Here is a 115343-nt window from a genome sequence, read left to right as displayed (position 1 = left end):
TAATTGGCGGGATACAGGCTTGGCGTGCTGCCGGGCAGTGCGTGGAATCAATCGAATTTCGCGACCGGCACGCCGGTAGTGCGTGACTATTCCGCGTCGATGTCGATCAATTCCGAATCAAGAACGCAGAACCGCTTCGGCGCAACGGCGAGCAAGCAGGGGCGCAAGGATTACGCCGGGATGTCCGACCAATGCAAATAGGCCCTCGATTCTTCCCACCTGGCCGCAAAGCGGTTTGCTGTCGGTCGTCATAGGACGCATCGCAGCGGTTATGGAAAGCAGGAAAGGCGCCGCCGCGGTCCCAAACAGTCGGGAAATCGCGTTTCCGGTTTGCGCGGCTAGTGCGGGAAGGCCGGTTTCGCCGCAATCTGGATAGTCAGCGGCAGAAACTAGGCCGCCTCCCAAGGATGGGCGCAGCTCCATTTCTTCCGCGCAAACCAGGTGACGAAGGCCGGCAACTTCAGTACCGAATCGAAGCAACACTGCCGGCGACTCATAGATCGGAAGGTCCACGCCGACCGTCAGAGCAAGGGCGCGCGAGCGATAGCCATTGGCGAGCACGACAATGTCGGCCGGAAATTCCTCTCCGTCCACAACGATTCCCGTGATCCGATTTCCCGCGGCATTGACGGCTTGAACCGTTCCCCGGCGGACACAAGCCCCGGCGGCCTGCGCTCCTGCCCGCAGCTGGCGTGCCAATACGCCCGCTTCCAGTGCGAAGTCGCTTGGTGCCCAGGCGGCGAGCGATGGTGGATTCGAAATCGTCGGTTCCTTCTCGGCAATTTGGGACCGAGTGAGCCGCTCGATTCGGGTGCCGGCGGCCCGATGCTCTGCAATCATGGCTGCCGTTTCGTCCTCGGTGGACCGCCAGAGAAGCGCGCCGCGCGCTGCGATGGGCAGCGGGCTGAGCTCGTGCTCGATATACGCGAACTCCTCCAGCGCCTTCAATCTTTCAGCGAACGCTGCTTGGTTGTCAGAAGGCGTGCTGGCGCTGGCACCGACCCAGCCGAAAGAACAGGCGGTTGCACTGATGAGGCAATCGGGCGCACGTTCGATCAACGTGACGGATGCGCCCGCTTTGGACAGATGCCAAGCTGCCGACGCGCCCATGATGCCGCCGCCCACCACGATGACCTTGCCTTTACGTACCGCGACTGGGTTGTGCTTGAGAAAAACGGGCATGTGTTTGGTTGGACATTGTTGTGTTGGCGGTGGGCAACTGGACTTTCCATTCGATCGGTCGGACGCATCATAACGTCGACAAGTGTCGAGTCGCCAAGATGATCCGAACCGAGACGAAGGCAGCTACACAAGCTACACAAGCTGCCTTGGGCAACGAGGGATGCTCTTTATGGCGGCAGGGTCACAGATGAATGGCGGGTGTTGCGGCTGCTCTGATCGAAGGCGCGGGTACTTTTACCCGCATCCAGATGAACAAGCCGGCAAGCAGCATGACACTGCCTCCCGCAACAAAAACGCCCTCAATGCCTGTCAGGCTGAACATGGCACCGCCGGCCGCGGCGCCCATGGCGATTGAGGACTGCACCGACGCTACGACCATTCCGCCGGCACTTTCAGCCTGATCCGGCACGGCGCGCGCGACCCAGTTTGACCATGCAACCGGCACGCCACCGAACGCGAGGCCCCATGCCGCAACCAACGTTGCCTGACCCGGTAGGGACGCGGGGAAAAGCGCCATCGCCAAGGCACTGCCACCGACCAGGGCCGGCATGAGGGCCAAGGTCACAGATAAGCTGCGCTGCATCAGCCAGCCTGCGAGCATGGTGCCCGCGAAATTCGCCACGCCGAAGCCAAGCAGCATCAGCGCCAGCCCGTTCGTTCCCACGCCGGCGGTGCTTTCCAGAAACGGCCGAATATAGGTGAAGAGAGCGAAATGGCCCGTATGCGCCAGAATGCAGCCCAACATGCCAAGCGCGATGCCGGGCCGCAAGAGAACGTCCAAGATCGTTCGGAGGCGCGCGGGCCGGCGCGGCGCCATCTTCGGTAACGTGAACCATTGGAATGCCAGGGTCAATACACCCACCGCCGCAGCGGCGACAAAGGCGCTGCGCCATCCAAACTGGCCACCAAGATAGCTACCCAACGGCACGGCGACCACTGTGCCCACGGCAATGCCGCTGAAGATGATCGATAACGCGCGTGGCAAGAGCGCCGTCGGCACCAGTCGCATGGCGACAGCCGCCGCCATGCTCCAGAACCCGCCCAGGGCGATTCCAAGTAGAACGCGCATCAAAAGCAGCACCCACATCTGCGACGACGCCGCAACCAGCAGGTTGGACACAATCATTAAAGTGGAAAAGCCCAGCAGCACCGTACGGCGATCGAGGCTGCGGGTAAGACCGGGCACCAGCAAGCCTGCAAATAACGCCACCACCGCAGTCACCGTCACAGCCTGTCCCGCCATGGCCTCTGATACGTGCAGAGCTTCTGCCATGGGCGTCAGTAGGCTTGCCGGCAGATACTCCGCGGTCAACAGGCCGAATACACCCATCGCCAGCGAGAACACTGCGGTCCATGCCGCTGACACCGGCTCAATGTCCCCCGGGCTGGCTGAACCTTCGGGGTTTGAAACATCAACAACACTACGCATTGCACTCATCCTAAAAAATCAGTGAGTGCAGTCTAGGACGTGTGCTTGGGATGATCTATGATGCGGCGTACTAAGTTTTTGATAGAAAATCCGATGCTGGCCTCACAGAATTACGCGCTTCCTCCGCACTTGATTAGTGAGCTGCTTGCCGGAATGCGTCTGCGCGGGGTGCAGTACCGGCGGGTGCAGACCGGGCCTAGTTTTGGACTAAGCATTGACGCGAAGGCCGGCCACGGTTTCTTCTACTACTTGGCGGTGGGCTCGGCCGTACTACGCACCGCTGAGGGCGGCTTGCACGAATTGAGTGCCGGCAATGCGGTGTTTCTGCCCCATGGGCAAGCTCATCAATGGCTTTCCGCCGAGGACGCGGACTTGCAGGATATCGATACGCTTGAAGCCGCCTTGATCGGCAATTCCGTCACCGACGTGGATGCGTGTCCAAGTACCAGCAGCGTCCCCAGCGCAATCTTCTTTTACGGTTGCATGGAATTCGACCTTGGCGGCATGCGGGCCTTGGGGCAATTGATGCCGGATGTCATGTGCGTGAACGCCGACAGCGACCGCTTTCCTGGCATGGTCTCGATTCTGTCCGCGATGAAAGGCGAGATCTGTTCCAGACGCGTGGGGTTCGCGGACATTCTGGCGCGACTGGCCGAAGTGGTCGCCGCGATGATTGTCCGGGGATGGATCGAGTGCGGTTGCGACAATGCCTCCGGCCTGGCCGCAGCGCTGCGGGATCCACGGCTTGCGCGCGCCATCCTCGCCTTGCACCGCCAACCCGCCCGAGATTGGAAACTGGCCGAATTGGCGGGCGAGTGCAATATTTCTCGCTCTGTTTTTGCCGAGCGGTTTCATGCAACGGTGGGAACACCACCGCTGCGCTACGCCAACGAGTTGAAGATGCGTCTTGCCAGGCAATGGCTGACGCACGACAGGCTGCCGATCGACACGGTAGCCGAGCGCTTGGGCTATACGTCGCAAGCAGCATTCAGCCGTGCGTTCAAGCGCGTTACCGGTCTGCCCCCAGGCGCCAGCCGAGACGCGCGCTGAACTTCCATGAACGTTCATATCGAGGCGGTCGCGCGGCGTTGTGCTTGGCGCGGCCCGGCAGCCTGTCCACCTTGCCGGCACGACGCCAGCGTCTTTTCACAGAATCTTGCAGTACCGATCCAGGTGCGCTTGCAGCACGGCGGCGCTATCCCGGGCAAAGACGCCCGCCAGATACCCGTCGGGCCTGATCAGCGCGGCGGCCCCCTTGGCCAACCCGTAGAAGCTGGCGAACTGGTCCAGAGGGTCTTCGATCTCCAGGCCGTCTCCAATGCAGTGGATGTGCAAGCCTGCGCGCGGCGCAAAGGTTGATGCGCCGTTGACCAGCAAGGTCCAGTGCGTGCCGTTGAGCAGGTTAAACAACCGCGTTGGGCTGCCGCCCGCGCCGCGCACAACGGCATCGGGCGCGCGACTGCCCGGCTCAAGTCGGCTGTCAGCTTGCAACGGAAGCGATAGCGGCGACGTCGGGTACCCGATGTCCAGTTGCTGGACTTCACGGGTCCGCCTGTTGTCCCCGGTCTTGAAACCCGCAAGCAGTCGGGTGGACAGGCCGAGCACGTTCGCGGCCACGGGCCGGCGTTCGGCTTCGTAGGTCTCCAGCAGCGCCTCGGGCGCGCCAGCGAGTACGGCGGCCAGTTTCCAGCCCAGGTTGTAGGCGTCCTGCACGCTGGTGTTCAAGCCTTGCCCGCCGGTGGGCGGATGGACATGCGCCGCATCGCCGACCAGGAACACGGGGCCATCCCGGTAATGATCGGCCAGCCTGGCATTCATGTTGTAGGTCGAAGACCAGGCAACGCAGTGGACCGTGATGTCCGTGCGCGCGGTGTGCAGGGCAACGCGTTTCGTCAGCGCGGCAGCGGACAGGTCGACGTCGCCCTCAAGAGAGACCGGCGCCTGGATCTGGAACAGGTCGGTGCCTGCAAGCGGGCAGATGGCCAGGGGGCCCGCGCCATGACCGTTGAACTGGTGCCACCTATCACGCGACAAGCCTTCCAGCACGACATCGGCCACGATGGCGCGCACCCCTAACGTCTTGCCCGGAAAGCCGATGCCCAGCGTGCGGCGCACCAGACTGCGCCCGCCGTCGGCGCCCACCAGATAGCGGGCGTGGACCCTCTGCTTCCCGTCCGGGGTGGCCAGCACGGCTTCAATCCCGTCGGCGTTGATCTCCATCCCGATCAGCTCGACACCAAACTCCGGCGCACGGCCCAGTTCCAACAGCCGCTCTCGCATGATCGCTTCGGTCTTGAACTGCGGAACCATCAACGGAAGCGGATAGGGCTCGGCTGGCGTAGGTTCGGCAACCGTCGTGACTTCCTGATCCTCATGACTGCCGTCGGCCGAGTATTTGCGAATCGTGGGGTAGATGCCACCGGCGGCCATGGCCCGGTCAAGGATCCCCAGGTCTTCAAATACTTCTTGGGTGCGCGGTTGAATCCCTTTGCCGCGCGAGCCCGCAAAGGGGGAAGGGAGTTTTTCGATCAGGGCAAAGCGCACGCCGCGCCGCGCCAGTTCTATTGCCAGGGTCAGGCCGGCAGCGCCGGCACCGCAGATCAGGACGTCAACGGGGTCACGCATGTCGCTCTCCAAGTATGTGTAATATGCACACATTAAAAGGGGAGTCTATGGTCACCAAAAAGAAAGTGCAAGATACACATATCTCTGCGCAGCTGAAGGACCTTCATCGGTCCTTGATCACGATCGTGAGCGTGATGAACCGCCCCAGGAACGACGAACGCCTGATCGCGGAAGCGGGCGTGCAACTGGACCAGGCGCTGTTTCGCCTCTTGGTGGTGATTGAACGGGTGGGGCCGATCGGCGTGGTCGATCTGGCGGATCGCCTTGGCAGGGACTACACCACCATTAGCCGCCAGGTCGCCAAGCTGGAACGCATGGGGATGGTGATGCGGCACGAAAATCCGGACGACCGCCGAATGCGCGAAACGGTAGTGTCATCCGAGGGCAAGGCCGTGACCGACAAGCTTGATCAGGCGCGCGAGCGCCTGGCAAAAGGCATCTTTCAGGACTGGGCCGCCGAAGACATCACGGACTTGGTACGTCTGATGCGCAAGTTCGCAGAGGCGCTGGAACGGGGTACAGAGGGTTGATCGTCAAGACGGCGTTGCCCAGATCACGTCAGATTCAACCCACCATCCGACAGCAGAATTTCCCCAGTCAGATAGTTCGACTCAACCAGCATCGACACCGCCTGCGCAATATCCTCCGGCTTCGCGGCGCGCCGCATCGGTGCGCGTTCGCGCCATAACTGCTGGGCTGCGGTCCAGTCGGCGGTCAAGGGCGTATCGACCAAGCCTGGCGCGATGGCGTTCACGCGTATATCCGGGGCGAGCGAGACCGCCAGCAAGCGCGTGACGTGGTTTAGCGCCGCTTTCGTTGCGGCGTAGGGAATCGACGCGCCTTTGGGACGAACGCCTGCATGCGAGCTGACGTTGACCACGCAGGCCGGTGTGCCGGTTGCGGCGGACGCGCGCAGTGCGGCCTCGGCCAGCGCGATGATACGGAACGGCGCGATGACATTGACCTCGTGCAACTCGCGCCAGATGTCGGGGGTGGCTGCTGCCATATCCGCATGCGGCACCACGCGGCTGATGCCCGCGTTGTTCACGACGACATCCAAGCGGCCCCATTGCGCCACGGCTTCGTGCACCAGGCGGACCCGGTCTGCGTCTTGGGCAAGGTCGGCTTGCACATAAGCCGCCAGACCCAGTTCGCGCGCCATGGAGATGCCCACGTCCACCGAGCTGCGCGAGTGCAGAACGACTGCGTAGCCGTCTTTGGACAGCCGGCGCGCAATGGCGGCGCCGATGCCTGACGTTGAGCCGGTGACAAGAGCAACACGCTGTGTTGGGGGCATAGAAAGGTCCCATGAAATGGAAGGCGGGAGTTTACCTGCCGTGGGCATGCCGCCGGCGCACCCGGTGGGGGCGGCGGGCCTTCCAACGCTGGGAAGCGCCGACCGCAACGGGATGGGTCGGGAACGCATCGCGGCTTAGCGCTGCAAACTCGCTCCATGGTCCGCGATGCTTTGCTGAATGCTGGCGACAAACCTTGCGATGACGGGATTGGTGTCGCGCTCGCGATAAACCAGCGCGATGCCGATGTTGGACGATTCGGGCAAGTCGTTCAGGGGCCGGAATTCGACGTCGGCCGGCATGAACTCCGCGTTGATCGAGGGCACCAGCGCGATGCCCAAGCCGCTGCGCACCAGTCCCACCACGGTTTGCACCTGGACGGCTTCCTGCGTCACTCGCGGCGACACGCCGGCTTCGCGCAGCAAATGCATAACGGCGGCGTTCAGGCCGCCTACGCGAGACGGCGTATAGCCGATGAAATCCTGATCGCGCAACTCTTGTAGCGACAGCGACTGCTTGCGCGCCAGCGGATGATCCGCGGGCATGGCCACGCAGAACACGTCGCGCGAAATGGGTTCGAAGACCATGTTGCTGGGATGCGTGGTCGGTTCGCGCACAAAGGCGACGTCCACGGTTTCCGCGTCGATCATCGACAACAGGCCCAGGTTGGTCGATTCGCTGAGGTCCAGCTTGATGTGGGGATAGCGCCGGCTGAAATGCTGGATCAGGCGCGGCAGCAGGCTGAAGGTCAGGGACCCGATAAAGCCGATGCGCAAGCCGCCGCTTTCACCGTTGGCCGCCTGGCGCGCAGCGGTGATGACATCGGCCGCGCTATCCAGGCATTTGGTCGCCGCGGCCAGCGCCGCATGCCCGGCCGGTGTCAGCTTGACGCCGCGCGATCCGCGCTCGAGCAGAGCCACGCCGATTTCGTCTTCCAGCTTGCGGATGGCGACCGACAGCGGCGGCTGCGCCATGAACAGGCGTTCAGCGGCGCGGCTGAAGCTTTGCGTCTGGGCAACCGCCACGAATTGTTTGAGTTGACGCAGTTCCATCGTGATCGACCTTGTGAGGCGGGGCAGGGCGGGGGCGACGCGGACCCAGCCGGCGGCCAGGTATACACAGAATGAATAGAAGTGTACATGCAAAGTATTTGATCAAGTATGGGTGGCATCTCTAGGATGGGCACCTAAAACAGCACTTGCGCAGTCCATGACGGCGCGGTCATAACACCTGGAGACAACCCTATGAAACTCGCCCGCCGCGTGTCGGCCGCCATTGCATTTGGCTTTGCCGCGCTATCCGCCACCGCCTTGCCGCTTGCCCCCGCACATGCCGCCGCACAGGCCGCGGACTACCCCGACAAGCCCATCAAGATCATCGTTCCCTATCCGCCCGGCGGCACCAACGACATCGTCGTGCGCTTGGTCGGCAAGAAGCTGGGCGAACAACTGGGGCAACCGGTCATCGTCGAAAACAAGGCAGGCGCGTCGGGCAACATCGGCGCCGAAAGCGTGGCCAGGGCGCCGGCCGACGGCTACACGCTGCTGCTGGTTACGACCGGGCACGCCATTCATCCGTCGCTATACAAGAACCTGCGCTACGACATCACGAAGGACCTGATGGGCGTAAGCCGCTTGTCCAGCGGCCCCATGCTGGTGATGGTCAACCCCAAGCTGGGCATCAACAATATCCAGGACCTGATCGCCCGCGCGAAAGCCGAGCCAGGCGCAATGTTCTTTTCCAGCGCGGGCAATGGTTCGTCCACCCACCTGACGACCGAACTACTGGCCAGCAAGGCCGGCATCAAGCTGACCCATGTGCCGTTCAACGGGAGCGCGCCAGCCATGTCGGACGTGATGGCCGGCAATACGCAAGTCGTACTGGACTTGATGTTCTCGGCATTGCCGCAGGTGCAGTCCGGCCGCCTGAAGGCCATTGCGATCACGGGAACGGCGCGGTCACCTCTGTTGCCCGACGTGCCCACTGTGGCGGAATCCGGCGTGGCCGGGTTCGACGCGGAGGTCTGGAATGGCCTGATGCTGCCCGCGAACACCCCGCAACCGATCGTCGACCGCTTGAACGCGGAACTGAAGAAGGTACTGGCCGACCCCGACATCAAGACCCGCCTGGACGCGCAGGGCTTCCCCGCCAGCTGGTCGACGCCGGCTGAGTTCGACAAGCAGATCGCATCCGAGATCAAGCGCTGGGCGCCGGTTGTCCAAGCGTCGGGCGCCACCGTCCAGTAAGCCATGCCGGGCGGTCGCCATCATTGCGGCCGCCTGACCCGCCATTCAATCCGGAGTCGTTCCTTCATGTCTGACCGTCACGCCCTGGCGTCTTTGATCCATCCACGATCCATCGCCATCATTGGTGCTTCCGACGACGCGTTGCGTATCGGCGGCCGCCCCATTGCCTACATGCGCCAGCAGGGCTACCAGGGCCGGCTGATGCCCGTGAACCCCAAGCGTTCCACTATTCAAGGCGTCCCCGCCTATGCCAGCGTGGCCGACCTGCCGGAAACGCCCGACCTGGCCATCGTGGCCGTGGCCGCCAGGCTGGCGCCCGATGTGGTCGAGGAACTGGGCAAGCGCGGCACGCGTGTCGCCATCGTGTTTTCGGCCGGTTTTGCCGAGGCCGACGCGCAGGGCGCGGCGCTGCAAGACCGCATGATCGCCGCCGCGCGCCGCTACGGGCTGCGCTTGCTTGGGCCCAACTCTTTGGGGGTGTTGAATCCTCGCATCGGGTTCTACGGCAGCTTTACGTCGGTGGTGGAAAGCGGTTTTCCCAAAGCAGGCCGCGTCGGAATCGCCAGCCAGTCCGGGGCCTATGGCAGCCACATCCTGGGCCTTGCGCACGACTACGGCATCGGCGTGTCCGCCTGCGTCATGAGCGGCAATGAAAGCGACATCAGCCTGGGCGACATGGTGCAGGCATTTGTCGATGATCCCGACACCGACGTCATCGCCGTGTACTCCGAGGGCATCCGCGACGGGCAGCGCTTGTTGGCCGCATTGGAAGCCGCGCGGCTGGCCCGCAAGCCCGTGGTCATGATGAAGGTGGGCACCAGTGAAGTGGGCAGCGCGGCCGCCCAATCGCATACCGCGTCCATCGCCGGCAACGACGCCGTGACGGACGCCGTGTTGGCTGAACACGGCGTGGTGCGCGCCCGGTCCACCGAACACATGCTGGACGTGGCGCGGCTGGCTACCCGCCGCATTTACCCCGTGCATAATTCCCTGGGCGTCATCACGGTAAGTGGCGGGGCCGGCGTGATCGTGTCGGACGCGGCCGAGCTGTGTGGTTTGCCCATGCCACAAATGCCTGCCGCCGCGCAACGGCATTTGAAGGAGCTGATTCCGTTCTGCGCGCCGCGCAATCCTGTGGATTGCACTGCACAGTTCATGAACGATCTGTCCATTGCGGGCCGCTTCGCGGATGCCGTGGTCGAAGAGGGCGGCTATCAATCCATTCTTGGATTCTTCACCTACACCGTTGGGGCGGCATCGATTGCCGACGGCCTGCGCGCGCAGCTGAACGCTGTGCGTGAGCGGCATCCGGACCGCTTGTTCGTGCTGTGCATTCTGGCCTCGCGCGAACGGGTGCAACAGTATGAAGACGACGGGTTCTCGGTCTACGAAGACCCCGCCCGCGCCGTGGCTGCCATTGAAGCCATGGGACGATTCGGCGCTGCGTTTGCGCGGCCGGCTGGGCAGAAGACGCCATCCACGCCCGTGTCGATCCCGCTGCCCGACGCCACGCCCAGCGAAGCCACGGCCAAGCAAATCCTGGCGCAGGCCGGCATCGCCGTGGCCGAAGAGCGCGTGTGCGCCGATGCCCGAGCGGCGGTCGCGGCGGCGGAACAAATCGGCTACCCCGTCGTCATGAAGATCCTGTCGCCAGACATTCTGCACAAGTCGGAAATCGGCGGCGTGCTGTTGGACGTTGCAAACGCGCAAGCGGTGCAAGCGGGCCATGCCCGGTTGCTGGAGCGTGCAGCAACGGCGGCACCTGATGCACGCATTGAAGGCGTGCTGGTCGCGCGCCAATTGTCGGGGGGCGTCGAGTGCATCCTGGGCACCCAGCGCGATCCGGTTTTTGGCCCGGTGGCCATGTTCGGACTGGGCGGCATCTTCGTCGAGATCATGAAGGACGTCGTCCTGCGTCGCTGCCCGTTCGACATCGACACCGCTGAACAGATGATCCTGTCCATCAAAGGGGCGCCGCTGCTGCAAGGCGCGCGCGGCAAGCCGCCTGCTGATGTGAAGGCACTGGCCATCATGCTGTCGCGCTTGTCGCACTTCGCACACGAGGCCGGGCCGCGCCTGCAATCGATAGACCTCAACCCGGTGATCGCCTTGCCCGCAGGGCAGGGGGCCTATGCCGTGGACGCGGTAATCGAACTGGCCGCCGACGGGGATGCGCGCGCGGATGTTGCCCGTGGCCCCGGCCCGGGCACGCTCTGATCAGGTGGCCATCATGCCGATCAATCCCGACCTCTTGTTGAACCGGCCGTTCGAACCGCGTTCGCATCGCTACCGTGAATGCGACACCGTGCTGTATGCGCTGGGTTGCGGCCTGGGCGCCGATCCGCTGGATGCCGGCCAGCTTCGCTATGTGTACGAACACGCGCCAGGCGGGCTTTGCGCCTTGCCGACGCTGGCGAACATCCTGGGCTACTTCGGATTCTGGGCAGACCAGCCCGACACCGGAATTACCTGGCGCAAGCTGGTGCACGCCGAACAGCACATCGAACTCCAACGCCCCTTGCGCGCCAGCGGCCACATCGTCGGCGAAAACCGCATCGTGGGCCTGCACGACAAGGGCGCCGAAAAAGGAGCGCTGATGCTGCAAGACCGGCGCATCGTCGACGGCGCCAGCGGCGAGCTGCTGGCCACGGTGACGCAAACCACGATGCTGCGCGGCGACGGCGGGTTCGGCGCAACCCAGGGGGCAACCCATGGCCGCGCGCCGCTGCCCGCGCATGTATTGCCCGACCGGGCCGCGGATGCGGTTTGCGACCTGGCCACCTTGCCGCAGGCCGCGCTGCTGTATCGCCTGAACGGTGACGCCAACCCTTTGCACGCGGACCCGGCCACGGCACGCGCGGCGGGGTTTGAGCGGCCCATCCTGCATGGGCTGGCCACGATGGGCGTGGCCATGCACGCCGTGCTGCGCGCGCTGCTGGGCTATGACGCCGGTGCCGTGCGCGGCATGCGGGTGCGCTTTACCGCGCCGGTGTTGCCGGGCGACACCTTACGCACCGAGATGTGGCGCGACGGTGGCGTCGTCTCGCTGCGCACCACCGCCATGGAACGCCGCGTCGTCGTGCTGGGTTCCGGCCGCATCGACTTGTCCGACTGAATCCGCGCGCACGCGATGCCGCGCGCGCCTTACCTTGCATAAAGAGAGACCGTTATGGATCTGCAGATCAACGACAAAGTGGCCATCGTCACGGGTTCCGCCCGGGGCCTGGGCGCGGCCACCGCCCGCAAGCTGGCCGCTGAAGGCGCGCGTGTGGTGATCACCGACGTCCTGGCCGAGCAGGCCGAAGCCACCGCCGCCGCGCTGCGCGCCGACGGCTTGCAGGCGCATTGCATCGTGGCCGACATCACCAAGGCGGCTGACGTGCAGCGCCTGGTCGACGAGACCATCGCCACCTTTGGCGGCGTCCACATCCTGGTGAACAACGCGGGCTTTCCGCGCGACAAATACCTGGTCAAGATGAGCGAGCAGGATTGGGACCTGGTCATGGAAGTCATGCTGAAAGGTGCCTTTTTGGCGTGCAAGACGGTCATGCCGCACTTCATTGACCAAGGCTGGGGCCGCGTCGTCAATATCAGTTCGCGCGCGCATTTCGGTAACCCGACGCAGGCGAATTACTCGGCCGCCAAGGCAGGCCTGATCGGCATGGCCAAGGCGCTGGCCATCGAAGAAGGGCGCTATGGAATCACGGTGAATTGCGTGGCGCCGGGCTTCATGGAAACCGAGATGGTGCAGGCGCTGCCCACCTACGACACCATCAAGGAGCGCGCGGTGCAGATGCAGCCGATCAAACGCGTGGGCAAGCCCGAGGACATTGCCAACGCCGTGGCATTCCTGGTGTCGGAGCCGGCCAGCTTCATCACGGGCGAGGTGCTGCACGTCACGGGTGGTCGCTATGGCTGATTACATGCCCATCCGCTGCGACATCCGCGACGACGGCGTCGCGGTGCTGACGCTGGACAACCCGCCGCTGAACGTGGTGTTCCGAGGCTTGACGGTGGCGCTGGGCCAGGCGCTGGACGCGTTGGCCGTGGAGCCCCGCGTGCGCGCCGTGGTGCTCACCGGCGCGGGCAGGGCGTTTTGCGCGGGATCGGACATTGCCGAATTCCAACCCCTGATGCAGCCCGGACGCATCGGCCCCGAGAAGCTGGAGCTTCAGCACCGGGTGTTCGCGCGGCTGGCTGACTTTCCCAAGCCCACGGTGGCCGCGGTGCATGGCGTGGCGTTCGGCGGCGGCCTGGAAATTGCCGTGTGCTGCGATTTCATCGTGGCGGACCCGGCGGCGCGTTTTGCGCTGCCTGAAATCAAGCTGGGCGTGTTTCCGGGCAGTGGTGGGCCGGTACGGGTCACCCGCCGTATCGGTGTGACGCGCGCCAAGGAAATGATGCTGCTGGGCGAGCCCATTGATGCCGCGACGGCGCTGGCGTGGGGCCTGGTCAACCGGGTTTCGCAGGCGGGCCAGGCGCAGGCCCAGGCCCTGGCCTTGGCGGGCGCCTTGGGCGCACGGCCGCCGCTGGCAATGTCTTTGTGCAAGACCGCCATCGGCTACAGCTGGGACGACACGGAAGCCGGCGCGATTGCGCGCGCCCTGCCGTTATCCGAGCGCGCATTTACCTCGGCGGAAGCCCGCGAGGGTGTGCGCGCCTTTCTGGCCAAGGAAACGCCCCGGTTCCCGGACGCGCTGCATGATGCGCGGCAGGGACATGAACATGGCTGACGCCCACGCTTCGCCGGACTTGCGCGCGGCAATCGCACCGCGCAGACATTGCTTCGATCCGATTCGATCTCATCTCCAGGAGGCCGCATGAAACGCGCCGCTATCGTATCCCCCCTACGCACGCCCATCGGCGCATTCGGAGGCGCGTTGCGCCCCGTACCCGTGGAAGAGCTGGGCGCCACCGTTGCCCGCGCCATCATCGAACGCACCGGGCTGGACCCGGCCCGCATTGAAGATGTGGTGTTCGCGCATTCATACGCCAACGGCGAAGTGCCCTGCACGGGCCGCTGGGTCGCCTTGCAAGCGGGCTTTCCCGTCGAGGTTGCGGGCATGCAGCTGGACCGGCGTTGCGGCAGCGGCCTGCAAGCCATCGCCACCGCCGCGATGATGGTGCAAACCGGTGTGGCCGACGTGGTCATGGCCGGCGGCGTGGAAAGCATGAGCAACGTCGAGTACTACACCACCGATATGCGTTGGGGCAAGCGCGCGGGCACAGTCCGCTTTCACGATCGGCTGGAACGCGGCCGCGAACGCTCGCAGCCTGTGTCGCGCTTCGGCACGATCAGCGGCATGATAGAAACCGCCGAGAACCTGGCGCGCGACTACGCCATCACGCGCGAAGAGGCCGACGCCTTTGCGCTGCGCAGCCACCAGCGCGCCTTGGCCGCCTGGGAGTCCGGCAAATTCGAAAACGAATTGGTGCCGGTGTGCGTGCCACAACGCAAGGGCGAGCCCATCGTGGTATCGCGCGATGAAGGCATCCGCGGCGACTTGACGCTGGAACAGCTGGCACGCCTTAAGCCCATCATGAAAGACGGCATCGTGACGGCCGGCAACGCCTGCCAGCAGAACGACGCGGCGGCGGCCTGCCTGATCGTGGCCGAAGACAAGCTTGAAGCGCTGGGACTTGAACCCATCGGCTATTTGCACAGCTGGGCGGCCGCCGGTTGCGAGCCCTCGCACATGGGTATCGGGCCCGTGCCTGCCGTGCAGAAACTGTTTTCCCGCAACGGCCTGGGCTTTGACGACATGGCCCTGGTGGAACTGAACGAAGCCTTTGCCTGCCAGGCGCTGGCCTGCGCCAAGGGCTGGGGCTGGAATGACCCCGACCGCTTCAATGTGAACGGCTCCGGCATTTCGCTGGGCCACCCCGTGGGCGCGACCGGCGTGCGCATCATGACGTCGTTGTTGCACGAGTTGTCGCGCCGTGGCGAACGCTATGGGCTCGAAACCATGTGCATAGGCGGCGGCCAGGGCATGGCGGCCGTGTTCGAGAGGGCCTGACCCGATGACCTATTCCTTTCTTGGCGGGGTCCGCGTCATCGAAAGCTCGGCCTTCATCGCCGCGCCGCTGGCCGGCCTGACCCTGGCGCAATTCGGCGCCGACGTCATACGCGTGGACATGATCGGCGGCGGCATCGACTACGGCCGAATGCCGCGCATGCCGCAGGCCGACGGCAATGGCCGCAGCCTGTACTGGACCGCGCTGAACAAAGGCAAGCGATCCATCGCCATCAATCTGCGCAAGCCCGAAGGCCGTGAACTGATCCAGGCATTGGCCACCGCGCCCGGCCCGCAAGCCGGCGTATTGCTGACGAACGTGGCCGCGCCCTGGCTGGCTCATGACGTGCTTGCGGCCCGGCGCGCGGACCTGATCAGCTGCACCATCCAGGGCAATGCAGATGGCAGCACCGCCGTGGACTACACCGTCAATTGCGCCACCGGCTATCCCGCCGTCACGGGCGGCGGGTCCATCGACCGGCCGGTCAACCACGTGCTGCCCGCCTGGGACATTGCCTGCGCCTACCAGGCCGCATTCGCCATTACGGCTGCGCTGAACCGTCGCACGGCCACGGGCAGCGGCGCCGAGATCAAGCTGGCGCTGTCAGACGTCGCGTTCTCGATGTTGTCGCACCTGGGCGTGCTGGCCGAGGCAGAACTGCTGAAACAGGAACGCCCGTCCATCGGCAATCACCTGTACGGCGCCTTCGGACGTGATTTTTCGACGGCGGATGGCGTGCGCATCATGGTGGCCGCCATTTCGGCCGGTCAGTGGAATGCGCTGGTTCAATGCTGCGATATCGCCGACGCGATCAGCGCAGCCGAAAGCCGCCTGGGTCTGGATTTTCGCGATGAGGCGCAGCGCTTCGAAGGCCGCGACGCAATCGCCGGCCTGGTGGAGCCTTGGTTTGCGGTACGCACCGCAGCGCAGGCCGAGGCCGCGTTGACACAGCACAAGGTGTGCTGGGGCCGCTACAGCACCGTGGGCGAGTTGCTGGAGCGCGACCCGCGCATCGGCGCGGCCAATCCCGTCTTTGAGCGCATGTCCACGGAGGGCATCGGAGAATACTGGAGCGCCGGCGCCGCCGCCCGCGTGGCAGGCCTTGACCGCACCCCGACCCCGCCCGCTCCGTGCCTGGGAGCGCATACCGATGTGGTGCTGCACGAACTGCTGGGCCTGGACAGTGGCGCCATCGGCCGCCTGCACGATGCGGGCATCGTCGCCACGGCGTAGCGCGATACGCGCGGCTCCGGCCGCTGGGAACCGCGCGCGTCGGCCGGCAAGAGCTTGATGCTCAAGCCAATGAGGGCGGGCAGTAATAAAAGATCATCGACATACCCAGGCACGGGGCTGAAGGCGGGTATCAGGTCGACAGGGCTAAGTCATAAGGCGGCTTTGAATTGCTTTGAAATGGGCGTCGGGGTTGTCCCCGTTTTCGATCGGGCGGTCAGCGCGTACGATCACGAAACTACAGCGCCAAGACGGCAGCCCCGCGCGGGAATGCCGTCAAATTTACGACCATTTTGAATCAGCATGAAACAGTCACCCGCAGACTTTCCGGAACAAGACCGGTATCGGCTTCTGGTAGATGCCGTGATGGACTACGCGATATATCTCCTTGACGCAGAGGGGCGGGTCAGCAGTTGGAACCCTGGCGCCGAGCGATTCAAGGGATACAAAGAAGGCGAAATACTCGGTCAGCACTTCTCGGTGTTTTATACCGAGCAAGACCGCGCTGCGGGGGTGCCAGAACGTGCGTTGGAGACGGCCAGAAAGGAAGGGCGCTTCGAGGCGGAAGGCTGGCGGATGCGAAAAGACGGGACGCGCTTCTGGTGTAGCGTCGTCATCGATCCGGTCCATGATGACAAGGGGCGCCACGTGGGCTTCGCGAAGATCACGCGCGACGTGACCGAGCAGAAGAGGCACCGCGAAGAACTCCAGGCCGCGCGCGATGCCATGCATCACGCGCATCGCATGGAAGCAATTGGACGCCTGACCGGCGGCGTTGCCCATGACTTCAATAATTTTTTGACGGCGATACGGTTCTCGGCCGAATTCCTGAAAAGATCACGCGATATGCCGGCGTCTTTGATGCGTTATGTCGGCATCATTTCCGACACGACGGAGAAGGCGGCGCAACTTACGCGCCAGCTCTTGGCATATGGAAAAAAGCAGCCCCTTAAACCGCACGTGTTCGACGTGCGCGACAGCCTGTCGTCGCTTCGACAGCTGGTTGAAGCCTCGGTAGGGTCGTCCATCGCCTTGTCCTACGAGGTGGGCCCGGGGAACACGACCGTCTATGCAGACCCGGCACAGTTTGAATCGGCGCTGTTGAATCTGGTCATCAACGCGCGGGACGCGATGCCCGCGGGCGGTCGCCTGACCATTTCCGCGCGCCAGGCGGATCGTGCGCCGACGCCGGGCCGCAGTCCCAGTGCGCACGCGCCGCAGGTCGCGGTGGCGGTCAAGGACACCGGCATCGGGATCGATGACGAGGTTGCCAAACATATATTCGAACCGTTTTTCTCGACCAAAGGCCAGCACGAAAATTCGGGTCTTGGCCTGAGCCAGGTGCAAGGGTTTGTCCAGCAGTCCGGCGGCGATGTCGACGTCCACAGCCAGGTGGGTCAGGGGACCACGTTTACGCTCTATCTGCCCGCCTTCGAGGCAACGACAAAAACCCACGATGAGAGCGATCAGCAGTGTCGCGATCCCCAGGTTCGGAATCGCGTCTTGCTGGTTGAAGACAATCGCATGGTGGGCGATGTGGTGCACACGATGTTGAAGGACATGGGCCAGGACGCGACCTGGGTCCTTGATGCGGAAGCCGCGCTGTCGCACCTGACCGCGCAAAGCGGTTCCTGTGACATCGCGATTCTGGACGTGGTCCTTCCCGGCATGAACGGCGTTGAGCTGGGGCGCCGTATCCGGGCGCAATGGCCCGATATACGGATCGTGCTTGCCAGCGGATACAGCGAGGCCATCAGTGGGCAAGCAGTCGCCCCGTTTCCGGTCATGCAAAAGCCGTACTCAATGGAAATGCTGACACGCGTTCTGCATGGGAAAGACGTGGAAACTGTCGGGCGCGCGATCAGTTCACCCGCATCTTGATGCTTGGGGCATCGCCTGCCCGCGCGCCCACCACCACGTCATCACGCCCGCCGCCAGAACCACCGGCAGCATGGCCGCGTTAAGCGCTTCCCAGCCGAAGGCGTCCAGCGCCGGACCGGCCGCCAACGTCGCCAACGCGGTCGCGGCATAGCGCAGCATCTCGGCGGCCCCTTGCGCGCGGGCGCGTTCCGACGGGCGGTAGGATTGCGCCAGCAGCGTGGTGCCGCCGACGAACATGAAGTTCCATCCCACCCCCAGGCAGAACAGCGCTGCATAGAACGCGGGCAGCGCCGGAGACGCCATTGCGATCAAGGAACACGCGACGTTCAGCAGCATGCCCGCGCCCAGCACCCGGGGCAGGCCGAAGCGTTGGATAAGCGTGCCGGCAAAGAAGGCGGGCGCGTACATGCCGACCAGGTGCCATTGCATGATGTTGGCGCCGTCGCCGATGCTGTGGCTGCATGCCACGGCGGCCAGCGGTGCGGCGGTCATGATGAACATCATCGAAACGGACCCGACCACGTTGTTGGCCAGCGCGGCGATGAACACGGGCTGGCGCGCCACCTCGCGCAGCGGGCGTGCCGGCAGGCCGGCCTGCGTCTGGCCGGCAGCGGCGGGCGCTTCGGCGTCCCGATAGCCGCCCCACAGCAGCGCGGCGGACAGCAGCGCCAACAGGGTCACCATCAGGTAGGCGCCGGCGAAGGTGACCGGCGCGAACAGGTCGCGGCTCCAGGCGGCCAGTGCGGGGCCGGCAATGGCGGCGATGACGCCGCCGGCCATCACCACCGAGATTGCGCGGCTCTTGGCGGCGGGCTCGACCGCGTCCGCCGCCGCCAGGCGGTAATACTGGGCAAAAGCCTGGAACACGCCGACCAGCGCGGTACCGGCGCAAAAGACCCAGAAGTCGGCATGAAATACCGCCCACACCGATAGCGCGCCGCCCGCCGCACCGGCCAGGGCGCCCAACGCGAAGCCGTTGCGCCGGCCGATGCGCTGCATCAGCAGTGATGCAAACCAGGTGACCAAGGCCCCGGCTACCGTGATCAGCGCAAACGGCAGGGTCGACAACGCTTTGTTGGGAGCCAGCATGTGGCCGGTCAGCGCGGTCAGCGTCAGGTCAATGGAAATGGCCGCGACGAACAGGCCCTGGCACACGGCCAGAATGCGAGCGTTGCGACGGCCAATCGTGAGCGAGGGGGAGGCGGGCATGGGGGGATCGACGGGATTGAAGGGCAATGATGAGGAGGCTGGGTGCCGAGCAAAGAACGGCGGATCGGACGGAGCGGTTGAGGTTTGACAGGCGTCACTTTATCGGCGCACACTTTGGCGCAAATGACATAATTCCCGCAAAAAACGCCATGCCTCACGACGTCGTCTTTCTGTTGGTGCCCGACTTTCAATTGCTGGATATGTCCGGCCCCGCCGCCGTGTTCCAGACTGCTGGCAAGCAGGCCGGGACCGCCGCGGGTCCCGCCTATGCAGTCCACGTCGTGTCCGAGCGCGGCGGACCCGTGCGCAGTTCTTGTGGCGTGCAAGTCATGACGCAATCGTGGCGCGACGCGCCTGCCGGCACGCTGCTGGTGCCGGGCGGTGAGGGCGCGCGCGCGGCGGCCGTGACCCCGGGCTTGCACAGGTATCTGCACGAACAGCGGCAGGCCGGCAGGCGCCTGGCCAGCGTCTGCACGGGGGCGCTTGTGCTGGCGGCCGCGGGCCTGCTCGACGGGCTGCGCGCCACGACCCACTGGCGCTACGCCGCCGCGCTGGCGCGTGACTATCCCGGCGTGCGAGTCGACGCCGACCGCATCTACGTGCGCGACGGCGACACCTGGACCTCGGCGGGCATCACTGCCGGCATAGACCTTGCATTGGCGATGGTCGAAGCTGATCTGGGTGCCGACGTGGCGGGCGCCACGGCTCGCGAGATGGTGGTCTATCACCGCCGTTCGGGCGGACAGTCGCAGTTCTCGGCGCTGCAGGACCTGGCGCCCGACAGCGAACGCATGCGCGCGGTGCTGGAGCACATCCGCAACAACCTGGGCGCGGCGCTAAGCGTGGAGCGTCTGGCCGAGGTGGCTTGCGTCAGCCCGCGCCAGTTCCTGCGCAGCTTTAAGGCAGAGACGGGCGAGACGCCCGCCAAGGCGGTCGAGCGCATCCGGGCCGAGGCGGCGCGCGCGCATCTTGAGGCGGGGGCCGACAGCATCGACAGCGTGGCGCGGCGGGCGGGTTTTACCGACACGGAACGCATGCGGCGCACGTTCCTGCGCGTCTACGGCCAACCGCCGCAGGCGCTTCGGCGCATGGCCAGGCAGGGCGTCGAAACGGCTAAAACGTCATTCTGAAACCCGCGGTCGCGGTGACGATGTACCGCCCCGCGACATTGCAATTCTTGTCGACCAAGATAACTTCTCCCCAAGGTGGATGGCAAAGACACACTGGCAATACGGCACGCGGGCCGTCTTTCTTAATAGGTGATTACCCACGGCGGGCGCTGCGAGACTCATGTTCTCGCGCGGGACTTTTCCTGCGAACCCTGTTGCCGAACGGGGATCGGGCATATACGGTCGCGCCCGGTGCATCACTTGAAATCGTGCAGTTTCGTCCTCGTCGTTTGGCCGCGTAGAGCAAGTCGTCCGCGCGCTTCAACGCGCTGGAAAACGGTTCTTCCGCTTGCAACAGGGTCACTCCCATGCTGGCCGTAAAGCGCGAGTCAGGGGCGTGCGGCGCCCAACGCTGCGCGACGAAATCCGCGCGGATTCGCTCGGCGATTGCCGTCGCGCTTTCCAGATTTTCGGCCGGCAGCATCAACAGGAATTCTTCGCCTCCCAAGCGAGCCGCGCACGTGCGGGCGTTTTCCGCGCGGCGCAGCAGGGCGCCAAAGCGCGCCAGTACCATGTCGCCAAATGGATGGCCGAACACATCGTTGATGCGTTTGAAATTATCGATGTCGGCCATGATCAGCGCGGTCGGCGTTGCGCCGTCCGGGCAGCGGCGGCCGGAATCGGGGGCAAGAAAGCTGCCGAGTCCCTGTCGGTTCAGCAGCCCGGTCAACGCGTCGGTGTGTGCCTGGCGGCGATATTTGTCTATGGCGTCGCGACTGGTTGCGATAAACACCGCGAAGGTCAGGACGATGCTTCCAAGTAGCCCGGTGTATTGAATCAACGTCCCCCAGACGGACGTTCTCCATTCTCCCGCTGCCAGAAGCGGCGTTGTGGCGGCCAGGTACAAGATGCACTGTCCCGTTAACACCAGCGCGATAAACAGAAACGCTGCGACCAGGACCTTGTCCGACGTGCTTGCAACCTGCCGGGCAAAAGACAGCGCGGTCCGCCAGATCACAAGGGCGCAACAGGCCTGGACAAAAAACGTCTCCAGCTTCGCACTGGCAAACAACACCACCGACACCAGCACCATTGCCGTCGAAGCGGCCAGGACTGCAATATCAAAGTAGCAAGGGGTTTGCGTGCGATGGCGGGCTTGCAGTGCGCGGCAGGCCAATATGACGCCTCCCAGAATGAAAGCGTCCTCGACGACTTGTTTATAAGGAGAAAGCGCATTGGCCTGCACGAGCATGACGGCGTAACCGGTACCCAGGCAGGCAAGCGCATAACCCCATCGCAGGGTGTTCAAGCCTACGAAGCGCGCGGCGCACAGTCCGATGGCGCACAACAGGATCGCCGCGGGCACGGACCATTCGAGCAGAGTTGCAGGCATAGAAAGATAAGACCGTGGAATAGGGGCGTGCGCAGGCGCCGGGCCGGTCCGGCTATCGCGTTCCGGTCTCTCGTACCGCGTACGTGTTTGAAAAGATTACAGTGTGTCGCATTGTGTCGCCAGCGTTCAACAGTCAAGCATTGTCAATGCGTGGCGGGGCGCGATGCGGGTGCGAAAGGGGCGGCAAAAACAAAAGAGGCCGACGCATTCGCGTCGGCCTCTTTAGCGCGGTGGCGGCAGAACTTACGGCGTCACAATGTTGAACCAGAATTCGAAGTCGTCCAACGACCCGAAGACATCGTCCAGCTTCGTCTGATCGCCCGTGATCTTGACGTCACCCTTGGCAAGTGCGTCCTTCAGCGTGGTCTGCTTGAGCATGATGTCGTTCAGCGTGTTCCGGGTCAGCGACACGCTGGCGCTGGGTTCCTTGGCCAGTTTGCCTTCCGTGTGGTTGAGCACGCTGTTCACCATCTCAAGCGTGTACTGCTGCTTGGTGTCGGTGAAGTCCACGTTCAGCACAACGTGTTTGCCGGCGGCCTTGTCACGGTTCAAGCGGACCGCGAAATAGTCGAACAGCATGTCCAGCGTCATGGCGCGCACGGTATCGGGGCTGGCGGTGTCAGGCACAGGCAGCTTCTTTACGCCTTCGCGCAACTCCTTGGCGCCGGTCAGATAGAAGTTGCGCCACGGGCCGCTTTCTGCCTGATATCCCATTTGCTCCAGGGCGTCGGCTTGCAGGTCGCGCGCCGCCTGGTTTTTCGGGTCGGCAAACACTGCGTAGTTCACCACCTCGGCCACCCAGCGGTAGTCGCCCTTGGCGTAATACTCGCGGGCCTTCTTCAGCAGCGCGTCCGTGCCGCCCATCATGTCGACATAGCGCTTTGCGCCTTCTTCGATGGGCAGGGTATGCAACGTGGCAGGGTTGCCGTTGAACCAGCCCAGGTACAGCACGTAAGTCGCGCGCACGTTGTGGTTCAACGAGCCGTAATAACCCCGGTTGGAGAACTTCTCGGCGATAGCCTTGGGCAGCTTGACCTGCTCGGCGATTTCTTCCTTGTTGTAGCCCATGTTGGCCAGCCGCAAGGTTTCATCGTTGATGTACCGGTACATGTCGCGCTGCGTGGCCAACTGTTCCTGCACGTCTTTCTTGCCCCACACCGGCCAGTGGTGCATGGCGTACATGACTTCGACGTCGTCCCCCCACATGGCCAAGGCTTCGTTCAGGTACTTGGACCACGCCAGCGGGTCACGAATCTTGGCGCCGCGCAGCGAATAGGTGTTGTGCAAAGTGTGGGTGGAATCCTCGGCCGTATTCAGCGCCTTTTTTTCCTTGATGTAATACAGCATTTCGGCGGGCGCCTCGCTGCCCGGGGCGTACAGAAACTGATACGTCAGGCCGTCGATGGTGCGCGTTTCGCCCGTTTTTTCGATGATGTCCGTGGGCGGAATCAAGGTCACCGTACCCGCCGACGTGGTGGTGCCCAGGCCCGCGCCCACTTGCCCCGTTGCGCTGGGCGGCAGCAGGTTGCCATACATATAGCTGGCGCGCCGGCTCATGGCGGTGCCGGCCATCACGTTCTCGGCCACGGCATGTTCCAGAAAGCCCAGCGGGGCATAGATCTTGACCTTGCCCGACTTCACGTCGGCTTCGTCCACAACGCCGCGCACGCCGCCATAGTGGTCGACGTGGCTGTGGGTGTAGATCACCGCGACCACGGGCTTTTTCGGGCGATGCTGGTAGTACAGGTCCAACGCCGCCTTGGCCGTCTCGGTGGAAATCAACGGGTCCATGATCGTCAGCCCGTCCTTGCCTTCCACGATCGTCATGTTGGACAGGTCCAGGTTGCGCACCTGGTAGATGCCGTCCGTCACCTGGAACAGGCCCGAAATATTCAGCAGCTGCGACTGCCTCCACAGGCTGGGGTTGACGGTATCGGGCGCGTCCGAGCCTTCCTTGATGAAGTTGTACTTGGTGGGGTCCCACACCACATTGCCCTGGGCGCCTTTGATGATGGCCTCGGGCAGCGGGGCGATGAAGCCTTTGTGCGCCAATTCAAAAGACGTCTTGTCCGAAAATGGCAGCGCTTTCAGAAGCGCGGCATTGGCTTGTTTGGTTGCGTCTTCGGCTGGCTTTGGCGCCTGTTGCGTCCAGGCAGAGGTAGAGGTGGCAAGAAATAATGTCGCCAACGCGGCTGAAGCCAGGCGACTGCCCTTTATTTGCTTCTTGGGGGGGTAATGGATCAACGAGGGGGCATTCGCGGTGCTAGTGAGCTTCATGATGACGACTTCTCCATGCGTTCAAATGGGCGAACCGGCGTACAACACGGGGTTCTGTCGGGCAGCAAAGTCACGCAACTTCGGAATTCAGCGGCCTAGCCTACACAAAAAAATCCCCAAAAAAAACAAAATTTTTATATGCGACGAGACGCGGGCGTGTGTATCCGCGCCTTGCAAAGCCGACGGCGCGCGTGCGATATTCGTGCGACGCCAGGGTCAGAATTTGGGCGATTCATTTTTCCTCGCAGGGCCGAACGTTGCGGTAATCAACGACGCGTTTTACGGGTCGACGCCGCAGTCAGTGTTTTACGGGAGTCGGAATGGATCGGCAGCAAGTGGATCAGCGGGAGGCGGCCGGCGCAGTGGATCGGTTTTCGCTCGTGCGTGACGACGTTTTCTATCGCCTTCAGCGCAGATTGGGCTTGATCCCCGCCAGCGGCGATGGCTTCATGCGGCGCGCCGTGGCCTATGCGCTGATCGCGTGGCTTCCGCTGGTGATCGCGGCCTGGCTTGCGGGCACCGCCATCGAGCCGCTGGGCAATAACGAGCCCTTGCTTGGCCACATCGGCATCCACGTGCGCTGCCTGGTCGCCATCCCTTTGCTGGTGCTGTCCGAAGGGATCGCCCAAAAACTTATTCCTGTGGGTTTGCGCGAATTTAAACAGTCCGGACTTGTGGATGGTGAACTGGCCGCTCGATTTGATCGCGTCCTTCTCAGCGTGCTGAATTTGCGCAACCGAATTTCGCCCTGGATCGTCATCGCGGTGTTTGTCGCAACCTGGGTGGCCGTGCTGTTTGTCGCGCCCAACGGCGACGAAATCCGCTGGGCGGACTCGGGCAGTCCAAGCCTGAATTTTGGCGTCTGGTGGCTGTTGCTGGTGACGCGGCCTATTTTCTCGATCTTGTTGCTTGCCTGGGTCTGGCGGCTGATGCTGCTGGGCTTGCTTCTGTACAGGATCGCGGCCCTGCCATTGAAATTGGTTCCCAGCCACCCCGATCGCTTGGGCGGCCTGGGGTTCCTGACTCGGCTACCGGTGGTCTATGGCCCCTTTCTGCTGTCCGTCTCAGCGGTCGTTGGGGGAGTCTGGGCGCACGAAGTCCTTTATCACGGCGTGACGGTTCCCTCGCTTTACGGCCAGATTGCAGCGTTGCTGGTGGTGCTGACCCTTATCGGCCTTGCGCCGCTGCTGGTGTTCACGCCCTTGTTGCTGCGCGTCAAAAGACGGGCGCTTCTGGACTACGGCGCGTTTGTGACCCAGCACGGGCGGGCGGTTCACGAAAAATGGATCGAGAAGAAAGACGTGCCCGACTATCCCATGCTGAATGCGCCTGAGCTTGGGCCGGTGGCTGACGTGCAGGCCATTTACCAGGCGGTTGCGGCAATGCGGGGGGCAATCGTTAATAAGTCCGTCTTGATAAAGATTCTGGCGCCCGCGGCATTGCCGATGTTGCTGCTGATCTCGATGCAATGGCCGCTGAAAAGCACACTGTCAAAACTGCTATTCACTCTGTTGTAGTCATTCTGGTTTATAGAGGGCAGCGCTCACTTTTTGTATCACTCGTCTGGTGTTTTCCCTTTGGTGAAATTCTCGACATCCGGCAAAAGATAATGGAATATTGAACAATTCCGCGCCAGTGTTTCGTATCCATAGCAGTACGGAGGACACGTGAAGCCGCAACTGAAAGTCGGATTGACGATAGCCGGCGTCCTCCTGGGCGCCAGTGCGCTGGGCGCCTATATCGCGGGCGTAGACTTCACACCGAAGCCGGCGGCCGTGGTTGCCACGCTGGGCGACGGCAAGCAGGGGCCGGCCGGCATGGCCTGGATTCCGCCTGCCCAATTTCTCATGGGCAACAACCACAAGCTGTCGCAACCGAACGAACTGCCCCCGCATAGCGTTCGGGTAAGCGGCTTCTGGATGGACACGCATGACGTCACCAATGCGGAATTTCGCCGATTCGTCCGGGCCACCGGCTACGTGACGACGGCCGAGCAAAAGCCCAAATGGGAAGACCTGAAAGTCCAGTTGCCCCCGGGCACGCCGCGTCCCGACGACAGCCAGCTTGTGGCGGGCGCCATGGTGTTTGTGGGAACCGAAGCCGAAGTGTCGTTGCGCGACTACAGCCGCTGGTGGCGCTTCGTGCCCGGCGCCAGCTGGCGCCAACCGCAAGGCCCGGGCAGCAACATCGACGGCAAGGACGACCACCCGGTGGTCCAGGTGTCGTACGAGGATGCGCTGGCGTATGCCAAGTGGGCCGGCAAGCGCCTGCCCACCGAGGCGGAATGGGAGTTCGCCGCGCGCGGTGGCCTGGAGCAGGCCACCTATGCCTGGGGCGACGAACTAAGTCCCAACGGCAAACCCATGGCCAACATCTGGGACACGCAGCAACAGCAGCCATTCCCGGTCGTCAAGGATGAAAAGATCCAGGTTGGCACGACGCCGGTGGGCTCGTTCCCGCCCAACGCATACGGCCTTTATGACATGGCGGGGAACGTCTGGCAGTGGACGGCCGACTGGTATCGGGCCGACGCATTCCGCATCCAGGCGCAATACCGGCAGCCACCGCAAGATCCCGCCGGACCCGCCGACAGCTTCGACCCCGACGACGGCAACGTCCCGGCCTCCGCGCCCAAGCGTGTCACGCGCGGCGGCTCTTTTCTGTGCAGCGATACCTACTGCATCAGCTACCGCGCCAGCGCGCGCCGCGGCAACGACCCCATGAACGGGATGTCGCACCTGGGCTTTCGGACGGTGATGTCCGCCGATCAGTGGAAGCAGGCGCAACAGCAACCCGGTCGCGTCGCCAGCCGTTGAACCTTTGCCGGGGCACTTCTGAAGGGCGCGGCCGGTTTCGGCCGAAGCCCTGGCATGGCGTGCCCGAAGCATTGAACCCGCCCAGGCAGGGCGAATAGCCACTGCGCCAGATGCGCGAGGACGCGAACGATGAAGCAATCAACTGAAAAACGGCGGGGCTGGGCGACATGGCTGGCGGTGGCGACCATCGCCCTGTTGACGGCATGTGCATCGCCTCAGAAAGCGTCGCCACCGCAAGCCGATCTGCCTTCATGGAACGACGGGGCGTCGCGCACCGCTATCGTGGACTTCGTGCAGGCCGTGACGCAACCGGGCAGCCCGGACTTTGTCGCGGCCGAGGAACGCATCGCGGTGTTCGACAACGATGGCACGCTGTGGTCCGAGCAGCCGCTGTATTTCGAGGTGCTGTTCGCGCTGGATCGCGTCAAGGAAATGGCGCCCGCGCACCCCGAGTGGGCGAAGCGCCAGCCGTTCAAGGCGGCGATTGACGGCGACAAAGCCGCCTTGGCCAAAGCGGGGCAGGCGGGGCTGTTGAAGATCGTGGGGGCGACGCACACCAGCATGTCGGTGGATGACTTCACGAAAAGCGTAACGCAGTGGACGGCAACGGCGCGGCATCCACGCTTTGACCAGCCCTATACCTCGATGACGTTCCTGCCGATGCGCGAACTGCTGGCATATCTGCGCGCAAACGGCTTCAAGACTTACATCGTGTCGGGCGGCGAAACCGAGTTCATGCGTCCTTGGGCGCAGGCCGCCTACGGCGTGCCGCCAGAGCAAGTCATCGGCAGCGGCTTTGCCACCACCTTCGAGATGCGCGGCGATAAGCCCGTGCTGTGGCGTCAGGGCAAGCTTGAGTTCAACGACGACGGCCCGGGCAAGCCGGTAGCCATCCAACGCTACATCGGCCGCCGCCCGCTACTGGCCTTCGGTAACTCCGATGGCGACCTGCAGATGTTGCAGTGGACCACCGCCGGCGCGGGCAAACGCTTTGCCGGCATCGTCCACCATACCGACGCGCAACGCGAATGGGCCTACGACAGGGACTCCAGCATCGGGCGCCTGGACCGCGCGCTGGACGAAGCCCAGCGCAGCGGATGGACGGTGGTTGACATGAAGACGGAGTGGAAGCGGATATACGAATTCGAAAAGCCTTGAGCCTGTGCGTGGCGTGTGCGGCTGCGAGGAATTTGCCGCCAGGACCTCCCCGATCCTGTCAGCCGAGCGACAACGCATCGGCCAAATTCCGTTTACGTCGCCGCCCGATCCCTTTAGAGTTGAAGACGCTTTGCACGAATTAATTCCATAGAACCTATGCCTGAATCGGGCCGGACCTCGGGGAGTTTTCATGTTTTGTTGGACAGTTATTCATGCCCGACGGCAGCGCGCGCACGTTTCGTTTAAGCGTCGGGCAATACTTGCGGCGGCGTTGACGTTGGGCACGGGCACGGGCACGGCACTTGCCGCTGATAGCCAGGAGCTTGCCAAGCAGCTTAGCAATCCCGTCGCCGCGTTGATCAGCGTTCCGTTCCAATACAACTACGATCGCGGCATGGGGCCTGGCGGTAACGGCCACCGCAATACCGTGAATATTCAGCCGGTGGTTCCGATCACGCTGAACGAAGATTGGAACCTGATTTCGCGAACGATTCTGCCGGTGGTTTGGCAGAGCGACGTGGCCGGCGATGGGTCCAGCCAGAGCGGCCTGGGCGATACCGTTCAGAGCTTCTTCCTGTCTCCCTCCAAGCCGACGGCCTCGGGCACCATCTGGGGTGTGGGACCCGCGTTATTGTTGCCCACGGCCAGCGACAAACTACTGGGCAGCAAGAAATGGGGCGCCGGGCCAACCGGCGTGGTGTTGCAGCAGGACGGCCCGTGGACCTATGGCGGGCTGGGCAATCACATCTGGTCGTATGCGGGGCAGTCTTCCCGCCCCGGCGTGTCGTCCACGTTCCTACAGCCGTTCCTGGCATACACCACGCCGGACGCCATCACGTACGCGCTCAACACCGAGTCGACCTATGACTGGAAGAAGTCCGAATGGGCGGTGCCGATCAACCTCCAGGTATCCAAAGTGACCAAAGTGGGCGATCAGCCCATCAGCTTTCAGGTCGGTTTGCGTTATTGGGCAGAGTCCGCCGACAACGGGCCCAGAGGGTGGGGCGGACGCTTCACGGTCACGCTGCTTTTCCCCAAATAAATTCGACCCCGTGCTTGCGACCGGCGCGTTCGGACCGCGGGCAAGGGCGCAACGCGGGGCTGCCCCACGGCTCTCGCGCTACCGATCGCCAATCCAGGCTTCCCAAGGAGAAACCGCATGAATGGAAGAATCGCAAACCTCCTATGCATCGCAGCCATAACAAGTTCCGCGGCACTGGCGCCGATGCTTTCCACGGCCGCCACGCGCGACTTTCCCGATGAACTGTTGACGACGGCGGGCACACCCGAAGTTATCGCGCGGGGTCAGGAAGCGGACGGCTATGCCTTGGCCGTGTCGGCGTATACCTGGGGCTACCCGCTGGTCCGCATGGAACGCGTCATGCGCGAGTACATCGACGTGCCCTCACCGAAGCCGCCCACCAGCTACCGCGCGCCGCTTAACAAGATGGGCTGGGCGACGATGTTGGCCAATCCCGACGCCAAGGATATGCCTACGGCCAACAACGACACTTACTACATGAGCACGGTTTTAAAGCTGACCGAGCCTTATGTGTTGACCGTGCCGGATACCCATGATCGCTACTACGTTGTTGACCTGTTCAGCACGTGGCAGGAACTGGAGCACTACGTGGGCCGCCGCGTGACCGGCACCAAAGCCGGCAGGTTCCTGATTGCTCCGCCCGGCTGGAAAGGCAAGGTCCCTGCGGGGATGAAGCGGCTTGATGTCAGCACCGACAAAGTCTGGCTATGGGGACGACTGCAAGTCAAACAGGGAGAAGACCCCGCGCCGGTGCTGGCTTTGCAGAAGCAGTTCTCGGTGAAACCCTTGAGCGGCAAGGCCAGCGATATCACGTCGTTGCCGCCGATGCCCGATATCGCCGACGATGAATTTGGTTTCTTCAAGCACCTTGCCTTTGCCCTGCAATCAACCAGCGTGAAGCCGGCAGACGAAGCGCTGTTCGCGCAATACGAGCGCATCGGTCTGACCAGGAAAGGGTTTGATCCCAGCAAGCTCAGCGACGCCACCCGCAAGGGGATGGCACGCGGGTTGAAGGATGGCCCAGCCGTTGCGGCGGCGTCCATGGTGGGCTCGTCCAGCGTGCGCAATGGGTGGAACTGGGTGACCGGCCTTGACAGTTTTGGCTACGACTATCCCTTGCGAGCGCTCGTCGCGGGCCCGTACCTGGGCGGCCAGGGCGAGCGCGAAGCCATGTACCCGCTTCGATACACCGACAGCGAGGGCAAGCCGCTAAGCGGCGCCAACCGCTATGTGGTCAAACTGGATTCGGCGCCGCCGGTAGACGCCTTCTGGTCGCTGACGATGTACAACGCCGACGACAAGATGCTGGTTCCCAACGAACTGAACCGCTACAAGGTCGGTTCCGACACGCAAGGGCTGAAAGTGGCGCCGGACGGTTCCATCACGATCCCGATCCAGGCTGACAAGCCCCAGGGCGAGAACGCCGCCAACTGGCTGCCGGCGCCCAAAGGCGGCTTTTACGTCATTCTTCGCTTGTATCAGCCCAAACAGGAAGTGCTGGATAACAAGTGGCAGATGCCCCAGTTGAACAAGGTGCCGTAAGGGCATGGAACGGTGCCATCGGCCAAGGCGAACGCGGGCCGTGGAACTCTTGTGACGATGTCGGGCGTGGCGACTTTCGCGCGCCCGACGATCAACGGAAAACAATATGAAGAACTTCATTTTTCAAACGGCGTCCCGGGCGTTTGTCGCGGTGCTTTTTTCTGCCGGCGCTATCACGACGGCGTTCGCGCAGCAGCCCCCAACCACCGAGCAAACCGACGAGAACATTGCCTATGCAACGGGCATGGAGGCCGTGTTCTACGGCTTTGCTCCGGTGATGATGCAGCTGGGCCTGAACAGCCAGACCGATGCCGACAAGCCTTATGACAATGGGCAGGCGCCCACCAATCAGATGGGGCATGCGCGGCGCCTTTACGGTCCCAACGATAAGTTTGTGGTGACGGCCAACAACGACACGCTTTATTCCTTTGCCGGCCTGGACCTGTCGAAAGAACCGGTGGTGTTGACGGTCCCGGATACCAACGGCCGTTACTACATCATGCAGCTGCTTGACGCCTATTCGCGGTCGATCGAAGACATCGGTATCGGCACGCTAGGCGCCAAGGGCGGCACGTTCGCCATCGTCGGCCCCGACTGGAAGGGAACCTTGCCGGCGGAGATGGTGCTGATCAAATCGCCCACCCCGCAGGTCTACGTCATCGGCAGAACCGGTGTCGACGGCGAGCAAGATCTGCCGGCCGCGCGAGCCCTGCAAGACCAATACCGGCTGACGCTGCTGAGCAATTATGAAAAACCGTTCAAAAAGCTTGAGCTGGGCCACAAAGCCGCCAGCGCCAAAATGGGCTTTCCCGAAGGCCTGAATTTCTTCGGGGTTCTTGACAGCGCGATCCGCCTGAACCCGTTGGCGGAAGATGCACCGATTACCGACCAATTCAAACGAGTCGGCGTGGGCCTGGATAAGCCCTTTGACGCGGCGACATTGTCCGAGCCCACCAAGCGCGGGTTGAATCGGGCGCTACAGGATGGAATGGCCGCGGTGAAGCGCGTAGCCATGGATTCCGGATCGCGCGTCAACGGTTGGAATATGGAGTTCAAAGGCGGCGAGTACGGGACCGATTACCTGCTTCGCTCGGCAATCGCTTATAAGCAACTTGGCTTGAATAAAGCGCTGCGGGCCCTGTATCCGAACCGGTATACGGACAGTGACGGCAAGCCGTTGAATGGGCAGTCGTCGTACACGATTCGATTTGACGGCAACGTGCCCGTCAAGGCCTTCTGGTCGTTGACGATGTATGACGCCAATGACCTTTTCATGGTCGAGAATCCCATCAAGCGCTACTCGATTGGCGACCGGACCAGCGGCCTTAAAACCGGCGCCGATGGAAGCCTGACGCTGTACATCCAGGCCACGTCGCCCGGACCGGACAAGGAATCGAACTGGCTGCCCGCGCCCGACGGCGACTTTTTCTTGCAGATGCGTCTTTACGAGCCGGCCGAGCAAATCTTGAACGGTAGCTACAAACTTCCGCAGGTCATGCGGGTAGACCGGCCGTAACGGAGACGGGCGAGGGGGCGGGCGAGGGGACGGGCAGAGAAAATGCGCCGGACGGGCCGCGCCAAAATGCAAATTTGGTGGAGATCGTGACAAAATGTCAGGCATGTGGAGCCGGGCGTACCGGTGTATCCCATCCTGACCAGGCCCTGAAATGCCAGTTATCGGCGATCCGTATGCAACCCGACCCCCTGGCGATGGCGCGAGCCGAACCCACTGCGAACCCGGCCGTTCACTGGACCGGCTGGCGCGCCTGACCCGACGCTTGTTCAGGGTCGATATGGTCGTGCTGGCCTGTACCGATGCCAATGCCGATGCCAATGCCGATGTCTCCAGGCAAGCGGTGGATGGCACGCCTCCCGCTGGTTCCCAACCCTGGTCGGTCGAATGCCCAGTGCACGCCGCCGACGGGCGCCTGCTGGGCGTGTTGCGGCTGGTGCACGGACAGGCGCGTGACTTTACCGACGAAGACCGGCGGGCCTTGATGGACTTGGCCGGTCTGGCGGCCACGGCGATTGAACAGCGCGACGCGTTGTTTGGCCAGCGCGCCGACGAAGACACTTGGCGCGAAGAAGCCCGCAAGCTGTCGCTGGCCATCGCGGGCAGCGGCACGGGCGTCTGGGACCGCAACGTCGTCACCGGCGACATCACCTATTCGCCGGGTTGGAAGGCGTTGCTGGGCTATAGCGAATCGGAGCTTTCCACGCGCATCGAAGACGCCTACACCCGCCTGCATCCCGACGACCTGGACTACGTGCGCGCCGCCATGCAGGACCATTTCGACGGCAAGACCGACAGCTACGAAGTCGAGCACCGCATCCGCTGCAAGGATGGCAGCTACAAGTGGATCTGTAGCCGCGGCAAAGTCATCAGCCGCGACGAGACCGGCAGGGCGCTGCGTATGATGGGCACGACTACGGACATCAGCGCGGTGCGCGCCATGTCGGACCGGCTCAAGCGCACGGCGGACCTGGTCGTCAACCTTACCGATGCGGTGCCCGGCCTGGTTTTCCAGTGCCGTCCGGCGCCCGAGGGCGGCGCATGGTTTTCCTATGTCAGCGCGGGCATCTGGGACATGTTCGAGTTGACCGCCGATGATGTCCATGCCAGCTCCACCGCCATCGAACAGCGCATCCATCCCGATGACCTGGCCGCCTATCGCGCGTCGTTGCAGAACGCCGCCGCCGCGCTGACGCCGTGGCATCTGGAGTTTCGCGTTTGCCTGCCTCTGCAAGGCGAGCGGTGGCGGCAGGGCGACGCCAGCCCGCGCCCGGACGTCGACAACGGCGTGGTGTGGCACGGCTTTGTCACGGACATTACCGACCGCAAGCGCGCCGAACTCGAGCTGCGCGAACTTGCCGCCACGGACGCGCTGACAACCTTGCCCAACCGCCGCCATTTCATGTCGCGTATCGCCGCCGAACTGACGCGTATCAAAGGTCACGGCGGCCAAGGGTCGGCGGTCCTGATGTGCGACCTTGATCACTTCAAACACATCAACGACACCTGGGGCCACGCCATCGGCGATGGTGTGCTTCAGCATTTTGCGAATATGCTGCGCGGCCAGTTGCGCGAAACCGATCTGGTGGGGCGCATCGGCGGCGAGGAATTCGCCGTGGTGCTGCCCGATACCGACATCGACAGCGCACATCGCTTTGCGCAAGGCGTGCAACGCCAGATTGCCGACACGCCATACTCGACAGGCGGACGCGATATACCGCTGACAGTCAGCATCGGCATATCCGCGCTGCATACGAAGGACGACGATGCCGAGCTGGCGCTCAGCCGCAGCGACCGCGCGCTGTATTACGCCAAGCAACGCGGGCGCAATCGAATTGAATCGGTGTTGTTCCGGTAGGACAAGGGACAGCAGCGGGATGACGCGCTGCCATTACGATGCCAGGCCCTGCGCTTCCTGAAGCAGCCATGTCGCGAATGCTTGGACCGGCCCTGCGCTTAATTCGACCGGCTCGGGCAGTACCAGGCAGAAGGTCTTGGCGACCGCTTTGCTCTTGGGCCAAGGCGCAACCAGTTGGCCTTGTTCCAGTTCTGCCTCGATGTATAGGCGCGGCACCAGCGCAACGCCCAGACCGGCGATGGCCGCGGCGATCAGCATGGCATGCAGGTCGTAGCGCGCGCCCACTGCGGAATTGGTCAGCTCGATGCCGGCCTCTTGGGCATATCGCTGCCAGGCGTCCGGATTTTGTCGTCGATGCAGGCGTGGCAGATCATTCAATGGCAAGTGGGCGCCGGTGTTCATACTGGCGTCCATACCCGCATCCGCGAGCAGTGCCGGGCTGCACACGGGCACCAGCACTTCCTCCAGCAGGGGATGCAAATGCATACCGGCCCAGGCGGGATGCTCGAAATGGATAGCGGCGTCAAAACCGCTGCCGGCAAGAATAAAGGGTTCCAACCGTTCGGCAATATGCACGGTTATGTCGGGATGGCGGTTTTGGAAACGCTTTAGCCGAGGAATAAGCCAGCGCGTGGCGAATGTGGGGCTGGCCGCAATATCAATCGTCCCACCCTGCACGGGCTGCCCCATCACATAAAGGCTGTCCCGTTCCAGCCGATCCAGCGTCTGACGAACTTGCACGGCGTATCGCACGCCATTGGGCGCAAGCCGAACCCGGTTTCCCACGCGCTCAAACAGGGGGACGTTTAAAAACGCTTCCAGCCGGGCGATCTGCCGGCTGATTGCGCCTTCGGTCAGCGCTAATTCCTGGGCCGCCCGGGCAAAGCTGCCATGGCGGGCGGCTGCTTCGAAAGCGAGTAGCGCGGAGTTGCTTGGAATCTTGCGTCGCATGAATGTGTCTTGCTGGGGGCTGTCGTTCCAGGCGCTGCAATCAGCTTGATGAAAAGTCAATGAAGACTGACTTTATATCGCTATATGCGCGGTAAATGGCAGCTTAGCATTACGTCCATGCAATGAATCGGCCGGCTTGCCGCAGCGGCCCCGTCTGTCATGAAGGACATTCTGATGATCTATACCGTGGAGTGCAGCTTCGCCGATCCCCACAGCGAAGCCGAATGGAACCGCTTCTACAGCGTCGATAAATTGCCCGCGCTTATTTCGGTAGCCGGCTTTCACACGTCGCAGCGCTTCAAGGCAATAAGCGCGGGGTGCCCCGTCTATCTGGCCTTGCACACGATCGACGGGCTGGAGGTGCTGACGGGGGACGAGTATCGCCAGAAGGGCGGTGGCAATTTCGCGAAGTGGCAGCAGCACATCACCGATTGGCACCGCAATCTGTACGACGGTATCGGCATTGCACCGGCCGTCAATAAAGACGAACTGCTTGTGCTGTGTGCAACCGGCGCCGAGCCCTTGATACAGATGGGCCTGACCCCGTCGGCCATGCACGCAGTGGCGCTGGAGAAGTTTCCACAGCACCGTTGGATGGCCACGATGCCTGCGCGAAAGGCGCCGCCCGTCGAGCGTCTGGCTGAAGGGGTTTACCTGTACTCGCCGATCACAGAACAACTGACCGGTTCGCGGCCCGTTTGCCCCTTTCCAAGCCAGCAAGCCGGGGCGTACACGGTCACCGCAATCAGCGACGGCTACCTGAGCGCCAGCCTGAGCCTGCTGTCCAATATCGACGCCGACGAAGCCGACAAAATGCAGCACGATGCTGGCGCCACGGACCCTGCCGCCGTGCATATCAACTGCTATCTGGTACGCGGCGCCGGCCGCACCATTCTTATCGACGGCGGCGCGGGGGGCATTAAACAATGGGGCGGCCGGCTGCACGCTAATTTGCGGCTGGCGGGCGTTGAACCGGGCAGCGTCGACACCATTCTGCTTACCCACGCCCATCCCGATCATGTGGGCGGCTTGGTAGACGCCGAAGGGCAAATTGCATTTCCCAATGCGCAAGTGCTGCTCCATCAGCAAGAGCTTGCATTCTGGCAGGACGACGCAAATCTAAGTCGGGCCACCGAGCGCGCGCGCGGCAACTTTCTGATTGCACGTCAGGTGTTCGACGGCTATCGCGAGACGCTAAGCACGTTCACAGACGGGCAGGTGCTGCCTGGTATTCGCGCGATGCCGTTACCGGGACACACGGATGGGCATACCGGATATCTGTTTGAATCCGCGAACCAAAGCCTGCTGGTTTGGGGAGACATCGTCCATTTCCCTCATATCCAGATTGAACGGCCGGATGTGTCGATTGCGTTCGATCAGGATCCTTCGCTGGCCGCCGCCACGCGCTCGCGGCTGCTGGACATGGTCAGCTCAGAAGAACTGTTGATCGCCGGGATGCACTTGGGGGAATTGGGCTTTGCGCGCATACGGCAAAGCCGCGGACGCTACGGCCTGGATTATGAAACCTGAAACCCGAAACCTGAAGCATGACGCGGACGACAAAGCGGTTGCTGTTGTCCATCCACGCCTTGCCTGTCAGCCATCGCCTTACAAGGTGGGCTGCGGAACGGGGGTGTCGTTCGGGACCGAGCCGGAAATCCGCGCCGGGCAGTCCGAAATCCCCCATTTGGTCACCATGCCGTTTTCAATCATGAATTTTTCCACGCATACGTGATAGGCGGACATGGGGCCCCAAATCTCTTCGTACGACACGATCTTTGCGCCGGTTTGAAGCGTGTAGCTCTTTTTGGGAGGACCCCACTTCGATATCAACGCTTCTTCCGTGCTGCCAACCCAGCTTGCATTGACGTCGTTGTAGGTCTTGGCGCGTTTGCCCGTCAGCATGCTCATTTGTGAAGTCGTACATCCGGCAAGCAGCGCGGGCAGAACAACAAGCAATGCAAGTTTTTTCATTTTGACCGTTACCCCACAGTTCGGTTATTGACGTTGATGGCTCTACAGCTTCGACGTGATATTGAATTCGCGCGTCAATTTATCAGAAAGCTTGCCGCCTTGCCGTAAAACAGACAAACGCAAGGGCATATGCTGCCCAGGCGGCCGGACGATCAGTGAATCTGATCCGAGCCTTGCGGCTGCAATTGCGACAGCCCCTTCCAATCAGGATCCTTGAACACGCGCAGATTGATGGGATAGGCCGGATGCCCGGCCAGGCATTCATTGAACGCCTGCATAAACGCGTCGACGTCATTCGTGTAGTAACGCCACTCTTTCGCGTGATTGCCGGTCAGGCACGCCACCGGCACACCGACGCTGGAATTCTCGAATCCGTTTTCGACGGCTTCTTCAAAATTACTGGTCGACTTCTTGTCTTCGTCATTGGGCATGCCGGATTCAATGCCCGTATACGGCCAGGAGATAATGATCAGGTTGTCGTTGACTTGGCGATCGGGCGCCGGCGGCAGGCCCGTACGGAATCGCACGACGATTGACAAACCATTGATGCGGGATTCACCCACTGCCCACTGATCGCCTGGAAAAATGCTGCTCATTAAATGAATTCCTGTGCTGGGATCGAACTGATGTGTTCGACACTTCAAGCCCGGAAGTCTATCGCAAGCTGTTTATTGCGGCTGCCGTCACCAGGCCCCGCTACCGGCCAAACGGCTTTGGGCCTGTTGCGCCAAACCGTCTCGCAGCACCTGCGCCGGCCCGCTCATGTCGCGGTCGCGCGACCACACCACGGCAAGCACCGGATCTTCCAGTGACAGCAACCGGCGTGTGACCAGGCCCTGGCGTTCAGCGTAGTGCGCGCCCAGGCTTTCAACGATGGCCACGCCCAGGCCTTCTGCCGCCAAAGCGCAGGCGGCCGACGATTGCGCCACCTCGATAATCGGCCGATAGGGAAGTCCGCGCGACTCCAGCGCATGGCGCGTGGCGCGGCCGGCGGGCAGGGCGGGCGCCAGCACAATGGGGCCGGCGGCGGCCACGTCTTCCAGCGCCAACACGGGCTGGCGCGCCCAAGCATGATTCTTGGGCATGACCGCATGCAAGGCCAAGGGCGCCAGCCGCAGGCTGCTGACGCGGGCGATGTCTGACGGCGCGCCGATGATGATGCCCAGATCGATGCGGTGGTCCACGGCCATTTCGATGATCTCCAGGGCGGTGCCCGCGCGAACGGTCACCGCCACGGCGGGATGTGCGCGGCGCATGCCTGCCATGGCCGCAGGCAGCAGGCTGGACGCGGCAATGGCCACCGCGCCCACGTCCAGCCGCGCCAGCGCGCCTTGCCGAATGTCCACGGCCAAGCGGTCGACGGCCTCGATGCCGGCCAGGGCGTTGAGCACTTCGGGAATCAGTGCGCGCCCCTGGCTGGTGAGGTGCAAGCGGCGGTTCTCGCGGCTGAACAGTGCAAAGCCCAGCCGTGTTTCCATGTCGCGCAACAGCGCGCTGGCGGCCGGCTGCGTCATGTTGACCGAGGCGGCCGCGGCGGTGACGGTGTCGTGCCGATACATGGCGCGCAGCAGCAGCAATTCTCGTCGGTGGAACATATGAATTTCATATGGAAATAGTCAATTCATCTATTTGACCATATGAAGAAGCCGCCGCCAGAATAGCCGCATCGTCTCCCGCCGTGTACCCATTGCGGTTCATTCATCACTACGCCGACCATGCCCGCCAACACCATTGTCTCTGTCGACTGCATCCCGCTACGCCTGCCGTTTCATCACTGGAGCCCGTCGCCGTTGTTCGCCGGCCGTCCGCGCGACAAACTGGACAGCGCGCTGGTGCGCGTGCAGACCGAGGACGGCACGGTGGCCTGGGGCGAATCGTATTGCGTGGAACCGCGCGCCTTGACGGCGATTTTCCAGACGCTGATCGCCCCGCTGGCCTGCGGGCGCGATGCGGATGACGACGCCTTGCTGCCCGGCATGCAACGCACGCTGCACAACCTGGGTCGGTCCGGCCCCGTGGTGCACGCGCTGGCCGGCCTGGACATTGCGCTGTGGGACCTGCGTGCCAAGCGCGCCGGCGTGCCGCTGCACCAATTACTGGGCGGCAAGCGCCGCGAACGCGTGCGCGTCTATGCGTCATTGCTTCAGTACTACGGCAATGCTGAACGGCTGGATGCCGTCACGACGCGCGCCTTGAACGAGGGCTATACCGAGATCAAGTTGCATGAGCGCACCGCCGATGCGCTGGCTGCCGTGCGCCGCAGCGCGGGGCCGGCCGTGCCGATCATGGTGGACACCAACTGCGCCTGGCTGCCGGACGAGGCCGAGTCCGCCATTGCCGCCATGCTGCCGCATGATCCGTTCTGGATCGAAGAGCCGCTTTGGCCGCCGGAAGATGACCGTGCGCTGGCTCGCTTGAAGCGCGCCTGCAATGTGCCGCTGGCCGTGGGCGAGAACGCCGCCAGCGCCATGGACCTGGAACGCGTCGTGGACAACGAAGCCGCGCAGTATGTGCAGCCCAGCGTCATCAAGCTGGGCCTGACCGCCGCGTGGCGCATCGCGCAGAAGTGCGCGCAAACAAGCGTCGTCTGCGCACCGCAGGTGGCGTTCTTTGGTCCGGGCTTTCTGGCCAGCCTGCACTTGATCGCCGCGCAGCAGACCGAGGTATCGCTGGAACGGCTGTACGTGGAACTTGCCCACGTGCCCTATGCGCACAGCGTGCCCATTGCCGATGGTTGGGTCCACGTGCCGGACGGGCCGGGGCTGGGCGGGGACCCGGAAGCGGCGCTCGTTGAAGGACGATACAGCGCCTGACAGGACGTGCGCGATACAAAGCCCCTGACACGAATCCCCTGATACGCATCCCCTGATACGCATCCCCTGATACGACGATAAGGCGGGCCCAAAGAGGCCGCCTCGAACATATTCCTGGAGACAATCCCCATGCACCCCTCGCGCAGAGCGTTCCTGATCAACGGCCTGACCATGGCAACGGGCGCGGCCATCCTGCCGTGGACTTTTGCGGCGCGCGCCGCGCAGTATCCCGATAAGCCGGCCCGCCTGATCATCCCGTACCCGCCGGGCGCCGCCACCGACACGCTGGGCCGCATGGCGGGGCAGGTATTCGCGGACGCACTGGGCCAACCCTTCGTCGTGGAAAACCGGGGCGGCGGCGGCACTACGATCGGCACGCGCGCGGTGGCGGTGTCCGCGCCGGACGGCTACACCATCGGCATGGTCGACTCCACGTTCACCATCAACCCCGGGCTACTGGGCGACCGCCAGCCCTACGACGCCATCAAGGATTTTGCACCGGTCTCGCTGATGGCGACCGCGCCGTTCGTCATGGTGGTGCATCCGTCGGTCAAGGCAAGCGACGTCGCGTCCTTTGTCGCGCTGGCCAAGGCGCAGCCGGGCACGCTGTCGTTCGGGTCGGCGGGGGTGGGCAGCGGTCCGCATCTGGCGGGCGAGCAACTGCGCCAACAGGCCGGCGTGGACGTGTTGCACGTGCCGTACCGTGGCGGCGGCACCGTCATCACGGACCTGCTGGGCGGGCAGGTGCAGTTCGCCTTCGCCACCGTTCCCACGCTGCTGGAACACATCAAAGGCGGGCGCCTGAAAGCCTTGGCCGTCACCAGCCCGCAACGCGCCAGCCAGCTGCCCGACGTGCCCACGTTCACCGAGGCAGGCCTGCGGGGCGTGGACATTTCGCCACTGTTTGGCCTGGTGGCGCCGGCCGGCGTGCCGGAACCCATCATTCAGAAGCTGTCGGCAACGCTGGCTGAATCCGTGCGCAAAGGCGCACTGGGCGACAAACTGGCCGGGCTGGGCTTTCAGCCGGTGGGCAGCACGCCGGCCGAATTCGCGCAGCGAATCCGCGACGATGTGGCCAAGTGGACGGCGGTGATCCAGCGGGGCGGGATCAAGGCAGAGTAGGGGGCGCGGACAGGCATCGCGCTTGTTGACGGCGTGGCGGACTTTGCGTCCACCACCGAAGCGCAGTTCGACGCGCTTTTTGCGGTGCACGTCAAGGGCGTGTTCTTTCTTACCCAGGCCTTGCTGCCGCTGCCGGCGGACGGCGGGCGCATCGTCAACTTCCCCGCGCACGTTGGTCGCCGCATTGCGCATGACGACCGCCATGTTGTCGCCGCAGGATTTTTCTCCGCCGATGGCCAGTACCGGCATGGCCTGCTTGGTTTTCGACAACGCGACGTTGTCGGCGACGTCGTGCATGGCGATGGCATTGAACTGGCGGTCTCAGCCTTGCACAGGCGTACACAACTCGACCAGCGTGCCGTCGGGGCAGCGCAGGTACGACACCACCTGACCCCAAGGTTTGGCGGTCGGGGCGCTTAGCTCGGTTGCGCCCCGCGACAAGGCCCGGGCATGGGCGGCGGCCACGTCATCCGTCACAAACGCCACCTCCATGCCCAGCGGCTTGGCCGACGCCGACGCTTCGACGTGCCCGGTGGCGAAGTTCATTGCCCCCAATTCATGCGCCGCGAACGCCAGCGTGGTGGCACCCGTATCAAGCTCACCGTAGGTTTTTGACTCGTGCAGGAACCGCACCGGAAAACCGAACGCGCCTTCAAAGAACGACAGGGATGCCGCCACGTCAGGCACATAGATGATGGTGTATCCAAACTTCATGAGGTGTGTCCTTGAAAGCGCTGGGTTAGGTGGGGTCGAGCATACTGGAACAGAATGGACAGTGCTGCTTTAGACGGGTATTCGGCGGAAGACCGCACGTACTCGATGTCGAGTAATGACGACGCCGTCAACGCACTCGCAGACGGCATGGATTAAAGCGTGTGCCGCGTCCACATAGAACATCCGATACCCCCATCGGACATTCCTGCTGGCCCGCCGCGCGGCATGACGAGAACATCGTTCATTTCCAAACATCCATTCAAAGGAAATGAGCATGACCAACCCTCTTGCAGGACAACGCATCGTGGTCGTCGGCGGCGGCTCGGGCATGGGCCTGGCGCTAAGCGCCCGGTTGCTGAGCATGCATTGCGACGTCGTGGTCGTGGGCCGATCGCGCGACAAACTGGACGCTGCGGCCACGCAGCTGCAAGCGTTTGGCGAGCCGCGCGTGTGTCAGGCGGACGTGACCAGCGAAGCGCAGGTGCAGCGGCTTTTCGAAGACATCGGCCACGTGGACCATCTGGTTTGCACCGCCGCCGACATCCGGGGCGCCTACGAGCTGCTGCCCGACCTGGCTCTGGACGCGCTGGACCGGGCGATCCGCTCGAAAGTTGTCGCGCCCATCTTGCTGGCCAAGCATGGCGCCGCACGGATGCCGGCGCACGGTTCAATCACGCTGACCTCGGGCATTGCCGCCTATCGACCCCGGCCCAAGGGCGTGGCGGTGGCCGCGATCAATGCCGCGTTGGAAGGGGCGGTGCGCGCGATGGCGGTCGAGCTGGCGCCGTTGCGCATCAACGCGGTATCGCCGGGATGGGTGCGCACGCCGATCTGGAACGATGTGGCGGGCGCCGACAGTGACGCGTTGCTGGCGTCGATGGCCGAGCGGCTGCCGGTGGGGCGGGTGGGCACCGGCGACGATATCGCCGATGCCATCCTCTTTCTACTTGGCAACGGCTACACGACCGGCACCGTGCTGCACGTCGATGGCGGGCATCGCCTGGTCTGAGCCCGGGGTCGCAAGCCGGATCATCTGAATGAACGCGGCAACCTGGCGCGTGGGTTCGCGATGCAGCGTAAGAAGGCAGATGGGCAGGCCTACTCCCTGTGTGGCCAACGGCCGCCATACGGGCTGCGCCGCCGTGACGGCCGGGCCCATGGCCATCCTGGGAAGGATCGATATTCCCAAGCCGGCGGACACCATCTGCATCAAGGCCGGCACGCTGTCGGCCACGCCGCGAACGTGGGGCCGGACGGGGGCGTCCTGCAACAGGGCCTCAAGGTGTTCCCGATACCGGCAGCCCTGCATCGTAACGATCAGCGGGTAGTCGGCAAGCGCGTGCGGGTGGATTTCGGTTGCGTGCGCCAACGGATGGCCGGGCGGCAGCACGACGCCCGGCCTGTCCCGGGCTATGGTCTCCACGCGGAGCCTGGCGTTGTCGGCCGGCCAGCCGTGCACCAGCCCCAGGTCGGCCGTTGCGTCCAGCACCGCCTGCGCGGTGGCCGAGGAATTTCTTTCCTGGACCGCAACCTGGGTGGCGGGATACCGCTCGGCAAGCGCCAGCAGTTGCGGAACCAGCACGCTGGTGCACAAGGTTTGCGGCGCGGCCACGCGGATAGTGCCTCCCGGATCATCGACGTTGTCGCGAACCTGCCGGAACGCTTCATCGGCCAACGCAAGCAGCTCGCGGGCGCGCGTGGCCAGCCGTTCCCCCGCCGCCGTCAGTTGCAAGCGGTTGTTCTGGCGAATGAACAGCGCATGACCCACGCTGTCTTCCAGCGCTCGCACCTGTTCCGTCACGCTGGGCTGCGACAGGTGCACGCGTTTGGCGGCTTGCGTGAAGTTCAACGTCTCTGCTGCGGCAATGAAAATCTTCAGCTGTCGTAGTTGGAACATGGGGTGGTCGCGGTGCGATAGGGGAAGGGGGGACGGCGGCGGGTCGGCGGCATTACGCGCGCCGCATGAATTCCAGGAAAGCCTCGGCGGTCAGCGGTCGGCTGATCAGATAGCCTTGAATGCAGTCACAGCCCGCGTCTTTCAGCGCATCGGCCTGGTGTTGGTGTTCCACGCCTTCGGCGATGGTCTTCATGCCCAGCGCGCGGGCAAGGCCGACAATGCTTCGGATGACCGCCGACGCCTTCTCTGACGCCAGCAATTCCCGGACGAACGACCGGTCGATCTTGAGCGTGTCCACGGGAAGGCGGACCAGGTAGCTAAGGCTGGAGTAACCGGCGCCAAAGTCATCCAGCGATGTGGATATGCCGGCGCCTTTCAACGCGGCCAGCACCGATGTGGCCATGTCGATATCGCCCAGCAAGCCGTCTTCCGTGATTTCGATATCCAGCAGGGTGGGGCAGACGCGGTGCCGCCGCGCGGCATCAAGAATGCGGTCTGCCAGGCCCTTGTCCAGCAGTTGCCGAGGCGACAGGTTCAGGCTGGTCCGGGGTACGGTGACGCCCAGCTGTTGCCATACGGCGATTTGGCGGCAGACGGCATCGAACAGCCAATCGGCCAGATGGCCCTCGTAGGAAGAATCAAGCAGCAATGCCAGAAACGCGTCCGGCGTCAGCAAGCCGCGTTGGGGATGACGCCAACGAAGCAGCGCCTCGACGCCGGCCAGGGAACTGTCGGCCAAGGCAATCTGCGGCTGAAAATGCAGTTCGAACTGGTGGGTCGAAAACGCGGCACCAAGCTCAGAGCGCAGTGCCAAGCGGTCGCGCATGCCCCGGTCCAGCGCCGCGTCATACACGCGGATATGAAGATCTCCCGAGGACTTTGCGGCGTACATGGCGGTGTCGGCCTGACTCAGCAACGCCTCGGCGGATTCGGGTTTTTCTCCAAGCAGCGCGATACCAATGCTGGCAGAAAGCAATAGCGATCGATCGCCTGTTTCAAACGGCGCTGCAAGCGTATCCAGCACGGCGCGCGCGCACGCTTGCGCGGCGCTTTCCGAGGTGTTGCGCAACACCAGAACAAACTCGTCACCGCCCACCCGCGCGGCAAAACACGTGGGTTCGACCAGGGTGTTCAGCCTGTTGGCAAACCCGCGCAGCAACGCATCGCCGACGGCATGGCCGAATGCGTCGTTGACGTCTTTCAGCTGGTCCAGATCGATAAACAGCACCGCTACACAGGCGCCCTTGCCGGCGCTACTCAAGCCCGCATCCGCGACCGCGCCCGCTAGCGTTTCCATGCACTTGCGGCGATTCGGCAAGCCGGTCAGATAGTCGTGGGTGGCTTCGAATTCCAGTTGTGCCGCGTGCTCGTGTTCGCCCGTGACGTCGCGAAACAGCACCGTGATGCCTTCATCGTGGCGAAACGATCGCGCTTCAAACCAGGTGCGCAGCGGGGAGTAATAAGCGGTGTGGCGACCGGGGACGCCCGTGGCCGCCGTCTGCTGGTAAATCCGGTAATAGCCCGAGCCCACCAGGTCCGGGTAACACTGCCAGATGTCGCGCCCAAGCAGGTTTTGCCGGTCCTGCTGCAAGTAGCGTTCGGCGGTGTCGTTCAGGTACGTAAACCGCCACGACTTGTCGATCGACATGAACCCGTCGCTTAGGCTGTCCAGCATTTCCGCCAGATGTTCCGGTGCAGGCTGACGCGAGTCGGCAGGGGGCGACTGGGTTGGGCGAGGGGCGGGGCGTCGTGCCATTGTTGGATCTTCGTTCGCGTCGGACCAAGAAAGGCATGACAGGTCCGCAAACCGTGGATCGCTGTATTTTAGCGGCCCTCGCCGCCACCGGAAATCAGGGGTGCGCAGGCATGCGCCGCGTGGAGCAAAGCGCTGCTGTCTACCCCCTTCAGCGTTCGGTTTCAGCTTGCATACAGATTCGTCAGTGATGCTTTCAGGAAGCCGCCATCCACCACGATGTCCTGCCCATTCACATAGTGCGACGCGTCGCTGGCCAGAAAGGCCACGGCGCCCGCGATGTCCGAGGGAAGGCCGATGCGTCGCGCCGGGATGTGGGCGACGCGTTTTTGCAGCACGGCGTCGTCGCGGTAATGGGGTTCCGACAGCGGCGTGCGGATCATCCCCGGGCTGATGGCGTTGGTGTGTATGCCCAGGGGGCCCCATTCCACCGCCATCTGGCGGGTCAGCGCCAGTAGGGCAGACTTGGTCGAACCGTAGGCGCCCACACGCGTGGGCGTGTGGGCAGAGATCGACGCCACATTGATGATGCTGCCCGCCTGTTGTTCGCGCATCAGCGGAAACAGCTTCTGAGCGCACAGCAACGCGCCGCGCAGATTGACGCGAAAGATGCGGTCCCATAAGTCGATCGGGAACGCCTCCAGGCCCACCGGCGCGGCGCTGATGGCCGCGTTGTTGACCAGTATGTCGCAGCGGCCGAAGCGCTGCGCCACTTGCGCGGCCATATCCGCCACCGCGTCCGGCTCTGCGATATCGCAGCACAGGTTCAGCGGGCTATCCGCCTGGACGCCGGCGTCGCCCGCGTTGACGTCCACCTGCACGACGGCCGCGCCCATCGATTGAAGTTGCCGGCAGATGGCCAGGCCGATGCCGCCGCTGGCGCCGGTGACCACGGCCACGCGGCCTTGCAAGGCGTTTACCGCAAAAGGCGTGTTGAAAGAGGTATCCATGCGTGCCGCCTATTTGTTTTTCAAGTCGGCCACTTGCGCCAGGCCTTGCCAGATGACCGCGTCGCGCTTGATCGATGCCGCGAATTCCTTGGCGGAGATATCCGCGGGGATGATCATGTTCTGGCCTTCGATTTTTTCGCGGACATCGGGGGCGTGCTGCGCGCGATAGATCTCGGTGTTGAGCCGGTCGATGATCTGGGGCGGCGTGCCCGCCGGCGCAAAAACGCCATACCAGCCATCGGCTTCGAAGTTGTAGCCTTGTTCGGCCAGCGTCGGCACATCCATCGTGGCGGGCCAGCGCCGCGAACCCGTCTGGCCCAGCGCGACCAATTTGCCGCTACGCATGAATGGAATCGGCGAGGCGATGTCCATGAAGCCGACGCTGATGGTGTTGGCGATCAGGTCGGTGCTTTCCGTGACCAGCTGCTTGTACGGAATGTGCGGCATGTCCAGACCGTAGTGCGCCTTGATGCCTTCCATGGCCAGGTTGCCGGATGAGCCCGTTCCCCACGAACCGTACGCCAACTTGCCGGGGTTGGCCTTGGCATAGGCGACCATGTCCGCCAGGTTCTTGAACCCCATGCTGGGGTTGGCGACCAGCAGGATGCCCGCGGCGCCGACCTGCGCAATGGGCAGCAGGTCTTTGTCCGGGTCGTAAGGCAGCGAGGGCAGCACCACCGGGTTCAGCAAGATGGCGGACGAGGGCGCCAGCAGCAAGGTGTAGCCGTCGGGCGCCGCCTTGGCCACCGCGTCGCACGCAATCATGCCGTTGGCGCCGGGCTTGGATTCCACGACGATGGGCTGCCCAAGCGTCTTGGACAAGGGGGCGGCGATCAGGCGGGCAAAAATGTCGCCACCCGCGCCGGGCGAACCGGCGACGACCAGGCGAATGGGGCGGTCGGGCCAAGCGCTGGGGGCGGCCAGGGCGTTGACGCCCAGGCCCAACAGCACGCCGCCCAGCAGGATGGCCCGTCGGGCGGGAAGGGGATGGGTCATGGCTTGTCTCCGGAATGTTTGAATTGATTTTTCAATTCACTTTTGAGTTATCTGGAGCTCTAAATTCTAGGTAGCTGAACCGGCTTGGCTATAGCTCGGGGCGCAGATCAGAACTGCATGAATCGAAGGAGTCATGGGCATGGCCGATGGCGGCGCGCGGTGCCGGCGTGCTGCATTTTTTGCAGAAGACATCTTCAGAATTCGGCGGAATGGATCGCGCGGCGGCTCGATACACTTTCGCGGGGACAACTGAAAAAGAGCAAGCCATGCCTTTCACCATTCGCCGCCGTCTGCTGCTGACAGGCGCGGTGTTCAGCGCACTGTTTTCCTTTTCGGCCGCCGCGCAAACGGCGTATCCGGACAAGCCCGTGCGGCTTGTGGTCCCGTATCCGCCGGGGGCCGCTACGGACGCCATCTCGCGCGCGTTCGCCCAGCAACTCGGGGCAATCATGGGGCAGACTGTGGTGGTGGAAAACCGGCCGGGCGCCGGCTCGGCCATCGGCATCATGGCCGTCAAGAACCGGCCCGCCGACGGCTACACCTTGCTGGTGCATGCCGAAGGTTTCTACAGCGCGAAGCTGACGACGCCCGGCGCGGGATACGAATTTTCGGACTTCGACATCCTGGCCCCGCTGGCCCAAAGCAGCTACGCCTTCATCGTGCCGGCCGACCGCGGCTGGAACTCGCTTCAGGACCTGAAAGGCGTGAAGCGCGAAATGGACATCGGCATTGCGGACCTGGGCATCGGCACCTATTCCACCTTGGCGGCCAGGCTGGCAGCAAGCCTGGGCACGCAATACCGCCCGATTCCCTTCAAGGGCGGGGCCGAAGGGCTGACGGCCATCCTCGGGGGCCAGATCGACGGCTACTTCACCACGATCGGCACCACGCAAAGCGTCAAGGACAATCCGCACGTCAAGGTGCTGGCCTACACCGGGCGGCCGGGCAGCGTAAGCCATCTGCCGGGCGTGAAGACGTTTGCCGAGCTTGGCGTGCCCGACATGGTGTTTCACAGCAGCTACAGCGTGGCGGTGCGCAGCGGTATTCCCGAACCCGTGCGTACGCAGCTTGCAAACTTCGTCAGGCAGGCCGCGACGTCAACGGCGATGGACAAGGCCCGGCAGGATCTGTATCTGGACGGCTACCGCGGCAGCCTGGACGACTACAAGCAAGAGCAGCTGCGCTTGTCGGCCGAGTTCGAGGCCAGCGCAAAGCAGCGCAAGCGCGAGTGATCGCAGCGGCACTCTGTGCCGGATAACAGCGGGCACATAGAACCAGCAGGCGCGCGGGCAGGCGTATGATTTCAGGCGAAGGACCAGCACCGGCCTGGCGGCGGGCCGCAAGCCCGCGCGCCAGCTTTGCATGCCACATGCTTCGCATCGCCCCGTCTGCCCGCCACGCGGATGGGAAGGAAGGCGTCGCGCCATGGACCATCTGCTTGCTGTCCGCCCGGGTAGCACCTGCGCCACGGGGCTCCGGGCAGCGTCCCCGTCACTGACGGGTGATCACGATTTCCAGGTATTCACTGGGCACCACCACCCCGGCATCGCCAGAGCGATTGAACCGGTCTATTTGCGCTATCAGGTCGCTTTCCAGGGCGGCTTGCGCGGCGGGCTCCAGTATGGAAAACGCCTTGAGGACCGGGCCGTAATAGCTTTTGAAGACTTGCAGCCAGTGCGCCGGCGAGCGATACCGGAAAACGAAATGTCGCGGTTCCGCTTGGATCGCCTTGGCATGTGCGCCGAACATCTCGTCGATACGCGCGCGGGTGCCCCACAGCGCGGGCGATTTGACGCCGGCCGGCGGGGGGACGTGCTTGCCGATCGTCTTGAAAATCTGGCCCACGAAGCCCTCCGGCGTCCAGTTGGCCATGCCGATTTTGCCGCCTGCACGGCAGACACGCACCAATTCGGCGGCGGCCTTGTCCTGGTCGGCCGTGAACATCACGCCGAAGGTGGACATGACGGCGTCGAAGCTGCCGGGCGCGAAAGGCAGGGCTTCGGCGTCGGCTTCCTGAAACTCGATCTTCAGCCGTTCGGCGGCGGCGCGTTCGCGGGCTCGGCTCAACAGCGCGGGCACATAGTCGGTGGCGACGACCTCGCACCAACGCCGCGCCGCTGCCAGCGACGCATTGCCGTTACCGGCCGCCACATCAAGCACCTTTTGCCCGGCGCGCACATCCATCGCCTCGCACAGTTGTTCGCCGACGATCTGAAGCGTGGTGCCGACCACGGCGTAGTCACCGCAAGACCAGGTGGCTTGCTGGCGGGTTTTTACGGCGGCCAGATCGGGCGGCGCGGCAACCGGCGCAAGAGGAACGGCGGCAATATCGGTTGGGGACATAGCTGGACTCCATTGACACAAGGTGAAGGCGTGGGCGGATATCGCCGACGCGGTGCCGATGCGCGGACGAAAGGCTATTCGGGTAGCGCGCGATCGGGACTCAACCGTAGAGCGGGCGCGTGGAGGCCAACGTGGTAGCCGGCGTGGAATTCGCGTCGACCGGGGGGAAGGGTATTCCCCAGAGCGGCGCCATTCATATCCAGCTGCTGGGGCCGATGGCGATCCGCCGCGCGGGCGTGGCCCTGCCGCTGCCGCCATCGCGCAAGCTGCGCGCGCTGGTGGCATACCTGGCGCTGGCCACGCACCCGGTGTCCCGGGCATATCTGTGCGAACTGCTCTGGGACCTGCCGAACGATCCGCGCGGCGAGCTTCGTTGGTGCCTCAGCAAGGCGCGCCCGTTGCTGGACGACGCGGACCAACGCCGCGTGCAGGCCGCGCAAGACAGCGTGACGCTGGACCTGCACGACTGCCACGTGGATGGGGTCGACATTGAAGAGGCGATGCGGCAGGGTATCGGCAACGTGGGTGTGGAACCGTTGCGCGCGATGGCGGCGCTGTTCGTCGGAGAATTCCTGGAGGGGCTGCACATCCGGTCCTGCCCGATGTTCGATAGCTGGCTGGTGGCGCAGCGGCGGCGGTTCAGGGCATGCCAGGCCGCGGTGTTGGAACATTTGGCGGCGCTGCTGCCGGACGGCTCTGAAGAGCGCTACGACTGCCTGGACAAATGGTTGCGCCTGGCGCCGTTCGATCGCCACGCGCACATGCTGATGCTGCAATCGCTCAGTGCGCGAAAGCAGCTTCGCGAAGGCGAAGAACACGTGGCCGCCGCGATTCGCGCGTTTGAAGACGAAGGGCTGGACTGGCGACCGTTGCGCGATGCGTGGAGCCAATTGAGGCGGCAATTGGGGCGGGCGCCATCCGACCCGCCTGAACCGCCGGCTGGCTTGGGCAGGGCGGTGCTTGCCGCGCAGGCAGAAGGCAGCAAGGATCACACCGGTCGCGCCTCGATTGCCGTGATGCCGTTCGCGGACGCGTCAGCACCTGGCGGGGTGCGGGGCGGCCTGGGCGATGGCCTGGCTTACGACATCATCACGCGATTGGCAAAGCTGCGTAGCCTGTTCGTCATTGCGCAGGGCACCGTGTTTGCCCTGGATCAGCGCAGCGTGGGGCCTGAAGAGGCCGGGCGGACGCTGAGTGTGGACTTCGTGGTCAGCGGCTTGCTGCGACGGCACGCCAAGCGGATCGTCGTTGACGTGGCGCTGGTCGAGGCGCGCACCGCGCGCATCGTGTGGGCGGAAACGTTCGATCACCCGATGGACGACGCCTTTGTGGCGCTGGACGACATCGGCAACCGGATCGTCGCCTCGGTCGACATCGAAATTGAATCCGCCGAGCGCGAGCGCGCTATCCTTACGCCGCCGAATTCGCTGGACGCCTGGTCGGCCCATCATCGCGGCCTGTGGCACATGTACCGGTTCAACCGGGCGGATAACGCGCGGGCAAGGCATTTCTTCGAGTTGGCGCTGCGGCTGGATCCCACGTATTCGCGGGCGTACGCCGGGCTGTCGTTCACGCATTGGCAGGACGCATTCCAACGTTGGGGCGAGCAAAATTCGTCGGTCGATCTCGCGTACAAAGCGGCCGGCCAGAGCCTGATCGCCGACGACCGGGACCCCGCTGCGCATTGGGCCATGGGTCGGGCGCTGTGGCTGCGCGGCAGCCAGGAGCCGTCATTGTCGGAATTGCAGCGCGCCGTGGACCTGAGCCCGAACTTTGCGTTGGGCCACTACACCTTGGGTTTTGTCCATTGCCAATCCGGCGACGCGCAGGCGGCGATTGGCTCTGCCGATCATTCGCGCCATCTGAGCCCCTTCGATCCCTTGATGTTCGGCATGCTGGCGGTTCGCGCGCTGGCTTTGGTGCGGTTGGGCCGGGTCGCCGAGGCCGCCGACTGGGCAGTCAAGGCGGCCATGCGTCCCAACGCTCACGTGCACATCCTGGCAATCGCCGCGCACTGCCTGGCGCTGGCCGACAGGCAGGACGAGGCGCTGGCGTTTGTGGCGCTCATTCATCAGTCGAATCCCGCCTATGGCATCTCAAATTTCCTGGACGCGTTCCGCCTGACGCCCGACACGCAAGCCCTGTTCAAGAATGCCGCCAGGCGAATCGGCTTCGAGTGACGCACGCAGAATGCACGCGGGCCCGCACGCCACCACCGACCCATGGCAGCGCGCCCGCGCTCAGATCTTCGGCCAGGCTTACTTGCCGTTCGCGCCCACCAGCACCGGCTTGTCGCGATATTTATCCGGGAACGTCTTCGCCAGATTTTCCACCTTGGGCACGTCGTTGATCACGATGTACATGCTGTTCGGATTACGCACCAGGTAATCCTGGTGATAGCCCTCGGCAGGGTAGAACGCTTGCAGCGGTTCCACAGTGGTGGCCAATGGCTTGGAATACACGCCGGTCTTGTTCAGCTGCGCGATATAGGCTTCGGCCACTTTGCGCTGCCCGTCATTCGCCGGGAACACCGTGGATCGATATTGCGTGCCACGGTCGGGGCCCTGGCGGTTCAGTTGCGTGGGGTCGTGGGCGACGGAAAAGTAGATTTGCAGCAGCTGCCCGTAGCTGACCTGCTTGGGGTCGTAGGTGATCTCGACGGCTTCGGCGTGGCCCGAGCGGCCGCCGCTGACGGTGTCGTAGTTGGCCGTGTCAGCCTTGCCGCCGGCGTAGCCCGAGACGGCGTTGCTGACGCCTTTGACATGCTGGAACACGGCCTGCACGCCCCAGAAGCAGCCGCCGGCGATGACGGCCTTTTCTTGCGCGGCGGCGGCCTGGGCGTCGTCGACAGACGGGGCGGGGATAATGAACGCGGTTTCAGCGGCGCGGGAAGCACCCGCGCCCGCTGCCAGCAGGCCGCACGCGGCGGCAAGCGCGGCGCAGAATTTTTTGGCTTGGAAGTTCATGGTCAGAGGATTCCTGAAAGAAAGGGGTAGCGGCTTGGCGCCTCAGCCCTGTGCGGCAAAGGTCATGGCGACCCCGTTCATGCAGTACCGCAGGCCGGTGGGGCGGGGGCCGTCATCAAAGACGTGGCCCAGGTGCCCACCGCAGTTGGCGCAGTGCACGGCGGTGCGGACCATGCCGAAGCCGGTGTCGCGCGTTTCGCCCACGGCGTTGGGCAGTGGCTGCCAGAAGCTGGGCCAGCCGGTGCGGCTGTCGAATTTGGTGCTGGACGAGAACAGGTGCTGCTCGCAGCCGGCGCACGAAAACGTGCCGGTGCGGTGTTCGTCGTTCAACGGGCTGGTGTAGGGGCGTTCGGTGCCCTCGCGGCGCAACACCTGGTATTGCGCGGGCGTCAACCGGGCGCGCCATTGCTCGTCGGTCAACGCGTAGGGAAAGGAGGCAGCGGCGGCGGTGCCGGCCGAGGCGTTACGCGGGGTCAGCCAGGGGGCCAGACCCGCGGCAAGCGCGGCGGCGCCGCCCAGCGTCAGGAAGTGTCTGCGGTTCAAAGTCATGGCGTGGCTCCGTCAACAATGCGGCATGCCGGGCGCGGGCCAATCGGGCGGCCCGCGCGCGTGCGGCTTGCTGCGCTTACTTGCTCATTCCGTCCTTGGACATCGAATCCTTCTTCATGCCGTCGTGCGACATGCCGTCTTTCGCCATGCCGTCTTTCGACATCCCATCCTTGGACATCCCGTCTTTCGCCATGCCGTCCTTGGCCATGCCGTCTTTCGCCATGCCATCCTTGGCCATGCCGTCCTTCGCCATGCCATCCTTCGACATCCCATCCTTGGCCATGCCGTCCTTGGACATCGAGCTTTTGCTCATGCCGTCTTTGCTCATGCTGTCCTTGCCCATGGTGTCGGCGGCGTGCGCGGCGACGGCGCCAAATGCCAGGCACAGGGAGAAAGCGGCGGTGGTGATTTTCTTCATGATGCGTTCCTTTGATGGAGGGGGTAAGACAGGAATTTCACCTAGCTTCCGCCGAACCAGTTGTAGCCCTGGTCCTCCCAGTAACCGCCTGGGTAGGTGTTGGTGACGAAAATGGCCTGTATATGCTTGGGGTTCTTGTAGCCAAGCTTGGTAGGCATGCGCAGCTTCATGGGGAAGCCGTACTCGGGGGGCAACGTCTTGCCGTCATAGGTCAGCGCCAGGATGGTCTGCGGGTGCAGCGCCGTGGGCATGTCGATGCTGGTGTAGTAGTCGTCCGCGCATTTGAAGCCGACGTACTTGGCCGTCAGGTCCGCGCCGACACGTTTCAGAAAGGTTGAGAAGGGCACGCCGCCCCATTTGCCGATGGCGCTCCAGCCTTCCACGCAAATGTGGCGCGTTACCTGGTCCACCTGCGCCATGGCGCGCAGTTCTTCCAGGCGCCATTGGCGCTTGTCGGCCACCATGCCGGTCACTTCCAGGCGGTACGATTCCTCTTGCACGTGGCGCACTTCGTCGATGCCGTAGTACGCGTTGAAGGGAAACGGCCGGGTAATCATGGATTCCGGATAGGTGGGCGCCAGCTTGTTCGGGTCGAACAGCCAGCCCTGTACGCGGTCGTTGAAGCGCGACACCGATGTCAGCGCCTTTTCCACGTTTTCGTCGTCCGACAGCGAACACCCGGACAGCATCGCCACGCCACCCAGCGTCAGGCTGTTGCGCAGGAAGGCGCGGCGCGACGGCTGCTCGACGCGCCGGGCAAGCAGGTTCCTGGCTTCTTTCAGAATGGCCGCGCCGTCCAGGCCCAGCAGCGACAAGCGTTTCTTTTGGCTCATGTCGGGCTCCTTATTTGCCGCGGATCATGGCGATCAGGCTACGGGGCACCAGCGCCACCATCACCAGATGCACCGCCACGAACGCCACCAGCAGGGCCATGGCGACAAAGTGGATGCGGCGCGCGAATTCATAGCCGCCCATCAAGTCGCGCAGCATGCTGAACTGCACGGACTTCCACAGCACCAGGCCGGACAAGACCAGCACGGCGATATCGACCATGACGAACAGGTAGGCCAGCTTTTGCACCTGGTTGTAGTGGCGCAGGTCGCCGTGGGACAGCTTGCCGTGCAAGGCCGCGTTCAGGTCCGTGGCGACGCCGCGCGGGCTGACGGGGAAGAATTTGCGCCGCAACCGGCCGGTGGCCAGGTTCAGCGTCAGGTACAGCAGGCCGTTGAAAAACAGCAGCCACATGCCGGCAAAGTGCCATTGCAGCGCGCCGCCCAGCCAGCCGCCCAGGGTGATGTTGTTGGGAAAGGCAAAGTCAAAGAACGGGGCGGCGTTATAAATGCGCCATCCGCTCATGACCATCAACACCACCGCCAGGGCATTGAGCCAGTGCATGATGCGCAGCCAGCCGGGGTGGATGACGCCGCGAGGCCGGGCGGCGGGGGAAATGTGGGGGGCGGGGCTTGCCATCATGGCGGGTCTCCGGGGGCGGGGTGCTGTCGTTGGAGCCATTCTTGTCCCAGGCCGATATCGAAGTCCTCACGCAAACTTAAAAAAATTGTGATAACTGGCCGCCCGTGGATTGGCGACAATGGCGGTATTCCTACCCCCGAGCCGCCCATGGACACCCCCCGCCGCGTGTTGATTGTTGAAGACGACGCCCACATTGCCGAATTGCTGCGCCTGCACCTGCGCGACGAAGGCTACGAGGTGGAACACGCCGCCGACGGCAACGACGGCATGCGTCGCCTGGAAGAGGGCAACTGGGACGCGCTGGTGCTGGACCTGATGCTGCCCGGCATCGACGGTCTGGAAATCTGCAAGCGCGCGCGGGCCATGGCGCGCTACACCCCCATCATCATCACCAGCGCCCGGTCGTCCGAGGTGCATCGCATCCTGGGCCTGGAACTGGGCGCCGACGACTATCTGGCCAAGCCGTTTTCAATGCTGGAACTGGTGGCGCGCGTGCGGGCCTTGCTGCGCCGAAGCAGCGCCATCGAACGCAATGCGCGCATCGACGCCGGCAGCCTGGCGGTGCACGGGGTGTCCATTGACCCGATTGCGCGCACGGTGGACGTGGACGACCGCCGGCTGGACCTGACGCCGCGCGAATTCGACCTGCTGCATTTCTTTGCGCGCCATCCCGACAAGGTGTTTTCCAGGATGGACTTGCTGAATCACGTGTGGGGCTATCAGCACGAAGGCTACGAACACACGGTCAACACGCATATCAACCGGCTGCGCACGAAAATCGAAGCCGACCCGTCCGACCCCCGCCGCATCCTGACGGTGTGGGGCCGGGGCTATAAATTCGCCGCCGAACCGGGCGCTGCCGGAGGCCCGACATGAAACGATTTACCTTGACCCAACGCCTGTCCGCCGTGTTCGCGATGCTGCTGCTGGCGTGCTGCGGCGCATCGGCGTGGTTGCAGATCGCCGCCAACTCCCGCTATGAACAAGAGGTGGTGCAGCGCCTGTCCAGCGGGCTGGCACAACACATCGCGGGCACCACGGAATTGATGGATGCCAACGGCTGGAAGCCCGACGCCGTGCGTTCGCTGTTCGACATGCTGATGGCGGTGAACCCGGCCGTGGAGGTCTATCTGCTGTCCAACGACGGGCGCATCGTGGGCGATGCCGCGCCGGCCGGCCAGATCAAGCGCGCGCAGGTGGACCTGGCCCCGGTCAAGCATCTGCTGGCGGGCGGCATGCTGCCGATCGTGGGCGACGACCCGCGCAGCCAGGACGGCCAAAAGGTGTTCAGCGCTGCGCCGGTGCGCGTGGGCGGGCAGGAAAAAGGTTATGTCTACGTGGTGCTGCAAGGGCAGGCGCACGACGCGCTGGCGATGGCGGTGTCGCGTAGTTCCGTGTTGCGCACCACGTTGTGGTCGATTGCGCTGGTGGCCTTGTTGGGGCTGGTGGCGGGCTTGACGGCGTTTGCGCTGATCACGCGGCCACTGCGCGAGTTGACGCGAGCGGTACGCGCATTCGAGGGCGATGACGGCAAGGCGCTGGCCGCCCTGGGCCGCCCGGGCGATGACACCGACACCAGCCAGGACGAGATCTCGGTGTTGCGCCGCAGCTTTGTGCAGATGGGTCGACGCATTTCCGACCAATGGCGCGAACTGACGCGGCAGGACCAGCAGCGGCGCGATCTGGTGGCCAATATCTCGCATGACCTGCGCACGCCGCTGACGTCGTTGCATGGCTATCTGGAAACGCTGCGCCTGAAAGAAGACACCCTGAACCCCGGCGAACGGCGCCGCTATCTGGACATCGCGCTGGGGCAAAGCCGCAAGGTGGGGCGTCTGGCGCAAGAGCTCTTCGAACTGGCGCGGCTGGAGTCCGGGCTGGTGCGGCTGGAGCCAGAAACGTTTTCCTTGCCGGAACTGGTGCAGGACGTCATGCAAAAGTTCGAGCTTGCCGCCGAGGCGCGCCAGCAACAGCTAAGCACCGACATTCCGCAGGCACTGCCGCTGGTGCGGGCAGACCTGGGGCTGATCGAACGCGTGCTGACCAACCTGCTGGACAACGCCATCCGGCACAGCCCGCCGGGCAGCCGCATCGATTTGCAGCTGGGCGTGGCGCAGAACCGGGTGCAGGTGCAGGTCAGCGATACGGGCCAGGGCATACCGGAAGAACTGCGCACGGGCTTGTTTACGCGCGCCTCGGCGCTGAACCGCGGGCCGCGCGATGGCGGCGGCTTGGGGCTGGTAATCGTGCAGCGCATCCTGCAACTGCACCAAAGCGAGATCCGGCTGGTGGAACGCCCGGAGCCGGGCGCGGTGTTTCAGTTTGATCTGTCGGCGGCGCGATAGGGGCGGGCCCCGATGCCCCTAGACGCGCGCCATTGAATCAGCGGCCTACGCCGCTGCCGGCATCTGCCCGTGCAGCAGATAGTCCATCAGCTCGCGCACCGAACGCATCGCGCTGCCGAAGGGCAGCTTGGACGCACCCCTGAAGAACAACCCACGGCTGACTTCGCCGCGTAGCGCGGCGGCCAGCTTCAGGTCGATGCAGAATTGCCCAAAGCGGGACAGGCCATCGCGCAGGCCGCATTGCGTCAGGCAGTCCATGCGCTGGCTGCAACGGCGTGGATCGCAGCGCGTGCCGGCTTGCAGCGTTTTTTCTTGCCGCAGATAGCGTGTCAACCACGGCGTGGCCACGGCGCGCGCGGGCAGGCCGGCCACGCTGGTGAATTCGGCCAGCTGGGTGGGGTCGGCATCAATCAGTACGCGTTTGAAATTCTCGTGCGCATCGCCCTCGTGCGTGACGGCAAACGCGGTGCCCACCTGCACGCCGTCGGCCCCGTGCGCCAGCCAATGCCGCACCTGGTCGTGGCTGCCCACGCCGCCGGCCACGATCAGCTTGGGCGCGTCTTGGCCCAGTTGCAGTTCGTCGAAAAGCGTGTGGCATTCGGCCAGCACGCGCTGGAAATCAAAGCGTTCGTCGTGGATATCGTCCAGCCGCGCCGCGCCCAGATGGCCGCCCGCGTAGCCGGGATGCTCGATCACCACGGCGTCGGCCATGCGGCCTTTCTTCATCCATTTTTTCAGCACGACGGCCACGCCACGTGACTCCGACAGAATCGGAACCAAGGCCACGTTTGGGAAGTCGGCCGTCATTTCCGGCAGGTCCATGGGCAAGCCCGCGCCCATCACGATGGCCTGCGCGCCGCTTTCGCAAGCCTGCCGCACTAGCGCCGGGTGGCCGCGCACGGCCTTCATGACGTTCACCGCCACCACGCCCCGGCCCTGGGCCGTGTCCAGCGCGGCGCGCACTTCCCGGTCCAGCGCCAGCAGGTTGACGCGGTCGATCAAGTCGCGGTCATTGCACTTGTCTGTCTGCTCAAGCAGATCGGGATGGTGGTGGCGCAAATCGATGCTGGCGATCGTGCCCACCGCATTCTGGGCGGCGACGGCTCCCGCCAGCCGATGCGCGGACACGCCGACGCCCATGCCGCCCTGCACGATGGGCAGCAGTTCGCGGCCGGCGAGTTTGAGTGATTTGAACCACGTCATGTGTAAAGCCTTTCCTCTGGTCAAGTGGACAGAGGCTAGAGCAAGGCATGACGGGTCGCCTTGCGCAGGATCAAGCGGCGGGCAATGGCGCGTGGCGGGCGCTTTGGCCTTCAGCCCACGCGGCCCGTCAGGCGGCGCGCGGCGTTCAGCACATGGCTAAGGTGATCGGGGTTGTAGCGGTGCGCGGGCGCGGTCAGCGTGACGGCCGCCGCGATGCCGCCCGACAGCAGGAACACGGGCGCCGAGATGCCCGCCACTTCGTTCAGGCGGTCGCCCGTTGCGGCGAAATAACCGTCCTTGCGGATGCGCACGTACAGCGTTTGTTCGGGGCCTGGCGCGTTGCCCAGGATGTCGTCGAACGCCGTCAACACGCGCCCGCCGCTGCCCCGTTCCAGCGGCAGCAAATCGCCCGCGCGGATGTGGTCGCGCACCGGGTGAGGCGAGTCCACGCGATACAGGCACAGGCGCGCATCGCCTTGGCGTACGTGATACGCCGCGCTTTCGCCGGTTGCGGCCACCAGGTCGCGCAACACCGGCACCACCACATGTTCAAGGGAAAACGACGCCGAATAGATCCCATGCAAACGCGCCACTTCGGGTCCCAGCGCATAGCGGCCATCGTCCAGGCGCTGTATCCATTGCGCGTGTTCCAGCGAGGCCAGCAGGCGCAAGACCGTGCTTTTGTACAGGCGGGTGCGTTCGGCCAGCTCGCCCAAGGACAGCGTGCGATCGCTGGGCGTGAACACGGCCATCAGGCTCAGCGCGCGATCTACCGCCGCCACGCCACCGGCAGCGGCGTCGGCATCGGCAACGGATTCGGTTGCGGCTTTACGCGGCATGGCGAACCTGCGAGGTGTTGGCCGGGCTATGCGGCACGGCAGAGGGAAGGGCGATCGGCATATTCCATCCTTTAGAACGACAGGCGCCGCCATTGTAGGCACAGCGCGGTGCGGCAACGTGCCGCGTCCCCGGCCCGTCGTGATTTCTACCCGGCAACCCGCTTGACAGGGTTTTTCGCATCGTCTTTAATTCCACAGGAAAGAACAGCATTCTATAAGATAGAACATATAAAACCACAAGGAGACATCGTCATGTCGGATTCCAGCCCCCACGACGGGCACGTGCTGATCAGCGAGGTAGGCCCGCGAGACGGCTTGCAGTCCGTGTCGACCACCATGGCGACGGAGGACAAATTCCGCTGGATCGACGCGCTGGTTGCCGCCGGCGTGCGTGAAATCGAAGTGGCTTCGTTCGTGCCCGCGCGCTTGCTGCCGCAAATGGCGGACGCCGCCGAAGTCGTGGCGTACGCCGCGCGTATCCCCGGCCTGACGGTGATGGCCTTGGTGCCTAACCTGCGCGGCGCCGAGGCCGCGTTGCGGGCCGGCGTGCACAAGCTGACCATGCCGGTATCGGCCAGCCGCGCGCATTCTCTGGCCAACGTGCGCAAGACCCCCGAAGAAATGGTCGAGCAAGTGCGCGCCATTGCCGCGCTGCGCGACGAACTCGCGCCCGCGGTCAAGCTTGAGGCCGGCATCTCTACCGCGTTCGGTTGCACCCTGCAAGGCCTGGTGCCGGAAGACGAGGTCATCCGCCTGGCCGCGATGTGCGTGGCGGCGGGCGCCGATGAATCGGGCTTGTCGGACACCGTCGGCCACGCCAACCCGGCGCAGGTGCGCCGCTTGTTCCGCCGCTTGCGCGCGGAACTTGGCGCCAAGGCCGGCGCCGCGCACATGCACAACACGCGGGGCCTGGGCCTGGCCAATTGCCTGGCGGCGTGGGACGAAGGCGTGCGCACGTTCGACAGTTCGCTGGGTGGCTTGGGCGGCTGCCCCTACGCGCCCGGCGCGTCGGGCAATGTCGTCACGGAAGACCTCGTCTTCATGTTCGAGGCCATGGGCGTGCGCACCGGCATCGACCTGGAAAAAATCATCGCGGCGCGCCAGCCGCTGGCCGCCGGCCTGCCCGGCGAACCGCTCTACGGCATGACGCCCGACGCGGGCTTGCCCCTGGGCTTTATTCAGGCTCGCTGAGGCCATCCGTTCATCCCTTTTCGCAATCAAGGTGCATCACCCATGACTAGCCGTGCAACGTCCCGCCTTCCGTACGAAGGCATCCGCGTCGTCGAATTCACCCACATGGTGATGGGGCCGACCTGCGGCATGCTGCTGGCGGACCTGGGCGCGGAAGTCATCAAGGTCGAACCGATAGGCGGCGACACTACGCGCCGCCTGCTGGGATCGGGCGCGGGCTTCTTTCCCATGTTCAACCGCAACAAGAAAAGCATCGCGCTGGATCTGAAACAGCCCGAAGGCGTAGAAGCCGCGTTACGCCTGATCGACACCGCCGACATCGTCGGCGAGAACTTCAAGGCGGGCGTGATGCAAAAGCTGGGCCTGGACTACGCCACGCTGAAAGCGCGCAACCCCCGGCTGATCTACGTCAGCCACAAGGGCTTTTTGCCCGGCCCTTACGACAACCGCACGGCGTTGGACGAAGTGGTGCAGATGATGGGCGGGCTGGCCTACATGACCGGCCGCGCCGGCGACCCGCTGCGCGCGGGTTCCAGCGTGAACGACATCATGGGCGGCATGTTCGGCGCGATGGGCGCCATGGCGGCGCTGGCCCAGCGCGAGCACACGGGCGTGGGCACCGAAGTGCAGGCCTCGCTGTTCGAGAACAACGTGTTCCTGGTTGGCCAGCACATGATGCAGTACGCCATGACGGGCCGCGCGCCCGCGCCGATGCCCACCCGCATTTCCGCGTGGGCGGTCTACGACGTGTTCACCGTAAAGGACGGCGAGCAGATTTTCCTGGCCGTGGTCAGCGACAAGCAGTGGGACATTTTCTGCCGCGCCTTTGGCCTGGAGGAATGGCTGTCGGACCCGCGCCTGGTCAGCAATAACGACCGGGTACGCGCCCGCGAATGGCTCATGCCCCTGCTGCGTTCGCATCTGGCCGGCCATAGCGCGGCGGCGCTGGCCGCGCGCTTTGAAGCAGAAGGCTTGCCCTTTGCGCCCATTACGCGGCCCGAGCAGCTGTTTGACGACCCGCACCTGAACGCCACCGGCGGGCTGGCGCCCATCACGCTGCCCGACGGGCGCGAGAGCTTCGTGCCGCTGGCCCCTTTGACGCTGGACGGGCGGCAACCCCCCATCCGCTTGCAGCCGCCGGCTGTGGGCGAACACACCGACGCGCTGTTGCGGGCGGTGGGCTATCGCGACGACGAGATCGCGGCCTTGAAGGCAAGGCGCATAACAGAAGGAGACCAACCATCATGATCACGCTGACCCGACGCTCGTTTTTGGGCGCAACGCTTTGCGCGGCCGCGTTGCCGCTGCGGCTGCATGCCGCGTCCGCCTATCCCGACGGCCGGCCCATCCGGCTGATTGTTCCGTACACGCCGGGTGGCGGCACCGATTCCGTGGCGCGCGCCATCGCGGCCAAGATCACGGGGGCCGCCGGCTGGTCCGTGGTGGTGGAAAACCGGCCGGGCGCGGGCGGCAATATCGGCATGGACTACGTGGCCAAGACGCGCCCGGACGGCTTCATGCTGGGCCTGGGCCAAACCGCCAACCTGGCGATCAACCCGGCGCTGATGGCCAAGATGCCCTTCGATGCCGCCAAGGATTTCGCGGCGGTCGCCATGGTGGCGTCCTTGCCGGTGGTGCTGGTCGTGAAGGCCAACGCGCGCTGGAACACGCTGGCCGATCTGGTCAAGGAAGCGCGCGCGCAGCCCGGCAACATCAAGCAGGCGCTGGCCGGTTCGGGCACCGTGGGCCACCTGGCGGGCGAGCTGTTGGCGTATCAGGCCAAATTCCAGGTGCTGAACGTGCCGTACCGAGGCGCGGCGCCGGCCCTGAACGACTTGCTGGGCGAGAACACCGACTACATGTTCGCCACGCCGCAAGCCGCGCAGGAAATGCTGAAAGGCAAGGTGCTGCGCCCCTTGGCGGTTACGTCGCGCGAACGCCTGTCCATCCTGCCCGACGTGCCGACCGTGGCGGAATCCGGCTTCGACGGTTTCGAGGCCGTGGACTGGAAGGCGCTGGTGGCCCCGGCCGGCACGCCGCCCGAGATCATTGCCCAGGTCAATGGCGTCGTGGAAAAGGTGCTGGCCGACCCTGCCACCATCGCCATGTTCACGGCGGAAGGCAGCAAGCCGATGGGCGGGTCACCCCAGTCCGCGCAGCAATACATTCTGGACGAACAACAGAAGTGGGCGCGCTTGATCCGCGAAGCCAACATCCAGACCGCGGCGTGATGCGGACGCGGGGCCACAGAAGCCAACAGGAGACAACATTATGACTACGCTTTTCACGCGCAGCGCCGCCGTGCGCCGCGCGCTGCTCGCCGTTGCGGCGGCGCTGGCCTGGGTGCCGGCCCACGCGGCCGACGACGCCGCCAACTGGCCCGACAAGCCCGTGCGCCTGGTCGTTCCTTATTCCCCGGGCGGCACGACGGACTACGCCGCGCGGCAGGTGGCGCAGAAGCTGTCCGAGGCCACCGGCAAGACCTTCATCGTGGACAACAAGACTGGGGCGTCGGGAACTATCGCTACGCAGGAAGTGGCGCGGTCCGCGCCCGACGGCAGCACGTTCCTGGTCACCGACACCACGTACACGATGCTGCCGCTGCTGTTTTCCAAGCTGCCTTGGGATTATCAGAACGACCTGGTCCACGTTAGTGAAATCATCGAAACGCCCTTGGTGCTGCTGGTTCCCGAGAAGTCCCCGTACAAAACGATGGACGCGTTGATCGCGCAGGCCCGCAAGGCGCCCGGCACGCTGAACTACGGGTCGGGCGGGCAGGCCAGCTCTACCCACCTGGCCGCCGAGATGTTCAAGAGCGAAGCGCAGGTGTCGCTGACCCACATTCCGTATCGCGGCGCGGGCGCGGCGTTGTCCGACCTGATGGCCGGGCAGATCGACCTGTTGATCACGGCCGCGCCCACGGCCATCCCGCCGGTGCAGGGCGGCCGGGTGCGCGCGTTGGCCGTCACGGGCGCCACGCGGCTGGCGGCGTTGCCGGACGTGCCGACCTTCGCGCAGGCGGGGCTGCCGTCGTATCAAGTGCTGAACTGGTTTGGCCTGGCCGCGCCTAAAGGCACGCCGCCGGCCATCGTCAACAAGATGAACCTGCTGGTGACTCAGGTGATGAGCGAGCCGGCCATGCAGGAAAACATGGCGCGGCAGGGCGCCCGGCATCGGTCCCTGCCCGTGGCGCAATTTGGCGCCTATGTGCAGGACCAGGTGCGCTTGTGGGCCGACGTGGGCAAACGCGTGGGCATCAAGCCCGAATAATGCGGACAAGGGGGAAGACAGCATGTGGAATCTGAACTTCGCGCCGCCGGTGGTGATCGAAGCGCGCGTTATCGCCGCCATGCCCGCCGCGTTACGGCTGCCTCGGCGCAGCGCGTGGGCCGACGCCAACAAGGCGGGGCATATCGTGGATTGCTTTCTTGAGGGGCCGGTGTTCGGCGCCGACGGCGCGTTGTACGTAACGGATATTCCACATGGCCGCATCCTGCGCGTGGATGGCGACAACGACTGGTGCGTGGTGGCCGAAACGGGCGGCTGGCCCAACGGCCTGGCGCGCCATCGCGACGGCAGCCTGTGGGTGGCCGATTACCGGCTTGGCATTTTGCGATGCGATCCGGCCACGGGTCAGGTCGACACGGTGCTGGGCGAGCGCAACAGCGAATCCTTCAAGGGCGTGAACGATCTGGTGTTTGACCGCGCCGGCCGGTTGTACTTTACCGACCAGGGGCAGACGGGGTTGCACGATCCGCATGGCCGCGTGTATCGCTATGACCCGGCCAGCGGCCGCCTGGACCTGCTGCTGGCCAATGCGCCCAGCCCGAACGGGATTGCGCTGGACGCGAATGAACAGGTGCTGTTCGTGGCCGTAACCCGTGCCAACCAGGCGTGGCGCGGCCCGTTGATGCGCGACGGCTCGTTATCGAAGATGGGGGCGTTTCGCACCTTCTTCGGCACCAGCGGGCCTGACGGGTTGGCCAGCACGCCAGCGGGTGGCTTGCTGGTGGCGCATGCCAGCCTGGGCGGCGTCTTCGTGCTGAACGCGGGGGGCGAAGTCACCCACTTCTTGAAAAGCCCGATTGCCGGCAGCACGGTGACCAATGTCGCAATACGCCCCGATGGCGGCGCCGTCGTCATGACGGAATCCGCGACCGGGGCGATTCTTGAAGCGCCGTTGCCGGCGTAAGGGTACGGGCAGCGACGCGGGGCAGGCTGGGACGCGGGACGGACTGGGAAGCGATTTCGGGATTCGGGGGATCAGCCGCTTAGCCGATCCCTCGATCTCCCGACCCCGCAGATCACGCCATCAACTTCACGATGGCCGGCACCGACAGCACCGCCGTGTAGTAACCCATGAATTGCACGCCGGTGTTAAAGCCGAACAGGCGCGACAGCAAGCCGCCGAACAGGCCCATCGTCAGGATCACCAGCAGGCCCAGGAACTGGCCTTCCCAGATGCTGATCACGATGATCAAGCCCACGAATGTGGCGATGATGGCTTCGTGGCTGACGCGGCGCGACACGAACAGCGCGGCGCGGCGCGCGAAGTTCATGGCAAACGGGTATGACACCACGGCCGCCAGCAGCACGGCCAGCATGCCGTAGCCCAGGAATTCCCAGTGATTCAGCAGGTTGTGCAGGTTGTGCGTCTGGCCGGTGGCCGCGTCCACCGTGAAGCGGGGCGGGGCGTTGAACAGCGGCGCGGCCGGCCCAGCCGCCACGGGGCTCAGCGGCAGGCCGAAGGCGATCAGCGGAATCAGCGCTTCGGCGATGTAGGTGGCTTCGGTGACGCCATTGCGCGCGGACAGCACGGTGGTCAGCCGGTGGTACGCGTGCTTGATACGCGAGCCCACCAGCTCGCCCAGCACCACCGTCATGGCCACGGGGCTGAACACGAACGTGGCGCTGGAGATGGCGGCAGTGGCCAGCGTCCAGCGGGTCTGCGTGCGGTCCATGACCTTGAGCGGGTTGGGGAAATAGCCCGACCAGCCCTTGACGTCGGGCGCCAGCGAAAACGTGCGCACCTTCTCGCGCATCATCTTCGCGCGGCCCATCGGCGAAATCACGGTGAACAGGTCGGCAATCAGCGGGCCGATGGCGATGCCCAGGAAGTAGCTGATGCTGAGCTTGACGCCGTACTTTGCCGTCAGGCTTTGCAAGGCAATGATCACCACCACGAACGGCACCAGCAGCGCGACCGCCGCCCAGCGGCCTGCCGAGAAATACGCGATCAGCACGGCGGCGGCCAGGAAGATCCACGGCGCCGACTTGGTGATGGCCGCGCCAAACGGCGCCAGCAACACGGCGAACAACACGGCCAGCGGCACGGCCACAAAGGCGGCCACGATGGCGCCGGACACCATCTTGCGCAGCGCGATGTGCGGCACGCCCAGCTTGCGCAACATGTTCGCGTCTTGCAGCAAAGGTGTTGCCAGCGTGTCGCCGGGGATGCCCAGCAGCGCGGTGGGCACGGCATGCGTCATGTGCTTGGCCACGGCGCCGGCCAGAAAGAAGGTGAACACGCCGGCGGGCGGCACGCCCAGCAGCACCACCAGCAAGGTCAGCGGGGCAAGCGTGGTGGTTTCGTCGGTGCCGGACACCAGGCCGATGGCCGCGAACACCACTGCGCCCAAGAGGCCCATGGCGGCAGCCACCATGATTTGTTCAAGCAGGATCGGGTCGCTCATGCCAGCGCCTCCTTGGACGAGCCTTGCGGCGAGGCGGTGGGAGAAGCGGCGGTGGAGACCGTGGCGGTCGTGGTGGGCGGGGGCGGCGGTTCGGTGAACAGGTCGTACAGGCCCAGCTCTTTCAGTTCGCGCACGACGGGTTCGGGCAGGTCGGCCAGCGAGCCCAGGCCGCCCGGCTGGTCCGCCAGTTCGGCCAGCACTTCGGCGCGCCAGGCAGGGTCGTGCGTCGAGGTGTGTTCGATGACTTCACGCTTGGGCGGGAACAGGCGGGCGCAGATCACGCCCGCGATCACGCAGCCGGCCAGGCCGGCCAGCATGGCGTAGGCGTGCGCCAGTTCGGGCGACGCCACCATGCCGCGCAGCCAGCGGCTGGCGGCAAAAAATCCGGTCACGCTGATGGCGATGCCAATGCCGATGGCCCAGGCCAATTGGCGCAGGTCGACGGTGTCGCTCCATACCTCTGCCAGGCGCCAGGATGGCGCGGGCGATTGTGGTTCCATGTCTCTCTCCGTTGGGGGGGGGGCGGGCGGCGCGGTCGGGGCCGCGCACGCCTCTGTTCTTATGACTGTGTGCTGCTCAGTGCTTATTGCTCATCGCTCATCGCTCATCGCTCATCGCTCATCGCTCATCGCTTATTGCTCAGGGCTTCCTGCCTGCCGCTTACTGCTTGCGCAATTCCTCCAGCAGGGCCAGCGCGCGGTCGGTGCGCACGTCTTTTTCCGCCGCCATGCGCTTGGCCACGGTGTCGATCTCGGCGCCCACCGCGCCTGCCACCAGCGCGATGTTGCGCGCGTGCAGCGCCATGTGGCCGCGCTGAATGCCTTCGGTGGCCAAGGCCCGCAGCGCGCCCAGATTCTGCGCCAAGCCAACGGCCACCGCCACCTGGCCCAGCTCATCCGCCGAGCGCACGTCCATGATCTTCAACGCCAGGCGCGCCAGCGGATGCGTCTTGGTCGCGCCGCCCACCAGGCCCACGGGCATGGGCATTTCGATGGTGCCGACCAAGGCGCCGGACGTGTCTTTTTCCCATTGCGTCAACGACGTATAGCGGCCCGAACGCGCGGCGTAGGCGTGCGCACCGGCTTCCACCGCGCGCCAGTCGTTGCCGGTGGCGACGATGACCGGGTCGATGCCGTTCATGATTCCCTTGTTGTGCGTCGCGGCCCGGTACGGGTCCACCGCGGCGAACGTGTAGGCGTCCAGCACCCCTTCGATGATCTCGGCGCCGCTGCGTTCCTTGGTGTCCAGCACCTGGGGCGTCAGGCGCACGCGGGCGCGCGCCAGCCGCAGGTCGGCCAGGTTGGACAGGATGCGCAGGCGCACCGAGCCGCCGGTGATTGCTTCGACCAGCGGGGCAACGGCTTCGGCCATGGTGTTGACGGTGTTGGCCCCCATGGCGTCGCGCACGTCCACGATCAGGTGCAGCACGATCATCGGGCCACGCGGTGTGTCGGCGAACACATGCACGTCTATGTCCTGGCAGCCGCCGCCCAACTCGATCAGCACCTTGTCGCGGCTGTTGGCCAGCGTCAGGATGCGCTCGCGTTCGCGCAGCAGCGCCAGGCGCGCGCCGTGCGGGTCGGTCAGGCCCAGCACCTGGACCTGGGCGCGCATCAAGGGGCGGGTGCTGGACGTTTCAAAGCCGCCGCACTCGCGCGCCAGCTTGGCCATGTACGACGCCGCGGCCACCACCGACGGTTCTTCCACCGCCATGGGCACCAGCACGTCGCGGCCGTTGACCTGGAAGTTGCCGGCCACACCCATCGGCAGTTCGAACGTGCCGATGACGTTTTCGATCATGCCGTCGGCGCGGTCCAGCGCCAGCGCGCCGGGCCGGGCCAGCAGTTGCTGTTCTTCGGGCGTCAACGAAGCGGCTTTGGCAATGACGCCAAGGCGGTCGGCGGGGGTCAGTGCGCGGAAGTTGGGTAGGCGTGAATCGGCCACGATGGCAGGTCTCCGTATCGGTATTAGGTGGCCTGATTCTAGGTAAACTGTACCTCTATTGAGAGGTACAGTTTTGCCAAACAGTACCATCGCACTGCACCAATTTTGCGTAGCGCCCGGCGCAAGAATGCACCTATGGAAGACTCAGCCATGACTGGAAGACGGCCGCGCGCGGCCCCCATCGCCGAAAGTTTGGCCAAGCTGATCGGCCAGCAGATCGCGGATGGCGTGTACCGCCCTGGCGACAAGCTGCCGTCGCTGCGCGAGCTATCGCAGTTGCATCGCTACGCCAAGAACACGGTGGTGGTGGCGTTTGAAATGCTGGTGGCGCAGGGGCTGGTGGAACCGCGCCGGGGCTCCGGCTTTTTCGTGCTGGACGGCGGCTACACGCGCAAGGCGGCGGATGAAGAACCGGGCCAGTTGAGCCGCGCCATGGACATCGTCTGGCTGATGCGCGAACAACTCAAGACGCAGCCCGATGCGGTGCAGGCGGGCGACGGCTTTCCGCCCGTGGAATGGCTGGCCGACATGCGCATGGACCGCTATCACCAGAAGGTGGTGCGCACGGGGCTGGGCGCCTTGTTCCGCTATGGCAGCCGGTTTGGCTATGCGCCCCTGCGCGAAAGCCTGGTGCGCAAGCTGGGCGACGTCGGGGTGAACGTGGCGCCGTCGCAGCTGGTGCTGACGCATGGCGCGAACGAGGCCATGGACCTGGTGATCCGCTACTTCGTGCCGCCGGGCGGTACGGTGCTGGTCGACAACCCGGGCTATTACCCCTTGTTCGGCAAGCTGAAGCTGGCGGGCGTGCGCATGTTGGGCGTGCCGCGCCTGGCGGACGGCCCCGATGTGGCCGCCCTGGAAGCCTTGTTGCAGCGCGAGAAGCCGCGCCTGTTTTTTACGCAGTCGCTGGCGCACAATCCGACCGGTTCCGATATTTCTTTGGCCAAGGCGTACAAGGTGCTGCAACTGGCCGAGCGCCACAACCTGACAATCGTCGAGAACGACGCGCTGGCGGACTTCAAGCCGACGTCGGCCGTGCGGCTGTCGGCGCTGGACCAGTTGGAACGCACGATCTACATCGGCAGCTTTTCAAAGTCGTTTTCCGCAGCGTTGCGGGTGGGCTTCATCGGCTGCAACGCGGCCTTGGCCAGCGACCTGGCCGACCTGAAGGCCTTGGTGCACGTCAGCAGTTCGGAATATTGCGAGCGCATGGTGGACGTGATGCTGCGCGACGGGCATTACGAACGCCATCTTGCGCGCTTGCGCCAGCGGCTGGAAGCGGCCACGGGCAACGCCTTGCAGGTGCTGGATTCGCTGGGCGCGCAGGTGTTCGCGCGGCCGTCGCGATCGATGTATTTGTGGGCGGCGTTTCCAGGCGTGGACGATACGCTGACGCTGGCCGCCGAGCTGATGCCCGAGAAAGTCATCATGGCGCCGGGCCGCGTGTTCAGCGTGGACCCGACGGCCGTGTCGCCCTGGTCGCGGTGCAATGTGGGCGCGATCGGGTCACCGCGCTTTCACGCGACGTTGGAGGCGGCGTTGGCGCGGCGTTGGCGCGGCGATGAGGTGGCGATGATGTTGCGATGAGGTTGCGGCGAGGTGGCGGCGAGGTGGCGTCATCGATACGCAAAGTCCTCAAACAGCTGCCTCATGCGCGCCTGCGCCCGCGTCGTCAACGCCCGCGCGGGCGGCGTGCCCGGCGAACTGCGCGCGGCCTGCACGGCAAAGCGCCGCACGCCACGGCGGGCCAACGCATCGGCCAGCGCCAGCAGCCGCGTTTCGTCCAGCCAATCGGGATGCCAGGTGATGCGGCATTCAAAGCTTTTGCCGGCCGACAGCAACTGCGTCAGGCACGCCATCGCCGGGCGTTGCGAATCGCGCCGGCCGGTGATGTCGTCGTAGCCTTGCGCATCGGCCTTGATGTCCAGACCCACCCAATCCAGATGGCGCAACACGTCGGCCAGCCGCAGTGGATATATCCCGGCCGTATGCAAGCCAACGCGGTAACCCATGCGCCGCACATCGCGGATCAATGATGGCAGGCGCGGTTCCGATAGCGGTTCGCCACCCGAGAACACCACCGCATCCAACAGACCCGCACGGCTCTGCAGGAACGACCGCGCATCGCGCCAGTCGTAGCGAGCGGTGCGGGTTTGCAGTTCGGTGTTGTGGCAGTAATGGCAGCGCCACGGGCAACCGGAAATGAACACCACCGCCGCCAATTGCCCCGGCCAATCCACGCTGGAAAAAGGCACCAGGCCGCCGATGGCCGGCGCATGCCGGGGCAGGGCTTCGGCAACCGGTTGCGGCGGCGCGCAGTAGGCCGGCCTGACGGCCAGCCTGCGCGTGCCGGGCTGGGTGTGCTCCGCTGCGCCCTCAGGCGCGTTGCTCGACGAAGAAGCGGCGTTCATTGAATTCGCCTTGTTTGCCGGTGTTGAAGGAAGCAACGGGGCGGTGATACCCCATTACGCGGGTCCAGACTTCGCAGCGCACGCGCTGGCTGTCGTCCAGCGACAGGGCGGGGCGATCGTCGGCCTTGGCGGCGGTGACAACAGCGGCGCGGGCGGGCAGGGTCAAGGTTTGCATCGGGAAACTCCTTGCATCGGGGAAAGGTTGACAATCAAAGCTGGCGATCACGCATCACGCATCACGGATCGCGCATCACACATCGCGCATCAGGCACCAAGCATCAAGCCGCCGCGCAGCACGCGGCCTGTCTGGCCAGCAGTTCGGCGTCGCACTTGGGGCAAAACTCGTGGTGCCCGGCCAGATAACCGTGGTTGGGGCAGATGGAAAACGTGGGCGTGACGGTGATGTACGGCAGCCGGAAATTCGACAGCGCGCGGCGCACCAGCTGCTTGCATGCCTGCGCCGACGAGACGGCCTCGTTCATGTACAGATGCAGCACGGTGCCGCCGGTGTATTTGCCTTGCAGCGTTTCTTGCAATTGCAGCGCATGAAACGGGTCGTCGGTATGGCCCACGGGCAGCTGGCTGGAGTTGGTGTAGTACGGCTGCGCATCGGTGCCTGCCTGCAAGATGCCTGCAAAGCGCTTGCGGTCTTCGCGCGCGAATCGGTAAGTGGTGCCTTCCGCGGGCGTGGCCTCCAGGTTGTACAGGTGCCCCGTCTGTTCCTGGAATTCGGTCATGCGGGCGCGCACGCGATCCAGCAATCGCACGGCCAGCGCGTGGCCGGCCGGTGTGGTGACGTCGTCCGCGTCGTTGGTGAAGTTGCGGATCATCTCGTTGATGCCGTTCACGCCCAAGGTGCTGAAGTGGTTGCGCAGCGTGCCCAGGTAGCGGCGCGTATACGGATACAGGCCTTCGTCGATATAGCGTTGCACCACGGCGCGCTTGGTTTCCAGCACGTCGCGGCCCAGGTCCAGCAGGGTGTCCAGGCGCTGCATCAAGCGGGCTTCATCGCCCTGGCTGGTGTAGCCCAGCCGCGCGCAATTGACCGTCACCACGCCGACTGAACCGGTCTGCTCGGCGGACCCAAACAAGCCGTTGCCGCGCTTGAGCAATTCGCGCAAATCCAGTTGCAGGCGGCAGCACATGGACCGGACCATATGCGGTTCCAGGTCGGAGTTCAGGAAGTTCTGGAAGTAGGGCAGGCCGTAGCGCGCCGTCATCTCGAACAGGCGGTCGGTGTTGGGATGGTCCCAGTCGAAATCCGGGGTGATGTTGTAGGTGGGAATCGGGAAGGTGAACACGCGCCCCTTGGCGTCGCCGGCCATCATCACTTCGATGTAGGCGCGGTTGATCATGTCCATTTCGTGTTGCAGGTCGCCGTAGGAAAACGGCATTTCCTCGCCGCCCACGTAGGGCACTTGCTGTTGCAGGTCGGCCGGGCAAGTCCAGTCGAAGGTCAGGTTGGTGAAGGGCGTTTGTGTGCCCCAGCGGCTGGGCACGTTCAGGTTGAAAATCAGTTCCTGCATGGCCTGCTTGACGTCGGCGTAGGTCATCGCGTCGCGGCGGATGAAGGGCGCCATGTAGGTGTCGAACGAACTGAACGCCTGCGCGCCCGCCCATTCGTTTTGCAGCGTGCCCAGAAAGTTGACGATCTGGCCGATGGCCGCCGACATATGCTTGGGCGGCGTGGATTCCACCTTGCCGGGTACGCCGTTGAAGCCTTCGGTCAGCAACTGGCGCAACGACCAGCCGGCGCAATAGCCGCTAAGCATGTCCAGGTCGTGGATGTGGATGTCGCCGTCGCGATGCGCCTGTCCGGCCTCGGGCGTGAAGACGTGCGACAGCCAGTAGTTGGCCGTGACCTTGCCGGCCACGTTCAAGATCAGACCGCCCAGGCTGTACCCCTGGTTGGCGTTGGCGTTGACGCGCCAGTCGCGCCGTTCCAGGTATTCCTCCATGGCGCTTTCCACGTCCACCAGCTTGGCGCGGTCGAAAGCCACGGGCGGAACGTCGCGGGGGAGAGGGGGCTGAAGAAGCATCGCTGACACCATATGTAGTAGGGTGTCAAAACTCTATCACCACATATGGTGGAGCAAGCGGTTTTTTGCGCTGCAAGGCGGCGCGATGTCAGGCGGGATTGATACGGGTCAAATGTCTAAGCGACAACGGACAAATCGCAATATCACCCGGCGGGCGCCTGGCCTTAGAAGCCGATGCCGATGCCCGCCAGGGAAATGGCCATCGCCAGGGCGGCGGTGCGGGCGGCGGGGCGGGGCGCCCAAGACAGCATGCCCACCCATAGCAACGCGCCGGCGGACAACCAACCCAGCCACGCCACCACGCCGACCGTGTTGCCCCACAGACCCACGCAGGGCAGAAGCGCCAGCGCCAGCAACAGCGCGCCGGCGCCGCGCAGCACGCGGGTGTGGCCGGCCGAGGGGTCGCGTCCCCACACCTGGTCATAGTGGCGCGGCATGGCCAGGCTCAGGCACGCCATGCCGGAATAGGTCAACAGCAATGCCATCGCAATGCCAAATAGGTCGTTCGTGTTCATGCCGCGGCCTTGTGATTCGCGCGAGGGGTGCGCTGGGCAGGCGCGGATTGCGGCTTTTTCCACAACCGGATCGCCGCCCACGCGGATAGTACGCCAATGGCGACGGCGGTCAGTTCAACGCCCGCGCTTTCCCAATCGCCACGGCCGATCTGCGCCACGGGGTGGTCGCCCAGCGTGGCAAGCGACACCATCGGCAGCAACAGGCACAAGGCGGACAGCAAGCCAAGCTGCGCGATCCACGCGGCGCGCGGGCGAGTCAGCCACGCGTGCGCCAACATCAACGCCCACAAGCCGAAAAAGCAGCGCAGTTCCCACAGCGCGCGGTTTTCCAGTGCAACGGGCAATAGCCGATTGGCCCAGAAGAAGCCGATGCACGCCACCGCCAGCCCGGCCAACGCGGCCACGTTCATGCCTTCAAACAACCGGTACACGCGCGCCGTGGCGGCGCCGAATTCATTGCCTGCCTTGGCGCGCCGTTTCACCATGAACAGCACGGCGCCCGTGCCCATCATTGCGGCACCGGCCAGCCCGCACACGAAGTACAGCCACTTCATGCCCCACCCGCCGAACGGCGCCATGTGCAGGTCGTTCATCACCTGGCGCACCATGGCGGGCGCGCCGCCGTTGACGCCGCCCGCCGGGCGCATGCGCAGCACCTGCCCGGTCGCGCCCTGGAATTCAACCATGCCCGTGGTGGCGCTGATGTTGCGCTGCGCGTCGCCGGCTTCGTTCCAGCCGTACACGGCGATGCGCATCGAGGTGTCTTCGGGGTTCTGGATGACGACGGCGCGTGCGCTTTGGCCGATCATGGCTTCGGCGCGCGCCACCATCGGTTCCAGCGGCGGCATGGACATGGCCTGGCCCGTGCGCACCGGTTTTTCCTCGCCCTGCATTTCGGCCAGATACAGGCGCATGGCATCCATGCCGGCGCCGTAATGGGCGGCGACCGGCGCGGGCATCAGTTGCGCGCTGGATATCACGATGCCGGTGTAGGCAATCATGAATTGAAAGGGCAGCGTCAATACCGCCACCGCGTTGTGTGCGTCCAGCCACGAGCGCTGGCCCTTCTTGGCGCGGAAGGTGAAAAAGTCCTTGAAGATGCGCTTGTGCGTGACCACGCCCGACACCAGCGCCACCAGCATCGCCATCGTCGCAAAGGCCACCACCCACACGCCGAAGCGGCTTTCATGCAGCATGTAGTGGAAGTTCACGAAGTGCGTGCCGCCCAGCGTGGCGCGGCCTTCGTCGTCGTGGTGGTCGGCAAGCTCGGCGCCCGTCTCGGGGTCCAGCTCGGCCTCGGCGTACAGGCCGTTCTTGTCGAACCAGTAGACGGACAAGCCGTTGTCATGGCCCCGGTTAACGGGCCAGAACTCCCACATGCCCGCGCCCGCGTGATGCTTGGCCATGTAGTCCACCGCCAGATCCAGCCGGCGCGCGCGGTCCACCGGCGCGCTGGCTTGGGCCGCCGACGCCGCTTCGGCGGCGTGGTGCTCGGGCGTCATCCAGTGGCTGATGGGTTCGGCGAAAAGGGCTAGCGAACCGGTCAGGAACACCGTGTACAGCAGCCATGAAAACCATAGGCCGACCCAGGTGTGCAGCCAGGCCATTGACAGGCGAAAACCGGATTTCAGAGGGAGCCTCTTATCGTTGATTGCCGCCGCGAGCCGGCCGGCAAGGATCTTGTATTGAGAATGGTTCCAATTCTAAGCGAATCGGGGACGCTGTTGTGGCGCGTTATGGCGTCGGATGGGCACGGCGCTTGCTGAAGGACCGTTTCATGCTGGCAGGTGCGCGCTCGCGGGCCGGGGCCGGCATGAATCCCCATGGACACAAGGAGCCCCTGATGAAACGCAAAGCGGCAAACGCCAAACAAATCAACGAATTGCTTTACCAGGCCCTGGAAACCGAGATCGGCGGCTTGACGGTGTATGAAACCGCCGTGTCCTGTGCCGTGAATGAAGACCTGAAAAAAGAGTGGAAGGAATACCTGGAAGAAACGCGGACGCACCAACGTGTGCTTTTGACCGTGTTTGAACAACTGGGACTTGACCCGGCGCAGCAGACGCCGGGCCGCGAGGTGGTGCGCCACCTGGGGGAATCGCTGGTCAAGGCCATGAAGATGGCCATCAACGCGGGTGACCCCGACGCCGCGCAGCTGGTGGCGACCGAATGCGTGGTGCTGGCCGAAACCAAGGACCATTCCAACTGGTCGCTGATCGGGCTGCTGGCCGACCAGCATTCCGGCAAGGAAGCCGCCATCTTGAAGCAGGCCTACGACGCGGTGGCGCTGGACGAAGAGCATCACCTGTATCACACGCAGGGCTGGTCGCGCGAACTGTGGGTGGAATCGTTGGGCCTGCCCGCCGTGCTGCCGCCGCCTGAAGAGGTCAAACAAGTGAAATCCGCCATTGGCGCCTCGCGCGCCGAGCAGGCTCGCGGCGAAATGCTCAAACACTAGGAGAGCCTTGATGGCAAGCAAGAAACCCGTAAGCAAGGGCGCGGCCGGCGCCGTCGACACCGCCTATATGAATACCGACAGCGGCCCGGCCGCCGGCCCCGCGGGCAAACCGGTGCACCCGGCGCTCAAGCGGGCCGCGGCCGTGGGCGCCACGGTTGCGTCCCTGCCGCACAACGCCAACAAGGCCGCCGAGTACGGCGAGGATGGCGCGCGCTGCCCCTACGCCGGCGCGCACACGACACCGCCGGACCCGTCCGTGGGCGCCAGTTCCCTGTCGGAATCGGAAGCCAACGCCAAGACGGGCGATGCCGCCGAACCCGGCGTGAACGCGGTGGATGGCCGCTTGGGCCGTGTGCGCGCCGACGGCAGCGGGCAGGTGCTGACGACGAATCAGGGCGTGCCAATCGCCGACAACCAGCATTCGCTGAAGGCCGGCCTGCGCGGCCCCGCCTTGCTGAAAGACTTCATCCTGCGCGAAAAGATCACGCACTTCGACCACGAGCGCATCCCCGAACGCATCGTGCACGCGCGCGGTTCGGCGGCGCACGGTTACTTCGAATGCTATCGGCCGTTGACCGACTTGACCGCCGCGTCGCTGTTCGCCGAAAAGGGCAAGCGCACGCCGGTGTTCGTGCGCTTTTCCACGGTGGCCGGCGAACGCGGTTCCAAGGACACGGCGCGCGACGTGCGCGGCTTTGCCGTCAAGTTCTATACCGACGAAGGCAACTGGGACCTGGTGGGCAACAACATGCCGGTGTTCTTCATCCAGGACGCGATGAAGTTCCCGGATCTGGTGCACGCGGTCAAGCCCGAGCCGCATCACGGCATGCCGCAGGCCGCGTCGGCCCACGATACGTTCTGGGACTTTGTGTCGCTGATGCCGGAATCCACCCACATGCTGATGTGGCTGATGTCCGACCGCGCCATCCCGCGCAGCTACCGGATGATGCAGGGCTTTGGCGTGCACACGTTCCGCTTTGTGAACGCGCGTGGCGAATCGCGCCTGGTGAAATTTCACTGGACGCCGATCCTGGGTACGCATTCGCAGGTGTGGGACGAGGCGGTCAAAGTGTCCGGCGCCGACCCGGACTTTCACCGCCGCGACCTGTGGGAAGCCATCGACGCGGGCAAGGGCCCCGAGTGGGAACTGGGCGTGCAGATCTTCACGGAAGAAGAAGCCGACAGCTTCAGCTTCGATGTGTTGGACGCCACCAAGATCGTGCCGGAAGAATTGGTCCCTATCGTGCCGATCGGCCGCATGGTGCTGGACCGTAACCCGGACAACTTCTTTGCCGAGACCGAGCAGGTGGCGTTCTGCACGGCGCACGTGGTGCCGGGCGTGGACTTCACCAACGATCCGCTGCTGGCCGGCCGCATCCATTCCTACGTGGACACGCAGATCTCGCGGCTGGGCGGTCCGAACTTCCACGAAATCCCCATCAATGCGCCCGTGGCGCCGGTGCACAACAACCAGCGCGACGGCATGCACCGCCAGGCGATTCATCGTGGTCGCGTCGCGTACGAGCCGAACTCGCTGGCGGGCGGATGCCCGTTTCAGGCCGGCATGGAAGGCTATGTGCCGTTTCCCGAGCCCATCGCGGGCGACGAATTGCGCGGCCATCCCGAAAAGTTTGCCGAGCACTACAACCAGGCCACGCTGTTCTACAACAGCCAGACCGAATGGGAAAAGCGCCACATCGTGCACGCGTTCTCGTTTGAACTGAGCAAGGTGACGGTGCCCGCCATTCGCCAGCGCATGGTGGCCTCGTTGCGCAACGTGTCCGACGAATTGGCTCAGGGCGTGGCGGATCTGCTGGGCATGGTCTTGCCCGACCCGCTGCCCCGTGCCATTGCGCAGCCGCCCAAGCCGGAGATCGAGGTGTCGCCCGCACTGTCGCTGGCCGCAAGGCCGGGTGACGGCAATGTGGCCACGCGCAAGGTAGCGATTCTGGTGGCCGAGGGCGTGGATGAAGGCGCCGTGTCGGCCGTGGCCGACGCGTTGATCCAGGCCGGCGTGGTGGTGCGCTTGGTAGGCCAGCGCATCGGCCCCGTGCAGACCGAAGGCGGCGGCATGCTGGATGCCGACGCGTCGCTGGACAACCACCCGTCGACGCTGTTTGACGGCGCGGTGGTGCCCGGGGGCGACGCCGCCGTGGCGCGCTTGCAGACGGACGGCCGCGCGCTGGAATTCCTGCGCGACGCCTTCCGGCATGGCAAGACGTTGATGGGGCTGGGCCGGGGCGGGCAACTGATCGGCTCGGCGGGCATCGCGCCAGACGAAGCCGACGAAGGGTTGTTGATGGGCGGCGGCGCACCCGCGAAAAGCGCAACGGCGTTCATCAAGGCCCTGGCCAAGCATCGGCACCCCGAACGGGAAACGATGCCGCCGATGGTCTGACGCCGACGGTTTTGCAGGCCGCGCTTGCGGCCTGCACCGGCGCCTGGTGGTGCACGCTTCGCGGCGTGCATGACCAGGCGTTTTTTTTGCGGTCGTGGCTGATGGTGTCAGCCCGTGGCGGTGGCGTGGCGGTGCGGTGCGGCTCTGATGCTGCTGCCTAGCTGCCTAGCTGCCTAGCCGCCTAGCCGCCTTGGCGCCTTGCGCCCGTGCCTGCCTTGTCGTCTATTCCAGCTTGATCTCGGCGCGCTCGGCCACGGCGCTGAACGTCTGCACTTCTTTTTGAATCCGGTCCTTGAACGCCTGGCCCGGCAAGAACACAGGTTCCAACGCCAGGTCCGACACCGCCTTTTTCACCTGCGGGTCCTGCATGATCTGCGCGACCGCGCGGTTCAACGTGTCGATCACCGGCGCGGGCGTATGGGCCGGCGCGGCCAGGGCGTACCAGCCCACAAACGACACCTGGGGAATCCCGGCTTCCTCGAAAGTCGGCACGTCCGGCATCTGCGGCACGCGGTGTTCGCCCGTGACGGCCAGTGCCCGCACCTTGCCCGCGCGCACTTGCGGCGCGGCGGATGACACCGTGTCCACGCCCAGCGACACCTCGCCGCCGATCATCGCGGTGATCAGCTGCGCGCTGCCTTTGTACGGCACCGGCACCATCTTCGCGCCGGCGGCCTCGGCAAACATTTCGCCCGCCAGATGCGGCGCCGAGCCCGGCCCGAACGTGCCGTACATCAGCCCGCCCTTGCTGCTTTGTTGCTTGGCCAGCGCCGCCGCTTCCTGCACGGTGGTGGCCGCCAGGCCGTTCTGCGCCAGCAGCACCACGGGCGCCAGGGCGACGATGGCCACATGTTCGAAGCTGCGCACGGGGTCGTAGGGCAGAGACGGATTCAACGCGGGCAAGACGGTGTACGTGGTGCTGCCCGACAGCAGCAACGTGTAGCCATCGGGCTGGGCGCGCGCCACGACGTCCGCCCCGATCACCGTGGACGCGCCGGGGCGGTTCTCGACGATGACCGACTGGCCCAGGCGGCCCGACAGCTTGTTGGCCAGCAGCCGCGCCACCGTATCGGTCGCGCCGCCCGGCGTGAAGGGCACAACGATCTTGATCGGCTGCTCCGGGTAGGCGGCATGGGCGTCGCCCGCATAAGCGGCGACGGCAAGGTTGAACGCCATCACGGCGGCACAGAATCTAGCAGTCATGGCAACGCTCTCGGTAGTGAAACGGTCGGTCAGGCGGGAACGGCTTCGCCCAGGTCCCAGAACAGGCCGGCCATGATGGCCAGCCCTTCGCGCGCCACGCTGCCCAGCAGATGCTCATTGGGCGCATGCTGCGCGCAGGCGGGGTACGAATGCGGCACCCACAAGGTGGGCAGGCCCAGCAGGTCGGCAAAAATTTCGTTTGGCAGCGAGCCGCCCAGGTTCGGCAGCAGTGCGGGGCGCTTGCCGGTCGTGCGTTCCAGCGATGCCGCCGCCCAGCGCACCCAGGCGTTATCGGGCGACAAGCGCGTGGCGCCGCCTTGCATGCCGACGCGGACTTGCACGTCTTCAAAACCGCCTTGGCGCAGGTGCTCGCGCACATGCGTTTCCAGCGCGCGCCAATCGGTGCCCACCACGAAGCGCAACTGGCACCAGGCCACGGCCTCGGGCGGAATCGCGTTCACGGGTTTGGCCGGATCGCCCGCGCCAAAGGTCAGCACGTCCAGGCTGTTCCAGCCGAATACTTTTTCAGGCGCCGTCAGCCCTGGCTCGCCCCACCATGCGTTGATGTCGGGGTCGTCCTCGCCGCCGCCTACCTCAAGATCCGCCAGCGCCTCGCGCACGGCGTCGGGGATGGCGGGGGGGCGCAGCGCCGGCACCGTTATGCGGCCACGCGCGTCCACCAGGGTGCCGATGGCGTGCATCAGCACGATGGCGGGGTTGGCCAGCAGGCCGCCCCAATTGCCGGAGTGGTAGCCACGTTCACGCGCGCGCAGCTTCAATTCAAAATTGACCGCCCCGCGCGAGCCCATGAACAGCGTGGGGCGCGCTGCATGCAGACGCGGGCCGTCGCTGGCGATGAACACGTCCGCCGCCAACGTGTCGCGCTGCGCGTCGCAGAACGCGGCCAGGCCAGGTGAACCGGCTTCTTCGCCGGTCTCGATCAGCCAGGTGGCGTTGAACCCCAGCTTGCCGCCGCGCGCGGCAATCACCTGCCGCAGCGCTTCCAGGTTGATGCTGTGCTGGCCTTTGTTGTCGGCCGTGCCCCGGCCATACCAGCGGTCGCCGTCCACTTGCAGCTGCCAGGGGTCGCGGCCCGCTTCCCACTTGGCCGCATTGCCGCGCACCACGTCGCCATGGCCGTACATCAGCACGGTGGGCAAGCCGGGCGCTTCAATGCGCCGCGCCACCAGGATAGGCAGGTCCACGCCGTCGGGGTTGGGATGCACATCACAGGAAAAGCCCATCCGGCTCAGGACCGGGATCAGGTCCTGGTTCAGATAGGCGTGCTGCATCGGCGCCTGCTCGGGCACTTCGCTTTCCGTGGCATACGCGACGCGACGCGCCAGGGCGGCTTCAAGGGTGCCATTGTCAAAGGCTTCAACGGCTTGCAGGACGGCTTGTTCGCGGTTCACGGCGGCACTCGGGACGAGGGAGGCACAAAGTTATTACGCATCGCTACATGCCACAATCAGATAATTAGCATCTTTGCATTGCCTTTTTGGCATGTGTGACACGGAGGCGGGATGATCTCGTTGGGACTGCGGTATTTTCTTGAGGTCGCGCGCAGCGGCTCGATCGCCGGCGCGGCGGCGTCGCAGCACGTGGCCGCCTCGGCGGTCAGCCGTCAGATTGCCAAGCTGGAAGACGCCTTGGGCGTTGCGCTGTTCGAGCGCCAGGCGCGCGGCATGGAACTGAGTGAGGCCGGCCGGCAACTGGCCGCGTACGCCAATGCGGCGGCGCTGGAAGCAGAACGCGTCACGTCCGAAATTCGCCAGCGCGGTCATGTGGGCGATGTCACGATCCGCCTGGCCTGCACCGAAGGCTTCGCCCATCATTTTCTGCCCATGTGCATGGCGCAGTTCAACCGCGAGCGGCCCGAGGCGCGCTTTCATCTGTACGTGGAACGCCCCGAAGAGGTCAGCCGCCACATCCTTGAAGGCTTGGCCCAGATGGCGCTGCGCTACACCACGGCCCAAGACGACCGCCTGAAAACCGAGCTGCTGACCCGTGCACCCGTCTACGCCGTAATGTGCCGCCAGCACCCGCTGGCCGGCCGCCGCAGCATCGGCATGCGCGACCTGGTCCACTATCCGCTATCCCTGGGCGACCACGGCACCACCGTGCGCCAACTGTTCGACGCCGCCTGCGCCAACGCGGGCCTGCACATCGAACCCGCCTACGTCTCGAACCATTCCGCGGCCTTCCTGCCGATGCTGCCCGGCAGCCAGATCGTCGCCTTGTCCGGCTACCTGACGCTGATGGGCCAACTGGGCGAAGGCGGCCTGGTCGCCGTGCCATTCACCAACCCCGAAATGCGCCAACGCAGCATCCAGGTGCTGACCCTGCAAGGCAGAACGCTACCGCAGCTAGCCCGCGAATTCCTGGCGTTCATGTCCGACCGCCTGACCGCCGCGCCCCGGTGGCCGGAGTAGCTCGCCCCGCACCCCCCAGCTTCACCCGCAGCCGTTCCAATGCCAGATACACAATAGGCGTCGTATACAGCGTCAGGAACTGGCTGATCATCAAGCCGCCGACGATGGCGATGCCCAGGGGGCGGCGCAGTTCGGCGCCGTCGCCCATGCCCAGCACCAGGGGCAGGGCGCCCAGCAGGCCGGCCAGGTTGGTCATTACGATAGGGCGCAGGCGCAGCATGGCGGCGCGGTGGATGGCTGCGCGGGGAGTCAGGCCTTCGCGGCGTTCCAGGCTGAGGGCGAAGTCGATCATCAGGATGGCGTTCTTCATGACGATGCCGACCAGCAGGAACAGCCCCAGCAATGCGATCAGGGTGAATTCGATGTTGGCGATGCGCAGCGCCAGCAGCGCGCCCACGCCGGCGGACGGCAGGGTGGACAGGATGGTCAGCGGGTGCAGGGGGCTTTCGTACAGGATGCCCAGCACCAGGTAGATGGCGACCAGCACGGCCAGGATCAGCCAGGGCTGGTCTTGCAGGCTTTGCTGGAAGTTGCGCGCGTCGCCGCCCAGGCGCGTCTGGATGGTGGACGGCACCATCAGCTTGGCCATGGCGGCGTCGATGGCGGCCAGGCCTTGTTCCAGCGATACGCCGGGCGTCAGCGAAAAGCCGACGCCGACGGCCGCGAACAGGCCGTCGTGGTAGACGCGGTCGTTGACCAGCCCGTTCTCGTAGGTGGCGAAGGCGGTCAGGGGGACGCGCGTGCCGTCGGCCGCCACCACCTGCACTTGCTCCAGCACGTCGGGGTCTTCGGTGTAGCGCGGGTCCAGCTCCAGTACCACGCGGTATTGGTTCATGGCGTCGTACAGGGTGGCGACCTGGCGTTGGCTGAACGAATTGCTGAGCACACTGCTGATCGTGTCCATGTCCACGCCCAGCCGTTGCGCGGCCGCGCGGTCGATGTTGATGACGACCTGCTGCGTGGCGCCGTCGCCTTGGGCGTCCACGTCGCGCAGTTCGGGGATGTCTTGCATGGCTTTGGATATCTTGCGCGCCCAGTCGCGCAGCGCGGGCACGTCGCTGGCCATGATGGCCAATTCGTGGTCGCCGGAATTGCCGAAGCCGCCGGGCATGCGCAGGTCCTGGTCGACGTTCAGGAAGAACATGCCGCCGGGCACGGGCGGTGCGTGGGTGCGCAGCCAGTTGATGACTTCGGTAGAGGACTCGCCGCGTTCGGCGGCGGGTTTCAGGCGGATCAGGAATAGCGAATTGCTGATGCCCAGGCTGCCGCCGTTGTAGCCGATGACGTCCTGCACGGCCGGATGCTTGAGCACCAGCTGGCGGTATTGGTCGATCTTGGGTTGCATGACCTGGAACGAAAACCCGTCGTCGCCGCGCACGAATCCCACCAGTTGGCCGGTGTCTTGCACGGGCAGAAAGCCCTTGGGCGCTTCGACGTACAGATACACGTTCAAGCCCACCACGGCGGCCAGCAGCAACAGGGTCAAGCGCGCATGCCCCAGCACGCGCGCAAGGGACCGGCCGTAGGCATCGTGCGCGCGGGCGAAGGCCGATTGCAGGCGCGACGGGCGCGATTGAGGCGATTGGGGCGATTGCGGCGATTGGGCCGAAGGTTGATCCGCGCGCAGCCAACGCGCGCACAAGGCCGGGATGATCGCCACGGAGACCACCAGCGAAATCACCGTGGCCGCCACCAGCGTGATCGAGAATTCCCGGAACAGCCGTTCGACCAGCCCGCCCATGAAGAGGATCGACACGAACACCACGCTTAACGCCACCGTCATGGCAACCAGCGTGAAGCCCACTTCGCGTACGCCGCGCAATGCCGCCTTGCGGGGCGACAGGCCGCGTTCAAGGTGGCGCGAGATGTTTTCCAGCACGACGATGGCGTCATCCACCACCAGGCCGGCCGCGACGATCAGCGCCATCAACGACAGGTTGTTCAGCGAAAAGCCCCACGCGTGCATGACGGCGAACGTGGCGATCAGGCACACGGGTATCGCCACGCTGGGAATCGCGGCCGCGCGCGCGTTGCCCAGGAACAGCCAAACCACCAGGATGACCAGCGCGGTCGCCAGGCCCAGCGTGATGTGGGCCTCGCGCAAGGTGGCGTTGATGCCGGGCGAGCGGTCCAGCGCCACCGTCAGGTCCACGTCGGCCGGCATCAGCGCGCGCAGGCCGGGCAGGGCGGCGTTGATGGCGTCGATGGTCTCGATGATGTTCGCGCCGGTCTGGCGGCTGATGGTCAGCACGACAGCCGGATTCGTGTTGTGAAAGCCGCTGCTGTAGCGGTTTTCGACGGAATCGCTGACGCGCGCCACCTGCGCCAGCCGGATCACCGCGCCGTCGTCGTGGCGCACGATCAGGCGGCCGTATTCATCCGCGCCGCGCGGCTGGTCCAGCGTGCCGACTTCCCAGCGCTGGCCGGCCGCGTCCAGCTGGCCCAGCGGCCGCAGGGGCGCGGCATTCGCGATGGCGTTGCGCACGTCGTCCAGCGCCACGCCGTAATGGGCCAGCGCGTTGGGGTTGACCTGCACGCGCACGGCGGGCAGCGAACTGCCGCCCAGGGTGACTTCGCCCACGCCATTGATCTGCGACAGCTTTTGCGCCAGCACCGTCGATCCCAGGTCATACAGCTGGCCGGCCGGGCGCGTGGCGGAACTCAAGGCCAGCGCCATGATGGGCGCCTGCGACGGGTTGACCTTGCGGTAGCTGGGGCTTTGCGGCATGCCCGCGGGCAATTCGCCGCGCGCGGCATTCAGCGCGGCCTGCACGTCGCGGGCCGCTTCGTTGATGTCGCGGTCCAGCTCGAATTGCAACTGCACGCGCGTGGCGCCCTGGTTGCTGGACGAACTCATGGCGCTGACGCCCGCGATGCTGCCCAGCGCGCGCTCCAGCGGCGCGGCCACCTTGCTGGCCATGCTTTCCGGGCTGGCGCCGGGCAATTCGGCGCGCACCTCGATGGTGGGGAAGTCCACCTGGGGCAAGGGTGCAACGGGCAACAGCCGCCACGCCACCGCGCCCAGCAGCGTCAACGCCAGCGCCAGGAACAGGCAGGCGACCGGGCGGTGCAGCAACGCGCGGATCATGCGTTGCGCCCGTCGGGCCTCACACCGACCGGGCGCCGCTGCCCCAGCCGGTGAAAGAACAGATAGACCGCCGGCGTGGTGAACAGCGTCAGCACCTGGCTGACCAAGAGGCCGCCCACCATGACCCAGCCCAGCGGCTGGCGCAGTTCGGCGCCCGAGCCGGTGGCCAGCATTAGCGGCAGCGCGCCGAACAGCGCGGCCAGCGTCGTCATCAAGATCGGCCGCAAGCGCAGCAGCGCGGCTTCGCGGATGGCATCCCGCGGCGCCAACCCGCGCGTGCGCTCGGCGTCCAGCGCAAAGTCCACCATCATGATGCCGTTCTTCTTGACCAGCCCGATCAGCAGGATGATGCCGATGACGGCAATCAGGTCCAGCGGCCGGCCGGTAATCAACAGCGCCAGCAACGCGCCCACGGTGGCCGACGGCAGGGTCGACAGGATGGTGACGGGGTGAATGGCGCTTTCATACAGCATGCCCAGCACCAGGTACATCGTGACCACCGCCGCCAGCATCAGCCACAGCGTATTGGACAAGGACGCCTGGAATGCCGAGGCCGCGCCTTGCAGCCGCAGTTCCACGCTGGGCGGCAGGGCGATGTCGGTCTTGGCCGATTCAATGGCGGCAATGGCGTCGCCCAACGACCCGCCCGGCGGCAGGTTGAACGATAGGTTCACGGCCGGAAATTGCGACAGATGGTTGATCGCCAGCGGCACCGCGCGTTCGCTGACCGTGGCCAGCGCCGACAGCGGAATCGCCTGCCCGTCCTCGGTTTGCAGGTGGATGCGTTCCAGCGCCTCGGGCCCCAGCGCCAGGCTGCGGTCCACTTCCAGCACCACGCGGTACTGGTTCGACTGCGTGAACAGCGTGGCCACCTGGCGCTGGCCAAACGCGTTGTACAGCGCCTGCACCACGTCGTCCATCGTGACGCCCAGGCGCGCGGCCGTATCGCGCGACACTTCCAGGTACGCCTGGCGGCCATTGCCTTGCAGGTCGGACGACACCTCGGCCAGCGCGGGCGACTGCGCCAGCCGCTGCGTCAGCGCCTGGCTCCATTGCGCCAGCAGCGCGCTATCGGGGGACGTCAGGCTGAATTGGTACTGGCCCCGGCTGACGCGGTCTTCGATATTCAATTCCTGCACCGGCTGCAAAAACAGCGAGATGCCGTGGACGTCGCGGGCGCGCGCGTCCAGGCGCGCCATGACATCGGCTAGCGGCGCGCTGCGTTCGGCCCAGGGCTTCAGGTTGATCAGCAGCCGCCCGGTGTTCAACGTCGCGTTCATGCTGTCGATGCCGATGAAGGACGACAGGCTTTGCACATCGGGATCCGCCAGCAGCGCCTGGGCCACGGCTTGCTGCCTGCGCGACATGGCGTCAAACGAGGTGCTTTGCGTGGACTGCGTCACGCCTTGCAGCACGCCGCCGTCCTGCACCGGGAAAAATCCTTTAGGTACCGCCAGGTACAGCAGGCCAGTCAAGACCACGGTACCAAGCATCACCATCAACGTCAGGCGCTGGTGGCGCAGCGTGATGTCCAGCCATCCCGCGTAGCGCGCCTGGATGCGGTCCAGCACGCCGGGGCGCGATTGCCCGTGCGCGGGCAGCAGGCGCGCGCACATCATGGGCGTCAGCGTCAGCGATACGGCCAGCGATATCAGGATGGCCACCGCCAAGGTGACGGCGAATTCACGGAACAGCCGGCCCACCACGTCTTCCATGAACAGCAGCGGGATCAGCACGGCAATCAACGACAGCGTCAGCGACACCAGCGTGAAGCCGATCTGCCCGGCGCCTTTCAGCGCGGCCGACATCGGGCTGTGCCCCTGTTCGCGATACCGTGCAATGTTCTCCAGCATGACGATGGCGTCATCCACCACGAAGCCCGCGCCGATAGTCAGCGCCATCAGCGTCAGGTTGTTGGTGGAAAAGCCCGCCAGGTGCATGAAGCCGAAAGTGCCGATCAGCGATAGCGGCACGGCCAGGCTGGGGATCAGCGTGGCGGGCAGGTTGGAGAGGAACAGGAACGTGACCAGCACCACCAGCCCCACGGCAAACACCAGTTCCCATTGCACGCCGCGCACCGACGCGCGGATGCTTTCGGTACGGTCGGTCAGGATGCGCACGTGCGCGGCGGCGGGCAGGCTGGCCGTCAGTTGCGGCAGCAGCGCCTTGACCTGGTCGGCCACGGCGATGACGTTGGCGCCCGGCTGGCGTTGGATATTGACCAGCACGGCCGGCTGCTTGTCGACCCAGGCGGCCAGGTAGCGGTCTTCGGCGCCGTCTTCAATGGTGGCGACCTGGCCCAGCCGCACCGGCGCGCCGTTCTTCCAGGCCACGATCAGTTCGCGGTATTCGGCGGCGCTTTGCAGCTGGTCGTTCGCGTCCATGATGACGGAGCGCACCGGCCCGTCGAAGCTGCCCTTGGGTTGATTGGAATTTGCCTTGGCGATGGCTTCCTGCACGTCGGACAGTTGCAGCCCGCGCGCCGCTAGCGCCATCGGGTTGACCTGCACGCGCACGGCCGGGCGCTGGCCGCCGGCCAGGCTGACCATGCCCACGCCCGATAGCTGCGACAGCCGCTGCGTCATGCGTGTGTCGACCAGGTCATATACGGTGGGCAAGGGCAGGGAATCCGAGGTCACCGCCAGCGTCAGGATGGGCACGTCGGCGGGGTTGACCTTGCGGTAAACGGGTGGCGTGGGCAGGTCACCGGGCAGCAGCGAGCCGCTGGCGCTGATGGCCGCTTGCACCTCTTGTTCGGCCACGCCCAGCGACACGTCCAGCGAAAACTGCAACGTGATGACCGAAATGCCGCTGCCGCTGGTGGACGACATCTGCTTTAAGCCCGGTATCTGCCCAAAGCGGCGTTCCAGCGGCGCGGTCACGGCGCGCGCCGTCACGTTGGGGCTGGCGCCCGGGTACGGCGTGGTGACCTGGATGATGGGGTAATCGACCTGCGGCAATGCGGCCACGGGCAGCATGCGCCAGGCCAGGATGCCCGACAGCAGCAGGGCGATCATCAGGAAAGACGTCGCCACCGGACGCAGGATGAAGGGGCGTGACAGGCTCATGCGCGGTTCAAGTCAGGGGGTCTACGATCTGGACGTTGCGGCCGTCATGCAGGCGGTCCACGCCTTCGACCACCACGCGCTCGGCCGGCGCCAATCCGGCTTGCACGACGATATGGCCCGCGTTGGCGGGGCCCAGCTGCAACACGCGGCGCGTGGCGCGCGCATCGTCGCCGATCACAAAAACGAACGCGCCTTCGGACCCATACTGCACGGCGGCCGACGGAATGGTGACCACGTTGTCTTGCTGGACCAGGGACAGCCGGATGTTCACGAATTGATTGGGAAACAGCGATTCGTCAGTGTTGTCGAAACGGGCGCGCAGCCGCACGGTGCCGCTGCCGGTCTGGACGCGGTTGTCCAAGGCTTCCAGCGTGCCTTCGGCCAGCAGGCGGCGGTCGTCGGCATCCCAGGCCTGCACGCGCAACACGTCCGTTCCCGCCTGCGCCTGGCGCAGCAAGTCCAGCCGCGTTTCCGAAATGCTGAACAGCGCCGAAATGGGCGTGGTCTGCACCAGCGTGGTCAGCCCGTCGGCATCGTTGGCGCGCACATGGTTGCCGGCGTCAACGCGGCGCAGGCCGATGCGGCCATCGTGCGGGGCAGTGATGCGGGTCAGCCCCAGCAGTCGCTGTGCATCGGCGACCTGTGCGCGGTTCAGTTCGCGCTGCGCGGTGTAGGCGCGCACCTGCGCCTGGGCGGTGTCCAGCTGCTGCCCGGCCACGGATTCCTGGCGCGCCAATGTGCGGTAGCGCTGTAGATCGGCCTGGGCGTTGTCCAGCAGCGCCTGCGTGCGCGCCAATTCACCTTCGGCCGCCGCCAGCGCGGTTTGATAGGGACGCGGGTCGATCTCGGCCAAGAGCTGGCCGCGCACCACGGCCTGGCCCTCGGTGTAATGCAGGCGCAACAATTCGCCTTCAACCTGACTGCGCAGCACAACGTGGGTCAAGGGCGTGATGGTGCCCAGCGCATGCAGGTCGCGTTGCAGCGGCCCGACGCGGGCGGCCGCGACGCTGACGGCAACGGGTATCTGGTTGTATTCGGGCGGGCGGGGGGCGGCGGGGCCGCTTTGGGTTTTCCACCACATGGCCAGCGCCGCGACCAAGGCAAGTACCAGCACGGCCGCCGTCAGGATCACGCGGCGCCGTGATCGGGCGACGGGTGGAGGAGGGGCGTGGGCGGGGGCGCGGTGAGCGGCAGGGCCCGCGGCGGGGGGCAAAGACATCGGGACTGCCAAATAGATGTTGTGCTGAGAGATGTTGTGCTGACGTGGCGAAGACGTGGCGAAGAGGTTGCGGGCAGGGTGTGCCGGACAGCCGAGATTCTATATTAATAATAATGATTAGCGTTATTAACTGAAAAACCCAAGAGGGCTTTGCCCGAATCGTTTAGAGTGGCGGCTACTTTCATTACCCGGTTTGCAAGGAGCAGGTCATGGGCCAACATTCACTGGAAACCCCGCGTCAGTTATTCGAGCGGCTACAGGCACGCCTGGAAACGGAACGCGGCCGCCTGGATCAATGGCAGGCGGTCGAGGCCGAATACCAGCGCAAGTACACGGAAGGCCTGGCGCCGCTGGAAAAGAAGCTGCACGAACTGCGCATGAAGCTTGTGCTGTGCTTTGACCACGCGCACAAGAACATGGGGCTGTCCAAGGCCGAACGCGAATTCGTGTCCGAGCTGGTGACCGAGTTTTCGGCGGAATTGCTGCTGCTGGACGCCAAGGGCGAACTGCCGGCCGGTTGCGATGCCGACAAGCTCAAGACCCTTTACAAGAAGCACAGTGGCCTGGACTACGACGAGGCCGCCGCTGACGAATCCGAAGACGCCAAGGCGGAACTGATCGAGGCGCTGGAGCTGGACCCCGACACCGATCTGTCGACCTTCACGCCGACGCAACTGCTGCGCATCATCCAGGACCAGTTCGAAGACGACGAAGCCGAAGACCTGCTGGCCCTGGCCCGCGCCGCCTTGCGCAACACCACGCCGAACGCGGTGGCGTGGCAGACGATGCAGGACGAAGAAGCGGCGCGGCGCAAGCTGGGCACGCCGGATTTGACGCCGCTGGCCGATGTGCCCGACGACGGCCTGCCGCAAGCCAACGCCACCTTGCAGGCGCAGCTGGACGAAGTGCTGCATCAGGCCAGCTACGCCGAAGAAGGCTTCAAGCTGCGCTACGACCTGGACCCGTTCGCCTCGTTCGACCCCGAGACGGTGCTGGAAGAACTGGATGACGACATCGTCGACATCCAGGAGTACATCGGCGAACTGGAACACGAGGTGATGCAGTTCTCGGATCAGGCGTTGCTGAAGGCGTGGCTGAAGGCTATGCGCCGCGAAGTCGAGGCGATCGAGCGCCGGGAAGGGCGCGGCTAAACGAGACGGCTGAACCGGCCTGCTAAACGGGCCGGCGGGCAGGCCGGCGGGCAGGCGTGGCGCGCCGCCCCACTCAGACGCGCGGCCGGGCGACCGGCATCACGCGCATCATCGGCGCCGCCGGCTTGGCGGCGTCGGCGCGTGGGCGGATCATCAGCGGGAAAAAGCGCCACAGGTACAGAGCCATCGCCAGTCCCCAGGCGCTGGTGGCGGCATGCAGCAGGCCCGTGCTGGCCACGCTGGGCCACAGGGCTGCCAGCCGCAGCAGCGCCGCCACGATTACCAGCACGAAACTGGCCACCATGCAGCGATCGGTTTGCAAGGGCCGCCCCAGGTGGCCTAGTGCCGTGCGGGTCACCATGCCCACGATCAGCACCGAAAAGCCCGCCACGCCGATCACGTGCGCGGGCCACGCCAGCCGGACGACCACGCCCGCCAATTGCGCCGCGCCCACCAGCAGCCCGGCGCCCAGGCCGACATAGCCGGCATACAAGATCCACAGCAGCGGCACGCGCCGCACGGCCCACGGCTTCCACGACACCCATTGCCATAGCGCGATCAAGCCCGTGGCCGTCAAGGCCGCCGCGGCCAGACGCGGCTGCCCGGCAAGCAAACCAGCAATGGCCGCCACGCCCGTGCCCAATTGCCAATGACCGCTGCGGGTCTGGGCGGGTATGTCCAGGCCCGTCACGGCACGCTTGGCAAAGAACGGAATCACGCGACGCGCAATCAGCAGCGTCAGCACGGCCATGCAAAGCAGGCCGGCATTGAAGTAGCGCATCACCGCCAGATAGTCGCCTTGCGCGGCGGCCCATAAATACAGCGCGTTGGTGGCGGCCAAGCCCAGCATCAAGACCGGCACGCCCGCGTTGCGCTGGTTGCGCGTGACCCAGACGGCGCGGCCCAGGGCGGCGGCGCCCCACACGAAAAACCCCAGGTCCGCCACGACGGCGACCACGTACGCGGGCCTGCCCGGCGTCAGGTAGCCCACGCGCGCCACCACCCATAACAGGCACAAGAGCGCCAGCGCGTTGCCGCGCAAGGGGTTCTTGCCCGTCCAGTTGGCGCCGGCCGTCAGCAGAAAGCCCACGGCAATCGTGGCGACGAACCCCCACAGCATTTCGTGCGCATGCCAGAACACGCCGGCCATCAGCCCGGTGATGCGGCCCGGCGCATGCACCCACAACCACACCGATACCAACGCCCACAGGCAGCCGGCCAGATACAGCGGCCGGAACCCCATTTCGGTAAAGGCGCGCCATTGCGGGCGAGGGCGGTGTGGCGTCGCGGCGGGTTCATCGATGGTCAGCAACGGGGGCATGGCGGTCTGCGCTTTTTTTGAAGGTGTATTGGTTAAGGTGTATTCGCAATACATATTAAGCCTGGGCCTGCGCCGGGCATAGGCCAACGCTTGATCCAGCGCAAACGCGGGCACGGAAACCGGGTGACTAGGCACATCGGCGTGGCCCGAATGGTCGGCCGGCGAATGGTCGCCGGCGCGGCGCGTGCCTAGGCTAGCGCCATGTCTTCGTGAGTAAAGCGAGAGTAACCATGACAGCAGCAACATCCCCGTCCGGCAGGCCGATGCGGGTCCTGATTTCAAGCACGTTCGCCTTCACCATCTGCTTTGCGGTATGGATGATCTTCGCGGTGCTGGGCATACCCATCAAGGCGCAACTGGGCTTGTCCGAAACGCAATTCGGCCTGTTGGCCGCCATGCCGGTATTGACCGGTTCGCTGGTGCGCGTGCCGCTGGGCATCTGGACCGACCGCTACGGCGGCCGGCCCGTGTTCTTCATCCTGATGCTGTTGGCGGTGGTGCCGATCTGGCTGCTGTCCTACGCCACCGAGTATTGGCAGTTCCTGGTGCTGGCCTTGTTCGTGGGCCTGACGGGCGGCTCGTTCTCGGTCGGCACGCCGTATGTGGCGCGCTGGTTTCCGCGCAACAAGCAGGGCCTGGCCATGGGCGTGTTCGGCGCGGGCAACTCCGGGTCGGCCATCACCAAGTTCGTGGCGCCCGCGTTGATCGCGGCGGCCGGCGGCGCCTGGGTCATCGTGCCCCAGGTGTACGCGGTGGCGCTGCTGGTCACGGCGGTGCTGTTCTGGATGTTCTCGGCATCGGACCCGTCGCACCGGGTGACCCAGCGCGCCACGCTGTCGGCACAATTTGCCATGCTGCGCGACCCGCGCGTCTGGCGCTACTGCCAGTACTACTCGGTGGTGTTCGGCGGCTATGTGGCGTTGGCGCTGTGGATGACCAAGTACTACATCGGCGAATACGGCTTCGACATGAAGCTGGCCGCGCTGCTGGCCGCCTGCTTCTCGTTGCCCGGCGGCGTCTTGCGCGCCATGGGCGGGTGGATCTCGGACCGCTACGGCGCCTACAAGACCACGTGGTGGGTGATGTGGGTGTGCTGGGTGGCGTTCTTCCTGCTGAGCTACCCGCAAACCCAGTTCACCGTGATGACCACTGGCGGCCCCCGGCAGTTCGGCATTGCGTTGGGCCCGGTCACCTTCACTGTGCTGCTGTTCGTGGTCGGCATCGCCATGGCCATCGGCAAGGCGTCGGTCTTCAAGTTCATCTCGGACGAGTTCGGCGAAAACATCGGCGCGGTGTCCGGCATCGTCGGCCTGGCGGGCGGCATGGGCGGCTTCGTGTTGCCCATCCTGTTCGGCGTGCTGCTGGACCTGACCGGCGTACGGTCCAGCGCCTTCATGCTGCTGTACGGCACCGTCTGCGTGTCGCTGATCTTCATGCACTTCAGCTTCCGCCCTGAAAGCGCGGCGCTGGGGCGGGCGTCGCTTACGACCCCGCAACCCATTTCCTCCAAATAGAGGCTCCTATGTCCACACAAGTCCTGACGCGTTGGGAGCCGGAGAACCCCGGCTTCTGGAAGCAGACCGGCGCCCGCGTCGCCAACCGCAATCTTTGGATCTCGATTCCCGCGCTGATGCTGGCGTTCAGCATCTGGATGCTGTGGAGCGTGGTCGTCGTCAACCTGGACCGCGCCGGTTTCATGCTGTCCAAGAACCAGCTGTTCTGGCTGACGGCGCTGCCCGCGCTGTCAGGCGCCACCTTGCGCATCTTCTATTCGTTCCTGGTGCCCGTGTTCGGCGGACGCAAGTGGACGGCGATCTCGACGGCGTCCTTGCTGGTGCCCGCGTTGGGCATGGGTTTTGCGCTGCGCGACCCCACCACGTCGTTCCCAACGCTGCTGATCCTGGCGCTGCTGTGCGGGCTGGGCGGCGGCAACTTCAGTTCCAGCATGGCCAACATCAGCTTTTTTTTCCCGAAGGAAAAGAAGGGCCTGGCGACGGGGCTTAACGCCGGCATCGGGAACCTGGGCGTGTCGCTGGCGCAGTTTGCCGTGCCCGTGGTGATTTCGGTGGGCGTCTTCGGCGTGGCCGGCGGCGCGCCGCAGGACATCACGGTCAATGGCGCGGCGCAGAACCTGTGGCTGCAAAACGCCGGTTTCATCTGGGTGGTACCGATCGCCATTGCGGCCATCGCGGCGTGGTTCGGCATGAACGACATCGCCGACGCGCGTGCGTCGTTCGCGGACCAGGCGGTGATCTTCAAGCGCAAGCACAACTGGTTGATGTGCTGGCTGTACGTGGGCACGTTCGGCTCCTTCATCGGGTTTTCGGCGGGCTTCGCCATGCTGACCAAGACGCTGTTCCCCGACGTCAACCCCATGGCGTACGCGTTCCTGGGGCCGCTGGTGGGCTCGTTGACGCGGCCCGTGGGCGGCTGGGTGTCGGACAAGCTGGGCGGCGCGCGCGTCACGCTGGTCACCTTCGCCGGAATGATTGCGGCGGTGCTGGGCGTGATGCTGTTCCTGCCCGGGGCCGGCCAGGGCGGCAACTTCAACGGTTTCCTCGCGATGTTCATTGTGCTGTTCGCGCTGACGGGCGTGGGCAACGGCTCGACGTTTCGGATGATTCCGGTGATCTTCCTGCGCGAGCGCACCCAGGCGGCCGCGGGCAAAGGCCCCGACGCGCACAAGCGTGCGCTAGGCGAAGCGGCCAAGGAATCGGCGGCGGTGCTGGGCTTTTCCGGGGCCATCGGCGCCTACGGCGGCTTTTTCATTCCGCGCAGTTTCGGCACGTCGCTGGAAATGACGGGCAGCGTGCAGGCGGCTCTGTTTTGCTTCATCGGTTTTTACGCCACGTGCATGGTGATTACGTGGTGGTTCTATGCGCGCAGGAACGCGCCGGTGCCTTGCTGAACAAAGCGCGCGGCGGGTGACTAGTCACTTTGCCGCGCCCGGCCTGGCCCTCAGGCGAATGGTCGGGGAACGGACCCCGACCTACAGTGAAACCAGCGCAACGATTGCAGTACGCGCCGCCGACGCGGCGCTCTTGGAGAAACACAATGAGTCACTTCCTGGACCGGTTGAAGTTCATGTCCCGGGTCAAATCCACCTTTGCCGATGGCCACGGCGAAACGGTCAATGAAGACCGCAATTGGGAAAACGCCTACCGCGCCCGTTGGCAGCACGACAAGGTGGTGCGGTCTACCCACGGCGTGAACTGCACGGGCTCGTGCTCGTGGAAGGTGTACGTCAAGAACGGCCTGATCACCTGGGAAACGCAGCAGACCGACTACCCGCGCACGCGGCCCGACCTGCCCAACCACGAACCGCGCGGCTGTCCGCGTGGCGCCTCGTACAGCTGGTACGTGTATTCGGCACAGCGTGTGAAGTACCCGATGATCCGCGGCCGCCTGATGCAGATGTGGCGCGAAGCCCGCAAGACGATGGACCCCATTGCCGCCTGGGAATGGATCAGCCAGGACCCCGTCCGCGCCAAGCGCTACAAGTCAGTCCGCGGCCTGGGCGGCTTTGTTCGCGCCGATTGGGACACCGCCACCGAAATCATTGCCGCCGCCAATGCGCTGACCATCAAGAAATTCGGCCCCGACCGCGTGATCGGCTTTTCGCCGATTCCCGCCATGTCCATGGTCAGCTACGCCGCCGGCGCGCGTTACCTCAGCCTGCTGGGCGGCGCGTGCCTGAGCTTCTACGACTGGTATTGCGACCTGCCGCCGGCCAGCCCGCAGATCTGGGGCGAGCAGACCGACGTGCCGGAATCGGCGGATTGGTACAACTCCACCTACCTGATGGTGTGGGGATCGAACGTGCCGCAGACCCGCACGCCCGATGCGCACTTCTACACCGAGGTCCGCTACAAGGGCACCAAGACGGTGGCCGTGTCCAGCGACTTTGGTGAAATGGTCAAGTTCGGCGACATCTGGCTGGCGCCCAAGCAAGGTACCGATGCCGCGCTGGCGATGGCGATGGGCCACGTCATCTTGAAAGAATTCCACCTGTCGGCCAACCCGTCGCCGTACTTCCGCGACTACGTGCGCCGCTACACCGACATGCCCATGCTGGTGTTGCTCAAGCCGCGCGATGGCTTCTACGCACCCGACCACTTCCTGCGCGCCTCGCACCTTGACGGCGCGCTGGGCGAACAGAACAACCCCGACTGGAAGACGCTGGTGCTGGACGCGCACAGCGGCGCCCTGGTGGCGCCCAACGGCAGCATCGGCTTTCGCTGGGGCGAGGGCGCGGTCAACGATGGTGAAAAGGTTGGCCGCTGGAATTTGGAATCGCGCAATGGCGGCAATGGCCAGGCCATCGAACCCGCCCTGAGCCTGCTGGGCCAGGGCGCGGAAACGGTGGGCGTGGGCTTCCCGTACTTTGGCGGCGAGCACGACGACGTGCTGGTGCGCAACCTGCCGGCCCGCCGCATCCGCCTGGCCGATGGCACGGACGCGCTGGTCGCCACGGTGTACGACCTGCAAATGGCCAACTACGGCCTGGACCGTGGCCTGGGCGGCGCCAACGTCGCCACGTCCTACGACGATGACGTGGCCTACACGCCCGCCTGGCAGGAAAAGCATACCGGCGTGCCGCGCGCGCAGGTGATCCAGGTGGCGCGCGAATTCGCGCAGAACGCGCACGACACCGAAGGCAAGTCGATGGTGATCGTGGGCGCGGGCCTGAACCACTGGTACCACATGGACATGATCTACCGCGGCATCATCAACATGCTGATGATGTGCGGTTGCGTGGGCAAGAGCGGCGGTGGCTGGGCGCATTACGTGGGCCAGGAAAAGCTGCGCCCGCAGTTCGGCTGGGCCCCGCTGGCCTTTGCGTCGGATTGGGTGCGTCCGCCGCGCCAGATGAACGGCACGTCGTTCTTCTACGCCCACACCAGCCAGTGGCGCCATGAAAAGTTGAACGTGCAGGAAGTGCTTGGCCCCACCGCCGACCGCGCCAAGTACGGCGACCTGTCGATGATCGACCTGAACGCGCGCGCCGAACGCATGGGCTGGCTGCCGTCGGCCCCGCAACTGCGCACCAATCCGCTGGACCTGGTGGCCCAGGCCGACGCCGCCGGCAAGGATCCTGTGGCGCACGCCGTGGAACAACTGAAGTCCGGCGCGCTGCGCATGTCTTGCGAAGACCCGGACGACCCGGCCAACTTTCCGCGCAACATGTTCGTATGGCGCTCCAACATCCTGGGTTCCAGCGGCAAGGGCCACGAGTACTTTCTGAAGTACCTGCTGGGCACGCAAAACGCCGTGTTCGGCGACGAAGCCGCCGCCATCAAGCCCACCGAAGTGACTTATCAGGAAGACGCCGCCGAGGGCAAGCTGGACTTGCTGACGGTGCTGGACTTCCGCATGAGCACTACCTGCCTGTACGGCGACATCGTGCTGCCCACGGCCACCTGGTACGAAAAGGACGACTTGAACACGTCCGACATGCACCCCTTCATCCACCCCTTGAGCGAAGCCGTGCAGCCGCTGTGGGAAAGCAAGACCGACTGGGAAATCTACAAGCTGCTGGCCAGGAAGTTCAGCGAGATCGGCGGCCCCTACCTGGGCAAGCGCCGCGACCTGGTACTGACCCCGCTGATGCACGACACGCCGGGAGAGCTGGGCCAGGCGTTCGAACCGCGCGACTGGAAGCTGGGCGAATGCGATCTGGTGCCGGGCAAGACCGCGCCGTCGATGACGGTGGTTGAGCGCGACTACAACGACGTCTATCGCAAGTTCACGTCGGTGGGCCCCTTGCTGGACAAGCTGGGCAACGGCGGCAAGGGCATCAACTGGAACACCGAGCACGAAGTGCACGAGCTGGCCGGCATCAACGCCAGCGTGGGCGAGGCCGGCGTCAGCCAGGGCCGCCCGCGCCTGGACACCGCCATCGACGCGGCGGAAATGATCCTGACCTTTGCGCCCGAAACCAACGGCCATGTGTCGGTCAAGGCATGGGAAGCGCTGGGCAAGATCACCGGGCGCGACCACACCCACCTGGCCGTGGGCCGCGAGCACGACAAGATCCGTTTCCGGGACATCCAGGCGCAACCGCGCAAGATCATTTCGGCGCCGACGTGGTCGGGGCTGGAAAGCGAAGAGGTCAGCTACAACGCGGGCTACACCAACGTGCACGAACTGATCCCGTGGCGCACGCTGACCGGCCGCCAGCAGTTCTACCAGGACCACCGCTGGATGCTGGATTTTGGCGAGGGTTCGTGCGTGTACAAGCCCGCCATCGACACCAAGACGGTGGCGCCCATGCTGGGCAAGTATCCCAACGGCGAAAAGGAACTGGTACTGAACTGGCTGACGCCGCACCAGAAATGGGGCATCCACAGCACCTATTCCGACAACCTGCGCATGTTGACCTTAAGCCGTGGCGGCCCCCACGTGTGGGTGTCGGAAACCGAGGCCAAACAGGCCGGCCTGGTGGACAACGACTGGGTTGAAGTCTTCAACGTGAACGGCACCTTGACCGCGCGCGTCGTGGTCAGCCAGCGCGTGCCGGTGGGCATGTGCCTGATGTACCACGCGCAGGAAAAGATCGTGAACGTGCCGGGCGCGGAAACCAGCGGCAAGCGCGGCGGCATCCATAACTCGGTTACGCGCACGGTGCTCAAGCCCACGCACATGATCGGTGGTTACGCGCAGCAGGCCTACGGCTTTAACTACTACGGCACCGTGGGCGCCAACCGCGACGAATTCGTGGTGCTGCGCAAGATGAAGAAGGTGGACTGGCTGGAAGGCCCGCTGGTCGAGGACCCGGCTGAACAAGCCACGCAACAAGAAGAGAAGCAATCATGAGGATACGCGCCCAAATCGGCATGGTGCTGAACCTGGACAAGTGCATCGGCTGCCACACGTGTTCGGTCACCTGCAAGAACGTCTGGACCAGCCGCGACGGCGTCGAATACGCCTGGTTCAACAACGTGGAAACCAAGCCCGGCATCGGCTACCCAAAGGAATGGGAAAACCAGGACAAGTGGAAGGGCGGCTGGAAGCGCACCGCCGCCGGCAAGCTGGAACCGCGCCAGGGCGGCAAGCTGCGCATCCTGGCCAACCTGTTCGCCAACCCGAACCTGCCGGCCATTGACGACTACTACGAACCCTTCACCTTCGATTACGAACACCTGCAGAACGCGCCGCTGTCGCAAACGCCGCCCACCGCGCGCCCCGTGTCGGTGCTGACCGGCAAGAAGATGGACAAGATCCATTGGGGCCCGAACTGGGAAGACGACCTGGGCGGTGAATTCAGCGCACGCAGCCGCGACGCGTTGTTCGAAGGCGTGCAGAAAGAGATGTACTCGACGTTCGAGAACACGTTCATGATGTACCTGCCGCGCCTGTGCGAGCACTGCCTGAACCCCGCCTGCGTGGCCAGCTGCCCGTCGGGCTCGATCTACAAGCGCGAAGACGACGGCATCGTGCTGGTGGATCAGGACAAATGCCGCGGCTGGCGCATGTGCATCTCGGGCTGCCCGTACAAGAAGATCTACTACAACTGGAGCAGCGGCAAGGCCGAGAAGTGCACGTTCTGCTATCCGCGCATTGAAGCCGGCCAGCCCACCGTGTGCTCGGAAACCTGCGTGGGCCGCATCCGTTACCTGGGCGTCATGCTGTATGACGCCGACCAGATCGAACGCGCGGCCGCCACCGCCAACGAACAGGACCTTTATGAATCGCAGCTGGACCTGTTCCTGGACCCGCATTCCCCGGCGGTGATCGCCGCCGCGCGCGAACAGGGCATACCCGAATCGTGGCTGGAAGCGGCCCGGCAGTCGCCCGTCTACAAGATGGCCGTGCAATGGCGCGTGGCGTTTCCGCTGCATCCGGAATACCGCACCTTGCCGATGGTCTGGTACATCCCGCCGCTGTCCCCCATCCAGACGGCGGCCGAAGCCGGCCAGATGCCGCAGCGCACCGTGGGCAAGAGCGCGATGATTCCGGACGTGTCCAGCCTGCGCATTCCCGTGCGCTACCTGGCCAACCTGCTCACGGCCGGCAAGGAAGCGCCTGTGTTGCAGGCGCTGGAACGCATGCTGGCGATGCGCGCCTACAAGCGCTCGGAAACCGTGCACGGCGAACGCGACACGGCGCTGCTGGAACAGGTGGGGCTGTCCGAGGAAACGGTGCAGGACATGTACCAGATCATGGCGATTGCCAACTACGAAGACCGCTTCGTCGTACCCAGCAGCCACAAGGAAATCGTGGAAGACAGCTTCAACGAAAAAGGCAGCTGCGGCTTTACCTTCGGCAACGGCTGCTCGGGCGGCGTGTCCGAAGGCACTTTGTTCGGCCGCAAGCCGCAGGGCAGCGAAATCTTCATCGAGATGCCCAAATCCCGCAAGAAGGCCGCCCAGGCGCGCTAGGACAGGAGAGAACACCATGACGCACTACCGCTTGCTTTCCGCCTTGCTCAGCTACCCCGAGCCCGATCTGCTGGACGCGCTGGGCGAGGTCGAGGCCGCGTTGGCCGACGACCCGGACGCCGAAGAAGCCTTGCAACCGCTGGTCGCCTATCTGGCAACCAATGACCTGATCACCGTGCAGGAAAACTACGTTGCCACCTTCGACCGCAACCGCTCGCATTCGCTGCACCTGTTCGAACACGTACATGGCGAAAGCCGTGACCGGGGTCAGGCCATGGTCGACCTGCTGGATACGTACCGGCAGCACGGCTTTGAGCCGGTCGTGTCCGAGCTGCCCGACCACGTGCCGCTGTTCCTGGAATTTCTGGGCGTGATCGACCCGGCCGACGCGCAAGACCTGTTGGACGAGGCCATCCACGTGCTGGCCGCCATCGGTGCGCGACTGGCGCGCGGCGACAGCCCGTACGCGGGAATCTTCCAGGTGCTGCGCGCGGCGGCCCGGGTGGTGCCGCGCGAGCAGACCGACGCGCCCGTGCGCGACATGGACGAAGCCATGGACACGTTCGGCGTCAGCGCGGACGGCGTGGAACCGCTGCTGCGGCCGTTCGCGGGCGATGCCGCGCAAGCCGTGCGCTTCTATCCCCGCGCCAACCCCCCCATTCGTGCTCAGGACGACGCATCATGAATTCCCTGAATCAATTCCTTTTCGGTATTTATCCCTACATTGCGCTGACCGTCTTCCTGCTGGGCAGCCTGGCCCGTTTCGAGCGCGAGCAATACACCTGGAAGACCGACAGCTCGCAGCTGCTGCATCGCGGCCAGCTTCGGCTGGGCAATATCCTTTTCCACGTCGGCATCCTGGGCTTGTTCTTCGGCCATCTGGCCGGCCTGCTGACGCCGGTGGTGGTGTGGGACACGCTGGGCGTAAGCCACACCCTCAAGCAGACGGTGGCCATGGTGGCGGGCGGCGTGATGGGCGGGCTGTGCCTGATCGGCCTGTTGATCCTGATCCATCGCCGCCTGACCGATCCCCGCATCGCGCGCACGACGCGCCCGGGCGACAAGCTGCTGCTGCTTTGGATACTGGTGACCTTGCTGCTGGGGCTGTCGACCATCGTGCTGTCCGCCGGCCACATGGACGGCGACATGATGGTGCGGCTGATGACGTGGGCGCAGCACATCGTGACGTTCCAGGGCGACGCCGCCAGCCATATCGCTGGTGTGCCGCTGCTGTTCAAGGCGCATCTATTCATGGGGCTGACGCTGTTCGTGATTTTTCCGTTCACCCGCTTGGTCCACGTCTGGAGCGGCTTTGCCTCGCTGGGCTATCTGGGCCGCGCCTGGCAACTGGTGCGCCCACGTTGAAACCGTTTGAACCAGGAGCCCAACATGCCTGTCATCGTCAACGGCGTCGAACTGAGCGACGCCGATCTGGAACGTGAACTGCCTTTGCACGCCGACGCCGGCAACCCGATGCGCCACGCCATCACGGCGCTGGTCTTGCGGCGGGTGTTGCTGGACGAGGCGCTGCGCCTGGGCGTGGGCAGCGTCGGCAACGAGGACGCCGACAACAACGGCGCCAACGACAGCGCCATCGGTGACAACGAAGACGCCATCATCACCGCCTTGCTGGCCCGCCAGGCCGCCGCGCCGTTGGCGGACGACGCCGCCTGCCGGCGCTTCTATCATGCCCATCCGCAGCGCTTCATGGTGGGCGAGCTGGTCGAAGCCGACCACATCCTTTTCCAGGTGACGCCCGACGTCAACCTGGACATGCTGCGCGCCCATGCCAACGTGGTACTGCAAGATTTGCTGGCCGATCCGTCAAGCTTTGCCCAGGTGGCGCGCGAGCAGTCCAACTGCCCGTCGGCCGCCGTGGGCGGCAGCCTGGGCCAATTGGGCCGGGGCGATACCGTGCCCGAGTTTGAACGCGCGGTGTTCGCGCTGCCGTCCGGCGGGCTGTTGCCGCAGCTGCTGCAAACGCGGCACGGGCTGCACATCGTGCGGGTAACGCGCCGCATCGAAGGGCGCATGCTGCCCTACGAACACGTCGCGCAGCAGATCGCGGCGTCGCTGTCGGCCATGAGCCAGGACACCGCCTGGCGGCAATACACCAAGCTGCTGGTGGATCAGGCGGACGTGCAGGGCATAGACCTGCAAGGCAGCGAGGCGGATCGCGTGGTCGGCGGGAGGGCCGCTTGATGGACGACCCTGCGGTAATGGACGACCCTGCGGTAATGGACGACCCCGCCGTAATGGACGGCCCCGCCGCCGCCCGCGACTTTTGCACGCTGACTGACGGCTACGGCCGACGCATCGATTACCTGCGCGTGTCCGTCACGGATCGCTGCGACCTGCGTTGCAGCTACTGCCTGCCCAAGGATTTCAAGGGCTTTGAAACGCCCGCCAACTGGCTGACGCATGCCGAAATGGCGCGGGTGATCGGCCTGTTTGTGGCGCTGGGCGTAGGCAAGGTGCGGCTGACGGGCGGCGAGCCGCTGCTGCGTCGGGGCGTGGCGGATCTGGCCGGCGCGGTCGCCGCCATGCCCGGCGTGACCGACCTGTCGGTATCCACCAACGGCACGCAGCTGGCGCGCCATGCGCGGGCGCTGCGCGCGGTGGGCGTGACGCGGCTGAACGTCAGCCTGGATACGTTGGATGCAGACGCCTTCAACCAGATCACGGGGCGTGACTGCCTGGCGGACGTGCTGGCCGGCCTTGCCGCTGCGCGCGGCGCGGGCTTTGCGCCCATCAAGCTCAATAGCGTCGTGCACGCGGCAACGCCGCACGCGGACGTGCGGCGGTTGTTGGACTACGCCATCTCGCAGGGCTTCGTGCTACGCCTGATCGAACCCATGCCGATGGGCACGTGCGGGCAAGGCATGCGGCATACGGACTTGAATGCGCTGGGCGCCACGCTGGCCGCCGAGGCGGGGCTGGTGCCGGCGATGCCGGTAGCGGGCCGGCCGTTGGGGCAAGGCACAGGCACGCACGCGGGCTCGGGTTTCGGGTCGGGTTTCGGTTTGGGCTTCGGCGCCGGCTCCGGCCCCGCCCGGTACTGGACCGCCGGCCATGGCGCGCCGGTGCTGGGCGTCATCACCCCCATGTCGCGCCATTTCTGCGCGGCCTGCAACCGTGTCCGCCTGGGCGTGGACGGCACCTTGTACCTGTGCCTGGGCCAGGAAGACCAGGTGCCCCTGGGCCGCATGCTGCGCGCCGGGGCCACCGACGCCGAGCTGACGCGCGCCATCCTGGCCGGCATCGCCGCCAAACCGGAACGCCACGACTTCCTGGCCCAGCCGGATCGCATCGTGCGCTTCATGGCGCAGACGGGCGGCTGAAGGGCGGCTGAAGGACGAGGAAAAATCATGCGCGACATCGAACGATTCATCGACGGCTTCCAACGTTTTCAACAACAGTATTACGAGGAGGCACCCGCGCTGTACCGCCACCTGCGCGATGGCCAGCACCCCAGCACCTTGCTGATCGGATGCTGCGATTCCCGCGTGGACCCGGCCATGTTGCTGGGCTGCGACCCCGGCGACATCTTCGCCGTGCGCAACGTGGCCAACCTGGTGCCGCCGGCCAGCGCGGATCGTGGCCTGCAAGGCGTGCTGGCGGCGATTCAATTCGCGGTCGAGCAACTGCGGGTCAGCCGCATCATCGTGCTGGGCCATGCGCATTGCGGCGGCATCCGCGCGCTGATGGAACAGCGCACCCGCAGCGATGGCGAAACCGATTACCTGGAACGGTGGATGGACATCGCCGAACCGGCCCGCGACCGCGTGTTGCGCCAGATGCCGGCCGCGACCGACGCCGAACGGCGGCGCGCGTGCGAGCAGGCGTCCATCCTGATTTCGCTGCGCAACCTTGACGACCTGCCATTCGTGCGGCGCGCCGTGGCGGCGGGCAGCCTGACGCTGCACGGCTGGTATTTCGATCTGGTGGCCGGGGCATTGCTGGCATACTCGCCCCGGGCAGACGCGTTTCTACCCATTGTCTGTCCCTTGTTTTCGGAGCATGCATGAGCCCAGTTTTCGGTATCGCCGGCCGGTCCGGCAGCGGCAAGACCACGCTTATCGAAGCGATGCTGCCGCTATTGGCGGCGCGCGGCCTGCGCGTGAACGTCATCAAGCACAGCCATCACGACTTTCAGATGGAACCGCCTGGCAAGGACAGCGCGCGCTTTCGGCTGGCGGGCGCGCAGGAGGTGATGGTGGCCTCGCCGTACCGCTACGCCATCGTGCATGAATTGCGCGACGCGCCCGAACCCACGCTGGACGAGCAATTGGCGCGGCTGTCGCCCGCCGACCTGGTGCTGGTCGAAGGTTTCAAACAGGCCGCGATTGCCCGCCTAGAAGTTTATCGACCCGCCCTGGGCAAGCCTGCGCTGCATGCGGAGGACGGCAGTTTCCTGGCCGTTGTGACTGACACCGCGCTGGACACCGCCTTGCCATGCCTGCCGCTGAACGACCCCGCGCGGGTCGTGCAATTCATCTGCGACCAACTGGGCCTGCCCTGAAGGCGAATACACTAGGCACCGCGCGGGACGCACGGCGGGCATTGCAAGCATCGCAACCACCGCCAACACTGCATCGCGAGTCCCGCATTGCAAGTCCCGCACCGCAAGTCCCGCACCGCAAGTCCCGCATCGCCCTGATCCGATCACCATGACGATTTCTCCGTCCACCGCCGGTACCGCCACCCCCACCGACCGTGGCGCCACCGCCAGCGCTGCCTCCGGCGCCCGCACCGCTGCGCCGGATGTCGGCTCCGACGGCCTGCCGTCGCCCCGGCATCGGCTGTCCACGCGCATCGTCGCCAGCTCACTGGCCGCGTTGGTGGTGGTGCTGTCAATGATCAGCTGGACGCTGTGGCTGTCGTGGCAGCTGGAAGGCGCGGGCGCCGCCATCAATGACACCGGCAGCCTGCGCATGCGCGCCAACCGCGTTGCCGTCGAGCTGATGCGGCCGCAAGCAGGCCGCGAGGCGCGCAGCCAGGAACAGATGGCCGAAATGGACGAAACCATTTCCCGCCTGGCGCGCGGCAACCCGGCACGCCCGCTTTTCATCCCCAATAACGAAGCGATCCGCACGCAATGGCATGACGTGGCCAATTACTGGCACGACGTGATGAAGCCCGCTGCCCAGCGCGCGCTGACGCAACCTGACGCGGCCGTGTACTTGCAGACGCTGCCCGAGTTCGTCACCCGCGCGGACACGCTGGTGCGCATGATCGAGCAAGACAACGCCGGCAAGACCACGGCGTTGCGGCTGTCGCAAGGCGTGCTGGCCGCAATCGCCTGCGCCGGCACGCTGGCGATGATCTATCTGCTGTACCTGTGGATCATCGCCCCGGTGCTGCGCCTGCGCGACGGCCTGCAACGCATGGCCGAGCGGGATTTCAGCACGCGGCTGCCCGTGGAAAGCGAAGACGAATTCGGCGTGCTGGCGCGCGGCTACAACCGCATGGCCGACCAGCTGCAAGACCTGTACACCGGCCTGGAAACGCGCGTCGAACAAAAGACCGCGCAGCTGGCCGCGCAAAACCGAGACATCGGCGCGCTGTACGACATGGCTGCCTTCCTGAATCAGCCCAACGACATCGAAGCCATGTGCGACGGCTTCCTGCGCCGCGTCATGTTGCAGTTCGACGCCGACGGCGGCAGCATCCGCGCGCTGGACCCCGACAACGAAAAGCTCAACCTGGTGGTGTCGGTGGGCCTGTCCGACGCGCTGGTGGAATCCGAACATTGCATGAAGGTGGACGACTGCTATTGCGGCGTGGCCACGCGCCAGGCGGGCGTCGTCGTCATCCAGGATTTCCGGCATTCACCGCCCGACATGGACTTGAACTGCGTGCGCGACGGCTTTGCCAGCGTGGCGGTGTTCCGCATCGTGACGCGCGATGAAGTGCTGGGTTCGTACTCGCTGCATTTTCGGCAACAGCGCCGGCTGGCGCCGTCCGACTCGCAGCTGCTTGAAACGCTGGGCCAGCATCTGGGTGTGGCGCTGGATAACCGCCGCCTTAGCGCGCAGGCCCGGCAACTGGCCGTGGTTCAGGAACGTGGGCTGGTCGCGCAAGGCTTGCACGACAGCCTGGCGCAAGGGCTGAATTTCCTGAACCTGCAATTGCAGATGCTGGACGCGGCCGTCAAGCGCGGCGACGAAGACGAGGTGGCTGAAATTCTGCCGCTGCTGCGCACCGGCGTTGACGAAAGCTATCAGGACGTGCGCGAATTGCTGAACAACTTCCGCACCAAATTGGGCCAGGGCGACTTGCAAGCCGCTATCGAAAGCACCGTGGAGCGTTTTCGGCGCCAGACGGCCATCGACATCACGCTGCGGTTTGATCGGGGCGAAGGCGCGCCGTTGCCGCCTGACCAGCAACTGCAAGTCCTGTTCATTCTGCAAGAAGCCCTGTCCAACGTGCGCAAGCATTCCGAGGCCAGCCGCGTAGACGTCACGGTGGGCAACGACCGCGACTTCAGCCTGCACATCGTCGATAACGGCCAGGGCTTTGATCCCGCCGATGTGGCGGCGCGCGGCGACGCGCACGTGGGCCTGCACATCATGCAAGAGCGCGCGGCCCGCATGCGCGCCCTGATAAAACTCGAATCGCAGCCCGGCGCCGGTACGCGCGTCATGCTGACTTTGCCTGGCAGCGAGCGCCAGGCCGCCTGACCTTTATTGACCATGCCCATCCGTATCCTGCTTGTCGATGACCACACCCTGTTCCGTTCCGGCGTGCGCCTGCTGCTGCAACGCCAGCCCGACTTTGAAGTGGTGGCCGAAGCGGGCGACGGCGTGGAGGGGATCAAGCGCGCCAAGGAATTGCAGCCCGATGTGATACTGCTAGACTTGAACCTGCCCGGCTTGTCCGGCCTTGAAACGCTGCAACTGCTGACGCAGGATCTGCCGTCTTGCGCGGTCATCATCCTGACCGTGTCGGAAGAAGCCGATGAACTGGGCCAGGCCTTGCGCGACGGGGCGCGCGGCTATCTGGTCAAGAACATCGACGCCGACGTGCTGACATCGGCCATCCGGCGCGCAGCCAGGGGCGAATCGGTGATAGCCGAAAGCATGACGGCCAAGCTGGTAGACCAATTCCGTGGCCAGGCCACGCAGGCGGCCCAGGCGGCGCAAGGCAAGGGCGCGGCCGAACGCCACCGCCTGACCGCCCGCGAGACGCAGATCGTGCAATGCCTGGCGCGCGGCGCCAGCAATAAAGTCATCGCGCGCGAACTGGACGTAAGCGAAAGCACGGTGAAGATCCATGTGCAGAACGTGCTGAAGAAATTGAACCTGACCAGCCGGGTGCAGGTGGCCGTCTATGCGGTGGAACACGGCCTGTATTCCGAAGAAGAATGACGGCTGCGTCATTAAACAATGACGGGCATGAAATATTGAATCTAAGACCGAATTCAATATTAGTACGACGGGAATATCCGGGTTTCTGTCAATTCATATAAATAAGATTTCAGGCATCTGGCATACCGAATCCGTTTTGGTATCGCCGGATACTGCGTCCGTTTTTTCATCTTTCCGCCATGCCACCCCATTGGCATTGTCAGGCGGCATAACCCTCTCCCGACGTTGTCTCCCTTGCCGCCCACCGTTGAATCGGTGTGCGGCGAATCATTTGCGCGCGGCTTTTTTTTAGCAATTCGTTTTTGCCATCTGATTATTCAGACGGAATTTATAAGAGGTTTCACGCGCTAGCGACAAAACACAAGTCGGATTAATTCCTTTCACTAGGATTCGTGACAGAAATGTCTGAATTTGCTGGGAAAAATCCTCTGATTCCTACTAGAAGAATCAGCGTCGCATTTACTGCTGGCGAATCGCGAAATTCGTCAATGGAGATTGGCCGTGAATAAAATCTATAGCCTCGTTTGGAACCGTGTGACCGGTGCGTGGGTCGTCGTGTCGGAATTGACGAAATCCCGTGGAAAGTCCAATCGAGGTGCGCGGCAAGCCGCGTTGCGCAGGGCGGGCGGCATCGCGGCGCCATTGATACTTGCGGCGGCAATGGGAGGGACGGTCTGGGCGGGTACCGCCATCCAAGGTTTGATCACCAACCCCATCACGACCGGGGGGCTTACGCCCGCCTCGGTCGACGCAAACTCTATTGCCATCGGCGGCGGTTCCGGGGCAACCGCAACGAACGTCAGTATCGCCATTGGCGACGTGTCGATTGCCACGGGATCCAACTCCATTGCGATAGGGCGCCTTTCCTCGACAACCGGCAACAATGCGACGGGTGTGGGCTCGCAGTCCTCGGCCACTGGTATCGGCGCGACGGCATTCGGGTCCAGCGCGAACGCAGGCGCAAACAATACCGTGGCCGTGGGCGCAGGCTCTACCGCTTCCAATACGGGCGCGACGGCCTTGGGCCAAGGCTCGACGGCGTCGGGCAACAGTTCCTTGGCGGTGGGCACGGGATCGACAGCGCTTGGCGCGGGCTCCGTGTCCATGGGGCTGAATACAACGGCAAGTGGCAATAGCACCGTCGCCCTGGGCCAATTGGCCAGCACCGGCGCGGGCAATGCCGTGTCCATAGGCGTCTCGTCGACAGCGACTGCGACCGGCGCAGTGGCGTTGGGTGCGGGCGCCGCCTCCAGCGGCATCGGCTCGATTGCCACCGGCGTCAACGCGCAGGCGATGAATCAGAACTCATTGGCGATCGGGTCCAGCGCTGTTGCAGGTGCGACCGTTGGTGGCCCGATCAACGACACGGCAGTCGGCAACAACGCGCAAGCCAGCGGCGGCAGTTCCCTGGCCGCGGGCAATGGCGCGCGTGCCACCGCTGCGGGCGCGGTCGCGCTGGGAGGCAACGCCACGAACGGCGCTTCTTCAGCCGCCATCAACGGCATCGCTATCGGCGGGCAGTCTTCGGTGACCGCCGTGGCAACGTCGGGCATCGCGGTGGGCCGTGATGCACGCGCAATCGGCGCTTTCGGCATCGCCGTAGGCGATGGAGCCAGGTCCAACGCCACCGGCCAGAACGTGGCGATCGGTTCGGCGGGCACCGCGGCCAACGCCGCCACGGCGACGGGGGGCGCGGTGGCCATCGGACGTCAGCAAAGCGCGACGGGCGACGGCGCCGTGGCAATCGGAGATCCGAACACGGCCACCGGCACGGGCGCGGTGGCCGTCGGCGCTGAAAATAACGCGACCGCAATCGGCGCGCTGGCGATAGGCAACGCAAACTCGGCTATCACGCCGGGGGCTGTGGCACTGGGTTCGGGATCGCAGGCGCACGGCGGTAACGGCGCATTCGGCGCGGGCTTTTCGTCCAATGCCTCGGGGCGCGGCGCGGTGGCCATCGGCAACACCAACCCGGCAACGGGGCAAGGCGCGGTCGCCATCGGCGACTTGAATACGGCAACGGGGCTGGCATCCATCGCCATGGGCTCGGGTTCGCTGGCCACTTCGGCCAGCACCATTGCGCTGGGCTATCAGGCCGCCGCGACATCCGGCCAGGCCGTCGCGATCGGCTATCAAACCGTGACCGCGGGCACCAATAGCGTCACGGTCGGTTATCAAAGCAGTGCGGCCGGGTCGAACTCGGTGGCGTTGGGCGCCAATGCCTTCGCCACGGGCACCTCGTCGGTCGCGATCGGCCAGGGCGCCATCGCTCAAGGGCTGGAAGACACCTTCATCGGCGTAGGCGCGGGCACAGGCACCTTGGCTAGCCGTGGGCAGAACACCGCCATCGGCGCGTACGCGGGATCGCTGGCCACGGGCGAGGGCACCACCGCCATCGGGCAGGACGCGGGCCAGAGCGTGTCGGGCGACGACAACCTGGCAGCAGGCCGTGGCGCGGGCAGCAACGTCACGGTGGACCGCACGGTGGCGCTGGGATATCTCGCCAACACCAACATCGCAAACTCCGTGGCCCTGGGCAGCAATGCGTCGACGACAGCGGCGCTGTCCACCAGCACGGCCGGCGTGACGTCGTACGGCAGCAGCACGATCGGCGGCAACACCTACAGTTTTGGTGGCGGCCAGGGTACGCCCACCGGGGTCGTCAGCGTGGGCGATGCGGGTTCTGTACGCCGCATCCAGCGCGTGGCGACGGGCCTGCTCAGTTCGAACAGCACCGATGCGGTCAACGGCTCGCAGCTGTACGCCGTGGCGCAGCAGATCTCTGCCGGGGCGTCCACGCCCACCAACTATTTCAACGCGAACTCAACGGTTACAGGGGCGGGCAGCAATACCCGCGCCAACTCCGGGGCAACGGGAACCGACGCCGTGGCGATCGGCGCCAGCGCCGCCGCCACCGGGCTGAACGACATGGCGTTCGGCAAGACGGCCACGGCGGGGGCGGGCAACGCCATCGCCATCGGTGTCGGGGCGCAGGCGACCGGCATCGCATCCATAGCGCTGGGCGCGGGCGCGACATCGACCGTGCCGGGCGGCGTTGCACTGGGCACGAACGCGGTGGGCTCGACCAACATACAGACCAGCGGTGTGGTGTCGCCCAGCACGGCGGGGCCGATCGCGGGTATCGCCTTCGACAACACGTCGAATATGGGCGTGGGCGCCATTTCTGTCGGCACGGCCACCGGCAAGCGCCAGATCAAGAACCTGGCGGATGGCTCCGATCTGACGGACGCCGTCACCGTGCGGCAGATGACGGCGGTGACCAGCGCGGCCAACTCGGGCATGAACAACGTGGGCACCAGCGTTGCCACCAACCTGGGCGGCGGCGCGACCTACACGGCGGCTACCGGCACCATCGGCACGCCAACCTACAGCGTGCAAGGCACGTCCTACACCAACGTGGGCACCGCGATAGGCGGGCTTAACACGGCGGTGACGAACCTGGCGACGGGCAAGATCGGCCCCTTTGTATCCGACAGCAGCGTGACCACGGTGCAGGCGGTGTCCTCGGGCGCCGGCGCGGCCGCGGGCGGTTTCGGCGCGTCGGCTACCGGCGCGGCATCCACCGTGGTAGGCAACCAATCGAGCGATAACGCGGTTGCCAACTCCGCCGTCCTGGGCCAGGGGGCGTCGGTCACGGCAGGCTTGACGGGCAAGAACGTGGTGCTTGGTCAAGGTTCGACGGCGACGATCGGGTCGCAAGCCGGTTATTCCTCGTTCGGCCTGGCGGCGGCGCAGAGCTCCGCCGGTGAAGTGTCGGTCGGCACGGCCGGCAGCCGTCGCAAAATCACCAACGTGGCGGCCGGCAGCGCACTGACCGACGCCGTGAACGTGGGTCAGCTGAGCGGCGCGGCGTCCAACGTAGGCAGCAGCCTGGCCACCGGCCTGGGCGGTGGCGCTACCTACAACAGCACGGCGGGCACGGTCAGCGCGCCCAGCTACACGGTGCAGGGGACGGCATACACGAACGTGGGCGCGGCATTGACGGGGGCCAACACGGCCATTTCCAACCTGGTGTCGGGCGACACGGGACCGTTCGTCTCAGACAACAGCGCGACCACGACGCAAGCCGTGGCCTCTGCCGCGAACAGCAGCGCGGGCGGCTTTGGCTCGTCGGCGACCGGTGCGGCATCGACGGTGGTGGGCAATCTGGCCACCGATAACGCGGTGGCCAATTCCACCGTGATCGGGCAAGGCGCGTTGGTCGCCTCGGGCCTGTCGGGTTCCAACGTGGCGGTGGGCCAGGGGGCGTCGGCCACAGTGGGTTCGCAGACCGGCTATACCGCCTTTGGCTTGGCGGCGACGCAGACCTCGGGTGGTGAGATGTCGGTAGGCACAGGCGCCAGCCGTCGCAAAATCACCAACGTAGCGGCAGGCAGCGCGGCGACGGACGCGGTGAACGTCGGCCAGTTGACGGGCGCGGCATCCAACCTGGGCACCAGCCTGGCCACGAGCCTGGGCGGCGGGGCCGCCTACAGCAGCGCGGCCGGCACGGTCAGCGCGCCCGGCTACACGATTCAAGGCACGTCCTACGCCAACGTGGGCGCGGCGTTGACGGGTGCCAACACCGCCCTGACCAATCTGGCGACGGGTAAAACCGGTCCGTTCGTTTCGGACAACAGCGTGACCGCGACGCAGGCGGTGGCCTCGGCGGCGAACAGCAGCGCAGGGGGATTTGGGTCATCGGCCACGGGCGGAGCATCGACCGTGGTGGGCAATCAGGCCACCGACAACGCCGTGGCCAATTCCACGGTGATCGGGCAAGGCGCGCGCGTTACGGCCGGCTTGTCCGGCTCGAACGTGGCGCTGGGGCAGAACGCCAACGCCAGCACAGGGTCGCAAACCGGCTACACCGCGTTCGGCTTGTCGGCCACGCAGACGTCGGCCGGCGAAGTCTCGGTGGGCACGTCGGCCAACCGCCGCAAGATCAGCAACGTGGCGGCCGGCAGCGCGCTGAATGACGCCGTCAACGTGGCGCAGCTGAGCGGCGCCGCGTCCAACCTGGGCACGAGCCTGGCAACGGGCCTGGGCGGGGGGGCGACCTACAGCAGCGCGGCCGGCACGGTCAGTGCGCCCAGCTACACCGTGCAGGGCACGTCCTACGCCAATGTGGGCGCGGCGTTCGCGGGCACGGACGCGGCTATCAGCAGTTTGCTGACGGGCGATACGGGGCCGTTCGTGTCCGACAACAGCGTCACCACCACGCAGGCGGTGGCGTCGGGCGCGAACAGCAGCGCCGGCGGCTTCGGTGCATCGGCAACCGGCGCGGCGTCCACGGTGGTCGGCAACGAAGCCACCGACAATGCGGTCGCCGGCTCGACGGTACTGGGGCAGGGCGCGCACATCGCCACGGGCGTGTCGGGTTCGAACGTGGCGCTGGGGCAGGACTCCAGCGCGGCCACCGGTTCGCAGACCGGCTACACGGCGTTCGGCTTGTCCACCGCGCAAGATTCCGATGGCGAGGTGTCGGTGGGATCCAGCACCATCCAGCGCAAGGTCACCAACCTGGCGGCCGGCAAGGCGCCGACCGACGCCGTCAACGTGGCGCAACTGAGCGGCGCGGCGTCCAACCTGGGCGCCAGCGTGGCGACGGGCCTGGGCGGGGGGTCCGCCTATAACCCGGCCACCGGCCAGGTCGCGCCGCCCAGCTTCGGCATCCAGGGCGGCACCTACAACAACGTGGGCGACGCGCTGAGCCAGCTGGATTCCGCGGTAAGCGGCATCAGCAGCGGCAGCACCGGGCCATTCGTGTCGGACGACAGCGTGACGGCATTGCAACCGGTCGCCTCCGGTGCCGATGCAGTGGCGGGCGGCTTCGGCGCTTCGGCAACGGGCGCGGCGTCGACGGTCGTCGGTAACTCGGCGACGGATAACGCGGTGGCGGATTCCACTGTGCTCGGTCAAGGCGCGTCGGTTGCGGCGGGGCTGACGGGTTCTAACGTGGCGTTGGGTCAAGGCTCGACGGCCGCGGTTGGATCTGAAACCGGCTACACCGCCATCGGGCTGACGGCGGCACAAAGCTCCAGCGGTGAAGTGTCGCTGGGTTCGGCGGGTGCCGAACGCAAGATCACCAATGTTGCAGCGGGTAGCGCGGCAACCGATGCCGTGAACGTCGGTCAACTGACGGGGGTGTCGAACGCGGCGACGTCTGGTTTGAATACGCTGGGCACAAGCGTGGCATCCAACCTGGGCGGCGGATCGGCATTTGATCCGACGACCGGCACGGTTACCGCGCCCAGCTACGGTGTGCAAGGCAATTCGTACTCCAACCTGGGCGGCGCCATTGGCGGGCTGGACTCGGCAGTCACCGGTCTGGACTCGGCAGTCTCCGGCCTGGACTCGGCAGTGGCTGGCCTGGACTCTGCGGTTTCCGGTTTGGACTCAGCGGTCTCCGGCCTGGACTCCGCAGTTGCCGGCCTGAGCAGCGGCAACATCGGGCCTTTTGTGTCGGACAACAGCGTGACGACGACGCAAGCCGTCGCGTCGGGCGCCGATGCGTCGGCGGGTGGCTTCGGGGCTTCGGCAACGGGCGCCGCGTCGACGGTCCTGGGCAATTCCGCGACGGATAACGCGGTGGCGGATTCGACTGTCCTGGGCCAAGGCGCGTCGATCACGGCGGGGCTGACGGGTTCTAACGTGGCGCTGGGTCAAGGCTCAACGGCAACGATAGGTGCCGAAACCGGCTACACCGCAATCGGACTGACGGCACCCCAAAGGTCCAGCGGTGAAGTGTCGCTGGGCTCGGCGGGCGCCGAACGCAAGATCACCAATCTTGCAGCGGGCAGCGCAGCCACCGACGCCGTCAACGTCGGGCAACTGACGGGTGTGTCGAACGCGGCAACATCGGGCCTGAATACGCTGGGCACGAGCTTGGCATCCAACCTGGGCGGTGGATCGGCATTCGATCCGACGACCGGCACGGTTACCGCGCCCAGCTACGGTGTGCAAGGCAATACGTACTCCAATTTGGGCGGCGCCATCGGCGGGCTGGATTCGGCAGTCACCGGTCTGGACTCGGCAGTGGCTGGCCTGGACTCTGCGGTTTCCGGTTTGGACTCAGCGGTCTCCGGCCTGGACTCCGCAGTTGCCGGCCTGAGCAGCGGCAACATCGGGCCGTTTGTGTCGGACAACAGCGTGACGACGACGCAAGCCGTGGCGTCGGGCGCCGATGCGTCGGCAGGTGGCTTCGGGGCTTCGGCCACCGGAGCGGCATCAACGGTTCTGGGCAATTCCGCGACGGATAACGCGGTGGCGGATTCGACTGTCCTGGGCCAAGGCGCGTCGATCACGGCGGGGCTGACGGGTTCTAACGTGGCACTGGGCCAAGGTTCGACGGCAACGATTGGTGCTGAAACCGGCTACACCGCGATTGGCTTGTCGGCAGCCCAAAGCTCCAGCGGTGAAGTGTCCCTTGGCTCGGCAGGTGCCGAACGCAAGATCACGAATCTTGCAGCGGGCAGCGCTGCAACCGACGCCGTGAACGTCGGGCAACTGACGGGGGTGTCGAACGCGGCGAAGTCTGGTTTGAATACGCTGGGCACGAGCGTGGCGTCCAACTTGGGTGGCGGATCGGCGTTTGATCCGACGACCGGCACGGTTACCGCGCCCAGCTACGGTGTGCAAGGCGATACGTACTCCAACCTGGGCGGCGCTATTGGCGGGCTGGACTCCGCAGTCACCGGTCTGGACTCGGCAGTCACCGGTTTGGACTCGGCAGTGGCTGGCCTGGACTCCACTGTCTCCGGCCTGGACTCCGCAGTTGCCGGCCTGAGCAGCGGCAACATCGGGCCTTTTGTGTCGGACAACAGCGTGACGACGACCCAAGCCGTGGCGTCGGGCGCCGATGCGTCGGCAGGTGGCTTCGGGGCTTCGGCCACCGGAGCGGCATCAACGGTTCTGGGCAATTCCGCGACGGATAACGCGGTGGCGGATTCGACTGTCCTGGGCCAAGGCGCGTCGATCACGGCGGGGCTGACGGGTTCTAACGTGGCGTTGGGTCAAGGCTCGATTGCGGCGATCGGTGCCGAAACCGGCTACAGCGCGATCGGCTTGTCGGCACCCCAAAGCTCCAGCGGTGAAGTGTCGCTGGGCTCGGTGGGCGCCGAACGCAAGATCACTAACCTTGCAGCGGGCAGCGCAGCCACCGACGCCGTGAACGTCGGGCAATTGACGGGGGTGTCGAACGCGGCGACGTCTGGTTTGAATACGCTGGGCACGAGCGTGGCATCCAACCTGGGTGGCGGATCGGCATTCGATCCGACGACCGGCACGGTTACCGCTCCCAGCTACGGTGTGCAAGGCAATTCGTACTCCAACC

General features: G+C 65.0%; 87 protein-coding genes and 6 pseudogenes (2 of these 93 cut by a window edge). 53 read left to right on the top strand and 40 right to left on the bottom strand.

Annotated features, from left to right (window positions below; translation table 11 throughout):
- On the top strand, positions 1–86 hold the end of the coding sequence (locus DVB37_RS15090; protein ID WP_104145276.1) for a rhodanese-like domain-containing protein. Its footprint begins 265 nt before the window's first position; only the last 86 of its 351 coding nucleotides appear in the window; its start codon lies off the left edge, out of view; it ends in the stop codon at positions 84–86.
- A gap of 31 nt (positions 87–117) precedes the next feature.
- Here the strand turns inward: DVB37_RS15090 and DVB37_RS15085 are convergent, their stop codons facing one another.
- Positions 118–1182 (bottom strand): FAD-binding oxidoreductase, encoded by a 1065-nt coding sequence (locus DVB37_RS15085; RefSeq protein ID WP_120156004.1) that lies wholly within the window; start codon positions 1180–1182, stop codon positions 118–120.
- A 181-nt stretch (positions 1183–1363) separates the two neighbouring features.
- Positions 1364–2611: an MFS transporter gene (locus tag DVB37_RS15080; protein ID WP_120156002.1), complete on the bottom strand. Its 1248-nt coding sequence runs from the start codon at positions 2609–2611 to the stop codon at positions 1364–1366.
- A gap of 60 nt (positions 2612–2671) precedes the next feature.
- Here DVB37_RS15080 and DVB37_RS15075 point away from each other — a divergent pair, with 60 nt between their 5' ends.
- The gene (locus DVB37_RS15075) at positions 2672–3661 is read left to right on the top strand and encodes an AraC family transcriptional regulator (RefSeq protein ID WP_371683142.1); all 990 of its coding nucleotides are present in this window, start codon (positions 2672–2674) and stop codon (positions 3659–3661) included.
- A 96-nt stretch (positions 3662–3757) separates the two neighbouring features.
- Here DVB37_RS15075 and DVB37_RS15070 read toward each other — a convergent pair whose 3' ends face one another.
- Complete coding sequence (locus tag DVB37_RS15070; protein ID WP_120155998.1) at positions 3758–5236, bottom strand: FAD-dependent oxidoreductase; 1479 nt, start codon at positions 5234–5236, stop codon at positions 3758–3760.
- Between the two features lie 47 nt (positions 5237–5283).
- On the opposite strand from DVB37_RS15070, the gene DVB37_RS15065 reads away from it, so the two are divergent.
- The gene (locus DVB37_RS15065; protein WP_046806359.1) at positions 5284–5766 is read left to right on the top strand and encodes a MarR family winged helix-turn-helix transcriptional regulator; all 483 of its coding nucleotides are present in this window, start codon (positions 5284–5286) and stop codon (positions 5764–5766) included.
- A gap of 23 nt (positions 5767–5789) precedes the next feature.
- Here the strand turns inward: DVB37_RS15065 and DVB37_RS15060 are convergent, their stop codons facing one another.
- The gene (locus DVB37_RS15060) at positions 5790–6533 is read right to left on the bottom strand and encodes an SDR family NAD(P)-dependent oxidoreductase (RefSeq protein ID WP_104145265.1); all 744 of its coding nucleotides are present in this window, start codon (positions 6531–6533) and stop codon (positions 5790–5792) included.
- A 135-nt stretch (positions 6534–6668) separates the two neighbouring features.
- Positions 6669–7583 carry a LysR family transcriptional regulator gene (locus DVB37_RS15055; RefSeq protein WP_046806400.1) on the bottom strand — a complete coding sequence of 305 codons (915 nt, stop codon included), beginning with the start codon at positions 7581–7583 and terminating at the stop codon, positions 6669–6671.
- Positions 7584–7775: 192 nt separating this feature from the next.
- Between DVB37_RS15055 and DVB37_RS15050 the strand changes: the two genes are divergently transcribed.
- The 8 genes from DVB37_RS15050 to DVB37_RS15010 all read left to right on the top strand — a co-directional run bounded on the left by DVB37_RS15050 (position 7776) and on the right by DVB37_RS15010 (position 17903).
- On the top strand, positions 7776–8777 hold the full coding sequence (locus tag DVB37_RS15050) for a tripartite tricarboxylate transporter substrate binding protein (protein ID WP_120155996.1): 1002 nt from the start codon (positions 7776–7778) through the stop codon (positions 8775–8777).
- Between the two features lie 66 nt (positions 8778–8843).
- Positions 8844–10994 (top strand): acetate--CoA ligase family protein, encoded by a 2151-nt coding sequence (locus DVB37_RS15045; RefSeq protein ID WP_120155994.1) that lies wholly within the window; start codon positions 8844–8846, stop codon positions 10992–10994.
- Positions 10995–11007: 13 nt separating this feature from the next.
- Positions 11008–11892: a MaoC/PaaZ C-terminal domain-containing protein gene (locus DVB37_RS15040; protein WP_120157509.1), complete on the top strand. Its 885-nt coding sequence runs from the start codon at positions 11008–11010 to the stop codon at positions 11890–11892.
- A 54-nt stretch (positions 11893–11946) separates the two neighbouring features.
- A complete protein-coding gene (gene fabG, locus DVB37_RS15035) occupies positions 11947–12696 on the top strand; it encodes a 3-oxoacyl-ACP reductase FabG (protein WP_104145261.1) in 750 nt (249 codons plus the stop codon).
- The gene (locus DVB37_RS15030; protein ID WP_240433882.1) at positions 12689–13510 is read left to right on the top strand and encodes an enoyl-CoA hydratase/isomerase family protein; all 822 of its coding nucleotides are present in this window, start codon (positions 12689–12691) and stop codon (positions 13508–13510) included. The genes fabG and DVB37_RS15030 overlap by 8 nt, the downstream gene beginning before the upstream one ends.
- Positions 13511–13597: 87 nt before the next feature.
- Positions 13598–14794, top strand: a complete 1197-nt coding sequence (locus DVB37_RS15025) for an acetyl-CoA C-acetyltransferase (RefSeq protein WP_120155992.1) — start codon at positions 13598–13600, stop codon at positions 14792–14794.
- Between the two features lie 4 nt (positions 14795–14798).
- Complete coding sequence (locus DVB37_RS15020) at positions 14799–16025, top strand: CoA transferase (protein WP_046806354.1); 1227 nt, start codon at positions 14799–14801, stop codon at positions 16023–16025.
- A gap of 300 nt (positions 16026–16325) precedes the next feature.
- Positions 16326–17903: a PAS domain-containing sensor histidine kinase gene (locus tag DVB37_RS15010; RefSeq protein ID WP_120155990.1), complete on the top strand. Its 1578-nt coding sequence runs from the start codon at positions 16326–16328 to the stop codon at positions 17901–17903.
- Here the strand turns inward: DVB37_RS15010 and DVB37_RS15005 are convergent.
- A complete protein-coding gene (locus DVB37_RS15005; RefSeq protein WP_120155987.1) occupies positions 17889–19112 on the bottom strand; it encodes an MFS transporter in 1224 nt (407 codons plus the stop codon). The genes DVB37_RS15010 and DVB37_RS15005 overlap by 15 nt on opposite strands.
- A gap of 149 nt (positions 19113–19261) precedes the next feature.
- Here DVB37_RS15005 and DVB37_RS15000 point away from each other — a divergent pair, with 149 nt between their 5' ends.
- The gene (locus DVB37_RS15000; RefSeq protein ID WP_120155985.1) at positions 19262–20242 is read left to right on the top strand and encodes a GlxA family transcriptional regulator; all 981 of its coding nucleotides are present in this window, start codon (positions 19262–19264) and stop codon (positions 20240–20242) included.
- Positions 20243–20375: 133 nt separating this feature from the next.
- Here the strand turns inward: DVB37_RS15000 and DVB37_RS14995 are convergent, their stop codons facing one another.
- Both DVB37_RS14995 and DVB37_RS14990 read right to left on the bottom strand, forming a co-directional pair.
- On the bottom strand, positions 20376–21614 hold the full coding sequence (locus DVB37_RS14995; RefSeq protein ID WP_120155982.1) for a GGDEF domain-containing protein: 1239 nt from the start codon (positions 21612–21614) through the stop codon (positions 20376–20378).
- 243 nt (positions 21615–21857) lie between these two features.
- Positions 21858–23891, bottom strand: a complete 2034-nt coding sequence (locus tag DVB37_RS14990) for an alkyl/aryl-sulfatase (RefSeq protein ID WP_223264973.1) — start codon at positions 23889–23891, stop codon at positions 21858–21860.
- A 320-nt stretch (positions 23892–24211) separates the two neighbouring features.
- On the opposite strand from DVB37_RS14990, the gene DVB37_RS14985 reads away from it, so the two are divergent.
- The 7 genes from DVB37_RS14985 to DVB37_RS14955 all read left to right on the top strand — a co-directional run bounded on the left by DVB37_RS14985 (position 24212) and on the right by DVB37_RS14955 (position 33820).
- Complete coding sequence (locus DVB37_RS14985) at positions 24212–25408, top strand: hypothetical protein (protein WP_120155979.1); 1197 nt, start codon at positions 24212–24214, stop codon at positions 25406–25408.
- Between the two features lie 150 nt (positions 25409–25558).
- Positions 25559–26707 carry a formylglycine-generating enzyme family protein gene (locus DVB37_RS14980; protein ID WP_120155977.1) on the top strand — a complete coding sequence of 383 codons (1149 nt, stop codon included), beginning with the start codon at positions 25559–25561 and terminating at the stop codon, positions 26705–26707.
- Between the two features lie 129 nt (positions 26708–26836).
- Positions 26837–27865, top strand: coding sequence for an HAD family phosphatase (locus tag DVB37_RS14975; RefSeq protein WP_120155975.1), 1029 nt, complete (start codon positions 26837–26839; stop codon positions 27863–27865).
- Positions 27866–28136: 271 nt separating this feature from the next.
- Positions 28137–28907: a transporter gene (locus DVB37_RS14970; protein WP_240433881.1), complete on the top strand. Its 771-nt coding sequence runs from the start codon at positions 28137–28139 to the stop codon at positions 28905–28907.
- A gap of 183 nt (positions 28908–29090) precedes the next feature.
- Entirely contained in the window at positions 29091–30449 is a 1359-nt protein-coding gene (locus DVB37_RS14965) for a DUF1254 domain-containing protein (RefSeq protein WP_162941218.1), read from the top strand.
- Positions 30450–30555: 106 nt separating this feature from the next.
- Positions 30556–31965: a DUF1254 domain-containing protein gene (locus DVB37_RS14960; RefSeq protein ID WP_120155970.1), complete on the top strand. Its 1410-nt coding sequence runs from the start codon at positions 30556–30558 to the stop codon at positions 31963–31965.
- 262 nt (positions 31966–32227) lie between these two features.
- Entirely contained in the window at positions 32228–33820 is a 1593-nt protein-coding gene (locus DVB37_RS14955) for a diguanylate cyclase (protein ID WP_240433880.1), read from the top strand.
- A gap of 33 nt (positions 33821–33853) precedes the next feature.
- Here the strand turns inward: DVB37_RS14955 and DVB37_RS14950 are convergent, their stop codons facing one another.
- Positions 33854–34771, bottom strand: a complete 918-nt coding sequence (locus tag DVB37_RS14950; protein WP_120155966.1) for a LysR substrate-binding domain-containing protein — start codon at positions 34769–34771, stop codon at positions 33854–33856.
- A gap of 174 nt (positions 34772–34945) precedes the next feature.
- Between DVB37_RS14950 and DVB37_RS28695 the strand changes: the two are divergent.
- Positions 34946–35455: pseudogene (locus tag DVB37_RS28695) on the top strand (sugar ABC transporter); the annotation flags it as partial.
- Positions 35450–36301 (top strand): MBL fold metallo-hydrolase, encoded by an 852-nt coding sequence (locus DVB37_RS14945; protein ID WP_240434148.1) that lies wholly within the window; start codon positions 35450–35452, stop codon positions 36299–36301. The pseudogene DVB37_RS28695 and the gene DVB37_RS14945, both read left to right, overlap by 6 nt.
- 78 nt (positions 36302–36379) lie before the next feature.
- Here the strand turns inward: DVB37_RS14945 and DVB37_RS14940 are convergent, their stop codons facing one another.
- The 3 genes from DVB37_RS14940 to DVB37_RS14930 all read right to left on the bottom strand — a co-directional run bounded on the left by DVB37_RS14940 (position 36380) and on the right by DVB37_RS14930 (position 38340).
- Entirely contained in the window at positions 36380–36682 is a 303-nt protein-coding gene (locus DVB37_RS14940) for a hypothetical protein (RefSeq protein WP_104145248.1), read from the bottom strand.
- Between the two features lie 215 nt (positions 36683–36897).
- Positions 36898–37341, bottom strand: coding sequence for a DUF695 domain-containing protein (locus DVB37_RS14935; RefSeq protein WP_046806342.1), 444 nt, complete (start codon positions 37339–37341; stop codon positions 36898–36900).
- Positions 37342–37428: 87 nt separating this feature from the next.
- Positions 37429–38340: a LysR family transcriptional regulator gene (locus tag DVB37_RS14930; RefSeq protein ID WP_120155964.1), complete on the bottom strand. Its 912-nt coding sequence runs from the start codon at positions 38338–38340 to the stop codon at positions 37429–37431.
- A 120-nt stretch (positions 38341–38460) separates the two neighbouring features.
- On the opposite strand from DVB37_RS14930, the gene DVB37_RS14925 reads away from it, so the two are divergent.
- The 3 genes and pseudogenes from DVB37_RS14925 to DVB37_RS28950 all read left to right on the top strand — a co-directional run.
- A complete protein-coding gene (locus DVB37_RS14925; RefSeq protein ID WP_120155962.1) occupies positions 38461–39558 on the top strand; it encodes a mandelate racemase/muconate lactonizing enzyme family protein in 1098 nt (365 codons plus the stop codon).
- A gap of 129 nt (positions 39559–39687) precedes the next feature.
- Positions 39688–40680 (top strand): tripartite tricarboxylate transporter substrate binding protein, encoded by a 993-nt coding sequence (locus DVB37_RS14920; RefSeq protein ID WP_120155959.1) that lies wholly within the window; start codon positions 39688–39690, stop codon positions 40678–40680.
- A gap of 36 nt (positions 40681–40716) precedes the next feature.
- Positions 40717–40860 (top strand): annotated as a pseudogene (locus DVB37_RS28950) (3-oxoacyl-ACP reductase); the annotation flags it as partial.
- Here the strand turns inward: DVB37_RS28950 and DVB37_RS28690 are convergent.
- Together DVB37_RS28690 and DVB37_RS14905 are read right to left on the bottom strand one after the other, a co-directional pair.
- Positions 40837–40971: pseudogene (locus tag DVB37_RS28690) on the bottom strand (alpha/beta hydrolase); the annotation flags it as partial. The pseudogenes DVB37_RS28950 and DVB37_RS28690 overlap by 24 nt on opposite strands.
- Positions 40972–41001: 30 nt before the next feature.
- Positions 41002–41394, bottom strand: coding sequence for a VOC family protein (locus DVB37_RS14905; RefSeq protein WP_104145243.1), 393 nt, complete (start codon positions 41392–41394; stop codon positions 41002–41004).
- A 274-nt stretch (positions 41395–41668) separates the two neighbouring features.
- Here DVB37_RS14905 and DVB37_RS14900 point away from each other — a divergent pair, with 274 nt between their 5' ends.
- Positions 41669–42403, top strand: coding sequence for an SDR family oxidoreductase (locus DVB37_RS14900; protein WP_120155957.1), 735 nt, complete (start codon positions 41669–41671; stop codon positions 42401–42403).
- On the opposite strand, the gene DVB37_RS14895 is transcribed toward DVB37_RS14900, so the two are convergent.
- The 4 genes from DVB37_RS14895 to DVB37_RS14880 all read right to left on the bottom strand — a co-directional run bounded on the left by DVB37_RS14895 (position 42338) and on the right by DVB37_RS14880 (position 46990).
- On the bottom strand, positions 42338–43291 hold the full coding sequence (locus tag DVB37_RS14895; protein WP_120155955.1) for a LysR family transcriptional regulator: 954 nt from the start codon (positions 43289–43291) through the stop codon (positions 42338–42340). The genes DVB37_RS14900 and DVB37_RS14895 overlap by 66 nt on opposite strands.
- A gap of 52 nt (positions 43292–43343) precedes the next feature.
- Positions 43344–44966: an EAL domain-containing protein gene (locus tag DVB37_RS14890; protein ID WP_120155952.1), complete on the bottom strand. Its 1623-nt coding sequence runs from the start codon at positions 44964–44966 to the stop codon at positions 43344–43346.
- A gap of 242 nt (positions 44967–45208) precedes the next feature.
- On the bottom strand, positions 45209–45994 hold the full coding sequence (locus DVB37_RS14885; RefSeq protein ID WP_120155950.1) for an SDR family NAD(P)-dependent oxidoreductase: 786 nt from the start codon (positions 45992–45994) through the stop codon (positions 45209–45211).
- 9 nt (positions 45995–46003) lie between these two features.
- A complete protein-coding gene (locus DVB37_RS14880) occupies positions 46004–46990 on the bottom strand; it encodes a tripartite tricarboxylate transporter substrate binding protein (protein ID WP_046806334.1) in 987 nt (328 codons plus the stop codon).
- Between the two features lie 266 nt (positions 46991–47256).
- On the opposite strand from DVB37_RS14880, the gene DVB37_RS14875 reads away from it, so the two are divergent.
- On the top strand, positions 47257–48222 hold the full coding sequence (locus DVB37_RS14875; protein ID WP_052946082.1) for a tripartite tricarboxylate transporter substrate binding protein: 966 nt from the start codon (positions 47257–47259) through the stop codon (positions 48220–48222).
- A gap of 259 nt (positions 48223–48481) precedes the next feature.
- On the opposite strand, the gene DVB37_RS14870 is transcribed toward DVB37_RS14875, so the two are convergent.
- Positions 48482–49333 (bottom strand): class I SAM-dependent methyltransferase, encoded by an 852-nt coding sequence (locus DVB37_RS14870; RefSeq protein WP_120155948.1) that lies wholly within the window; start codon positions 49331–49333, stop codon positions 48482–48484.
- A gap of 119 nt (positions 49334–49452) precedes the next feature.
- Here DVB37_RS14870 and DVB37_RS14865 point away from each other — a divergent pair, with 119 nt between their 5' ends.
- Positions 49453–51513 carry a transcriptional regulator gene (locus DVB37_RS14865; protein ID WP_205571564.1) on the top strand — a complete coding sequence of 687 codons (2061 nt, stop codon included), beginning with the start codon at positions 49453–49455 and terminating at the stop codon, positions 51511–51513.
- 78 nt (positions 51514–51591) lie between these two features.
- On the opposite strand, the gene msrA is transcribed toward DVB37_RS14865, so the two are convergent.
- Together msrA and msrB are read right to left on the bottom strand one after the other, a co-directional pair.
- Complete coding sequence (gene msrA, locus DVB37_RS14860) at positions 51592–52299, bottom strand: peptide-methionine (S)-S-oxide reductase MsrA (protein WP_120155946.1); 708 nt, start codon at positions 52297–52299, stop codon at positions 51592–51594.
- A gap of 42 nt (positions 52300–52341) precedes the next feature.
- Positions 52342–52848: a peptide-methionine (R)-S-oxide reductase MsrB gene (gene msrB, locus DVB37_RS14855; protein ID WP_046806331.1), complete on the bottom strand. Its 507-nt coding sequence runs from the start codon at positions 52846–52848 to the stop codon at positions 52342–52344.
- Here msrB and DVB37_RS28945 point away from each other — a divergent pair.
- A pseudogene (locus DVB37_RS28945) lies at positions 52847–53095 on the top strand (hypothetical protein); the annotation flags it as partial. The gene msrB and the pseudogene DVB37_RS28945 sit on opposite strands and share 2 nt — an antisense overlap.
- On the opposite strand, the pseudogene DVB37_RS14850 reads toward DVB37_RS28945, so the two are convergent.
- The 3 genes and pseudogenes from DVB37_RS14850 to DVB37_RS14840 form a co-directional block, all read right to left on the bottom strand.
- Positions 52988–53266 (bottom strand): annotated as a pseudogene (locus tag DVB37_RS14850) (pentapeptide MXKDX repeat protein); the annotation flags it as partial. The pseudogenes DVB37_RS28945 and DVB37_RS14850 overlap by 108 nt on opposite strands.
- Before the next feature lie 41 nt (positions 53267–53307).
- Positions 53308–54099, bottom strand: coding sequence for a molybdopterin-binding protein (locus DVB37_RS14845; RefSeq protein ID WP_046806329.1), 792 nt, complete (start codon positions 54097–54099; stop codon positions 53308–53310).
- Between the two features lie 10 nt (positions 54100–54109).
- A complete protein-coding gene (locus tag DVB37_RS14840; protein ID WP_120155941.1) occupies positions 54110–54739 on the bottom strand; it encodes a cytochrome b/b6 domain-containing protein in 630 nt (209 codons plus the stop codon).
- A 147-nt stretch (positions 54740–54886) separates the two neighbouring features.
- Between DVB37_RS14840 and DVB37_RS14835 the strand changes: the two genes are divergently transcribed.
- Together DVB37_RS14835 and DVB37_RS14830 are read left to right on the top strand one after the other, a co-directional pair.
- Positions 54887–55615 carry a response regulator transcription factor gene (locus tag DVB37_RS14835; RefSeq protein WP_046807345.1) on the top strand — a complete coding sequence of 243 codons (729 nt, stop codon included), beginning with the start codon at positions 54887–54889 and terminating at the stop codon, positions 55613–55615.
- Positions 55612–57084, top strand: a complete 1473-nt coding sequence (locus tag DVB37_RS14830) for a HAMP domain-containing sensor histidine kinase (RefSeq protein WP_104145234.1) — start codon at positions 55612–55614, stop codon at positions 57082–57084. The genes DVB37_RS14835 and DVB37_RS14830 overlap by 4 nt, the downstream gene beginning before the upstream one ends.
- Before the next feature lie 45 nt (positions 57085–57129).
- Here DVB37_RS14830 and DVB37_RS14825 read toward each other — a convergent pair whose 3' ends face one another.
- Positions 57130–58287, bottom strand: coding sequence for a nitronate monooxygenase family protein (locus DVB37_RS14825; RefSeq protein WP_104145233.1), 1158 nt, complete (start codon positions 58285–58287; stop codon positions 57130–57132).
- A gap of 110 nt (positions 58288–58397) precedes the next feature.
- Positions 58398–59126 carry an IclR family transcriptional regulator gene (locus DVB37_RS14820; protein WP_120155939.1) on the bottom strand — a complete coding sequence of 243 codons (729 nt, stop codon included), beginning with the start codon at positions 59124–59126 and terminating at the stop codon, positions 58398–58400.
- Between the two features lie 252 nt (positions 59127–59378).
- On the opposite strand from DVB37_RS14820, the gene DVB37_RS28685 reads away from it, so the two are divergent.
- Genes DVB37_RS28685 through DVB37_RS14800 form a run of 5 tightly spaced genes read left to right on the top strand, consistent with a single transcriptional unit; the run spans position 59379 to position 64509 of the window.
- Positions 59379–60317, top strand: a complete 939-nt coding sequence (locus DVB37_RS28685; protein ID WP_240433879.1) for a hydroxymethylglutaryl-CoA lyase — start codon at positions 59379–59381, stop codon at positions 60315–60317.
- A 42-nt stretch (positions 60318–60359) separates the two neighbouring features.
- Entirely contained in the window at positions 60360–61565 is a 1206-nt protein-coding gene (locus DVB37_RS28680; protein WP_240433878.1) for a CaiB/BaiF CoA-transferase family protein, read from the top strand.
- Positions 61562–62548: a tripartite tricarboxylate transporter substrate binding protein gene (locus tag DVB37_RS14810; protein WP_046807351.1), complete on the top strand. Its 987-nt coding sequence runs from the start codon at positions 61562–61564 to the stop codon at positions 62546–62548. The genes DVB37_RS28680 and DVB37_RS14810 overlap by 4 nt, the downstream gene beginning before the upstream one ends.
- Positions 62549–62588: 40 nt before the next feature.
- The gene (locus tag DVB37_RS14805) at positions 62589–63587 is read left to right on the top strand and encodes a tripartite tricarboxylate transporter substrate binding protein (RefSeq protein ID WP_120155936.1); all 999 of its coding nucleotides are present in this window, start codon (positions 62589–62591) and stop codon (positions 63585–63587) included.
- A 22-nt stretch (positions 63588–63609) separates the two neighbouring features.
- Entirely contained in the window at positions 63610–64509 is a 900-nt protein-coding gene (locus tag DVB37_RS14800) for an SMP-30/gluconolactonase/LRE family protein (RefSeq protein WP_120155934.1), read from the top strand.
- A gap of 112 nt (positions 64510–64621) precedes the next feature.
- Here DVB37_RS14800 and DVB37_RS14795 read toward each other — a convergent pair whose 3' ends face one another.
- The 3 genes from DVB37_RS14795 to DVB37_RS14785 all read right to left on the bottom strand — a co-directional run bounded on the left by DVB37_RS14795 (position 64622) and on the right by DVB37_RS14785 (position 67957).
- On the bottom strand, positions 64622–66010 hold the full coding sequence (locus DVB37_RS14795) for a tripartite tricarboxylate transporter permease (protein ID WP_046807353.1): 1389 nt from the start codon (positions 66008–66010) through the stop codon (positions 64622–64624).
- Positions 66007–66510 (bottom strand): hypothetical protein, encoded by a 504-nt coding sequence (locus DVB37_RS14790; RefSeq protein ID WP_104145230.1) that lies wholly within the window; start codon positions 66508–66510, stop codon positions 66007–66009. Before DVB37_RS14790 ends, DVB37_RS14795 begins: the two co-directional genes overlap by 4 nt.
- Before the next feature lie 160 nt (positions 66511–66670).
- The gene (locus tag DVB37_RS14785) at positions 66671–67957 is read right to left on the bottom strand and encodes a hydroxymethylglutaryl-CoA reductase, degradative (RefSeq protein WP_104145325.1); all 1287 of its coding nucleotides are present in this window, start codon (positions 67955–67957) and stop codon (positions 66671–66673) included.
- A gap of 147 nt (positions 67958–68104) precedes the next feature.
- Between DVB37_RS14785 and DVB37_RS14780 the strand changes: the two genes are divergently transcribed.
- Positions 68105–69541, top strand: coding sequence for a PLP-dependent aminotransferase family protein (locus DVB37_RS14780; RefSeq protein ID WP_120155932.1), 1437 nt, complete (start codon positions 68105–68107; stop codon positions 69539–69541).
- A 29-nt stretch (positions 69542–69570) separates the two neighbouring features.
- Here DVB37_RS14780 and DVB37_RS14775 read toward each other — a convergent pair whose 3' ends face one another.
- The 5 genes and pseudogenes from DVB37_RS14775 to DVB37_RS14755 form a co-directional block, all read right to left on the bottom strand.
- Positions 69571–70365, bottom strand: a complete 795-nt coding sequence (locus DVB37_RS14775) for an anaerobic ribonucleoside-triphosphate reductase activating protein (RefSeq protein ID WP_120155930.1) — start codon at positions 70363–70365, stop codon at positions 69571–69573.
- Positions 70331–70540, bottom strand: a complete 210-nt coding sequence (nrdD, locus tag DVB37_RS14770; RefSeq protein WP_104145227.1) for an anaerobic ribonucleoside-triphosphate reductase — start codon at positions 70538–70540, stop codon at positions 70331–70333. The genes DVB37_RS14775 and nrdD overlap by 35 nt, the downstream gene beginning before the upstream one ends.
- Before the next feature lie 103 nt (positions 70541–70643).
- A pseudogene (locus DVB37_RS14765) lies at positions 70644–72353 on the bottom strand (ribonucleoside triphosphate reductase); the annotation flags it as partial.
- A 215-nt stretch (positions 72354–72568) separates the two neighbouring features.
- The gene (locus DVB37_RS14760) at positions 72569–72919 is read right to left on the bottom strand and encodes a DUF3325 domain-containing protein (RefSeq protein ID WP_046807357.1); all 351 of its coding nucleotides are present in this window, start codon (positions 72917–72919) and stop codon (positions 72569–72571) included.
- A complete protein-coding gene (locus tag DVB37_RS14755) occupies positions 72916–74526 on the bottom strand; it encodes a PepSY domain-containing protein (protein ID WP_120155928.1) in 1611 nt (536 codons plus the stop codon). The genes DVB37_RS14760 and DVB37_RS14755 overlap by 4 nt, the downstream gene beginning before the upstream one ends.
- A gap of 236 nt (positions 74527–74762) precedes the next feature.
- On the opposite strand from DVB37_RS14755, the gene DVB37_RS14750 reads away from it, so the two are divergent.
- A complete protein-coding gene (locus DVB37_RS14750) occupies positions 74763–75377 on the top strand; it encodes a hypothetical protein (RefSeq protein WP_046807359.1) in 615 nt (204 codons plus the stop codon).
- 10 nt (positions 75378–75387) lie between these two features.
- Positions 75388–77775, top strand: coding sequence for a catalase (locus DVB37_RS14745; RefSeq protein WP_120155926.1), 2388 nt, complete (start codon positions 75388–75390; stop codon positions 77773–77775).
- Positions 77776–77997: 222 nt separating this feature from the next.
- On the opposite strand, the gene DVB37_RS14740 is transcribed toward DVB37_RS14745, so the two are convergent.
- Together DVB37_RS14740 and DVB37_RS14735 are read right to left on the bottom strand one after the other, a co-directional pair.
- The gene (locus tag DVB37_RS14740; protein WP_120155924.1) at positions 77998–78978 is read right to left on the bottom strand and encodes a tripartite tricarboxylate transporter substrate binding protein; all 981 of its coding nucleotides are present in this window, start codon (positions 78976–78978) and stop codon (positions 77998–78000) included.
- A gap of 29 nt (positions 78979–79007) precedes the next feature.
- The gene (locus DVB37_RS14735) at positions 79008–80390 is read right to left on the bottom strand and encodes a M20 family metallopeptidase (protein WP_120155922.1); all 1383 of its coding nucleotides are present in this window, start codon (positions 80388–80390) and stop codon (positions 79008–79010) included.
- 111 nt (positions 80391–80501) lie between these two features.
- Here DVB37_RS14735 and DVB37_RS14730 point away from each other — a divergent pair, with 111 nt between their 5' ends.
- Positions 80502–81410 (top strand): LysR family transcriptional regulator, encoded by a 909-nt coding sequence (locus DVB37_RS14730; RefSeq protein WP_046807363.1) that lies wholly within the window; start codon positions 80502–80504, stop codon positions 81408–81410.
- Here the strand turns inward: DVB37_RS14730 and DVB37_RS14725 are convergent.
- Genes DVB37_RS14725 through DVB37_RS14715 form a run of 3 tightly spaced genes read right to left on the bottom strand, consistent with a single transcriptional unit; the run spans position 81367 to position 88785 of the window.
- A complete protein-coding gene (locus DVB37_RS14725; protein ID WP_120155920.1) occupies positions 81367–84498 on the bottom strand; it encodes an efflux RND transporter permease subunit in 3132 nt (1043 codons plus the stop codon). The genes DVB37_RS14730 and DVB37_RS14725 overlap by 44 nt on opposite strands.
- Complete coding sequence (locus DVB37_RS14720; protein WP_120155918.1) at positions 84495–87566, bottom strand: multidrug efflux RND transporter permease subunit; 3072 nt, start codon at positions 87564–87566, stop codon at positions 84495–84497. The genes DVB37_RS14725 and DVB37_RS14720 overlap by 4 nt, the downstream gene beginning before the upstream one ends.
- A gap of 7 nt (positions 87567–87573) precedes the next feature.
- Positions 87574–88785, bottom strand: a complete 1212-nt coding sequence (locus DVB37_RS14715; protein ID WP_120155916.1) for an efflux RND transporter periplasmic adaptor subunit — start codon at positions 88783–88785, stop codon at positions 87574–87576.
- Between the two features lie 209 nt (positions 88786–88994).
- Between DVB37_RS14715 and DVB37_RS14710 the strand changes: the two genes are divergently transcribed.
- On the top strand, positions 88995–89936 hold the full coding sequence (locus tag DVB37_RS14710; protein ID WP_120155914.1) for a molecular chaperone DnaJ: 942 nt from the start codon (positions 88995–88997) through the stop codon (positions 89934–89936).
- Between the two features lie 73 nt (positions 89937–90009).
- On the opposite strand, the gene DVB37_RS14705 is transcribed toward DVB37_RS14710, so the two are convergent.
- Positions 90010–91257 (bottom strand): NnrS family protein, encoded by a 1248-nt coding sequence (locus tag DVB37_RS14705; RefSeq protein WP_120155912.1) that lies wholly within the window; start codon positions 91255–91257, stop codon positions 90010–90012.
- A gap of 263 nt (positions 91258–91520) precedes the next feature.
- Here DVB37_RS14705 and DVB37_RS14700 point away from each other — a divergent pair, with 263 nt between their 5' ends.
- The 13 genes from DVB37_RS14700 to DVB37_RS14640 form a co-directional block, all read left to right on the top strand.
- Positions 91521–92771, top strand: a complete 1251-nt coding sequence (locus tag DVB37_RS14700; RefSeq protein WP_120155909.1) for a nitrate/nitrite transporter — start codon at positions 91521–91523, stop codon at positions 92769–92771.
- 8 nt (positions 92772–92779) lie between these two features.
- Positions 92780–94165 carry a NarK family nitrate/nitrite MFS transporter gene (locus DVB37_RS14695; RefSeq protein ID WP_120155907.1) on the top strand — a complete coding sequence of 462 codons (1386 nt, stop codon included), beginning with the start codon at positions 92780–92782 and terminating at the stop codon, positions 94163–94165.
- Between the two features lie 146 nt (positions 94166–94311).
- Complete coding sequence (locus DVB37_RS14690; RefSeq protein ID WP_120155905.1) at positions 94312–98073, top strand: nitrate reductase subunit alpha; 3762 nt, start codon at positions 94312–94314, stop codon at positions 98071–98073.
- A complete protein-coding gene (narH, locus tag DVB37_RS14685; RefSeq protein ID WP_046806708.1) occupies positions 98070–99638 on the top strand; it encodes a nitrate reductase subunit beta in 1569 nt (522 codons plus the stop codon). Before DVB37_RS14690 ends, narH begins: the two co-directional genes overlap by 4 nt.
- Before the next feature lie 16 nt (positions 99639–99654).
- The gene (narJ, locus tag DVB37_RS14680) at positions 99655–100323 is read left to right on the top strand and encodes a nitrate reductase molybdenum cofactor assembly chaperone (RefSeq protein ID WP_046806709.1); all 669 of its coding nucleotides are present in this window, start codon (positions 99655–99657) and stop codon (positions 100321–100323) included.
- Positions 100320–101003, top strand: coding sequence for a respiratory nitrate reductase subunit gamma (gene narI / locus DVB37_RS14675; RefSeq protein WP_104145213.1), 684 nt, complete (start codon positions 100320–100322; stop codon positions 101001–101003). The genes narJ and narI overlap by 4 nt, the downstream gene beginning before the upstream one ends.
- A 24-nt stretch (positions 101004–101027) precedes the next feature.
- Positions 101028–101840 (top strand): peptidylprolyl isomerase, encoded by an 813-nt coding sequence (locus DVB37_RS14670; RefSeq protein ID WP_104145322.1) that lies wholly within the window; start codon positions 101028–101030, stop codon positions 101838–101840.
- A gap of 53 nt (positions 101841–101893) precedes the next feature.
- Entirely contained in the window at positions 101894–102979 is a 1086-nt protein-coding gene (locus DVB37_RS14665; RefSeq protein ID WP_120157505.1) for a GTP 3',8-cyclase MoaA, read from the top strand.
- 27 nt (positions 102980–103006) lie between these two features.
- Positions 103007–103666: a carbonic anhydrase gene (locus DVB37_RS14660; protein ID WP_046806711.1), complete on the top strand. Its 660-nt coding sequence runs from the start codon at positions 103007–103009 to the stop codon at positions 103664–103666.
- Entirely contained in the window at positions 103663–104160 is a 498-nt protein-coding gene (gene mobB, locus DVB37_RS14655; protein ID WP_046806712.1) for a molybdopterin-guanine dinucleotide biosynthesis protein B, read from the top strand. Before DVB37_RS14660 ends, mobB begins: the two co-directional genes overlap by 4 nt.
- A gap of 148 nt (positions 104161–104308) precedes the next feature.
- Positions 104309–106321: a type IV pili methyl-accepting chemotaxis transducer N-terminal domain-containing protein gene (locus DVB37_RS14650; RefSeq protein ID WP_240433876.1), complete on the top strand. Its 2013-nt coding sequence runs from the start codon at positions 104309–104311 to the stop codon at positions 106319–106321.
- Between the two features lie 12 nt (positions 106322–106333).
- Positions 106334–107008 carry a response regulator transcription factor gene (locus DVB37_RS14645; RefSeq protein ID WP_046806713.1) on the top strand — a complete coding sequence of 225 codons (675 nt, stop codon included), beginning with the start codon at positions 106334–106336 and terminating at the stop codon, positions 107006–107008.
- A 501-nt stretch (positions 107009–107509) separates the two neighbouring features.
- Positions 107510–115343, top strand: partial view of an ESPR-type extended signal peptide-containing protein gene (locus DVB37_RS14640; protein ID WP_162941217.1) — the 5' portion only. Its footprint extends 3830 nt past the window's final position; only the first 7834 of its 11664 coding nucleotides appear in the window; the start codon lies at positions 107510–107512; its stop codon lies beyond the right edge, outside the window.

The sequence above is a fragment of the Achromobacter sp. B7 genome (genome assembly GCF_003600685.1).
GTDB classification, from domain to species: Bacteria; Pseudomonadota; Gammaproteobacteria; order Burkholderiales; family Burkholderiaceae_B; genus Achromobacter; species Achromobacter spanius_B.
Note: the sequence above shows the minus strand (reverse complement) of the source record. Positions and strands in the feature narration are given on the sequence as shown.

What these genes read in the sequence shown, in the direction of transcription:
- DVB37_RS15085 (WP_120156004.1), bottom strand. Translation starts at nt 1,182, where the DNA reads ATGCCCGTTTTTCTCAAGCACAACCCAGTCGCGGTACGTAAAGGCAAG.
- DVB37_RS15080 (WP_120156002.1), bottom strand. Translation starts at nt 2,611, where the DNA reads ATGCGTAGTGTTGTTGATGTTTCAAACCCCGAAGGTTCAGCCAGCCCG.
- DVB37_RS15075 (WP_371683142.1), top strand. Translation starts at nt 2,672, where the DNA reads ATGCGGCGTACTAAGTTTTTGATAGAAAATCCGATGCTGGCCTCACAG.
- DVB37_RS15070 (WP_120155998.1), bottom strand. Translation starts at nt 5,236, where the DNA reads ATGCGTGACCCCGTTGACGTCCTGATCTGCGGTGCCGGCGCTGCCGGC.
- DVB37_RS15065 (WP_046806359.1), top strand. Translation starts at nt 5,284, where the DNA reads ATGGTCACCAAAAAGAAAGTGCAAGATACACATATCTCTGCGCAGCTG.
- DVB37_RS15060 (WP_104145265.1), bottom strand. Translation starts at nt 6,533, where the DNA reads ATGCCCCCAACACAGCGTGTTGCTCTTGTCACCGGCTCAACGTCAGGC.
- DVB37_RS15055 (WP_046806400.1), bottom strand. Translation starts at nt 7,583, where the DNA reads ATGGAACTGCGTCAACTCAAACAATTCGTGGCGGTTGCCCAGACGCAA.
- DVB37_RS15050 (WP_120155996.1), top strand. Translation starts at nt 7,776, where the DNA reads ATGAAACTCGCCCGCCGCGTGTCGGCCGCCATTGCATTTGGCTTTGCC.
- DVB37_RS15045 (WP_120155994.1), top strand. Translation starts at nt 8,844, where the DNA reads ATGTCTGACCGTCACGCCCTGGCGTCTTTGATCCATCCACGATCCATC.
- DVB37_RS15040 (WP_120157509.1), top strand. Translation starts at nt 11,008, where the DNA reads ATGCCGATCAATCCCGACCTCTTGTTGAACCGGCCGTTCGAACCGCGT.
- fabG (WP_104145261.1), top strand. Translation starts at nt 11,947, where the DNA reads ATGGATCTGCAGATCAACGACAAAGTGGCCATCGTCACGGGTTCCGCC.
- DVB37_RS15030 (WP_240433882.1), top strand. Translation starts at nt 12,689, where the DNA reads ATGGCTGATTACATGCCCATCCGCTGCGACATCCGCGACGACGGCGTC.
- DVB37_RS15025 (WP_120155992.1), top strand. Translation starts at nt 13,598, where the DNA reads ATGAAACGCGCCGCTATCGTATCCCCCCTACGCACGCCCATCGGCGCA.
- DVB37_RS15020 (WP_046806354.1), top strand. Translation starts at nt 14,799, where the DNA reads ATGACCTATTCCTTTCTTGGCGGGGTCCGCGTCATCGAAAGCTCGGCC.
- DVB37_RS15010 (WP_120155990.1), top strand. Translation starts at nt 16,326, where the DNA reads ATGAAACAGTCACCCGCAGACTTTCCGGAACAAGACCGGTATCGGCTT.
- DVB37_RS15005 (WP_120155987.1), bottom strand. Translation starts at nt 19,112, where the DNA reads ATGCCCGCCTCCCCCTCGCTCACGATTGGCCGTCGCAACGCTCGCATT.
- DVB37_RS15000 (WP_120155985.1), top strand. Translation starts at nt 19,262, where the DNA reads ATGCCTCACGACGTCGTCTTTCTGTTGGTGCCCGACTTTCAATTGCTG.
- DVB37_RS14995 (WP_120155982.1), bottom strand. Translation starts at nt 21,614, where the DNA reads ATGCCTGCAACTCTGCTCGAATGGTCCGTGCCCGCGGCGATCCTGTTG.
- DVB37_RS14990 (WP_223264973.1), bottom strand. Translation starts at nt 23,891, where the DNA reads ATGAAGCTCACTAGCACCGCGAATGCCCCCTCGTTGATCCATTACCCC.
- DVB37_RS14985 (WP_120155979.1), top strand. Translation starts at nt 24,212, where the DNA reads ATGGATCGGCAGCAAGTGGATCAGCGGGAGGCGGCCGGCGCAGTGGAT.
- DVB37_RS14975 (WP_120155975.1), top strand. Translation starts at nt 26,837, where the DNA reads ATGAAGCAATCAACTGAAAAACGGCGGGGCTGGGCGACATGGCTGGCG.
- DVB37_RS14965 (WP_162941218.1), top strand. Translation starts at nt 29,091, where the DNA reads ATGCTTTCCACGGCCGCCACGCGCGACTTTCCCGATGAACTGTTGACG.
- DVB37_RS14960 (WP_120155970.1), top strand. Translation starts at nt 30,556, where the DNA reads ATGAAGAACTTCATTTTTCAAACGGCGTCCCGGGCGTTTGTCGCGGTG.
- DVB37_RS14950 (WP_120155966.1), bottom strand. Translation starts at nt 34,771, where the DNA reads ATGCGACGCAAGATTCCAAGCAACTCCGCGCTACTCGCTTTCGAAGCA.
- DVB37_RS14940 (WP_104145248.1), bottom strand. Translation starts at nt 36,682, where the DNA reads ATGAGCATGCTGACGGGCAAACGCGCCAAGACCTACAACGACGTCAAT.
- DVB37_RS14935 (WP_046806342.1), bottom strand. Translation starts at nt 37,341, where the DNA reads ATGAGCAGCATTTTTCCAGGCGATCAGTGGGCAGTGGGTGAATCCCGC.
- DVB37_RS14930 (WP_120155964.1), bottom strand. Translation starts at nt 38,340, where the DNA reads ATGTTCCACCGACGAGAATTGCTGCTGCTGCGCGCCATGTATCGGCAC.
- DVB37_RS14925 (WP_120155962.1), top strand. Translation starts at nt 38,461, where the DNA reads ATGCCCGCCAACACCATTGTCTCTGTCGACTGCATCCCGCTACGCCTG.
- DVB37_RS14920 (WP_120155959.1), top strand. Translation starts at nt 39,688, where the DNA reads ATGCACCCCTCGCGCAGAGCGTTCCTGATCAACGGCCTGACCATGGCA.
- DVB37_RS14905 (WP_104145243.1), bottom strand. Translation starts at nt 41,394, where the DNA reads ATGAAGTTTGGATACACCATCATCTATGTGCCTGACGTGGCGGCATCC.
- DVB37_RS14900 (WP_120155957.1), top strand. Translation starts at nt 41,669, where the DNA reads ATGACCAACCCTCTTGCAGGACAACGCATCGTGGTCGTCGGCGGCGGC.
- DVB37_RS14895 (WP_120155955.1), bottom strand. Translation starts at nt 43,291, where the DNA reads ATGTTCCAACTACGACAGCTGAAGATTTTCATTGCCGCAGCAGAGACG.
- DVB37_RS14890 (WP_120155952.1), bottom strand. Translation starts at nt 44,966, where the DNA reads ATGCTGGACAGCCTAAGCGACGGGTTCATGTCGATCGACAAGTCGTGG.
- DVB37_RS14885 (WP_120155950.1), bottom strand. Translation starts at nt 45,994, where the DNA reads ATGGATACCTCTTTCAACACGCCTTTTGCGGTAAACGCCTTGCAAGGC.
- DVB37_RS14880 (WP_046806334.1), bottom strand. Translation starts at nt 46,990, where the DNA reads ATGACCCATCCCCTTCCCGCCCGACGGGCCATCCTGCTGGGCGGCGTG.
- DVB37_RS14875 (WP_052946082.1), top strand. Translation starts at nt 47,257, where the DNA reads ATGCCTTTCACCATTCGCCGCCGTCTGCTGCTGACAGGCGCGGTGTTC.
- DVB37_RS14870 (WP_120155948.1), bottom strand. Translation starts at nt 49,333, where the DNA reads ATGTCCCCAACCGATATTGCCGCCGTTCCTCTTGCGCCGGTTGCCGCG.
- msrA (WP_120155946.1), bottom strand. Translation starts at nt 52,299, where the DNA reads ATGAACTTCCAAGCCAAAAAATTCTGCGCCGCGCTTGCCGCCGCGTGC.
- msrB (WP_046806331.1), bottom strand. Translation starts at nt 52,848, where the DNA reads ATGACTTTGAACCGCAGACACTTCCTGACGCTGGGCGGCGCCGCCGCG.
- DVB37_RS14845 (WP_046806329.1), bottom strand. Translation starts at nt 54,099, where the DNA reads ATGAGCCAAAAGAAACGCTTGTCGCTGCTGGGCCTGGACGGCGCGGCC.
- DVB37_RS14840 (WP_120155941.1), bottom strand. Translation starts at nt 54,739, where the DNA reads ATGATGGCAAGCCCCGCCCCCCACATTTCCCCCGCCGCCCGGCCTCGC.
- DVB37_RS14835 (WP_046807345.1), top strand. Translation starts at nt 54,887, where the DNA reads ATGGACACCCCCCGCCGCGTGTTGATTGTTGAAGACGACGCCCACATT.
- DVB37_RS14830 (WP_104145234.1), top strand. Translation starts at nt 55,612, where the DNA reads ATGAAACGATTTACCTTGACCCAACGCCTGTCCGCCGTGTTCGCGATG.
- DVB37_RS14825 (WP_104145233.1), bottom strand. Translation starts at nt 58,287, where the DNA reads ATGACGTGGTTCAAATCACTCAAACTCGCCGGCCGCGAACTGCTGCCC.
- DVB37_RS14820 (WP_120155939.1), bottom strand. Translation starts at nt 59,126, where the DNA reads ATGCCGCGTAAAGCCGCAACCGAATCCGTTGCCGATGCCGACGCCGCT.
- DVB37_RS28685 (WP_240433879.1), top strand. Translation starts at nt 59,379, where the DNA reads ATGTCGGATTCCAGCCCCCACGACGGGCACGTGCTGATCAGCGAGGTA.
- DVB37_RS28680 (WP_240433878.1), top strand. Translation starts at nt 60,360, where the DNA reads ATGACTAGCCGTGCAACGTCCCGCCTTCCGTACGAAGGCATCCGCGTC.
- DVB37_RS14810 (WP_046807351.1), top strand. Translation starts at nt 61,562, where the DNA reads ATGATCACGCTGACCCGACGCTCGTTTTTGGGCGCAACGCTTTGCGCG.
- DVB37_RS14805 (WP_120155936.1), top strand. Translation starts at nt 62,589, where the DNA reads ATGACTACGCTTTTCACGCGCAGCGCCGCCGTGCGCCGCGCGCTGCTC.
- DVB37_RS14800 (WP_120155934.1), top strand. Translation starts at nt 63,610, where the DNA reads ATGTGGAATCTGAACTTCGCGCCGCCGGTGGTGATCGAAGCGCGCGTT.
- DVB37_RS14795 (WP_046807353.1), bottom strand. Translation starts at nt 66,010, where the DNA reads ATGAGCGACCCGATCCTGCTTGAACAAATCATGGTGGCTGCCGCCATG.
- DVB37_RS14790 (WP_104145230.1), bottom strand. Translation starts at nt 66,510, where the DNA reads ATGGAACCACAATCGCCCGCGCCATCCTGGCGCCTGGCAGAGGTATGG.
- DVB37_RS14780 (WP_120155932.1), top strand. Translation starts at nt 68,105, where the DNA reads ATGACTGGAAGACGGCCGCGCGCGGCCCCCATCGCCGAAAGTTTGGCC.
- DVB37_RS14775 (WP_120155930.1), bottom strand. Translation starts at nt 70,365, where the DNA reads ATGAACGCCGCTTCTTCGTCGAGCAACGCGCCTGAGGGCGCAGCGGAG.
- nrdD (WP_104145227.1), bottom strand. Translation starts at nt 70,540, where the DNA reads ATGCAAACCTTGACCCTGCCCGCCCGCGCCGCTGTTGTCACCGCCGCC.
- DVB37_RS14760 (WP_046807357.1), bottom strand. Translation starts at nt 72,919, where the DNA reads ATGAACACGAACGACCTATTTGGCATTGCGATGGCATTGCTGTTGACC.
- DVB37_RS14755 (WP_120155928.1), bottom strand. Translation starts at nt 74,526, where the DNA reads ATGGCCTGGCTGCACACCTGGGTCGGCCTATGGTTTTCATGGCTGCTG.
- DVB37_RS14750 (WP_046807359.1), top strand. Translation starts at nt 74,763, where the DNA reads ATGAAACGCAAAGCGGCAAACGCCAAACAAATCAACGAATTGCTTTAC.
- DVB37_RS14745 (WP_120155926.1), top strand. Translation starts at nt 75,388, where the DNA reads ATGGCAAGCAAGAAACCCGTAAGCAAGGGCGCGGCCGGCGCCGTCGAC.
- DVB37_RS14740 (WP_120155924.1), bottom strand. Translation starts at nt 78,978, where the DNA reads ATGACTGCTAGATTCTGTGCCGCCGTGATGGCGTTCAACCTTGCCGTC.
- DVB37_RS14730 (WP_046807363.1), top strand. Translation starts at nt 80,502, where the DNA reads ATGATCTCGTTGGGACTGCGGTATTTTCTTGAGGTCGCGCGCAGCGGC.
- DVB37_RS14725 (WP_120155920.1), bottom strand. Translation starts at nt 84,498, where the DNA reads ATGATCCGCGCGTTGCTGCACCGCCCGGTCGCCTGCCTGTTCCTGGCG.
- DVB37_RS14720 (WP_120155918.1), bottom strand. Translation starts at nt 87,566, where the DNA reads ATGAGCCTGTCACGCCCCTTCATCCTGCGTCCGGTGGCGACGTCTTTC.
- DVB37_RS14715 (WP_120155916.1), bottom strand. Translation starts at nt 88,785, where the DNA reads ATGTCTTTGCCCCCCGCCGCGGGCCCTGCCGCTCACCGCGCCCCCGCC.
- DVB37_RS14710 (WP_120155914.1), top strand. Translation starts at nt 88,995, where the DNA reads ATGGGCCAACATTCACTGGAAACCCCGCGTCAGTTATTCGAGCGGCTA.
- DVB37_RS14705 (WP_120155912.1), bottom strand. Translation starts at nt 91,257, where the DNA reads ATGCCCCCGTTGCTGACCATCGATGAACCCGCCGCGACGCCACACCGC.
- DVB37_RS14700 (WP_120155909.1), top strand. Translation starts at nt 91,521, where the DNA reads ATGCGGGTCCTGATTTCAAGCACGTTCGCCTTCACCATCTGCTTTGCG.
- DVB37_RS14695 (WP_120155907.1), top strand. Translation starts at nt 92,780, where the DNA reads ATGTCCACACAAGTCCTGACGCGTTGGGAGCCGGAGAACCCCGGCTTC.
- DVB37_RS14690 (WP_120155905.1), top strand. Translation starts at nt 94,312, where the DNA reads ATGAGTCACTTCCTGGACCGGTTGAAGTTCATGTCCCGGGTCAAATCC.
- narH (WP_046806708.1), top strand. Translation starts at nt 98,070, where the DNA reads ATGAGGATACGCGCCCAAATCGGCATGGTGCTGAACCTGGACAAGTGC.
- narJ (WP_046806709.1), top strand. Translation starts at nt 99,655, where the DNA reads ATGACGCACTACCGCTTGCTTTCCGCCTTGCTCAGCTACCCCGAGCCC.
- narI (WP_104145213.1), top strand. Translation starts at nt 100,320, where the DNA reads ATGAATTCCCTGAATCAATTCCTTTTCGGTATTTATCCCTACATTGCG.
- DVB37_RS14670 (WP_104145322.1), top strand. Translation starts at nt 101,028, where the DNA reads ATGCCTGTCATCGTCAACGGCGTCGAACTGAGCGACGCCGATCTGGAA.
- DVB37_RS14665 (WP_120157505.1), top strand. Translation starts at nt 101,894, where the DNA reads ATGGACGGCCCCGCCGCCGCCCGCGACTTTTGCACGCTGACTGACGGC.
- DVB37_RS14660 (WP_046806711.1), top strand. Translation starts at nt 103,007, where the DNA reads ATGCGCGACATCGAACGATTCATCGACGGCTTCCAACGTTTTCAACAA.
- mobB (WP_046806712.1), top strand. Translation starts at nt 103,663, where the DNA reads ATGAGCCCAGTTTTCGGTATCGCCGGCCGGTCCGGCAGCGGCAAGACC.
- DVB37_RS14650 (WP_240433876.1), top strand. Translation starts at nt 104,309, where the DNA reads ATGACGATTTCTCCGTCCACCGCCGGTACCGCCACCCCCACCGACCGT.
- DVB37_RS14645 (WP_046806713.1), top strand. Translation starts at nt 106,334, where the DNA reads ATGCCCATCCGTATCCTGCTTGTCGATGACCACACCCTGTTCCGTTCC.